Raw genomic sequence first — 115343 nt, forward strand, 5'->3', positions numbered from 1 at the left:
TCACGGCATTGCCCGGCCAGGTCTGGTTGCGCTTGAGCGCGATGCCGCCCAGCCGCTCACGCTGGAGCAGTTCGTTGGGCGCTTCCACCCGGTCGGTCCACCAATGGCCCTGGGTATACATATACATGTGCTGCGCCTTGTCGGCGATGCCGGCGGCATTGAGCGCTTCAAGCCAGGCGCGATTCCCGGTGGTGTTCCATGCCTCGAACCGGGCGATATCGTTGCCGGCCTGCGCGGCTTTCAGCGTCGCCTCCTGCCATTCGCGGCGCTTGCCCAGCACGGTCAGCGCGTTTTCATTGAGTTCTCCCAACGCCGAGAAATTGCCGGGCGCCAGCCGGCCCAGCACCGGGCGCAGGTATTTGTCATCGCCGGTAAAGCGCCAGGCCGCCCAGGCCGATTGCATCGGCAGGCTGGCGCCGCCGCCATCGCCGGCCCGCTCCGCATCGCTGTTCCAGCTGATATCGTTGGGAAAGCGCCACAGCCCATCAGCGCCCTGCTTGCCATGGGCGAGCAGGCCATCGATCAACCCGGTCACCAGATGGCGCGCGGTAGGATCGGCATTGTACAAGCCCAGCAGCACCGGCGTGTGCATGATGACAAAGCCATAGGGCTTTTGCCAGGCCCAGGGCTCGTCGCGATAGATGTGCCGCCCGCCATACCAGCTTGACGAGATGTGCATGTGCCCGGCCGGATTGGTGCGGATCAGGCCCCCCAGCGCCTTGACGGTGGCCATCATCCGCTCGACCGCCTTGGGCTCTCCCCAGTTGAGGTAGAGCCGCTCGGCATCGGAATTGATGCCTTCTTCATAGACGTGCAGTTCGTCGCTGGTGATATAGCTCAAGCCGTTGACGATCATGCTGTTCTTGTAAACCGCATCCGACAGCGCGCGCAGCGAGGCATTGATCTTGTCGGGATCGACCCCCATCAGCGCCAGCCCCGGCCATTGCTGCGTCAGGTCGGTATCATCGGAAATGCCACCGCCGAAATCGCCATAGGGCACCTGGCGATTGTCGATCCACCAATTAACGAACTGCCGCGCCAGCTTGAGGTCTTCGAGCTGGCGGAACGCCCACAGCGGCATGGCGGCGGGCGGCGTGGGCTGGACGAAGGGGGGCAACTGGTTGGCAGAATAGCCGATATCGGCCCAATAGCGCCGCGCCTCCAGGTTATCGGGATCGACCCGTAGCAGATCGCTGATATCGCCATAGAGCCGGCGATAGAGCGCGGCGCGTTTCGACGCGGTGTGCTCCTCCACCAGGAAGGCCCAGTTGTCTTTCACCTGGTTGAAGCGATCGGCCACATGTTCCTTGAGCGCCGTGGCGCGATCCTTGAACACCAGCCGCACGCCCATGCCATCGAGCGTATCCGCCCCGAAATCGGGCGCGGCAGAGGCGATGGTGAGGTAGAGGCTGTCACCAGTGAGGATGCGATCGCGCAGATCGAGCCACAGCGTGCGCGCCTCTCCCGGCTTTACCGACACCTGCACGTCGATCATGTCGCGCTCGGGCCAGATCGGGTCTTTGACGCGGATATCCAGCGGGATCAGCCCCTGCGCGTTGGGTGTGGCGTGCAGCGCCGGCAGATCGAGTGCCACGCCATCCAGGCCATCGTGGCTGTTTTCCCAGCCATAGTTCCAGGCCCGTGCCAGCGGGCGCCCGGCCGGCGCATCGCCAAAGTTCGATGGGATCAGCACGTGCACCAGCGGCAGATGCGCGCCCGCCTCGCGCCGCGCCGCCGGGTCTCCAGCCGCACTGCCCGCGCCCACCGCCGCGCGCACGCCCTCGCTCGGCAAGGCGACCACCGTGGCCCGCTCTGCTGATGGATAGCGCCCGGCGATGAAGGCATTGAGCGGCGCCAGCGCGCCCAGATCGGTGGCGGCCTGGCTGCGCACGGTATAGCGCAGCTGGAACGTGCCATCCGGCACCGCGCCGGGCTTGATGTCATAGGCCCAGATTTCCTGGATCGGCTGTTCCTGCATCACATTGGTAAAGCGCAGCACGCCGCCCTGGCGCGGCGCCGTGTCGGTAAGCGAGCGCACCACGCCCTGTGGCCGGGCCGCCAGTTTCTGCCAGTTGCCCTGGCCATCGGCCGACCATTCCAGCGCGCCATAGGCCGCGCCGCGAATCTCCACGCGGTTGAAGGCGGCATCGGCCGGCACCGTCAGGCTATAGGCCTTGCCCCCTTCGACATAGACGTTCCAATCGGGCAGTTCGAAATAATCATCACGGCCGGGCAGGCGCGACCGGTTGTAAACGCCTGGCCAGGTGGTTTCGGCGATGCCGTCCACCCCTTTCCACATCCACTCCTTGAGATCCTTGGCATCGGCAAATTCCACCTTGCGCACGGTGGTGACCGGCGCAGGCAGCAACGGCGGGGTCTGGCTGTCCCACCCGAAGCGGTGCAGCCAGGCGGTGCGCGGCGCGGAAGCCGCCGGAGAGGGGGCAGATGGCGGCGCATCGCCATGCGCGGCCAATGCGGCCACGCCGGCGCCATCGAGCATGTGGTCATAGACGCGGATATCGTCGAGATCAGACCCGCGCATGAAGTTGTAGCGGCTTTGCACCTGGTGCGGGGCGATCACCCGGCCCGCCAGGCCGAACTGATCGAGCCCCATGTCGAGATCGGCAGCCTGCGCCTTGGCCGCCACTTCGCGCCCGTCCCAGAACAGCTTGATGCCGCGCGCCTCGTCCCAGGCAAAGGCGATGTGGTGCCAGGCATCGGGCGCCGGGGTTTGCGGGATCGTCCAGCTGATCCGCACGCGCGAAAGATTGGCGTCGGTGACAAAGGCGTCGAACCCATGGCCGTTCCAATCGATGCGCAGGAACGCCATGTCCCAGCTGGAATGATCGGCAGCGCCGGCGCGGAAAATCACGAACGGCGCTTCGCCCACCGGGGTGTGGCTACGCCAGAAGAACGCCAGCGTGCCGCGCTGGGCATAGATATTGCCCGGCGCATTCCACGCGACATAGCCGCCATCGGCCCAGCGCCCCGCCCCGCCCTGCGCGCCATCGGGCACGATCGCCACGTCGCTCTGGAAATTGGGCACGGCATCGCCGCCAGCCTGGGCAGCGGTGAAATCGCGATCGAGCGGGGCGTGGAACAGCAGGCCATCGGCCGGTGCCGCACGCGCGGCAGTGGTGTTCGCCAGGCAAGCCAAGGCCAGCAACGAGGCACCACGCAAGAGCGGATGGGACACGGCAATTCTCCCGATAATTTCAACATTATCTTGTTACGTCACCCCGGACTTGATCCGGGGTGACGAAGGTGACGGGTTACTAACTTTGTTCATGATTCCAGCACACGAAACCGGAAATCGCGAAAGCGCGCCTCGCCCTTGCCGGCTGCATAGAGGCCGGGGCGCAGCATCAGGAAGCCGCCACGCACGTTGTGGTGATAGCCCGAAACCTCCATCCCCCGGTCAAAGCGCTGCCAGGTCTGGCCATCATCGCCGCTGGTGTGCAGCGAGACGATATGCCGATCGTTGCGCAAGCGCATGCGCAGGCGGCGACCATGCGGATTGGCGGGGCGGCCGCGCTCCATGCCATATTGGTGAGTGACGAACGCCTTGGCGTCAAAACCCAGCCCGCAATAGAGCGCCTGATCATAAAACAGCAGCAGGCCGGCGGTGGTTTCGGGATCGATCTCGATCGTGCAGGCAAATTCATAGGCCTGGTCACCGGCGATGAGCAGCAGCGGCGAGGAATCCGCCGGCGCCGTGCCCCGCGCGGCGAGGTGCAGGCAATGATCAGCGACGCGCACCCGGCCCGCTTCATCCGGCGCGGGTTTGAAGAAGTTCCACCGCTTGCCCAGAGCCAGCGTGGCGAAATCGTCTGACAGCGGCAGCCCGTGCGGGCCCGCCGGGCGCCCGCCGCGCGGGCTGGGCAAGGGCATGGAGAGATCACCACCCTTCATGCGGAACCAGCCATCGGCGGTCCATTCCACCGGATCGAGCAGGGTCTGGCGGCCCAGCGTCCAGTAATCGCGTTCAAACCCGTGATAGACCGACCACCAATCGCCACCCGGCCCCGAAAACAGCGTGGCATGGCCGCGTGACCACCACGCCTCTTCCCGGCTGCGCGTGCGCACGATCGGGTTGTGCGGGCAGTTTTCCCAAGGCCCGTGGATGGAGCGGGAGCGCGCGGCGATGACCATGTGCCCGGTCGGCGGGCCGGCCGTGCCGCCCACCGCCGTGATCAGGTAGAACCAGCCGCCATGGGAAACGATCTTGGGCCCCTCGGGCGAAAAGCCTTCGACCGGCCAGCGCTCTGCCGAGGCATCGGAATAGCGCCAGGGATCATAGACATGCTGCACCGCGCCGACTGTCGACAGGCCATCGGAGGCCAGCGCCACGCGGTCTCCGCCCGACAGGAACAGCCAGCGCGAGCCGTCTTCGCCCACGGCATGGCCGGGGTCGATATGGTCGGGCAGGCCCAGGTTGATCGGCGCACTCCATGGCCCGGCGATCTGGTCGGCCCAGATCACATAGGTCGCGTTGGGCCGCGCCTTGGCGGCAAAATAGATGAAATAGCGCCCGGCGTGGCGGCACAGATCCGGCGCCCAGACCGCGCCAACATTCTGCGTCAGCGCGGCGGTAACCGGTTGCCAGTTGAGCAGGTCGCGCGAATGCCAGATGACCAGGCCCGGATAGGAATCAAAGGTGGAAAAGGTCATGTAGTAATCATCGCCATCCTTCAGGATCGAAGGATCGGGGTGATCGCCGGCCATGATCGGATTGCGATAGGTACCATTGCCCTGGTCGGCCACGCGCTGGCCATCGAACCCACGCGGGCGCGCGGCGGGCGCGGCCGTGGCGGGAAGGCTGGCAAGACCGGCGAGCCCCGCCGCACCCACCAGCGCGCCGCGTCGATCGACGCCGCCGCTCATGCTTCGATCCGCACCGGCGCCAGGCGCGGGCTGAGCGCGTGGACCACGGCCAGCGCCACCAGATAGGCGCTGGCGCAGATCGCGAACAGCACTTCATAGCTGTGCGTGGCATCGAGGATATAGCCGGCGAACAGCGCCATGCCCATGCCGCCAAACGCACCCACCGTGCCACCGATACCCACGACAGACCCCACGGCGCCGCGCGGAAACACGTCTGACGGCAGGGTGTAGAGATTGGCGGAAAAGGCCTGGTGCGCGGCCGTGGCCAGGCCGATGATCAAGACCGCCCACCACATGCTGTCCACCCCTTGCACGAACCAGATCGGCAGGACGCAGACCGCGCAGATCAGCATGGTCAGCTTGCGCGCCACATTGGGCGTGCGCCCGGCCTTGATCAGGCGCGAAGACAGCCAGCCGCCGGCGATGCTGCCCAGATCGGAAATCAGGTAGATCGCCGCAAGTGGCAGGCCAAAGCTTTTGAGATCAAGGTTGTAGCGCGTGAACAGATAGCCCGGCAGCCAGAACAGGAAGAACCACCAGATCGGGTCGATCAGGAACTTGCCCAGGGCATAGGCCCAGGTTTCCCGCACGGTGAGCAGGCGCGCCCAGCCGATCGGCTGCACCGGATCGGCCGGATCCTGGCGAATCCAGGCGAGTTCAGCGGCGCTGAGCCGGCTGTGCTGTTCCGGGTGGCGATAGAGCAGCCACCACGCCACCATCCAGGCGATGCCGAACAGGCCGGTGACGAAAAACGCCATGCGCCAATCGAACCACAGCACCAGCAAGGGCACCAGCAGCGGCGTGATGATCGCGCCGACATTGGCGCCGGCATTGAACACGCCGATGGCAAAGGCGCGCTCGCGCTGGGGAAACCAATCGGTGACGGCGCGGATGCCAGCGGGGAAATTGCCGGATTCGCCAATGCCCAGGCCGAACCGGGCCAGCGCGAACGACACCAGCCCCGTGGCAAAGCCATGGGCCATGTGGCTGACCGTCCAGATAATGATGGCGATGGTATAGCCCAGCCGCGCGCCCAGCGCATCGACCACCTTGCCGAACGAGAGATAGCCGATCGCATAGGCAACCTGGAACCAGAACACGATCGCGGCAAAATCGGTTTCCGACCAATGGAAATTGGCGGCCAGCGTGGGCTTGAGCACGCCGATCATCTGCCGGTCGATATAGTTGATCGCCGTGGCGGCGAACAGCAGTGCCACCACCACCCAGCGAACGCGGCCCACCTTGGCCCCGACCTGGATATGCCCGGCCTGGTGTGGCCCAGTCTGCGCTTCCATTGCTTCAACTCCCAATAACGGCGGGCTTTTTGCCCTGCCGGTCTTGCCGCAGCGATCAGGCCCCGAAGGGCTCAGGCCGCCACGATCGTGCAGGCCACGTCGCCATGGCCAACAAAGCTGGCGCGCACCTGCTGCCCCGGCACGACCGGATGCACGCCGGTGACCGCGCCAGTGGAAATCCACAGCCCCCCTGCCGCCGCGATGCCACGGGACGCCAGGTTGCCCAGCAGGAACCGCACCGCGCCCAGCGGGCCATCGAGCATGGTGGCGGTGGTCGCCGCGCCAACGCCGACGCCATCGATCGCCAGGCCCACGGGGATAGAGGCAAAATCAATATCTTGCCACCCAACCAGCGGCGCACCCACGACCAGCCCATAGTTGTTGCCATAGTCTGACACGGTGACCGGCGGGCCATCATCGTTGATGCCGGGATAGGGGGAGGACGCAACCTCGATCCCGATGTGCACGCGATCGAGCAGGGCGCGGGTGGCGGCGTCATCGTCCGGCACCGTGCCGTTCCAGCCCGCCGCCACATGCAGCAGGAATTCCGCCTCGGCCGCGGCAAAACCCTCGGCAAAGACCGGCATGGCGGGCACCTGCCCAGCGCCGGGCGTGACCACGCTATCGGCAAAGATCGGCCCGGCCAGGCGATTGCTCGCCAGCCGCGCATCGTCGGGCGGGTTGATCCGGCCCACTTTCCACCCCGCCACCGTGCGGCCATCGATGGCCAGCGCTGCGTCCTGGATGGCATAGGCCGTGGCCAGATCGGCCGGCATCTGCCCCGGATAGGTGGCCAGCGCGCGCTTTTCACGCCTGGCGGCCACGAATGCTGCGGCTACGGCGCCCGCCTGTGCCGGATCAGCCTGTGCCGCATCTGCCTGTTTCGTCAAACCCATCCCCAACCCATCCCGGGCGGATCGGGCCTTTCACGCGGCTGGAAACCGGTGTCAAAACCCGATACAACGCAATTGAACATGATCCGCCGCGCCCCGTTTATGGCGGGGCAGCATCAGCCTTGCGGCAAGGTAACCGGTGTCATCTTGCCTTTTGTCCCAGCCGAAGGCAAGTCTGAAAAATCGGCGCAGAGCGAGAGACAAGAAGGACACCGGATGGCCAAAGCGCAGAAACCCACGATCAACGATGTGGCGCGCCTGTCAGGGGTGTCGAAAAAGACCGTCAGCCGGGTGATCAACAAGTCTCCGCTGCTCAACCAGGCCACCCGCGAAAAGGTGGAAGCGGTGATCGCGCAGCTCGATTACGTGCCCAACCCACAGGCGCGGGCACTGGCGCTGCGGCGCAATTTCCTGATCGGCCTGATCCATGACAACCCCAACGCGCAGATGGTGCTGGGGGTGCAGGAAGGCATCCTCGATACGATTCGCAGCACCGAATTTGCGCTGGTGGTGCGCCCGGTCGATCGCCATTCGCCCACCCTGCTCGATGATATTCACCGCTTTATCGAGCAGCAGCGCCTCTATGGCGTGATGCTGCTGCCGCCGCTTTCGGAAAATGACGAGCTGGCCCGGCTGTGCCGCGATCTGGGCTGCACCGTGGTGCGCATGGGCTCGGCCCGGCTGGACGACGAGGCCCACTTGGTGGCGTCCAACGACCAGGAAGCGGTGAGCGAGGCAGTGGCCTGGCTCGCCGAATTGGGCCACACGCGAATCGGCTTCATCGCCGGGCCCGATGGCTTCCGCTCTGCTCGCGAGCGCGAACTGGGCTTCATCGCCGGCATGGGCCGCGCCGGCCTGACGATCGACCCCGCCCTGCTGGCGCGCGGCAACTATCAGTTCGAATCGGGTCATGCCGCCGGGCAGCACCTGCTCGGCACCGCCACCCCGCCCACCGCGATCTTTGCCAGCAACGATGAAATGGCCGCCGGCGTCCTGCATGCGGCCTGCGAACGCGGCCTGCGCGTGCCGCACGACCTGTCGATCATCGGTTTCGACGATACCGCCATTGCCGCGCACATCTGGCCCCCGCTCACCACCGTACGCTGGCCGATCCGGGCCATGGCGCGCACCGCCGCGCTCAAGCTGACACGCCCCGAAACCGCCGCGCGCGACGCGGCTTTTTTCCCGTCCGAACTGGTGCGCCGCGCCTCGGCCGTGCGCGCGCCGAGCTGATCATGCGATCGCGGCGCGGGGCGCAAAAGACGTTTGGCACCCTATTGACACCGGTTACCTAAAGCCGATACCACACCTCTCGGCAGCGAAAGGGAGAGTGCGCCATGTATGCCAAGACCTATCACGCGACGCATCCGGACATGATGGATGGTGTTTCCAACGACGCGCTGCGCGATCGCTATCTGGTTTCGGGCATGTTCGTGGCCGGAGAGATCAATCTCAACTATTCGCACAACGAACGCTTCGTGATCGGCGGCGCCGTGCCGGGCGCGCAGCCCTTGCACCTGCCCCGCCAGACCGAGCCCAAGAGCGCGGCCGGGCACACATTGCTGGAACGGCGCGAGATGGGCGTGGTCAACATCGGCGGCCCCGGCTTCGTCACGGTGGACGGGCAGCGCTTTGCCATGGCCAATAAGGAATGCCTCTATGTGCCCATGGGCAGCGAAGAGGTGGTGTTCGAAGGCGAAGGCGCGCGGTTCTACCTGGCCTCCACCCCCGCGCACAAGGCCTTGCCGATCAAGCATATTCCGCTTGACCAGGCCAATCCGCTGGCGCGTGGTGACCTGGCCAATTCCAACCAGCGCACGATCTACCAGCTGGTCATCCCCGGCGTGTGCGACAGCGCGCAGCTGCTGCTCGGCCTGACCGTGCTGGAAGAAGGCAGCGTGTGGAACACGATGCCGCCGCACCTGCATGACCGCCGCAGCGAGATCTACCTCTACTTCGACCTGGCCGAAGAGAACGACCGCATCTTCCACTACATGGGCGAGCCTGACAGCATGCGCCACATCGTGATCGCCAATGAAGAGGCGGTGATCAGCCCGCCGTGGTCGATCCACATGGGCGCGGGCACCAAGAAGTATGCGTTCATCTGGGCCATGGGCGGGGAAAACCTCGACTATACCGATATGAACGCGCTCGATATCTGCCAACTGAAGTAAGCCGCGATGGCGATTTCCTTCAGCCTTGCGGGCAAGACCGCGCTTGTCACCGGCGCCAACACCGGGATCGGCCAGGCCATTGCCGTGGGCTTGGCCCAGGCCGGGGCCGACGTGGCCCTGGCCGGGCGCTCCGAACCGGCCGAAACGCTGGACCTGATCAAAGCGGCCGGGCAGCGCGCGGTGAATATCGCCGCCGATCTGGCCAGCACCGCGCCGGTGGCGCGCGTGGTGAACGAGGCCGTGGCGGCGCTGGGGCGGATCGATATCCTGGTCAACAACGCCGGGATCATCCGCCGCGACGATCTGCTGCAGTTCAGCGAGGCAGACTGGGACGCGGTGATCGATACCAACCTGAAAACCCTGTTTTTCCTGAGCCAGGCCGCCGCCCGCGGCATGGTGGCGCAGGGCAGCGGCAAGATCATCAACATCGCCTCGCTGCTGACTTTCCAGGGCGGCATCCGCGTGCCGAGCTATGCCGCGGCCAAATCCGGCGTGGGCGGCGTGACCAAGGCCATGGCCAACGAACTGGCGCCGCACGGCGTACAGGTCAACGCCATCGCGCCCGGCTATATCGCCACCAACAACACCGCCGCCTTGCAGGCTGACGAGACGCGCAACCGCCAGATTCTGGAGCGGATTCCAGCCGGGCGCTGGGGCGATCCCAGCGATATTGCCGGGGCGGCGGTGTTCCTCGCTTCGCCTGCATCCAACTATGTCACGGGCCACGTGCTGGCTGTTGATGGTGGGTGGCTGGCGCGGTGACCGGGCGTTCGGGCCATATCGTCTGCTTTGGCGAGGTCTTGCTGCGCCTGGCAACGCCTGGCCACCGCCTGATGACGCAGGCCGAAAGCCTGGACCTGGTGGTGGGCGGAGCAGAGGCCAATGTCGCCGCCGGCCTCGCCGCGCTGGGCCATCACGCCGCGCTGCTGACCCGCCTGCCCGCCAGCCCGCTGGGTGACAAGGCGCGCGCGGCGCTGGGCGCGGCGGGGGTCGACACCCGCCATGTCGGGCGGGGCACGGGGCGCATGGGCCTCTATTTCCTGGAAAGTGGCGCAGGGCTGCGCCCGGCGACGATCACCTATGATCGCGCCGGCAGCGTGTTTGCCCAGTCCGCGCCCGGCGATTTCGATTTTGCCCGCGCGCTCGATGGTGCCGCCTTGCTGCACCTGTCGGGCATCACGCCCGCGCTGGGGCCAGGCGGCGTGGCGCTGGCGCAGGCGGCGGTGGCCGCGGCCGATGCGGCGGGCGTGCCAATCTGTTTTGACGGCAATTACCGCGCCATGTTGTGGGACGCGTGGGACAGTGACCCGCGCGCGATCCTGACCGATCTGATGCAATCGGCCAGCATCATGATCGGCAACCACCGCGATATCGCGCTGTTGCTGGCCCAGCCCTTTTCCGGCGACGGGGCGGAGCGGCGGCGCGAGGCAGCCCAGGCCGCCTTTTCCGCGTTCCCGCGCCTGGCGCTGATCGCATCGACCGCGCGGCACATCGCCGGCCCCGATCACCACCGCATTGCCGCGCGGGTGGACGCGCGCGACGGCGCGCACCAGACCGCCGAGGTGGATGTGACCGGCATTGTCGACCGGATCGGCACGGGCGACGCCTTTGCCGCCGGCGTGCTGCACCAGTGGCTCCAGGGCGGAAACGTGGCGGCGATGGCCCAAGCAGGCCTGGCCTATACCGCGCTCAAGCATAGCCAGCCTGGCGATATGTGCACCATCGGCCGGGCCGAACTCGAAGCGTTTTCCGCCAGTGGTGGCGATGTCAGGCGCTGAACGCGCCAAAGCTTAGTAACGACAAGACAAGCGGGAGTGGCAGGATGGACCGGATGACCCGGCGCGGCCTGATGCAGGGCGCGGGCGCCTTGGCGATGATGACCACACCGCTGGGCGCAGGCGCGCGGGCGCGCACTGCGCCGCTGGCCCAGCCCCGCGTGGGGCGCTATCGCGGTCTGCGCGAGGGCGGCGTCATGGCGTTCAAAGGCATCCGCTATGGCCGGGCGGGGCGCTTTGCCCGCGCCGTGGCCGAACCGTTTGACGGGCCAGAGCAAGACGCCACGCAATTTGGCCCGCTCTGCCCGCAGCGCGGCATGACCGGGGCGCCGCAGAGCGAGGATTGCCTGTTCCTCAACGTGTGGACGCCCGATGCCCATCCCGGCGCGCGGCGGGCGGTGATGGTCTATTTCCACGGTGGTGCCTATGCCAATGGCTCGGTCACCGATCCGCTGACGCATGGTTCGCACCTGGCCGCTGGCGGCGACGTGGTGGTGGTGAGCGTCAACCATCGCCTGGGGCCGCTCGGCTATGCCTGGCTGCGCCCGCTGGACGCGCAGGCGGCCGATAGCGGCAACCTGGGGCAGCTGGACCTGATCCTGGCGCTGCAATGGGTGCGCGATCACATTGCCGCGTTTGGCGGCGATCCCGCGCGCGTCATGGTCTTTGGCCAATCGGGCGGCGGCGCCAAGATCGCCACGCTGATGGCGATGCCGGCCGCGCGCGGCCTGTTCCATGCCGCGGCGACGATGAGCGGGCAGCAGGTGCAGGCCAGTGGCCCCGGCCATGCGCTGGCCCGCACGCGCGCATGGATGGCGCGCCTGGGATTGGGCGACGATGGGGTTGCGGCCCTGCGCGCCATGCCGATCGCGCGACTGATCGACGCGCTCGACACCCCGGACCCGATCATGGGTGGCAGCCTCTACTTCGGGCCGGTGCTGGATATGACCAACTTGCCGCGCCATCCGTTCTGGCCCGATGCGGCACCGCAGTCGCTGGATATTCCGATGATCCTGGGCAACGTGCGCGATGAAACGCGCGCGTTTCTCGATCCGCGCGGGCCCAAGCTTGCCGGCCTGAGCTGGGACAACCTGCCGCACCGCATCGCGGCCGAGGTCAAGATCGATCTCGATCCGCAATGGGTGGTGGCACAATACCGCGCGCACGCCCCACAGTGGAGCGCAGAGCAGATCTATTACGCGGCCACCGCCGCCGGGCGATCGTGGCCCGGCCAGGTGATCGAGGCCGACGCACGCGCCGCCGCCGGCGCGCAGGCCACCTGGGTCTACCAGCTCGACCGCCCTTCTCCGCGCGATCCGCTGCGCGGCGCGGCGCATACCGATGATATCCCTTATGTGTTCGGCACGCTGGATGCGCCGGGCAGCTATTCCGGCACCGACGCGCAGGCCCGTGCGCTGAGCGCGATGATGATGGCGGCCTTTTCCGGGCTGGCACGCAGCGGCCGGCCGGGCCTGGCAGATTGGGCGCCCTATCGCCTGCCGGCGCGCGCGACGATGGTGTTCGACGCGGCCCCGCACATGGCAGACGATCCGCGCGGCTGGCAACGCCGGCTATGGGCCACGGCGCCCTATGTGCAGCCGGGGTCATAACCGGCGAATCAGCGCCATGCTGCAGGGCCACGCGCGCAGCATGACGCGGCAAAATGCGCCGCGAGATGGGCGGAATTTCAGTTTATACTATTGAATTACCATATTATTTTTTGATCGACAGCTAGGCGACCGGGTTCTTGACAGGGGAAAGATCGTGCTGCAAAACATATCGTAATGACACCGGTTACCTTTCGCGGCACATGAGGCCTCGAAGGTAGCAAAAGACAACAAGCCCGCCCGATGGCGCGGGCGATCCGCCGTGTGCGGATGGGAGTAGTGTTGCCGGATCGATGCAAGCCATTGCGTGCATTGTTGACACCGGTATCATCCAGCCTCACGGGCTGAGAGGGGATGTGACGATGCGCAAGAATTTTTCCCGAGTTTCCACGCTCAAGATCGCCCTGTTCGCTGGCAGCGCGCTGGCCCTGCCGCATAGCGCGATGGCCCAGGCCGCCCCGCAGGATACCGCCACACCGGCCACAGACGCGGCTGCTGCGGCCCCGGGCACCGGCGATGACCAGACCCCGGCTATCATCGTGACCGGCTTCCGCCAGTCGCTTCAGGCCGCGCTCAACGTCAAGCGCAACTCGGTTTCGGCAGTCGATGCCGTGGTGGCCGAAGACATCGCCAAGTTCCCCGACCAGAACATTGCCGAATCCCTGCAGCGTATTCCCGGCATCTCGATCCAGAAGGACGGCGGCGAAGGCCGCGCGATCACCGTGCGCGGGCTGGGCGCGCAGTTCACCCGCGTGCGCGTCAACGGCCTGGAAACGATCACGACCTCGTCCGACGGCGCCTCGGCCAACCGTGATCGCTCGTTCGATTTCAACGTCTTCGCCTCGGAACTGTTCAGCAGCCTGGTGGTCCACAAGACCGCCGAGGCGAGCCTGGACGAAGGCTCGCTGGGCGCAGTGGTCGATCTCAACACCGGCAATCCGCTGGCCGGCAAGACCGGGCTGACCGCCGTGCTCAACGTGCAGGGTTCGTATAACGACCTGTCGAAGAATGTCGGGCCGCGCGTTGCCGGGCTGCTGTCGTGGAAGAACGATGCCGGCACGCTGGGCGTCAATCTCTCGGCCGCCTATTCGCACACCGATACGCTGGAAACCGGCAACAATACGGTGCGCTGGTCGCAGGCCTATTTCAATTCGGTGGGCGGCACGCCGTGCTTCTATTCGGTCGCCGGCGCCAGCGGCGGCAATGCAGTGAACAGCGGCGGGTTCTATCGCCCCTCGGCCGCGTGCGATGCCGCTGCGCTCTCGTTCCACCCGCGCATTCCGCGCTATGGCGTGGTCGAACACGATCGCCGCCGCCTGGGCCTGACCGGTTCGATCCAGTTCGAACCCAGCACCCACACCAAGATCTCGATCGACGCGCTCTATTCCTCGTTCAAGGAAGACCGCAAGGAAAAGTGGCTGGAAGTACTGGCCCGCTCCAACGAGCGCAGCTTCAACGTGGTCAACCCGGCGTACGACAGCAATGGCAACATGGTCAGCGGCACGTTCAACAATGCCTATGTCCGCACCGAAAGCTATCTGCGCCAGTCCAATACCAAGTTCTACCAGGTGGGCGCCACCTGGGACCAGGACGTATCGGACAGCCTGCGCTTCACCCTGCTGGGCGGCATTTCGCAGTCTGACGCGGATATCCCGGTGGAAAGCACGATCGCCTACGACAGCAAGGGCGCCAACGGCTTCGCGTTCGATTACAGCAACATGAAAGCGCCGGTGCTGAGCTATGGGATCGACGTGACCAACCCGGCCAATTTCCAGCTGGCCGAAATCCGCGATCGCCCGTCTTATGTCACCAACAAGTTCAAGACAGTGCAACTGCGCACCGAATGGGATGTGACCAAGGGCTTTACCGTCAAGCTGGGCGGCGTGTGGCGCCGCTACAACTTCCAGACCCAACTGTGGACGCGCGACACGGTGGCCTGTTCGGGTAACGGCAAGCCCGACCTGATCCTGGGCACCACCACCTGCTCGTCCAGCGTCTATGGCCTGCCTGTCACGTCGAGCATTTCCGATCTGGTCAGCCTGGGCGATGCCGGGCAACCGGGTGGCACCACCTCGCAGTTCCTGGCGGCCAACATCGGCTCGGCCGCTGCCTATACCAATCTCTATGGCCGCACCCAGGTCGAAGATCTCGGCTCCAACCGCCAGGTGCAGGAAACCACGTCGGGCGGCTATCTGCAGTTTGACGTTAAGGGTGATCTGTTCGGGCTGGAATATGCCGGCAACGCGGGCATCCGCTATGCCCACACCGATCAGCGGTCCACCGGCTATACCGCAGGCGTCGCCGCCACGGTGGGCCGCACCTACAACGACTGGCTGCCCTCGTTCAACATCGCGTTCTATCCGCACCGCGACGTGATCCTGCGCGGCGCCATTGCCAAAGTCATCACCCGGCCTTCGCTGGGCAATCTCAATCCCGGCGGCTCGGTCGACGGGTTCAACTATCGCGTTACCTTCGGCAACCCGTTCCTCAACCCCTATCGCGCCACCAATTTCGACGTGTCGGCCGAATGGTATTTCGCGCCGCAGGCGCTGCTGTCGGTGGCCGGCTTCATCAAGCAGATCCAGAGCTTCCCGGTCTCGGGCACTTATACCGCCACGCTGCCACAGCTCGGGCTCGATCGCTCGGTGCTCACGCCCAGCTCGCCCGCCTACATCAACTATGACCCGACGCAGGAGTATATCGTGTCCTCGCAGGTCAACGGCGCGGGGGCCACGCTCAAGGGCATCGAAGTGGCCTTGCAGCTGCCCTTCACGTTCCTGCCCAGCTTCCTCAGCCACACCGGGTTCCAGGGCAATGCCACGCTGATCAAGAGCGACGCTGATTACACCATCACTGGCCCGGCGGTGAGCGCCTGCACGCGCAATGCGTCCGGTGCCTGCACGCTGGCCGGGGTTTCGGCGATCTATAACCAGACCCTGCTCAACGTCTCGAAGCGGGCCTGGAACGCCACGCTCTATTACGATGATGGCAAGTTCAGCATTCGCGGCTCGGTCAGCTATCGTGGGCCCTTCGTCGACGGCACCAGCGCCACCGGCAACGTGTTCGAAGGCTATGGCGCCTATACCAGCGTGGATGCCGCGGTGCGCTACAAGATCCGGCCGTGGCTGGAACTGTCGATCGATGGCAACAACCTGACCGACGCCTATCGCTATCGCTTCACCGACGAAACGGCGCAGCGCAATTACGAGAACAACCACTTTGGCCGCACCATCCTGTTTGGCGCCCGCGCCAAGCTGTAAGGCCAGGGCCTGAACCACGCCTCCCCCCGCCCACGTCATCCCGGACTTGATCCGGGATCCCGCTTCCTTCTGCACTTCGGGAGAACAGCGAGACCCCGGGTCTAGCCCGGGGTGACGATGGGAAGAATTATCCAGACCTGAGGAAGCACTGCCCATGACGCTTGCCCATGACTCTTGATCGTCGCGCTCTGGTGGCCCGGACGCTGGCGATCGGGGCTTGGGCAGCGGCCCGGCCGGCGCTGGGGCAAACCCCGCCACCGGCCGGGCCGCGTGGCACGCCACCCGGATTGCCGCAGCCGGTCGAAACGATCGACCTGTGGCCGGGCGGCGCGCCGGGTCTGCCACAGGATCGGCCCGGCGGCAGGCTGATCGAAACCGTCAACGAACGATCGACCGACAGCCTGGTCAACGACCGCGCGGTGCTTGGCGTGACCCGCCCGCGCCTGGCGGTGTTCCGCCCCGATCGCCCCAATGGCGCGGCGGTGATGATCACGCCAGGCGGCGGCTATCGCTGGGTGGTGGTCGACAAGGAAGGCTATGAAATCGGCCGCTGGCTGGCCGCGCGCGGGTTCACCGCGTTCGTCCTGTTCTATCGCCTGCCGGGTGATGGCTGGGCATCGGGCGCCGATACCCCGCTGGCCGATGCGCAGCGGGCGATGCGCCTGATCCGCCATCGCGCGCGCGATTACGCGATCGATCCCGAGCGCGTGGCGGCGATGGGCTTTTCCGCTGGCGGCCATGTCTGCGCCGACCTGGCCGCGCGCTTTGCCGTGCCGATCTATACCCCGCGCGATGCCGCAGACGCATTGTCGGCTCGGCCGCACAGCGCCGCGCCGATCTATCCCGTGGTCAGCATGGACCCGGCTATTGCCCATCCTGGATCGCGGCAGCTGCTGCTGGGTGATTATCCCTCCCTGGCCGCGCAGGTGGCGCATTCGCCCGATCGCTGCGTGCCGGCAGACGCTCCGCCGCATTTCCTCTGCCATGCCGAGGATGATGACGTGGTGCCGGTGGAAAACACCGTGCGCCTACGCGCCGCGCTCAAAGCGCGAGGCATCCCGCTGGAAATGCATCTCTTTGCCAATGGCGGGCATGGCTTTGGCCTGCGCCGCGCGATGGGCAAGCCGGCGGCGGCCTGGCCCGATCTGTGGCGGGCCTGGGCCGCCACGGTGGGGCTGGCGTGAGCGCGCCATATCTGCGCATAGAACAGGGGCATGACCGACCGCCCTGCCCCCTTTCCAGAAAGCGCGCCCGCCGCTGACCATCCGCGCCACGGCGAACCGACGATCGAGGACGTGGCCGCCGCCGCCGGGGTTTCGATCCGCACCGTCTCGCGCGTGCTCAACAAGTCACCCAAGGTCAACGCGCAGACGCGTGAACGGATCGAGGCGGCGATTGCGGCGCTGCAATTCCGCCCCAGCCTGCGCGCCCGCGCCCTGGCGATGGGGCGATCGTTCCTGATCGGGTTGATCCACAACGATCGCAACGCGCTGGTGCTCGATTCCATCCAGCGCGGCATCGTGTCGGTCAGTTCGGCACACGGCTATGAACTGATCGTCCATTCCACCCCGCGCGAGGGTGAGGCGGCAATTGCCGATACCCTGGCCTTTGCCGGGCGATCGCGCGTGGACGGTTTGATCGTGCTGCCGCCGATCTCGGGCGTGGCCGGCCTGGCGCAGGCGCTGGAGGCGGCCAAAGTGCCGGCCGTGGCGGTTTCGGCCGTGCCACTCGATGGGTTTGCCGGGGTGGTGTTGAGCGACGAGCGCGGCGCCGGCGCGCAAGTGGCGCGCCATCTGCTGGGACTGGGCCATCGCCGCCTGGGTCTGGTCAACGGGCCGGAAGACATGGCCTCTGCCCGCGAGCGCCGCGCCGGTTTCCTGGCGGAAATCGCCACGGTGCCCGATGCGCGGGTGGCCGAAGCGGCAGGCGACTATGGCTTTGCCGCCGGCATCGCGGCGGCAGAGGCCCTGCTGGCCGCACCCGACGCGCCCACCGCGATCTTTGCCGCGAACGACATCATGGCCGCCGGCGTGCTCAAGGTGGCGGCGCGGCGCGGCATTGCCGTGCCGGGGCAGCTTTCCGTAGTGGGCTTTGACGGCAGCATGCTGGCGCAGATGGTAAGCCCGGCGCTCACCTCGGTCACGCGGCCGTTCGGCGCGATGGCTGCGGCGGCCACCGGCGACCTGATCGCGCGGATCGAGGGCGGCAGCCCGCCGCCCCCGTTTCATCCCGAACTCATCCTTACCCCGGCCGAGAGCAGCGGGCCGGCGCCGGGCTAAACAGGTTCCAGCTGGCCGGCGGCCAGCGCGGCATGCGCCTTGGCCACCGCATCGAAAAGCCGCGCATCCTGACCCAGCGGGCCGAACACCGCTGGCATGGCCAGCACGGCCCGCCAATCGCTGGCCCGCGCCAGCAGGTCTGCCGCCAAGGGATCGGTGATCGCGGTGCCGCTGCGCGCGGCGTGTTCCAGAAAGCGCAGCCAGGCCGCGATCGGCACGGCCAGCCGGGTGATCGGCCGGCCTGCTTCCAGCGCCTCGCGCACTGTGCCAAGCAGGCGGTAGGGCAGCTTTTGCGAGCCATCCCAGGCGATCTGCGAGAGCAGGTGGCGGATCGCCGGATTGGCAAAGCGCGCCAGCACATCGGCAATATAGGCCGACAGGTCCAACCCCGGCGGCGCCTTGACCGAGGGCGCGATATCCTCGCGCATCAGGCGTTCGACAAACCTGGCAAGGGCCACGTCCTGCATCGCCTGGGCGACGGTTTCATGGCCCAATCCCAGCCCGACATAGGCGAGCGTGGAATGCGCGCCATTGAGCAGGCGCAGCTTGGCCATCTCGAACGGGCGCACATCGGCGGCGAACGTCACCCCGGCCAGATCGAGTGCCGGGCGCTCCCCGGCAAAGCGATCCTCGATCACCCATTGGGTAAAGCCTTCGCGCTGGATCGGCCAGGCATCGTCAAGCCCGGTCGCGGCGGCCACTTGCGCGCGCAAGGCATCGTCGGTGGCCGGCGTGATCGAATCCACCATGGCATTGGGAAAGCGCACCTGATCGGCCATCCACGCTGCGGTCTGCGGGTCCACGGCCTGGGCCAGGGCCAGGGTGGCGGCCTCCAGCTTGCGGCCATTGTCGGTCAGGTTGTCGCATGACAGCACGGTCAGGCCAGGCAAGCCGGCGCGGCGTCGCGCACCCAGGCCCTGGACCAGCCAGCCGATGAAGCTTTGCGGCACCCAGCTGTCGTTTCCGGCCCCGGTGAGGTCGGCAGTGATCGCGGGGTGGGTGATATCGAGCGTGCCATCGGCGCCCAGGCAATAGCCCTTTTCGGTCACCGTGGCGCTGATGATCCGGGTATCGGCATGGGCCATGGCGCCAAGGATTGCCTGCGGCGCCTTGCCGGTCAGCACCTGGCCAATGCTACCGATCACGCGATAGCGCGTCTGCCTATCCAGCAAGGCCAGCGTATAAAGCCCGCCCTGCGGCCCCAGCGCCTGGGCCACGCCCTGCGAATGCAGGCTGACGCCGGTGATGCCCCAGCGCGGATCGTGCGCCAGCAGCGTGTCGAACGCGGCGGCCTGGTGCGCGCGGTGAAACGCGCCAGGGCCGAAATGGACCACGCCAGCGCGCATGGCGCCGCGATCATAGGTGGGCCGCGCCACATCGCCGGGCAACAGCGCCAGCGTTTCGGGCGATAGGCGCGTCATGCGGGCACCGGCAGGCCATAGGCGCGGCGCACCAGGCCCGTGGTCAATTCCACGATCAGATCGGCCGCTTCCCAATCGGCCAGGCGGTGTTCGGCCACCAGCCGCGCCAGGAAACCGCAATCGATCCGCCGGGCCACATCGTGCCGCGCCGGGATCGACAGGAACGCGCGCGTATCATCGTTGAAGCCCACGGTGTTGTAGAACCCGGCGGTCTCCGTGGTCATTTCACGGAAGCGGCGCATGCCTTCGGGGCTGTCGTGGAACCACCAGGCCGGCCCCAGCTTGAGGCAGGGATAATGCCCGGCCAGCGGCGCCAGTTCGCGGGCATAGGTCGTCTCGTCCAGCGTGAAGAGGATGATCTTGAGCGCCGGCTCGTTGCCGAACAGATCGAGCATCGGGCGCAGCGCCTCGACATATTCGGTGGCGCGGGGAATGTCGGCGCCCTTGTCGCGGCCGTGGCTGGCAAACAGCTGGGCATTGTGATTGCGCGTGGCGCCGGGATGGATCTGCATCGTCATCCCGTCGTCCAGGCTCATCCGCGCCATTTCGGTCAGCATCTGGGCGCGGAACAGTTCGGCCTCGGCAGCATCGGCCTTGCCGCCAATCACCTTGGCAAACAGCGCCTCGCATTCGCTGCGCGATAGGTTGGCGGTGCGCGGGGTGAGGAAGCCATGGTCGGTGGCGGTGGCGCCCATCGCGCGGAAATCGGCGCGGCGGCGGCGGTGCGCGGCGAGATAACCGGCCCACGTCGTCACGTCTTCGCCGCTGAGCGCCGCAAAGCGCACCATGTCGCGGGCAAAGGCATCGTGTTCGGGGTCGATCACCGAGTCCGGGCGATAGGTCGTCACGACATTGCCTTGCCAGCCCGAGGCGCGGATCGCCTGGTGGTGGGCAAGGTCGTCGGCCGCGCCTTCGGTGGTGGCCAGCAGTTCGATGTTGAAGCGCTCGAACAGCGCACGCGGGCGGAACGCCGGGCTGGCCAGCGCCGCACCGATCGCGTCGTAATAGTGATCGGCACTCGTTTCATCGAGCGTCTGGTCGATGCCGAACACCTCGGCAAAGACGTGGTTCAGCCATATCGCCGAAGGGGTGCCGCGGAACAGGTGCCAATGCGCGGCAAATGTGCGCCAGGCCTCGCGCGGATCGGTGGCGGGCAGCGCCCCACCCTGGCGCGGCACGCCCAGCGCATCGAGCGACACACCCTGCGAATAGAGCATGCGGAACAGGTAATGGTCGGGCGCCAGCAGCAGCTGCGTGGCATTTTCCCACGGTGCGTCAGTGGCAAACCATTCCGGGTCGGTATGGCCGTGCGGGCTGATGATCGGCGCCTGGGCGACCGTGGCATAGAGCGCGCGGGCAATCGCGCGGGTGTCCGGATCGGCGGGAAACAGGCGATCGGGATGAAGAACCAATCTGGGCATCGACAACAGGCCTCTTGCAGGATCGCTGGCGGGTCTAGTGGATTGTGCCAGCGCTGGCAACGGTGTAACGCAAGCCTATGACCGAGGCCATTTACACCCTCCCCGACGCGCTCAAGATCGCGCCCAACGACGATGTTGCCGTGGCCTTGCAGCCACTTGCCGCCGGGCAGCAGGTGATGATCGAGGGCAGCGCGATCACGCTGCGCCAGGCGATCCCGGCCGGGCACAAGTTTGCCCTGGCCGCGCTGGCCCCAGGCGCAGCGGTGCATCGCTATGGCGCGCGGATCGGCCTAGCCACCGCGCCGATCGCGCCGGGTGATCACGTCCACAGCCACAATGTGAAGACCGCGCTAGGCGGCGAACTGGCCTATGCCTTTGCCGCGCCAGCCGCGCCCCGCGCCGCGCACGATGGCCAGACGCCGCATTTCATGGGCTATGCCCGCGCCGATGGCCGCGTGGGCACGCGCAACGAGGTGTGGATCCTGCCCACAGTGGGCTGCGTCGGCCGGCTGGGCGAGCGGTTGGCGCAGCGCGGCCAGGCCATGGTCGCCGCCATGCCGGGCGCGGCGATTGATGGCGTTCACGCGTTCAACCATCCGTTCGGCTGTTCACAGCTTGGCGCCGATCTTGATGGAACGGCCGCGATCCTGGCCGCGCTGGCCTGCAATCCCAATGCCGGGGGCGTGCTGCTGCTTGGACTGGGCTGCGAATCCAACCAGCTCGATGCACTGCTGGCGCGCATTCCTGCCAGTCGGCGCGATCGCCTGCGGGTGCTGCGCGCGCAATCGGAAAGTGATGAGTTCGCCGCCGGGGAAGCCCATCTGGCCGATCTGCTCGGCCTGATGGCGCAGGACACGCGCAGCACCGTGCCGCTTTCCGCCCTGCGCCTTGGCGTCAAATGCGGGGGATCGGATGCGATGAGCGGGCTGACCGCCAACCCGCTGATCGGGCGAATGACCGATGCGGTGACGCAAGCCGGCGGCACTGCCATCCTTACCGAAATTCCCGAGATGTTCGGCGCGGAAACCCTGCTCCTTGGCCGCGCCACCAGCCCTGATGTGTTTGATCGGCTCTCCACCCTGGTCAATCGCTTCAAGCGCTATTTCCTCGACCATGGGGAGCCGGTTTCGGAAAACCCCAGTCCCGGCAACATCGCCGGCGGCATCACCACACTGGAGGAAAAGTCGCTGGGCGCGGTGCAAAAGGGCGGCCAGGCCCTGGTGACCGACGTGATCGACTATGGCGGCCAAGTCAGCCAGGCGGGCCTCACCGTGCTGGAAGCGCCGGGCAACGACGCTGTTTCCACCACCGCGCTGGCCGCGGCCGGCGCCACGCTCACGCTGTTTTCCACCGGACGCGGCACGCCGCTGGGCAGCCCGGTGCCCACGGTCAAGATCGCCTCGAACAGCGCGCTGGCCGAGCACAAGCCGGGCTGGATCGATTTCGATGCCGGCCAGGCCCTCAACATCGGCACGAACGCGGCGGCCGACGCACTGCTCGCGCAGATAGTGGCCATCGCCAGCGGCACGCCTGCCCGCAACGAAGCCAACGACGAACGCGCCATCGGCATCTGGAAGCGCGGCGTGACGCTTTAAAAGATCGGCCGAGTCAGCTTGAGCAGCGCGGCTGCATCGCGCACGTGGCGTTCCCAGGTGCTGCCGGCATAGGGCGCGCAGGCAAAGCTGACGGTCAGGCGATCATCGCGCATACCATCGACCCAGCGCAGCGCAACGTTGCCGCCCGCATCGCCCGTGGCCGTGCAGCCCTCGGTGCCCGAAATCGCCTTGACGCCCAGCGGGCGATCGCCGGCCAGCGCGGCGATGAACGCATCGGCATTCTGCCCCCGCGTCTTGGTCGGGGTGCGGCGATAGACCCATTTCTGGTGCACGATATCCCAGCTGCCACGCTCGATCAGCACTTCGCCAGTGGGCGAAACCGACAGCCTGACCGTCTCGCAATCCTTGCAGGCGGTGGGCGGTGACACCGTGACGATCAGCGTGGAAATGGCGACCGGCGGGGGTGGCGGCGGCGGAGGTGGGGGCGGGGGCGGCGGCTCTGGCGCGTGGTTGACGACGATCGGCGGCGCCTCCGGCTCGGGCGCCGGGGGCGGAGGGGGAGGAGGAGGCGGTGGTGGTAGCGGAGCGACCGGCATGACCTTTGCCGGTGCAGGCGCCGGTGCCGGTGCCGGTGCCGGCGGCTCTTCTGTGTGGGGGATCACGTCGGCGATCGGGCCAGCGTCGGGCGCGGGCGCCGCCTCGCTCTGCGCTGGCGGAGTGGGCGCTGGCGGGGTTGGAGCCGGCGTCGGCGTGGGTGTAGCGGCGGGCGGCACCGGTACCGGCTCGGCAACCGGTGCGGGCGCCTCTGGTGCCACCGGCTCGACCGGCGCCGTACGGCTGGGCGCTGCAGGCTTCTCCACCGGCCGGCCCAGGCGGGCGGCGGCGGCGTGGGGGTGGAGCAGCGCCGGGCCGCAGCCCTCCAGCGCCATCAGCGCGCCACAGGCCACGCCGGCCAAGACGAGACGCCCCAAGGAAACCTGCATCATCACCATCCCGACCAAAAACCACGCGTCAGGCGGAAAGCCCCTGTTTCCGCGCGCATGCTCTTATCCTGCCGGATCGGCGCCGAATATCCCCCTGATGCAATTTTTCAATGTGTGGCGAAGGCTTGCGCCGCCCGGGGTGGGCCAGTGCCGGATCAGGCTGCCAGCCCGGCATAGCGATCGAGCTTGGCCAGCGGCTCTTCCGGCCAGCGCGAGAGCAGGACCAGCCGCTTGTGCCCGTGGCCGATCGCCAGTTCATCGGTCACGCCCATGCCGCCGTGGAACTGGATCATGTCGTGCCCCAGGCTCAGCGACACATCGCTGATAAAGGCGCGGGCGCCGGCCACGGCCTGGGCGAAATCGCGCTCTGCCCCGCCGACCAGCGCCAGGTTGAGCAGCGCGCGCGATTGCTCGAGCGCGCAATAGTGCGCCACCATGCGGTGCTGGATCGCCTGGAAGCGGCCCAGCGGCGTGTTGAACTGGCTGCGCGTGCGCAGGTATTCCAGCGTCTCGTCAAAAATCCGCTGCATCACCCCCACCGCCTCTGCCGCGCGGGCCAGATCGGCCAGCGGCATGATCTGGTCGAGCAGATCCAGCCCGCCCGCCAGGCGATGCGACGCTGGCACTACCACGTTATCGAGCGTCAGGTGCACCGCCACGCTGCCGTCGATCAAGCGCCAGGGGGTGATCGTCAGGCCCGGCGCATCGGCGGACACGAGGTAGAACGCGATGCCATCGGCGCCAGTGCCGCCATCATTGGCGCGCGCGCTCACCAGAAACGCGTCGGCGCCCTGCCCGGCTGGCACGCAGTGCTTCACGCCAGTCAGACGCACGCCCTCTGCCCCTGCCTGGCTGCGGGTTTCCACCCAGGCGCGGTTGCCGCGCTGCCCCGGCTCGGCATGGGCCAGGGCCACGCGCTGCGCCCCGCTCGCCAGTCCCTCGCGCCAGGCATCGGCCAGGCTGTCGGCCGCACCGGCCAGCAACAGCCGCGCGCCCACCAACACGCTTTCGGCCAGCGGCTCTACCACCAGGCCGCGCCCCAATGCGGCAAACAGCGCCACGATCGCGCCCGGCTCAAGCTCCATGCCGCCATCGGCTTGCGCCAGGGGCGCTGCCATCAGCCCGCACTCGGCGAGCAAATCCCAGTTTTCCTTAGAGAAACCCTGCGCCTCGGCCAGGTAGGCGCGGCGCCGCTCGATATCATAGCGATCGGCCACGAACCGGTCGGCCAGGCCCGCGAGCATGGTTTCTTCTTCGCTCAGCTCAAAATTCATGGGTGTTGCTCCCTCCCGGTTCGATCTAGCACTACCGACAGGCCAACCACGCTGCGAAAAAGGTTAGGATGGCCGCCAACGCCCGCTCAAAAGAAGGCACAAGCAGATGGTCCTGGAGATGGATGCCCCTAGCCTGGAATGGGTTGATGCCGTTCGCATAACGGCGCCCGACGAGATTCGCCGCGCCGCCCAGGCGCTTGATGCCATTGCCCGCAATTGCGGCATGCAGGCCGCGCCCGCGCACAACATCGCCGACAAGCGCACGCCGATGGATGTGGATGGCAACGTGCTCGCGCGCGACGTGTTCGGGTGGACCAGCGAAAAGGCCTGGTGGCACAATCCGCGCATTGCGCTCGATTCGCCGATCACCACCGCCTGCCGCTTTGAAGCCGAACCGTTCTGGGTAAATGAAAAGGGCTGCCACACCCGCGCGCCCAACCGCTATCTGGCGGCAATCGACCTGACCAACTTTGAAGCCCGCGCGATGACCCGTGCGGCGATTGTCGTGCCGGTGCACCTGCCGTTCGGCCAGATCGGCGCGGTGTCGTTCAACCCGCTGGACCAGTCGCTGACCGACCTGGGCGCATTGTTTGCGCGCTATGGCGATATCTTCGGGTTGGTCGGGCGCACATTCATCACCAGCTATGTCAACACGATGGGCTCGGCCCAGGCGCTGCCGCCCGGATCGCGCCTGTCCAAGCGCGAGGTCGAGTGCCTGCGCTGGGCCGCGATCGGCAAGACCGACCTGGAAATCAGCATGATCATCGGGCGCAGCCGCGCCACGGTACGGTTCCACATCCACAACGCCTCGATCAAGCTGGACGCGGTCAACCGCAGCCAGACCGTGTTCAAGGCAGCCCAGCTTGGCTACATCTCGCTGCAGAAGTGATCCCGCGCAGCATGGCCGCAGCATTGGCGGCACCAGGCGCCTCTCCCAACGGGCAGGGGCGCCTTGCCGTGCGCGTGCAACCGCCAGGCACCAGCCCGTCTTTTGTGCAGGCCTAGCGTTTTGAAGAGTCGCCATGAGGGGGGCGGGCGCGCTTTATCGGGAACAGCGGAATCGCCAATGGTTCCGCGCCTGATATGGAAGAGGAAGACCTTGGCCCAAGCCGCTGCCCTGTTCATGCCCGATGCGCCCTTGCGGCTGATGGGCGGGCGCGCACGGGCAGAGCGGCCAGACGCCGGGCGCATCGTCTTCCCCCATCCCGGCACCAGCGATTTCGATACCGTTGCGCTCGGCACCCAGGGCACGCTGTGGTCCTATACCATCCAGCGCTTTGCCCCCAAGGCGCCGCCCTATGCCGGGCCGGTCGCGTTCGAACCCTGGGCGCTGGGCTATGTCGATCTGCCGGGCGAAGTGATCGTGCAGGCGCGCCTGGTGGGCATGGCGTTTGATGCCATCCGCATCGGCATGCCGCTGCAACTCACCCGTGTGGCGCTGGATGACAGCGCCGACGATCCGCTGTGGCTGCCCGCCTTTGCCCCGGCAGAGGCCCCCTTGGCGGAGAACGCAGCATGAGCGCGGGCGTGCATATCGTGGGCATCGGCATCCACCCGTTCGGCCGCACGCCGGGGCTATCCGGGCTGGAACAAGGCGTGCACGCTGTGCGCGCGGCGCTGGCCGATGCCGGGGTCAACTGGGGCGATATCCAGTTTGCCTATGGCGGATCGGACGCGGCAGGCAATCCTGACAGCATGGTATCGCACCTGGGGTTGACCGGCGTGCAGTTCATCAATGTGCGCAATGGCTGCGCCACCGGCGGTTCGGCACTGTTTTCCGCGCAGATGGCGATCCGTTCGGGCGAGTTCGAGCTGGGCCTGGCGCTGGGTTTCGACAAGCACCCGCGCGGCGCCTTCGATGCCAAGCCGGCCGAATACAACCTGCCCGAATGGTATGGCGCGGCCGGCTACATGGTCACCACGCAGTTCTTTGCCGCCAAGATCATGCGCTACATGCACCTGCACGGCATTTCGCGCCGCACGCTGGGGCTGGTGGCGCAAAAGGCCTTTGCCAACGGCGTGCACGCCCCGCACGCCTGGCGGCGCGAGCCGGTGGCGCTCGACACCATTCTCGATGCGCCGATGGTCTCTGACCCGTTCACCAAGTTCATGTTCTGCTCGCCAGGCGAAGGCGCAGTGGCACTGGTTCTGGCGAGCGAGCGCATGACCCGCCGGCTGGGCGCCACGCCGATCCGCCTGGCCGCCGCCACGATGCGCACCCGCCCACCCGGCAGTTTCGAGGTCTTTGCCCCCAGCATCGACAGCGGCGGCGGCACGGCCACCGCCACGCGACTGGCCTCTGCCGCCGCGTTCGAGGCGGCGGGCATCGGCCCGGCCGATATTGCCGTGGCGCAATTGCAGGATACTGAAGCCGGCGCGGAAATCATGCACATGGCCGAAAACGGCTTTTGCGCCGACGGCGAGCAGGAAGCCTGGCTGGCCCAAGGACGCACGCAGATCGGCGGCGCGCTGCCGGTCAACACCGATGGCGGCTGTCTGGCCTGTGGCGAGCCGATCGGTGCTTCGGGCCTGCGCCAGGTCTATGAAAACGTCGTGCAACTGCGGGGTGCCGGCGGCGGCCGCCAAGTGCCCGGCAATCCGCGCACGGCCTACAGCCACGTCTATGGCGCGCCCGGTGTTTCGGCCGTCACCATTCTTCAGAAATAGCCCCTTATGGACCTCGATCTCTCTCCCCAAGACCTGGCCTTCCGCGACGAAGTGCGCGCGTTCCTGGCCGAAAACCTCACTGCCGAAATCCGCGATGGTGCGGCGGCAACGCCATCGGTCTTCGTCGAACCCGAGATTGGCCAGGCATGGAACGCGGTGCTGCACCGCAAGGGTTGGCTCGCCTATCAATGGCCGCGCGAATATGGCGGCACGGGGTGGAGCCCGGTGCAGCGCTATATCTTTGAAAAGGAATGTGCCGAGGCCGGCGCGCCCAATCTTACCGTGCTGGGATTGAAGCTGGTGGCGCCGGTGATCTATGCCTTCGGCACGCCCGAACAGAAGGCGCACTACCTGCCGCGCATCCTCTCGGGCGAAGACTATTGGTGCCAGGGCTTTTCCGAGCCGGCCAGCGGATCGGACCTCGCCAGCCTGCAATGCCGCGCGGTGCGCGTCAGCGACGAACGCGGCGAGCGCTATGTCGTCAACGGCTCCAAGATCTGGACCACCCACGCCCACTGGGCCAACCGCATGTTCTGCCTGGCGCGCACCGATGCCAGCGCGCACAAGAATGCCGGCATCTCGTTCCTGCTGGTGGACATGAACCAGCCCGGCATTTCGGTGCGCCCGATCCTGACCCTGGCAGGCGATCACGAGGTCAACCAGGTGTTCCTGGAAGACGTGGAAGTGCCGGTGAGCGACCGCGTCGGGGCCGAAGGCGACGGCTGGAAGCTCGCCAAGTTCCTGCTCGAAAACGAACGCGGCGGATCGTGCCACGCGCCCAAGCTGGCCTATGACCTGCGCCGGATCGAAGCCGATGCCACTGCCCAGCCCGATGGCCATGGGGGCACCATGGCCGGCAATGCCGAATGGCGCCGCCGCGTGGCGCGCATCCGCCTGGGGGTGGAATCGCTGGAAATGATCGAATTGAAGATCCTGTCCGAAATCGCCCACGGGCAAAAGCCGGGGCCGCAGACCTCGCTGGTCAAGCTGCTCGCGTCCAATCTGCGGCAGGATATCGACCTGCTGGCGATGGACCTGCTGGGCGTGGCGGGGCTGGAACTGGAACGGCAGCGCCCGCTCTATGGCGCGCAGGCGCCGCAGGCGGTGCATGGCCTGCCCAGCCAGGTTGCCGCCGCCCGCTATCTCAACAGCCGCGCCTGGACCATCTTTGGCGGCACCAACGAAGTGCAGGCGGGCATCATCGCCAAGACCGTGCTGCATCTTTAAACCACAGTCAGCCAGAACAGAATCCGTCGGGAGTTAGGGAATGCAATTGAGCCGCGAAGCCCTGCTGAACGCCTATCGCGCGATGAAGACCATCCGCGAGTTCGAGGAAAGGCTGCACGTCGAAATCCAGACCGGCGAGATCGCCGGTTTCACCCACCTCTATTGCGGGCAGGAAGCCGTGGCCGTGGGGGTGTGCGAGCATCTCGGCACGCAGGACCGGATCGTTTCCACCCACCGTGGCCATGGCCATTGCCTGGCCAAAGGCTGTGACGTGGACGGGATGATGAAAGAGATCTGGGGCAGCCGCGAGGGCCTGTGCAAGGGCAAGGGCGGATCGATGCATATTGCCGACATCGACAAGGGCATGCTGGGCGCCAATGGCATCGTCGGCGCCGGCGCGCCGATCGCGGTGGGCGCGGCGCTGGCCAGCCGGGCCGATGGACCCGGACCCGATGGCATGAAAGTGGCGATCGCCTTTTCCGGCGATGGCGCCTGCAACCAGGGCACTACGTTCGAGGCGATGAACCTGGCCGTGGTGACCCAGGCACCGTGCATTTTCGTGTTCGAAAACAACCACTATTCCGAACACACCGGCGTTTCCTATGCTGTGGGCACCAATCGCGACATTGCCAGCCGCGCCGAAGCGTTTGGCATGAAGGCCTGGCGCGCCGATGGCACCGATTTCTTTGCCGTGCACGAGACCATGCGCGAGGTGCTGGACCACGTGCGCGGCGGCGGCGGCCCGGCTGCGGTAGAGTTCGATACCGAACGCTTCTTCGGCCATTTCGAGGGCGATCCACAGCGCTATCGCGGCCCGGGCGAGATCGAGCGCATCCGCGCCGAGCGCGACTGCCTCACGCGGTTTCGCAACGCGGTGACCGCCGCCGGCCTGCTCGACCATGCCGATATCGACGCGCTCGACGCGCAGGTGCTGGACACGATCGAGGCAGCCGTGGCCGCCGCGCGTGCGGCGCCGCGCCCCACGGCCGACGATGTCCTGGCCGACGTCTACATCAGCTACTGATCGCGGGAAGAGACGCAACGATGACCAAGATGATGTACCGCGACGCCGTGCTCTCCACGATCATGGAGGAAATGGCACGCGACCCCGATGTGGTCGTGCTGGGCGAAGACGTAGTGGGCGGCATGGGCACGGCCGGCGGGCCCGAGGCGATTGGCGGGATCTGGTCCACCTCCACCGGGCTATATGATCGCTTTGGGCCCGGCCGGGTGATCGACACGCCGATTTCGGAAAGTGCGATCATGGGCGCTGCGGCGGGCTTGGCGCTGTCGGGCAAGCGGCCGGTGGCCGAACTGATGTTTGCCGATTTCATCGGCGTCAGCCTTGACCAGCTGTGGAACCAGATCGCCAAGTTCCGCTATATGTTCGGCGGCAAGACGCGGTGCCCCGCGGTGATCCGCATGGCCTATGGCGCCGGGTTCAACGCCGCCGCGCAGCACAGCCAGTCGGTCCACCATATCCTGACCGGGATGCCCGGCCTCAAGGTGGTGATGCCCTCCACTCCGGCCGACGTGAAAGGCCTTTTGCGCACCGCGATCCGCGATGATGATCCGGTGATCTTCCTGGAACACAAGGCGCTCTATGCCACCAGCGGCGAAGTGCCCGATGACCCGGATTTCATGATCCCGTTCGGCCACGCGCGCCTCTCCCGCGCCGGTGGCGATGTGACGCTGGTATCGTCCGGCCTGCTGCTCGGCATGTGCGAGGCCGTGGCCGATCGCCTGGCCGCCGAGGGGATCGGCTGCGATGTGATCGACCTGCGCACCACCAGCCCGCTGGACGAGGAAACCATTCTCGACAGCGTGGAAGTGACCGGGCGAGTGGTCGTGGTCGATGAAGCGCCGCCGCGCTGCGGCCTGGCTGCAGACTTGTGCGCGCTGGTGGCGGAAAAGGCGTTTTCCAGCCTCAAGGCGCCGCCGCAGCAGGTGACGCCGCCGCACACTCCCATCCCGTTCGCGCGCGAGCTGGAAAGCGCGTACCTGCCCTCGGTCGACAAGATCGAGGCGGCCGTGCGCCGCGTCCTGGCCTGGCGCTGAAGGAGAGAGCGATGCCCGACATCCGCCCTTTCTGCATGCCCAAGTGGGGCATCGAAATGACCGAGGGAACCCTCGCCGAATGGAAGCTGGAGGAAGGCGCGAGCTTTTCCCGCGGCCAGTTGCTGTGCCTGATCGAAACCGCCAAGATCACCAACGAGGTTGAAGCCGAATGGGACGGCGTGCTCGCCCGCGTGCTGGTCCCGGCCGGCGGTGACGCGCAGCCGGTGGGCGCGCTGCTGGCAGTGCTGGCCCAGCCGGGCACCAGCGATGCTGATATCGACGCGTTCATCGCCGGCTTCCGCCCCGCCGATGCCAGCGTCGCGGCGCGCGGCGGCAGTGCGCCGGCGCCAGAAGCAACGCCTGCGCCTGCATCGGCTCCGCCCGCGCCAAAGCCCTTGCTCACCAACCGCGCGATCAGTCCCGAGGCGCGCAAGCTGGCCGAGGCGAGCGGCCTGGATATCGAGCCGATCACCGGTTCGGGTCGCGATGGCCGCATCACCCTGCAAGACGTGCAGCAGGCGCTGCGCCCGGCGGCCACGCCTGCCCTGGCGGGCGCGCTGCCCGCGCCGCAGGACGAGCTGGCCGATGGGGCCAAGGTATTTGCCTCTCCCCTCGCCCGGCGCCTCGCCGCGCGGCACGGTATTGCCCTGGCCGGCATCACCGGCACCGGCCCGCGCGGGCGTATTTCCAAGGCTGACGTGCTGGCCCTGGTGCCCTCGCCTGCCGCCGCGCCCGCCGGCACGGCGCCATTCGTTGCGGTGCCCAACCTGCCCACGGTCGTGCCGTTCGACCGGGTGCGCAGGGTGGTGGCGCAGCGGCTAACCCAGGCCAAGCAGGACATTCCGCACTTCTACCTGTGCACCAGCGCGCGGCTGGATGAACTGCTCGCCCTGCGCCAGACGGCCAATCTGGTCTTGGGCATCAAGGCCTCGATCAACGATTACCTGGTGCGCGCCGCCGCGCTTGCCTTGGCCCAGCACGGCGATGTCAACGTGCAGGTGCACGGGGACAGCGTCCACCGCTTTGCCCATGCCGATATCGCCATTGCCGTGGCCAGCCCCAAGGGCCTGGTCACCCCGATCGTGCGCCAGGCCGATCGCCTGGGCATGCCCGGCATCGCGGCAGCCACCCGTGCCCTGATTGACAAGGCGCAGGCCGGCAAGCTCGGTTATGACGACATGGAAGGCGGCACCTTTTCCATCTCCAACCTGGGGATGTTCGGGGTGGAAGAGTTTGCCGCGATCATCAATCCGCCCCAGGCCGCGATCCTGGCGGCGGGTGCGGCAGCCCGCACCCCATGCGAGTTGCCGGGCGGCGCCGTGGGCTTTGAAACGCGGCTGGCGCTGACGCTGTCGGTCGATCATCGCGCCGTCGATGGCGCCGCGGCCGCCGCGTTCCTCGCCACGCTCAAGGGCCTGCTCGAAGCGCCCGAGCGCCTGTTTGCCTGATAGTTTCACGGAGCATACCATGTCCCAGCGCGGCCCCCTCACCCAGTTTGGCCCGATCTTCCAGATGGCCTACCTGCCCGCCGATTTCGATGCGGCGATCGACTATTGGACCAGGGTGGTCGGCGCCGGTCCGTTCTTCCTGATGGAAGGCATCACGCTGACCGACATGACCTATCTGGGCGAGCCGAGCGACGCGCGCTTTTCGGCCGCCTGGGGCTATTGGGGCGACATGCAGATCGAACTGATCCGCGCCGAAAACGATGCGCCGTCGATCTATACCGGCCCCTATGCCGTGACCGACCGGCTGCACCATGTGTGTGTCGAGGTGGATGATCTGGAACCGGTGCGCGCCGCGCTCGCACAGGCCGGCGCCACCATCCTGATCGAAGGCAAGGTGGGCGAAACCGGCGGGGTGATCTATGCCGATGCCGGCGCCGGGCCTGGCGGCGTGATCGAATATGTCAAGCTGATGGAAGGTGGCGCTGGGCTGTTTGCCATGATGCGCGAGGCCGCGCGCGATTGGGATGGCAGCGATCCGCTGCGCAAGCTGGGCTGACCGGCGGTTGCAAGCGCCGTTGGCCGATCCCATGTAGCAGGGCCCGCTGACAAAACGGAAACACCAACGCCATGCAACCGCAAACCACCCTCGTCCTGACCAGCCAGGCGCACGAAGACGGCAAGATCATCGCCGCGCTCACCGAAATGCCCCTGCCCGAACCGGCCGAGAACGAACTGGTGATCGCGGTGGAGGCCGCGCCGATCAACCCGTCTGACCTGGGCCTGCTGTTCAGCTCTGCCCGCGTCGACCAGGCAACGTTTGCCCCCGGCCGGGTGGAAGCCCCGCTCTCGCCGGCCGGCCTGGCCGCGCTGTCGGGCCGCCTGGGCGAAGTCATGCCGGTGGGCAACGAAGGCGCAGGCACGGTGATTGCGGCGGGCAGCAGCCCGCGCGCGCAGGCCCTGATCGGACGCCGCGTGGCGACCTTTGCCGGTGGCATGTATGCCCGCCATCGCGTTGTCCCGATCGAGGCGTGCATGGTCCTGCCCGAAGGCACGAGCGCCCAGGATGGCGCGGCGGCTTTCGTCAACCCGTTGACCGCGCTGGGCTTTGTCGAAACCCTGCGCGCCGTGGGCGGCAAGGGCATCGTCCACACCGCGGCCGCGTCCAACCTCGGGCAGATGCTGGTGCGCCTGTGCGCGGCCGAAGGCGTGCCGCTGGTCAACGTGGTGCGCAAGCCCGAACAGGCCGATCTGCTGCGCGGCCTCGGCGCGGCCCACGTGGTTGACAGCTCCAGCCCCGATTTCGCGGCCGACCTGCGCCAGGCCCTGGAAGCAACCGGTGCCGACACGGTGTTCGACGCCATCGGCGGCGGCCCGCTGCTGGGCACCATCCTCTCCACCATGGAACAGGTCGGCCGGGCAGCAGCCGGCGCCTATTCGCGCTATGGCTCCACCGCCAAGAAGCGCGCCTATGTCTATGGCATGCTCGATACCGGGCCGATCACCCTGCCGCGCGACATCGGTTTTGTCTGGGATGTTTCGGGCTGGCTGCTCGGCCCGACGATGGAAGCCCTGGGGCCAGAGGTGCGCGCCCGCATGACGGCCCGCGTCGGCCAGGACCTGACCACGCTGTTCGCCTCCAGCTACAAGGCGCAGGTGCCGCTCTCGCGCGTGCTCGATGCCGACGTGGTGGCCGACTACAACCGCCGCGCGACGGGCGCCAAGTATCTGATCCTGCCGCAGGAATGAAAAACACGACTGGGCTTTCCGCCAATGGCGGGACGCCCAGTCGGTTCGCTCGGTCCAGCCGGCGTCACCACGCGATCGGCCCGTGGGTGGTACCACTGCCAGATAGGGAAGCGATCACCAAATCCTACATTACAGCCTCAATTTTGATGATTCGAACCGCCACACGATAATTCCAGCGACTGCGGCGCCATAGCCAACATGATTTGGTTGTATTGGGCGGCGTATTTTTTCATGGCGGCATCGCATTCATCAATTATCTCATAATGCTGATCATCGCCAAAGCTTGGGTTCCATAAATCTCTGATTCGATCAGCGTCAGAGCCATCAAAACTAAAGCTGCATTTGTTTGCACCTGGGACATAATAAGTGAATGTATACCCGTTACTTCTAACTTTGAAGAGACGGAGATCATTACGCGAAATTGCCGACTGAACTTCACGAACAGCATACATTCTCTTAAATTCATCAACGCAGGATCGACTGTCCAAGATTTGCTTTTGCAAAATCAACTTGGACTCTCGATATCCTGGAGACTCAAAATCCTTTACAGCGTTGGGTCCGATTAGCCTCAGCTGCGACCGTACAAACTCGGCATCCTCTTGAGACAATAAATCCAGTGTGTTTCTCGGCGGCCGCGGCGGCGGGTTATGTTGCTTTGTACAACCACACACCAAGCCGAGCAGCAATGCGATGGCAATTTTCTGCATGTGCCACCCCCGCCAACTACCTGCCGCACGGGAAACGAAGTGAACGGTTTTCCATTGCGCCTCAATAGCAAATTACCGATTGCCGGGATTTGTCGGGCCCAAGCCAAATCCGAACGGGAACAGCGGATCGGCGCTATCATCGCCCACAGCCGGGTTCTGCCGTTCCACCGCCGTCATCGTGCGCGGCAGTTCGAACGGCAGGCGCCCGCGCGCGGTTTCCTTGCCGGTCACCACATCCAGCAGGCCCTCGTCGCTCACCCCGAAATTGCCCAGCACGGCGCGGGTCTTGGGCAGGATCTCGGTGAGGATCGCCGGGCGATCGAGGAACACGGCGAGCACCACCGGCACTGTGACCGCCACTTGCGCTACGGCATCGTAATCGGCGTTGCCAGGGCGGAAATCGAGGCGGCCCTCGTTCTGGCGGCTGCCGAAGAAGTTGTTGGGGTGCAGCCGCTCGAATGGTGTGGTCGCCCGCATCAGCGCCACTTGCGCGTCTTGCGGGCACTCCACCACCACCAGGCCATGGGCGCGGGCCTGCGCCGCGTCGATGCCTTTGAGATAGACGCGCGTGCCGGCCGCCAGCGGCAGGATGGCGCCTTCGTTGCGCAGCAGCACTTGCGCCTGGGCCTGGGCCTTGCGCCCTTCGGCCAGCGCGGTGGGCGTCACCGCATCGCGCGCGGCGGCCGGATCGACCAGCGGGTTGTCGAACAGGCCCATGACGAACTTGAGCGTCATGATCCGCGCCACGGCAGCGTTGACGCGGGCGATCGGAATGGTGCCGGCCTGAACGTCGCGGATGACCCATTCCGGCTCGGTCACGCCGCCGAACTGGTCGATCCCGGCGCGCGTGGCCTTGGCATAGCGCTGCGCCGGGGTCAGGTCTTGCACGCCCCAGGGCATGGCGATCTCGTTGGGCGTCTGCGGCGCGGTCGGCGCGCGACAGGCCTGGCTGCAATCGCGGGTGATGCCCCAGTCCGACAGGATCAGGCCCTTGAAACCATAGTCCTTGCGCAGCATCCCCAGCAGCTGCGCATTGTAGCCGGCGGCCACCGGCTCAAGCGGCTTGCCGGCAACATGCGGCCCGGAAATGATATCGTAGGTGGGCATCACGCCGGCCACGCCCGCGGCAAAGGCGCCCAGGAACGGGCGAATATGCGTCTTGAGCGTGGCATCGTCGTGCACCGCCATGCGCCCATAATAGTTGTGGCCGTCAAACCCTTGCGGATTGGCGCCATAGCCCACCCAGTGCTTGACCACGGTGGCCACCCCATCGCGCGCCAGCATGTGGGCGTTGCCCTGGAAACCAATGACATAGGCTTCGACCATGGCGCGGGCGAGATCGGCATTGGCCCCGAACGTGCCGGTGCCACGCGGCCAGCGCGGGTCGGTAAACAGGTCTGCCTGGGGCGAAAGCGCCATGTGGATGCCGGTGGCGCGGTATTCGCGGCGCGCCACATCGCCGAAATGGCGCATCAGGGCGGCATCCCCCAGCGCGGCAAAGCCCAGCGTTTCGGGCCATTGCGAATAGCCTTGGGTGGCGGCGCTGGCCCCCACCGTCACCTGGAAATGGTGACGCGGATCGGTGCTGATGGTCAGCGGGATGCCCAGCCGGGTCTGCGCGGCGAGCACCTGGATCGCGTTGTTTTCCTGCGCCATGCGCTCGGGCGATACGGCCAGGCGGGTGATGAAGCTGGTGATATGCTGGCCCGCGATCGCCTGCTGCGCGGCGACCCGGTCATAGCCTTGCGAGGATGTACCCACGGCGCTGTCGGGCGTGACCAGCGAGCCGTGCATCATCGCCCCGGCCTTTTCCGCCAGGGTCATCCGCCCGACCAGATCGGCCACGCGCCGCGCCACGGGCAGGCGCCAATCCTCGTAAGGATCAAGCCTCCCGTTGCGGTTGAGATCGCGAAAGCGCTGCTTGCCCACGGTTAACACCGGCCCGGCATCGGCCGGGATCACCGGCTGTTGCGGTGTGGCCTGCCGGGCCGGTACTGCGGCGCCCAACGGGTGTGGAGACGCCGCGAGGGACGCGGTGGAAAGCTGGGCCAGCAAGGGGGCGACAATCAGGGCGGCGGCTCGGTTCATCGAAGGTTTTCCCACTTTTCCTGGTCCACATGGCCTCGCACCTGCTGGCACGATCCGGTCTGATTGATCGTGCGCGCTCACCCGCGCTGGTGCTGGCGTTGACCTACTTTTCCTATTTTTGGACAAAGTCTTGGCCATGCCAGACGCCGCCCGTCGAAATTTAAGTAGCGATCAAATTAACGCGGGTAAACCCGGATTGGCCCGGCAGATGAAGGTCACGGCGTGGCGCTGAATGCCGCCCGGCGGTGCTGGCGCGCGCGAAGCTGCCGGTTCAGCCAGCCACGGATCGGCCGGTCCCACGCCACATCGGCCAGCCAGGCCACCGCCACAAGCAATGGCACCAGGCCCAGGCCGATCACCAGCATCCTCTCAGGCGTGGGGTGGGCCTTGGCGACATAGTTCATCCACACGTAAAGGAACGGGAAATGGGTGATATAGATCGGGTATGACAGCCTTCCGCAGGCGCGCACCAGCCAACCGGTGATCGGCCCGGCTGCCGAATGGCAGCCGGCCACGATGATCGCGGGAAACAGCAGGATGACGCAAGCCGCCTCGTAAACGCCGTTGAGCTTGATGCCGCCCACCTCTGGCCAGATCGGCAGGAGCATGGCGCCGACCATGATCGCCGAAAGCAGCGGCCAGCCCAGCCGGATGCGCGGCAGCCGATCGCGCATGCGATAGAGCCACAGCCCGGTGACAAAGGGGAAGCACAGGCGCACCGGCGCCATCCACAGCGTTTCCCAGTACGATCCCTGGTCCAGCGACCCCAGCGCGATGCCACTGGCGGCCAGCCCCATGCCGCCGATCACCGCCAGTACACCCAGCGCGCGCGTGGACCAGTGGCGCAGCACCAGGGCATAGGCCAGGTTGCCCAGGTATTCCTGCAACAGGCTCCAGCACGGGCCGTTGAGCGGGTGGGTATCGGTCCAGCGGTTGGGCAAAGGCCAGGTGGGAATCAGCGCCAGCCCCATGATCAGCGCCACGACCACGCGCGACAGCGCGATCGCCTGTTCCGGCGCGCCCAGGGGATCGAGGAGATAGCTGGCGAACCCCAGCAGCACGCCCAGGATCACCAGCGGATGCAGCCGCACCAGGCGCAGGCGCAGGAACTGGCCCACGCTCATCCGCGGCCAGCGGTCATCATAGGCATAGCCGATGACAAAGCCCGACAGCGCAAAAAAGAAATCCACCGCCAGCGGCGCGTGGTGCAACACCACCTTGTCCCCCTGCCACAAGACGGTGATGCCCTGGATGTGGAACAGCACCACCATCATCGCCGCGGTGCCGCGCAGCCCGTCGAGCACGGCAAAATGCGCCTTGCCCGTGGCAGTGGTATCGGCGTGTTCCTGGCGCATCGCGTCTTGTTCCCCCACATCTCTCAGCCCGGCTTTGCTCAGGTCAGCATGGCCGGCGGCAGGGCGTGATGTTGAGCGAAACCGCCGCCACAGGCAAGGCCAGGACCTTGGCGCCCGTGCCGACCGTGCCGGCCTGGGATCGACCGCCAGCAGATTGTTGTGCGGCCAAGCCCAACCTGTCTGGGTCGCGCGAATTGCTGGGATAGCCAGCCGCCATCCCGCAAATGCGCGTAGCGAGCGGTATCAGTCCAGGGCATGGACATCTTCATCGTCTCGACGACGACGCTGCGTCACAACCCACTGATACCGCTCAATCACTTTTCGCTCGGGTTCTCGCTGAGATCAAGCGATGGCGTTATTCTTCACTTGCTGTCGAACCAGGTCTTCCATTGCGGAACGGCAGTCGCAAACGTGCCACGATGGCTGGTCTGACCGGTTGAAACCGCCTCGACGTTGGGATTCCCCGATCCCATGGCCTGGGCATAGGTCATGGCCATGCGGCCAACACCTGTGGTGATGGCTTCGTCAGCTTCACCATAGTAATTGCGCACCGGCGATTTGATCGGCCAGCGATAGGACTGCGCCGACATGATCAACTTGCCGTAAGCGGAATTGGCAAAATAGTTGCTGTCGAAATATTCCGGACGCATCAGCTTGTGCAGATCGGTCGTGATGTTGGCAGGGTTGCCCGGCTTGCGGTCATAGGCATCCTTGGACATCTGGTAATATTCGTCGGTCAGCACCGAGTGTGCCAGCCCTGGCTCGCCATAATAGTTTTCGTAGGCGAAGGATGACAGGATCACGATGCTGTTCAGCCATGCTGCATCGAACTTGCGCGGATAGAGCAGGAAGCCCTCCATCAGCGCATAGACATCGAGGGGAGCACTGGCTGTCGCCGCACCATCAACCTTGATGCCGACCGCTTCGAGCTTTTCAAGCATGGCCATCGTTACGAACCCGCCCTGCGACCAACCGGCCAGGAACAGCTTGTCGCTCGACAGCTTCATGGACTTGAGCACGGCGCGGCTGGCGATGAGCAAGTCATAGGTTGCCTGCTGATGGCTGGCTTTGACCATGTAACCTTCCGGTTCGGTGGAAATGCCGAGGCCGAAATAGTCAGCGCCGATCAGCATGTAGCCCTGCCCGGCGAACTGCGCGATCATCAACTCGGTTTCAGCCGACTGGTCCGCGAAGGACGGAACCTGTTCGCGTTCGTACACAGTACCGTGCTGATAAGAGACCGTGGGAAACGAGGTACCATTGGTATCGGGCACCGCGAGCAGCCCCGAGGTCACGGTCGGCTTGTTGCCCTTTTCAGGGATGACCGAATTATAGGTTATGCGATACAGGCGCACAGCGTTGCGCGCCGGCGTATATTGAACGTTGATGCCGGAAAAAGCTGGCGTGTCAGTCTTCAATATCTTGTTGAGACGATCCACATCCCACCGCGCCAGAAATTCATATTTCACGTCAGAATTCACGGCAATCGGCGTTTCTTGCCGGGCAAGGGCAGGTGGAACTCCAAGCGCTAAGAGCGCCACAAGGAAAAATGCTCGCACAACATTCAACATCTGAGTGCCTTTCCGGAATTTCGTTGCCCACTACATCCAGCATAAGTCAATTTTATAAAATTTGATGAACAATTGGTGGAAATGGACGAAAATATTATCCGCGATGATTTCAGGATAAGCCGATTAGAGACTGACCAAAAAAGAAGGCGCTCCATATCAGTGACTTGTGATGGCGCCGTATTTGCGGCACGACAACCGACAAGGCATGTGGACCGCTATCACCCGGAGGGGGAATGCCAGATCAGACCTGGTTTTGCCCAGCGATGTGACGGACGTAGAATAGGCGATCCCGATGCCATTGCCGCCCAAGAGCGGGCAAGTCGACCGCCAAGAGCTTCGAGATCAAGGGCATCCTGTGTCCTGTCGAGGTGTTGCCGGCCAACATCGGGCTGCAGGACCGGGTCACCGCTACACGTTGACGCTGTTCATGCGCAACCTCTGCAACCAGAACGATTATTCATTAATAGTGCACACCGGCCTGATGGCCAGTGCGACCAATCCCAACGACCTCACGGCGTTCGTCAACAAGGACCCCAATCGTTATGTTGGCGCGACATTCGGCGCCAAGTTCTGATCCGCGATGGCCCTCCGGCACAGGCTGTGCTGGCGCGCGCACCGGCCGCGACGCCTGCGCGGGCATGGGCTTTCTCAATCCGGCGGTGGCCCCAATTGATACCCGGTTTCCGCCACGAAGCAGGCAAAGCCGGCATTCGTCTCCGGTGTGGCGCTTCGCCGCCGACCCCATCATGAAGGTGCCGCCGGGAATGGTGGCCACCCAGGAAGCGGTGTCCACGCGGTCGTGTTCAAGGCGGTTCCCATGCGTTAGAAGTCTAGTGACAGCGCAAGACCAAGGCAACCGCTAGGGCGACGCCCGACCGGCGTCTGCGCCCCGTTTAGGCCAGTTGAATCTCTCGCGTGACGCCGACCGCATCGCGAAATGCCGCATCGTGGCTCACCAACAGCAACGCCCCGTCAAAGGCGCGTAGCGCCTGTTCGATCACCTCAATCGATTCGATGTCGAGATGGTTGGTCGGCTCATCGAGCAGCAGCAACTGCGGCACGCTTTGGGCGGACAATACGCAGGCAAGCCCTGCCCTGAGGCGTTCGCCGCCGCTGAGTTCGCGCACCAGCCGATCGCCGGCGGAGCCGCGAAATGCAAACCGCGCAAGGGCGGCTCGCGCTTCGTTTTCGCCAAGTTCCGGATTGAGCTTACGCATATTGTCGATCAGGCTCGCGTCGGGATCAAGCAGGCTTACCGTCTGATCCAGCATGGCGAATGGAACGAAGCGTTCGATTGTGCCGCTCGTCGGCGCGATGAGCCCTGCCACGAGCTTCAGAACCGTGGTCTTGCCAGCACCGTTGCGCCCGGTCAGCGCCACGCGTTCGGGGCCGCGCAGCGAGAACGTCAGTCCAGCGATGATCTGGCGCTCGCCCACACCCCAGACGACGTCGTGACAAGCAAGCACGAGGCGGCCTGGCGGAAGGTGGCAAGGCGCAATGGCGACCTTGAGCGGCGCGACGACATCGATGCGGGTGCGTGCCGTTTCCAGCGCCACGACTTTCGCGTCGATGCGATCCTGCGCCTGGGCATGGCTACCCCCAGCGCTGTTTTCGGCACGCTCGCGCTGCCGGCCCAGCAGAATCTTGGGCGCGCTGCCGCTGGCGGCATAGGCCTTGCCAGCGCGATCCCGCCGCGCCTGGCCCTCACGCGCGGATTGCGCCTCCTTGCGGGCAGTGCGAACGTCGCGTTCTGCCGCTTCGAGCTGAGCTTCCGCCTGCGCTCGGGCTGCGTCGCGCGCGGCTGCCCACTCCAACCAGCCGCCACCGTGGATCGATACGCCGACAGGTGACAGGGCGACTATCCTGTTAACGGATTGGAGCAAGGCGCGATCATGACTGACGAGAACGGCACCGCCGCGCCAATTGGCGAGCAGGTCTGCAATGGCGGCGCGGCCATCATCATCGAGATTGTTGGTCGGCTCGTCGAGCAGGAGCAGATCCGGTTCGGCGAGCAACAGTCCGGCGATGGCCAGCCGTGTCCGCTCTCCGCCGCTAAAGCTGGCCATGGGACGGCCCAGATCGAACGGCGGCAACCCGGCGGCAGCGAGCACCTCCTCCAGGCGCCGGGGTAAGTCCCAATCGGCTTCGCCGAAGTCCCGCTCCGTGCCGGATCCCGCTTCGATGCGCGCCAGCCGCGCAAGCCCTGCTGAAACCCCCAAGGCGTGGGCTGCAAGCTCATTGCCTGGCGTGACGATCTGCTCGAGCATGGCGACGCTGCCGTTGACCGCAACGGCGCCGCTGTGCACCGGCGCCTGGCCGAGGATGGCGCGCAGCAGGGTGGACTTTCCAGAGCCATTGCGCCCCACGACGCCAACGCACTCTCGGCCCACCGTGAGCGTCAGATCGGAAAAGAGCAGATGCCCTGACGGGGTGGCAAGCGCCACGGAATCAAGCGTAAGAAAAGAAGACATGAGAGTACCGGATTGAAAATGGACGGGCAGGGTCAGCGCGTCTTCCGGTCCATCTCATCCTCCTGCATGTAGGCCCGCCATCGTCATGGCCTGCCAGGGCTTTAACACAAACATGGCGGCGCGCGCAAATCCTGGACGGTTAACTGCCTGGAACGCTGGTTCAGTTGCCATCCGTCCAGCAAGGGACGGCCACCTCAAACAATAAAAGTGCAGGCGTGACGGCCGTCACGCGTAAGCGGGGCGTGGTCCGGATAGTCAATCCCTTGTCAGGCACGAACGCCTGGACCGACTTTTGACAGGGGAATTGACCATGATCTCGACCACCAACTTCGCCAAGACTGTTGCCCTCTCGCTCGCCGCGCTGGCCGCGAGCAGCGCCATGCCTGCCGCCGCGCAGGACACGACCGCCGACATCCCGCACGCCGAGATGGACATCGCGCATGTCGATTTCACCTCGCCCAAGGCGGTGAAGGCCCTGCAGGCGCAAGTACGCCGGGTGGCCGCCCAGATCTGCACACCGTACACCGATGGCTCGGGCCATATGACCACCGACGAGCGGCACTGCTACAGCAAGGCGGTAAAGGGCGGCTTGGCCCAGATCGAAACCCGCCAGCAGTTGGCGCTGGCCCGCGCATCCAAGACCACGGTGGCCGCCAACACCGCCGTGCGCCCGGTGCATTGATTGGGCGGCGCCGGTCACGCGCTCATGAACTGGCCGGCGCGAACAGACCATCTTTTTTCACAAATCCAAAGCGTGCGGCGCCGATGCGGTGGGGGCGTGCGCTTTGGGGCCGCCGCGGTTGCGACCCGCGTGGATCGGCCGCCGGCAGGTGCCCATTCCACGGGCACCTGCCGGTTTTGCCGTTCGGGATTTCACCAATGCGCCACTGTGGCGCTGAACGGGGCTTGTCGCTATGACCGTCGGGCATGACCAAACCGCGCGTCGAGGAGCCTTGTTGCCGATGATTGCTGCCCCGCCGCCGCGGACCAGCCTGGCCGCCATCATCACCGCCGCGCGCGCCGGGAGCCTGGGCTTTGCCACGGCCATGTTCGAAGCTGGCGGCTGGGGCACGCGGGAGGATGATCCGGCGGCACGGGCGACGCAGGCGCGTCTGTTGAAAGAGACGGCGCTGCGCGCGCGCGGTGCAAAGCGGAACGCGGCGCTGGTGGCAGCAGCCGATGCCTTTGCCGCCGCTGCAGCGTTGAACCCGCAACCGTGGCTGTGGATCGAGGAAGCGGTGATGCGGCGGCTGGCGGGCGACGGCGAGACAGCCGAGCGCCTGGCGCACGGGGTGCTGGCGGCGCTGGCAGCGGGACGTGATTGGGCCGAGACGCCCTATTTTATCGCGGCAGTCCAGGCGCAGGCGCATCTCGTGTGCCACGAAGTGGAAGCCGCGCGGGCGGCACTCGCCATGGCCTGCGCGGCCGATCCCGATGGCTGGGCCGATCGCGCCGCCACACTGCGACAGATGGCACTGGTACTCGCGGCGATGGCCGCGGACGCAGCATGGCTCGATGCGTTCCGCCCGCCGCGCTCGTTGAACTTTGCCGGGCACCTGGGCGTTTCCGCAGCGGCAGGGGATGCCCTGCGCGGCACGGTGGGTGATTGGCTGGCCGCAGAGGGGATCGGCTTTGGGTTCGGCGCCCTGGCGGCTGGGGCGGATATCGTTGTTGCCGAAGCCTTACTCGCGCGCGGGGCAGAATTGCATGTCGTGCTGCCGATCGGGGTCGAGGCGTTCATCGCGCAATCGGTCGCGCCTTTCGATCACGCATGGTTGCCGCGGTTTCGTGCGTGCCTAGAGGCGGCGCAGTCGGTGCGCTGCCTGACCGCGCTGCGTGGCGCCTATGAGCCGTTGGCGACGCGCCTGGCGGCGGACGTGGCGATGGGCGCAGCCGTGCTCAATGCCCGGATGCTGGCGAGCGGGGCAGCGCAATTGCTGATCACCGATGGCGCAGCGGGTAGGTTTGGCGCGGGGCTTTCCACCGCTTATCTGGGCGAGCGGTGGCGCGATGCCGGACCGCAGCACTGCATCGCGGTGCCGCGCGATGCGCCAGTAGTGGCGTCTGGCGCCCGGAGCGCGCCCGAGGGGCGGCCTGACCGACGGCTGGCGGCGATGCTATGGATCGGGTTTGCCGGGCTGGACGATCTTGACGAAGACGGATTTTCCACCGCGCTCGATGCGGTGATCGCGCCGTTTCGAGCCGCCTGCGCTGCCCTGCCGGTGCAGCCCGAGCTGACGCTGCCGGTCGGCAATGCGCGGATGGTGGCCTTTGCCGATCCCGATGCTGCCTGGGCCTATGCCTGCGGCTTGCTGGCCTTACCGCCGCTCGCCGCGCCGGGGCTCAACGTGCCCTTGCGGATCTGCGGGCACTATGCGCTGGCGCACTGGCTGGAAGCGCCGGCCGCGCTGGTGGGGCGCGGGATTGCAGAGCTTGGCATGATTGCCTCGGCGGCACTGCCTGGGGTGTTGACCGCAAGCGAGACGCTGGCCGCAGCGTTGTGCGTGAACCAGGCCGATCGGATTTCGCCCGAGTTGGTGGGCGAAGTCGAGGATATCCGCCTGTTCGCGATCTCGCCAGCGGCGGACTGAGCGCGGGCGCGCGCGGGTCAGAAGATCAGTTCTTCCAGGCGGTGCGGGGCGACGACGGTGAGACCTTGCCCGTCGCGGCGGATGATCCCGCGCTTTTCCAGCGCCGAGATCGCGCGGCTGACCGTCTCACGCGTCGATTGCACCTTGAGCGCAAGTTGGCTGAGCACCGGGGGCGGGCTGATCGTCATCGCGGTACCGGCCTGCGCCTGGCGGAGGATTTCGGCATGGATGCGGCCGTTGGCCGAAAGCGTGGCGCCCTCCACCATGCGGCGGGTGATTTTCGACAGACGCGCAACCAGACGGCGCGAGACCGCCAACGCCACGCAATTATAGTTGGCCATCAGATCGAGGAACGCTGCATTGCCGATCGCCGCCACGCGGCTCTGCGCGATCGCCGAGATATCGTGCGCGGCCCGTTCGGTTTCGAACAGGCCGTTTTCACCGAACAGATCGCCGCGGGCATAATCCTCCACCGCGACGAGGCGACCGTCGAGCCCGAACGCCTGCATCCGGGCATTGCCCGCGACCATGACGTGGACCGCATCGAACACGCTGTCGCATGCCACAATCACCGCCTTGGCCGGATAGTCCCGCAGATGCGCCTTGCCGTTGATCGCCGTGGCGACAGCCGGTGGGCAGGCAAAGGTTTCGGCCAGCACAGCTTCGGCGTCATGGCGGGCGGGGGTGTCCATGCATGGAGCGTATCAGGTGCAAAGGCTGCCCGAAAGGCCCCCCAAGCGGCGCGATCTGCTCGCAGCCCCGCGTCACTGTGAAAGCAATGGCAGATGGGCAAGGCGAATTGCCTTGGAATGTAAAATCGGGCAATCAAGTGACTGCGCGGAAAGGGCCGCGTCGCAAGAAAAAGCGATATGGGGCAGATCAGGCGTCAATCTTGGGGGGCGGTGGCGCGCGGCCGCCGGCGCGGTCTTGTGGCGGCGGTGCTGGCACTGTTGGCGCCATTGACGGCGCACGGGGCGCCACCACAGCATGACGATGCCTTGGCAGACGCCCTCGCCGAACCACAAACGGTGACGCAAGTGGTGGCGGTTGGCGGCCAGCGGTACAAGATCGAAAATGGCGTGGCCTGGCGGCTCGAGGCTGACGGTGGCTTTCTCACGCGGTTGCCGCAGGTGGCGGTGACCCATCGCGAGGTGGTGCGCGACGGCGTGCGCTATCGGCTGGACACATCGGCAGCGCAGGAATTCGGCGATGTGACGATCCCCGCGATCGCCGCGATAACGCCGGTCCCGCCGCGGCGGGCATGCCCAGCGGTGCCGCGGCCGGGGATCATGGGTATCTGGCAGGCAGCGGCTGTGGGCCCGGCCTTGCCTGATCGCACGATCGGCGGCGTGCGGCTTACCGGGCGGACGCGGCTGACCTGGCGGTGCATGCTGTTGCAGCGGCCGCACCGCACAGGGGTGGTCGGCGGCGTGCGGGTGCGCGATTTGAAGCAGGCAACGCCGTGGCAGGCCGAGTTCTATTCGACCGCACATTACGTGAAGCAGGATTTCGTGGCCGATGCAGCGCTGGTGCGCGCGGCAAGCCCCGATGCCGAATACCTCAACCAGCGCAAGGCGTTCGAATTCCATCATCATTGCGGCGGCGTGCTGATTGCACCGGAATGGGTGCTGACCGCGCAGCATTGCATGGTCAACGCCAATGGCGCGATCGATCCCGTCTATGTGCGGCGCTGGCGACGCATCCGGCTGGGCACGCAGGATCTGGTCCATGGCGGCGCGACCTATGCGATCACCAGGGTGGTCCTGCACTCCGATTTCAGCGAGCCGCACTACCGCAACGACATCGCCCTGCTGCACATTGCCGCCGATGCCGAGACGGTGCCGATCGATGATCCCAAGCGGATCGCGCCCTTGCGCATCGCCGGGGTGCGCCCTGACGATCCCCTGCCCGACGATTGGGTGATCCTGGCAGTCTATGGCTGGGGAACGATGGCGGCGCATGACAACGACACCGCGCCGCATCTGGATGATGCGGGCCATATCACGCACGAACCAAGCGATTTGCGCATGGTGCGGCTCGATCCGGTGCCGCGCGCCGTCTGCGCGCGCAATCCGCACTATCGCGGCGTGATCACCGATGGCGTGATCTGTGCCGGCTATGGCCCGGGTGGGCGCGATTCGTGCCAGGGTGACAGCGGCGGGCCGCTGGTCGGCATGGACGGCGATGACCCCGAGGCGCTGGTGGGCATCGTTTCGGGCGGGTTTGGCTGTGCCTTGCCCAACGTTCCGGGAATCTACACCAACGTGGCGCATTACCTGCCGTGGATACGCCGCATCGTGGGCGCGCAGGCACTGGCGCGATGAGCGAGGGGCCCCCAGCCGGCGGCGGGCCAACGGTATTCGTGTCCTATTCGCGGGCCGATCGCACCCGCGCCGAGCAGCTGGTGGCGGCATTGCAGGCCGCAGGGCTGGATGTCTGGTGGGACGAACTGATCGCCGGGGGCGCCGCCTTTGCGCAATCGATCGAGACCGCGCTGGACGCCGCCGAGATGATCGTGGTGGCCTGGTCGGCCTCGTCGGTGGCGTCGGACTGGGTGCGCGACGAGGCGGCGCATGGGCGCGACCGGGGGCGCTTCGTGCCGATCTCGCTCGATGGAACCCCGCCGCCGCTGGGGTTCCGGCAATACCAGGCGATCGATTTTTCCCGCTGGGACGGCAGCGGCGACGCGGCGGAAACACGGCGGCTGCTAGCCGCGATCCACGCTGGCGCGCGCGGTGAGGCGGCGGCGGGCAGACAGGCAGTTTCCGCCAGGACGCCCACAGCGATGGCAGCGCGAACCGGGGTGTCGCGCCGAACGTGGTTGGCCGGTGGCGGCGTGATGGCCCTGGCAGCAGCCGGCGGAATCGGCTGGTTGTCGCAGCGCGGAGAACCGCGCGCGGCCAACAGCATTGCTGTGCTACCGCTGACCAATCTGAGCGCGGACCCGGCACAGGCGTGGTTTTCCGACGGCCTTTCTGAAGAACTGCGCGCCCGCCTGGGGCAGACCGGACTGTTTCGCGTCGCGGCGCAAGTCTCGTCCAACCAGTTTCGCGGCCAATCTGTGGATGCGCGCAGCGTTGCAGCAAAGCTGGGCGTCGCCCATCTGCTCGATGGCAGCGTGCGCCGCGATGGGGCGACGATGCGGATCACTGTCGAACTGGTTGAGGCCGAGACAGGGCTGGTCAAATGGTCACGCGATTACGACAGCCGGTTAACCGATATCTTCGCCGTCCAGGGAGACATCGCCGCCATGGTGACGCAGGCGATCGCGGGAACGTTGACCCCGGCGGCGCGCGCGGCGGTGCAGGACGCAGGGACCACCAGCGTCGATGCCTATGATGCGTTCCTCAAAGGACGGGCGGCGTATCAATCGGATGTCGATGCCGGATCAGACCGCGCGGCGGCGGGCTTGTTCGATCAGGCGATCGCGGCCGATCCCCGCTATGCCCAGGCCTGGGCGGCGCGGGCGAGTGCCCTGCTCGATATTGGCGCGAACTATGCGACCGCGGCCGAAATGCGCGATCTCTATGCCAAGGCGGTGGCATCGGCACAGCGCGCGGTGGAATTGGCCCCACGCCTGGCCATGGCGCAGCTGGGCATGGGCGATGCCCTGTTCACCGCGCGGCTCGATGCACGCGCCGCCGCGCCGTGGTTTGCGCGTGCCCATGACCTCGGCAGCGAGGACGCTGCGATCCTGGTGCCCTATGCGTTCTTTGCCGCCAAGACCGGCCACAACTCCGCAGCTCTGGCAGCGATCGAGGCGGCGATGGCGCTCGATCCGCTCAATCCGCTGGTGCCGCGCGCCAAGGGGCGGATGCTCTATTACGGCGGCCACTGGGACGCGGCGATTGCCGCCGCGCGCATGGCCTTGGGGATGAACGCACAGCTTTCCGGCGCGCATGGCGATATCGGCCGCGCGCTGGTGATGCAGGGGCAACTGCCAGCCGCCGCTGCTACCTTTGCCCAGGAGCCGCGCGCCGACGTACGCCTCACTGGGCAAGCGATCGTTGCCGGGCGGCAGGGAAATCGCGCCGCAGGCGCCACGGCGATGGCGCAATTGCAGGCGCAGTTTGGCGAGACGATCATGTATCAGATCGCGCAGATTCACGCGCAGTGGGGAGAGCCTGGCCCGGCCATCGCCGCGCTGCAGCGGGCCTATGCGCTACTCGACTCGGGATTGTCGCAGATGGCGTGCGATCCCCTGCTGACATCGTTGCGCGGCGATCCGCGCTTCGTCGCCCTGCGCGCCGCGCTGGGTTTGTGATCGGCCCAAACGCGGGCCGAAATCGAGGAGAGACGGACATGCGCTTTCTGATCATAGCCATGGGCACAGCCGCCTTGGCACTGGCCCCGGCAACAGCCGAGGCGGAGCAACAGCACACGATGGCCGGCATGCCCGCGATGGCGACCCATGCTACCCCGCACCACGTTCAACCCAAGAAGCACGTTCACCGCAAGCACCACGGCCGTGGCAAGAATGACGGTCATGGGAAGAACGACGGCCACGGCAAGAATGATGGCCACGGCAAAGACGGCGGGAAAGGCAAATAATATGCCGGCGTGACGGCCGTCACGCGTAGATAGGGCGCGGTCCGGGTAGTCCATCCCTTGTCAGGCACGAACGCCTGGACAGACTTTGACAGGGGAATTGACCATGATCCGGACCGCAAATTTCGCCAAGATCGCTGCTCTCTCGCTGGCCGCGCTGGCCGCGACAAACGCCATGCCTGCTGCCGCGCAGGACACGGTCATCGACACTCCGCATGCCGAGATGGATATCGCGCAGGTCGACTTCACCTCTCCCAAGGCGGTCAAATCATTGAAGGCGCAAATGCGCCGCGTTGCTGCCAAAATCTGCACGCCGTTCGGCGACGGCACCATTCACATGGCCACCGACGAAATGCATTGCTACAACACGGCGGTGAAGACGGGCCTTGCCCAGATCGAAACCCATCGCCAACTGGCGATGGCCCGCGCCGCGCAGACCGTCGTTGCCGCAAACACCGCAGCGCGCCCAACGCATTGATCGGATTATTCAGGGCACGTAACTGGCGCGCGCCGGGCGCATTTGTTCTGTCGCCAGCAGCTTTGGCAGGCGCACCAGGTTATAGGCTGCGGCGGTCAGTGTGAAGGCACAGCCCACGCGCGGCAGCCCTCGGTGGCGGGTCTTGCGCAGATTGCCGCAGGTCTTGGCCCAGCCAAAGACCTCCTCGATCCGCTTGCGGATACGGATGCTGGCGGCATAGCCGGTGTGCCGGGTGGTGCGGCCGTCGATGGCCAAGCGTCGGTTGGCGGTGTTTTGCGCGACATGGGGCGTCACGTTCATCGCGCGCAGATTGGCGGCGAAATTGGCGGTATCGTAGGCTTTGTAGCTTCGCTGAACTTCGTTTCGGCGCCCAGCGTGATGCGGTGGTGCCCGTCCAGACGCTCCAGCATAGTCAATGCCGCCCCGCGCTCGGCGGTGCCTGTGGCATGGGTCAGCGTGGCATCGACCACCAGGCCGTGGCGGTTTTCCATCAGGACATGGCCCATGTGACACAGCTTGGCCGCTTGTCCACGTGCCTTCTAGAAGAGGCGTGCGTCCGGATCGGTGGTGGAGGCATGGGTGGGATTGCTGCGCTTCTCGCCGTTGAAATCGCGCTAGGCGTTGCGCCCCCTTGCGGTTGGGCGGCGGGGCGTCGTCGTTGTCGTCATCGGAGCTGTCGCCTGTATCCTTGGGCGTAAAACTCTTCATGCTGGCCCACGCCAAGATCAGCGCGCCATCGACCGAGAAATGTTCATCCGAAAGTAGCGTCTTGACCCGTGGCTGCTGCAACAGCGCGCGCAGCAGCTTCTCCGGCGCAATCGAGGGCCGACCAATCGGCGCGTAAAGCCCTGAAAAATCCGGCGACAGGATATCCAGCGCCTCGTCAACGATCGCCCGAATCACCCGCAGCGGGTGCCGTGCTGGAACCCGGGCTTCGCAACTCGCGTAAGAAAACAGCCCTTCGCTGCGATCATCTGACCCGCGCATCGCTTCATCCTCGGCCTCGTCCGCGCCAAAGCCTGAATCACATCTGCGCTGTCAACGATAGGGCCTTTTCCCGCAGCCTGTTAGACCATGAACGCGGTGATCATGCCGCCTGCGAAATGGCACAGAAAAATCACGATGATCACGGCGGCGCCAAACGAGAACAGCCATGTCGTTTCGGCCTCGAGCAGCAGGCTTTCCCGTTCGCTCAGCAACCCGGCGTCGCGGCGTTTCGCCTGGCGCCAGGTCAGCGCCCCGATCAGCACCGCCATCACGCAAAATGGCAGATAGAAAAATATCAGGCCCGCCAGGCTTCCTGCCGACGCCCGCCCCGCGCTGTGGGTAGACAGGAAACGCGCAATCGCGGTCTGATTGCGGTACGGCATGAAGAAAAAGAGCAAGGCGGCAACCGTGAGCAAGCGCGCGAGCCCGTGACGCAAACGATAGGGCCAGGGCCAGTCGATCCGGGGCGCGGGCGCTGCAATTTCCGACCCATAGGCAGGCATGGCACCGTCAGGAGGCAATTCACCGGCGCGGCGCTTGCGCTCGATGTGCCACTGCCAGCGATACATGGCTGGGTGAATCACCAAGAGGCCGGCCGTGACGATCACGCCCACGAGCACGTAATTGAGCGCGACGGCACCCGCATCGCGATCGGTGGAGTGCAACGCGAAGGCGACGGCGATCCAGAGGATCAGGAGCACAACCGTGATCAGCATCACCAGCGGATAGAGAACGAGCCACTGCCGCCATTGGCTGACACGCATCCAGGCGCTCAAGCGATCAAGGCGCCCTTCGGGGCCGGGGGGAGGATCCAAGCTCATTTGCCATAAACTCGCGGCATCACGAGTTCGATCCGTGCGACTCCAACCGAACACAGATGCGATAGTGAGCGCAATGCCCTTTCTGCGGCAGGTATGCCTTGCACACCTGCCGCAGCCGCCTCATTGCCAACAAGGCCATGACCGGGCAGCGGTCGATCGCGCTAATCCTTCCAGCTGCGCGCGGGCAGCTTGACGGTCACCACTTGCCCCAGATCGGCCGCGCTGCGCCCCAGGGCAAAGCCATAGTCGCCGGCCGGCATGGTCCAGCGCCCATCCTTCCAATCGGCCAGGAGGCGCGGATCGAAGGTTACCGTGGCGCTCTGGCTCGCGCCTGCGGCCAGGCTCATCCGCTTGAAGCCGACCAGGCGTTGCAGCGGCTGGCCATTGCGACGCACGAGATAGACCTGGCCCACGTCATCGCCGGCGCGCTGACCGGTATTGGCCAGGGTAAAGCTGGCAGACATCCCCGAAACTTTCAGGTCACGCGCGGCAAAGCTGGTATAGCTCAGGCCAAAGCCGAACGGAAACAGCGGCTTGTATCCCTTGCGGGCAAACCAGCGATAGCCCACGTCAGACCCTTCGATGTCGTAATCGGCGTGCAGCTGGTCCTTGCCCGGGGCCGGATCGCCCCCGAAATTGGGCTCCACCCAATCCGCGCCGTCCAGCTTGGGCCGGGGCAACTGATCCAGGCTGGCGGGAAACGTGACGGGCAGGCGCCCGCCCGGGTTGGTGTCGCCGAACAGGACCGAAGCGATCGCCTCGCCGCCGCGGGCGCCGGGATACCACGCCTCCACTACGCCGGCGACCTTGTCGAGCCAGGGCATCATCACTGGGCCGCCGGTTTCCAGCACCACGATGGTGTTGGGATTGGCTGCCGCCACGGCAGCGATCAGCGCATCCTGGCCATCGGGCAGCGACAGGTCGGGCTGGTCGGCCCCTTCCGTGCGCCATTCGGTGGCAAACACGATGGCCACATCAGCCTGGCGCGCCTTGGCCACGGCATCGGCGATATAGCGCCCGTCGCGGAACGTGATGGTGGCCTTGGGCGCCAGGGCCTGGATCGCCTTGAGCGGGCTGGAGCGGTGATAGCTTTGCTGCATCAGCGCGGCAAACGGCCCGTCTCCGCCAAGCGAGCGCGTCGCGGCCGGCCCCCCTTCGCCCATGACCAGGCTGGAGCCCGAGCCGGCCAGCACGCCGCTGTCGGCATAGCCGCCGATCACCGCGATGGAGGCGGCCGTCTTGGCCAGCGGCAGCGCGCCATTGTTCTTGAGCAGCACGATGCCCTGCCGCGCGACGTCTTCGGCCACCCGGGCATGGGCGGCAAAATCGATCGCGCCGCCGGGCTGGGCCGCGTGCTTGTCGATGCCAGTGGCATAGATCGCGGTCAGTACGCGGCGGTTCATGTCATCGAGGCGGGCGGCATAGGCCTTGTCCGCCCCTGCCTTGGCCTTGAGCACGTCGGCAAAATAGAGCGCCTTGTCCAGCTCTGCGCCTGATTGCTGGTCCAGCCCGCCTAGCGCCGCCTCAACCCCCGGCACCGCGCCCCAGTCAGACATGACGAAGCCCTTGTAGCCCCAAGAGCCCTTGAGCACCTTGTTGAGCGCCCAGTCGCTGGCGCAGGCCTGCGCCCCACCAATGCGGTTGTAGGCACACATCACCGCGCCAGGCTGGCCCTTTTCGATGCCGATCTGAAACGCCAGCAGATCGCTTTCCCGCGCCGCGCCCTCGGCAATCTTGACATCGACATACTTGCGCCCGGTTTCCTGGCCGTTGAGCGCAAAGTGCTTGATCGTCGAAATGATGTGGTTCGACTGGATGCCGGCAATCGCCGCGCCCACCAGGTCGCCCGACAGCAGCGGGTCTTCCGCCAGGTATTCGAACGTGCGGCCATTGCGCGGATCGCGCATCAGGTTGACGCCGCCAGCCAGCAGCACGTTGAAGCCCTTGGCCCGCGCCTCTGCCCCGATCATCGCCCCGCCGCGATAGAGCAGATCAGGGTTCCAGCTTGCCGCCTGGGCCAGGCCCGATGGCAGGGCGGTGGCGCCATCCTTGCGCAAGCCGCCCACCCAGGCAACGCCCAGGCTGGCATCGGTTTCGGTCAAGGCCGGCACGCCCAGCCGCGGAATCCCGGCGACATAGCCAGCGCCGAAAATCGCCCCAGCCGGGATCTTGGCCCCCGGCAGGAACGGCAGCGGCATCACGCCGTGGGTGAGAATCACCTTGTCGTCGGCGCTCATCTTGGCAAGCGTGGCATCGGCGCGGGCCTGCGCCGCTGCCATGTCGACCGCGGGCGCCTGCTGGGCGCGCGCACCGCTGCCAAGCGCCAGGGCGGCGCAGCCGAGCACGAAGGGCAAATGGCGTTTCATCGCTGGGATCCTTGCTGGAACGAAAAAGAAAAAAGCGGGCCGCACGCACGCACCAGGCGGCGCGCGGCCCGCAGCAGGGTAGACCGGTGTTTAGAACTTGACCCCGGCGCGCACGCCGAAAGTGCGCGGATCGCTCATCGTCAGGCTGGTGGCGTTGCCGGTCACCAGCGAAACCTTGTTCTCGATGTTCTTGATGAAGGCCGAGGCATACCAGGTGTCGTTCGGCGCATTGTAGGTCAGGCTCGCCTGGGTGCGCGAGCGCGAAGGCGTCCACAGCTTGAGCCAGTAAGACCCGGTATCGCCAAACACCGTCACCGAATAGGCCGACGAATAGCGCGAATAGACCGAAGCGACGACATTGCCCGAACCGACCGGCACGGTGTAGTTCACCCCGCCGTAAATGACGGTGGCGGGGGTGCGATCAAGCTTTTGCCCGGCATAGTTGATAGCGCAGGTGCCGTTGACCACGCCCGAGGGGCAGAACTGCGTATAATGCCCGTCGGTAAGATCGACGCCGAGCGTGAGGTTGAGATCGCGCATCGGGAAGAACTGCGTCTCGAATTCCCAGCCCAGCACGCGCGCCTTGCCCGCATTGGTCGTCACGGTCTGGTTGGCGCCATTGATCGGGATCACCGCGCTTAGCTGCATGTTCTTGTAATCATACAGGAACAGGTTGGTATCGATCTTCATCCACGGCGCCACGCGGCCACGGAAGCCCAGTTCATAGTCGGTCAGGGTTTCCGGCTCGTAATAGATGGCATGCTGATCGGCATACTTGAGCGAACCGGGCGTTGCCCCCGGCGTGGAATAATCGCAGCGTTCCCCTTGCGAGGTGACCAGCGACTGGCCAGCGCCACCGGTGGAACAGCCATCGCCAAAGCCGCCAACCTTGTAGCCGGTGGCGATCGAGCCATAGAGCAGCCCGCCCAGCACATCGGCGTCAAAACCCAGGCGCCAGGTGACCTTGCGGCCCTTGACCGAGGCATCGTTGACATAGCTGCGCCCGCTGCCCACGGTCGGCCCGCCCGGCGCTGCAGGCGTATTGGGATCGATGGAATACTGCCCGCCCACCAGCGGCTGGCCGCCCAGCGTGTTGAGGTGCACGGTGTGGCCATAGCGCGAGAGATCGTCGGCGGTATAGCGAATGCCCGCCGTGACGCGCAGCGCATCGGTCACCTTGTAGGTGCCCTGGGTGAACGCGCCCTTGGTGGACGAGATCGTGTGCTGCGGGAAGCCGTAGATGAACGTGTTGCCAAACGCGAAGGGCACCAGGTTGTAGATGAAGAACGCGATCCGCGATTCCTCGCGGAAGTAGTACAGGCCGCCCTGGATCTTGAGCGGGCCGTCGCCGCTCGACGCCAGGCGCAACTCGTGGCTCTGCTGCGTGTAATCGCCGTTGAACGTGCCGGGCAGGTTGACGCCACCCGAAAGCACGTTGCTGTTTTCCTTGGCTTCGTATTGGCGGATCGAGCCAAGGTACGTCGCCTTCACGCCGCCGAAATCATAGTTGAACTCGCCATCGAGATTATAGGCGATGTCATGCACGTTGGGCTTGAACGAAGACTGATCCCCGCCGCCATACTGGTGCGCCGACAGCCCCGAGGTATAGGTCTGGCCATCGATCGGGTTCACATAGGTGAGCGGCGCATTGAAGTTGGCGCTGGCGAGCGGCGTGGTGAGCGACTGGCGGGTATCGCCGATCGGCGCCCACACGGCAAAGCGCCCGCCGCTGGGATTGTTGCCAACCTGATAGAAATTGCTGAACGGCACCGAGGAATCGCGCGATCCGGTCAGCCGTGAATAGCCGCCGCGCAGCAGCAGTTCGCCGCGATCGCCCAGCTTGAACAGGCCCTGCAGGCGGGCCGAGATATTGGTGCGGAACTTGTTGTTGTAATTGGGATCGTTGGCCACGCCCTTGACGAAATTGTCGCGCGTGTCGAAATTGAGCGAGAGGCGGAAGGCGGCCCAGTCGTTGACCGGCAGGTTGAAGGCCGCGTCGGCATTGTAGGCGTTGTAATTGCCCACGCCGGCATTGGCTTCCACGCTGGCCCGCTCGAAATTGGGCCGCTTGGTGATCACGTTGATCACGCCGGCCGTGGTGTTGCGGCCATAGAGCGTGCCTTGCGGCCCTTTGAGCACTTCGACGTGGTCCACGTCCATGAAGCTCACGTCGGCCTGCTGCGGCCGCGCCAGATAGACGCCATCGGCCAGGAACGCGGCCGAAGGGTTGCCCTTTTCGGTGCCGTCGGTGCTGGTCACGCCGCGAATGGTGATCTGCAGGCCATTGGTGCGGTCGATCGACAGGCCGGGCACCTGGTCACCCAGCGCGGTGGGATTGGTCACGCCCTTGGAGCGCAGCCCGTCGCCGGTGATCGCGGTCAGCGCGATCGGCGTTTTCGACAGCAGCGTCTTGTCGCGCGTGGCGGTGACGACGATATCGGGCATCGACACATCGTCGCTGGCGGTCTTGGCCGCATCTTGCGCCGGCGCCGGCGCGGGCGTGCTCTGGGCATAGGCTGGCGCGGCCAGGGCCACCGCCGAAATCAGGCATGCTGTCTGGATCAGCTTCATGTCTTCCCTCCCTTTTTGTTCCCGCGTGCACGTGCGCCGCGGGTAGTGCTCCCGTTCGCGATCACGCCCTGCCTGGCTTGCGCGCGTGGCGCAGACAGGCACTGCCCGGGCAATGGCCGCATGCCGAAATGGGGAAGAAACGGGCCGCAAAGGCCCAACGCCCGAAGCCATGCTTCGAACCGCAATCGATATCCTCTCCATCGGCGGCAAGTTTTCGATCTTGCTTAGCCATGGTTTGAAATGAATCAGTCAGCGCTGTCAAGACTGCGCTGTCAGAATTTCGCGTGACCTGCCGAAAGAAATAGCCATAATGGTTGACATGGAGAGGCACCCGTCGGCCAAAACGCCACAATCCCCATCTAACCCCGCCGCCCTTGCCGGCCCCCCTTCCCGCCCCGCTGGCGCCAAGGAACGCGCCACGATGGAGGACGTGGCCCGGCTCGCCGGGGTCTCGCTCAAAAGCGTGTCGCGCGTGGTTAACCGCGAGCCGCATGTGTCAGACGGCCTGCGCGCCAAGGTGGAGGCCGCGATCGCCGCGCTGGCCTTCGTGCCCGATGCCGCGGCGCGGTCGCTGGCCGGATCGCGCACTTTCATCGTCGGGCTGCTGTTCGACAACCCGAGTCCCAACTACACCATCAAGATCCAGTCAGGCGTCTATCGCGCCTGTGTCGAGCAGCAGTACCACCTGCGCATCGACAATATCGCCTCAGACCTGCCCCGCGCCGAGGTGGAGGCCCAGCTTGATGCGATCGTGCGCAACAGCCGCTGCGACGGGTTCATCCTCACCCCGCCGCTGACCGACAACGTCCAGGTCCTGGCCTTTCTGGAGCGGCGCGGCGTCCGCTATGCCCGCATCGCGCCCAACAGCGAGCTGGGCCGCTCTCCCTGCGTGGCGATCGACGATGCCGCCGCCGGTGCGCTGGTCGCCCGCCACCTCTGGGCGCTGGGCCATCGCCGCCTGGGCGTGGTCACCGGCCCGCCCTTGCACCGCGCCGGCGATCGGCGCCGCACCGGTTTCCTCGCGGCGATCCGCCAGCTCGATCCCGATCTGGTGGTGGCAGAGGCAGATGGCCTGTTCTCGTTCGAAAGCGGGATTGCCGCCGGCATGGACTTGCTGGCACGCGACGCGCGTCCTACCGCGATCTTTGCCACCAACGATGATTCCGCCGCCGGGGTCATGGTCGCCTGCGCCCGCGCCGGGCTGCGCGTGCCGCATGATATCTCGCTGTGCGGCTTCGATGATAGCTGGGTGGCCAAGTCGGTCTGGCCCTATCTCACCACGATTTACCAGCCGATCGAGGAAATGGGCTATGCGGCAGCGAGCCTGCTGCTCGATCGCGGAGAGACCGGCGATCGCCAGGTCATGCTCGATTTTCACCTGGTAGAGCGGGATTCGCTGGCGCCGCCACCCTGAGGCAACGGCGCCAGCCAACCAGGCACGCGATCAATCGAGCAAGTCGAAGCGGTCTGCGTTCATCACCTTGGTCCAGGCGGCGATGAAATCGTCCACGAACTTGTCTTCTGCGTCCAGCCCGGCATAGACCTCGCACACCCCGCGCAGCTGGGCATTGGCCCCGAACACGAGATCGACGCGCGTGGCCGTCCAGCGCGGCGCGCCGCTGGCGCGATCCTTGCCCACGTAGGTTTCCGCCCCGTCGCCTGCCGGCGCCCAGGCCGTGGCCATGTCGAGCAGGTTGACCACGAAATCGTTGGTCAACTGGCCCGGCCGCGTGGTCAGCACGCCATGCGCCGCGCCACCATGGTTGGCACCCAGCACGCGCAGCCCGGCAACCAGCACGGTCATTTCCGCCACGCCCAAGCCCAGCAGCTGCGCCCGGTCGATCAGCAGTTCCTCTGCGTTCACATCGGTCGGCCCGGCCAGATAGTTGCGGAAACCATCGGCATGCGGCTCGAGCCAGGCAAAGCTTTCGGCGTCGGTCTGCTGCGCCGTGGCATCGGTGCGGCCCGGGGTGAACGGCACGTCCACCGTGCGGCCGGCGGCCTTGGCGGCCAGTTCGATGCCCACGCCGCCGCCCAGCACAATGAGATCGGCCAGCGACACCTGCTTGCCACCACTGGCCGCACCATCGAACTGCGCCTTGATGCCGGCATAGACGTCCAGCACGCGCGCCAGCTTCTCCGGCTCGTTCACCGCCCATTGGCGCTGCGGCTCCAGCGCGATGCGCGCGCCATTGGCGCCGCCGCGCCGGTCCGATCCGCGATAGGTGGCCGCAGAAGCCCAGGCCGTGCCGACCAGTTCAGCCACCGACAGTCCTGAGCCGGCGATCGCGGTCTTGAGCGTGGCCACATCGGCGGCATCGATCAGCGGATAATCGCGCGCGGGAATCGGATCTTGCCAGATCAGGTCTTCGGCCGGCACGTCTGGCCCCAGATAGCGCGCCTTGGGCCCCATGTCGCGGTGGGTCAGCTTGAACCAAGCGCGGGCAAAGCTGTCGGCAAAATAGGCCGGATCGGCGCGAAAACGGTCCATCACCGCGCGATAGGCCGGGTCGACCTTCATCGCCATGTCGGCGGTGGTCATCATCGTGGGCACCTTGACGCCCGGCGTATGGGCCTTGGGGGCCAGGGTCTCTTCGGGGTTGCCCACCGGTTGCCACTGGTGCGCGCCGGCCGGGCTGCGCACCAGTTCGTATTCGTGGTCGAGCAGCATGTCGAAATAGGTCATGTCCCACTGCGTGGGCGTGGGCGTCCACGATCCCTCGATGCCCGAGGTGATCGTGTCATCGCCCATCCCGGTGCCGTGGGTAGAGGTCCAGCCAAAGCCCATCTGGGCAATGTCGGCCCCTTCGGGCGCGGCCCCCACCAGTGCGGCATCGCCGCCACCATGGGCCTTGCCAAAGGTGTGCCCGCCGGCGGTGAGCGCGGCAGTTTCGGTATCGTCCATGCCCATGCGGTGGAAGGTTTCGCGAATGTCGCGCGCCGAGGCCATGGGATCGGGCACGCCGCCCGGTCCTTCGGGGTTCACATAGATCAGCCCCATCTGGATCGCGGCGAGCGGACCCTCGATCTTGAGGCCGGCGGCCTCGTCGATCCGGGTCTGGTTGTGCGGGTCACCCACCCAGGTTTCTTCCATGCCCCAGAACACATCGAGGGCCGGTTCGTGAATATCCTCGCGGCCGCCGCCAAAGCCGAAGATCGGACCGCCCATCGACTCGATCGCCACGTTGCCGGCCATGATGAACAGGTCAGCCCAACTCAGCGCCGCACCATACTTGCGCTTGATCGGCCAGAGCAGGCGCCGTGCCTTGTCGAGGTTGCCGTTGTCGGGCCAGGAATTGAGCGGGGCAAACCGCTGCGAACCCGAAGACGAACCGCCACGCCCATCGCCGCTGCGATAGCTGCCAGCAGAATGCCAGGCCATGCGAATGAAGAACGGGCCATAATGGCCATAGTCGGCCGGCCACCACGATTGGCTGTCGGTCATCAGGGCATGCAGATCGGCCTTCACCGCCGCATAATCGAGGCCCTTGAACGCCGCGCGATAATCGAACCCTTGCGGATAGGGGCTGGGCGATTGGCCATGCTGCGCCAGGATCGTCAGCGGCAGGGCCTTGGGCCACCAGTCCTGGTTCGTCCGTCCCAACAGGGGCCGCTTTTTGCCCTCGCCGCCGCCCATCGGGCACTTCGTCGTTACCGCATCCATGTCACTCTCCATTGCTTGGCCGAATCCGGTATCGGCCGTGAGCAGGACGCAGCGATCCTGTCATGAAGCCATGACAGGAAAAAGCGCCTCTTGGTTCACTGCGCACATGTTTCAGAGGCTTGCAGCCGTCGCGCGCACGGCGTCGAGGATAACGCCCGCCACCGCCTCGGGCTGCGACAGCAGGCTCAAGTGCCCCGCCGCCACTTCGCTGGTTTGCGCGTTCATCGCCGCGGCCAGTTCGCGCTCGAGCGCCACGCTAACAATGCGATCCTGCGCGGAAACGATGTACCAGGTCGGGCGGGTTTCCCACGCGGCCTGCTCCACCTTGTCGCCAAAGGTGCTGGCGGCGAGCGGCGGCTGCGTGGCGCAGAGCACGCGCGCCTCGGTCTCGGGCAGGTCCTGCGCCACGTCCTCGATCCAGCCTGCCGCGCTCAGCGTCAGAAAACCGGCGCCATCGTCGATGATCTTGCCCAGCGCCGGTGGGGCTTCGTGGCGGCCGACCTGGTCGCCCACGGTTTCACCGGCCTTGGGCGCGAATGCGGCGACATAGACCAGCGCCTTGACCTTGGGATCGTTGCCGGCCTGGGTGATCACCGCCCCGCCCCAGCTATGCCCGACCAGCACCACTGGCCCGGCAACCGTGGCCAGCGTGCGCGCGGTGGCGGCCACGTCATCGGCCAGCGAGGTCGTCGGGTTCTGCACCGCCACCACCGGCACGTCGGCCGCGAGCAACAGGGGAATGACCCGCTGCCAGCTCGATCCATCGGCCCAGGCGCCATGGACGAGAACGACGGTCGGCGTGGTGGGGGACGCGGTCATGATGGTTGGCTCCGATCAGGAGAGAGGGATGCCCGCAGGCCTGCAATGTTTTGCAAAACCACGCGTGCCGACAAACCCCCGATCGGGTGAATCTCAACGCCCCAACCGGGGCTTGGGCTGACGGCCCCAGATCATGCCCAGCTGGCGGCCAGCCGGCCCCAACTTGCCACCAGTGCCGGGTCCAGCGCCTGACCGCCGCCCACCAGGCCCAGCCGGCGGCGGAAATCATAGCCGGCCAGCGGCACCGCCACCACGCCATCGCCGGCCAGGCTCACCGGCCCGGTGGTCACTGCCAGGCCTTGCCGCACCAGGTCCATGCAGCGTTCCTCGTTGGCGCTGCGCAGCAGGAAGTGCGGGCGCACGCCCTGGGCGGTGAAGAAGCGGCTGGTTTCGCCCAGGATCTCGCAGCTGCGCCGCGCCACCATGACATCGGCCGCCAGGTCCAGCGCGCTCACCATGGTGCGCGCGGCCAGCGCATGGCCCTGCGGCAACAACATGGCATAGCTTTCTTCCACCACCGCTCCTTCCGCTGGCGCGCCATGCAGTAGGGTGAGGATCGCATCGAGTTGCCCTTCGCCCAGCCGGCGGCGCAGATCGGCATCGCTGCCTTCCAGCAGCACCAGCGGGCGCGTGCCCTGCATATCACGCGCCAGTTGCACCAGCGCCCGGCCGGGCAACGAGGCCAGCACGCCCAGGCGCAGCGGCGCGGCCACCGGGGCCAGATCCTGCGCCGGGGTTTCGGCCAGGCGAAACTCCCGCTCGATCGTGCGGGCATGGGCGAGCAGGCGTGTGCCCGCCGCCGTCAGGCGGATCTGCTTGCGATCGCGCATCAGCAAGGGCGCCCCCACCAGCCGCTCCAGTTCGGCAAGGCCGGCCGACAGCGTCGGCTGGCTCAGGTTCAGCCGCCGCGCAGCCGCGCTGATACCGCCGGTTTCGACGATGGCCAGGAACTGGCGCAGGTGGTTGCGTTTCAACATAGGATTTTTCTATGTAAATCCGCTGCGAAAATCAATTTCCTGCGCAGCCAGCGGCGCGGTATCATGGCCACAGAAAACAGTGGGCGGGAAGAGGAGACAAAGCCGTGCGTGCAACCCCCGAACTCGATTTCGGCCTGGACGAAAAAGCCCAGATGATCCGCGAGGCCGCCGGCCGCTTTGCCGACGAGCAGATCGCGCCGCTGGCCGCCGCGATCGACACCGAAGACCGCTTCCCCCGCGAATTGTGGGAGCCGATGGGCGCGCTCGGCCTGCATGGCGTGACCGTGGAGGAGGAATTCGGCGGGTTGGGCCTGGGCTATCTCCACCATGTCATCGCGGTGGAAGAAGTCAGCCGCGCATCGGGCGCAGTGGGCCTGTCCTATGGCGCGCATTCCAACTTGTGCGTCAACCAGATCCGCCGCTGGGGCAATCCCGCGCAAAAGGCCAAGTACTTGCCCAAGCTGGTATCGGGCGAACACGTTGGCAGCCTGGCGATGTCGGAAGCCGGCGCCGGTTCGGATGTTGTGGCGATGAAGCTGCGTGCCGATGCAGTCGATGGTGGCTTCCGCCTTAACGGCACCAAGTTCTGGATCACCAACGGCACGTATGCCGATACCCTGGTGGTCTATGCGAAGACTGCGCCCGATGCCGGCGCCAAGGGCATTACCGCGTTCCTGATCGAGCGCGGCATGCCGGGCTTCTCGATCGGGCAAAAGATCGACAAGATGGGCCTGCGCGGCAGCCCCACGTGCGAGCTGGTGTTCGACGATTGCTTCGTCCCGGCCGAAAACGTCATGGGTCCCGTCAACGGCGGCGTGGGCGTGCTGATGAGCGGGCTGGATTACGAGCGCGTGGTTTTGGCGGGCATGCAGATCGGCATCATGCAGGCCTGCCTCGACACGGTGATCCCCTATGTGCGCGAACGCCAGCAGTTCGGCAAGGCGATCGGCACGTTCCAGCTGATGCAGGCCAAGGTAGCCGATATGTATGTCGCGCTGCAATCGGCGCGGGCCTATGTCTATACCGTCGCGCGCGCCTGCGATGCCGGGCAGACCACGCGGTTCGATGCCGCCGGCGCGATCCTGCTCGCCAGCGAAAGCGCCTTTCGCGTGGCTGGCGAAGCGATCCAGGCGCTGGGCGGCGCCGGCTATACCAAGGACTGGCCGGTAGAACGCTATCTGCGCGACGCCAAGCTGCTCGATATCGGCGCGGGCACCAACGAAATCCGCCGCATGTTGATCGGCCGCGAACTGATCGGGATCAAGGGATGAGCGCGCCCGTCCTGCCCACCGCCATCGACCTCGCCAGCCCCGAAGCGCAGGCGCGCGCCGCGCACAACCGCGCCCTGGCCGAAGACTTGCGCGCCCGCGTCGCCAAGGCAGCCCTGGGCGGCGATGAACGCGCACGCGCCCGCCACACCGCGCGGGGCAAGCTCTTGCCGCGTGACCGGGTAGAGCGGCTGCTCGATCCTGGCTCGCCATTTCTCGAAGTGGGCCAGCTGGCGGCCAATGGCCTCTATAACGATGAAGTGCCCGGCGCGGGCATCATCGCCGGGATTGGCCGCGTTTCCGGGCGGCAGTGCATGGTCTTTGCCAACGATGCCACGGTCAAGGGCGGCACCTATTTCCCGATGACGGTGAAAAAGCACCTGCGCGCCCAGGAAATCGCCCAGGAAAACCGCCTGCCCTGCGTCTATCTGGTGGATTCGGGGGGGGCCAACCTGCCCAACCAGGCAGAGGTGTTTCCCGATCGCGATCACTTCGGCCGGTTCTTCTACAACCAGGCGCGGATGAGCGCGGCCGGCATTGCCCAGATCGCCGCCGTGATGGGATCGTGCACCGCCGGCGGCGCCTATGTCCCGGCGATGAGCGACGAGACCGTGATCGTGAAGGACCAGGGCACGATCTTCCTGGCCGGCCCGCCGCTGGTGAAGGCTGCCACGGGCGAGGAAATCTCGGCCGAAGACCTCGGCGGCGGCGATCTTCACGCGCGCCAGTCGGGCGTGGTCGATCACCTTGCTGAAAACGACGAACATGCCCTGTCGATCGTGCGCGATATCGTCTCGCACCTAGGCGCGCCCGATCGCGCGCGGGTAGAACGCCGCGAGAGCCGCCCGCCGCTGCACGATCCGCAGGGGCTGTACGGCGTGATCCCGCAAGACGTGCGCGCGCCCTACGATGTGCGCGAAGTGATCGCGCGGATCGTCGATGGCAGCGAGTTTCACGAATTCAAGGCGCTGTTCGGCACCACGCTGGTCTGCGGCTTTGCCCATATCCACGGACTGCCGGTGGCGATCCTGGCCAACAACGGCGTGCTGTTTTCGCAGAGCGCGCAAAAGGGCGCCCATTTCATCGAGCTGGCCTGCCAGCGCGGCATTCCGCTGCTGTTCCTGCAGAACATCTCGGGCTTCATGGTCGGCGGCAAGTATGAAGCCGAAGGTATCGCCAAGCATGGCGCCAAGCTGGTGACGGCTGTCGCCACCGCGCAAGTGCCCAAGATCACCGTGCTGATCGGCGGCAGCTTTGGCGCGGGCAACTATGGCATGTGCGGGCGGGCCTATGGCCCACGCTTCCTGTTCACCTGGCCCAACGCGCGCATATCGGTGATGGGCGGGGAACAGGCGGCCAGCGTGCTCGCCACCGTGCACCGCGACGCCGCGAGTTGGACACCCGAACAGGCCGAAGCGTTCAAGGCGCCGATCCGCCAGAAATACGAAGACGAAGGCAACCCCTATTACGCCACCGCCCGCCTGTGGGACGACGGCGTGATCGACCCGGTGCAGACCCGCGACGTGGTCGGCCTGGCGCTGGAAGCCTGCCTGGAAGCCCCCTTTGCCGATCGTCCGTCCTTCGGCGTGTTCCGGATGTAAGCGCGCATGATCCAATCCATCCTTGTCGCCAACCGTGGCGAAATCGCCTGCCGGATCATCCACACCGCGCGGGCGATGGGCCTGCGCACCGTGGCCGTCTATTCGCAAGCAGACGCCCAGGCCATGCACGTGGCCCAAGCCGACCAGGCCGTGGCCATCGGCCCGGCGGCGGCGCGCGAATCCTATCTGGTGGGTGAAAAGATCATCGCCGCCGCGCTGGAAACCGGCGCCCAGGCGATCCACCCCGGCTATGGCTTCCTGTCGGAAAACGCTGCCTTTGCGCAAGCCGTGCTCGATGCCGGCCTGGTGTGGGTCGGCCCGCCGCCGTCGGCCATTTCCGCCATGGGCCTCAAGGATGCGGCCAAGGCGCTGATGCAGCAGGCCGGTGTTCCGACGACGCCGGGCTATCTGGGCGAAAACCAGGATGCCGAATTCCTGGCGGCCGAAGCAGCCAAGGTCGGTTATCCGGTCTTGATCAAGGCCGTGGCCGGCGGCGGCGGCAAGGGCATGCGCCTGGTCGAACAGCCGCAGGACTTTGCCGATGCGCTCGCCTCGTGCCAGCGCGAAGCGGCGGCATCGTTCGGCAATGCCCATGTGCTGATCGAGAAATACATCCTCTCGCCGCGCCATATCGAAGTGCAGGTGTTCGGTGACGCGCACGGCAACGTGGTCCACCTGTTCGAACGCGATTGCTCGCTGCAACGCCGCCACCAGAAAGTGATCGAGGAAGCCCCCGCGCCGGGCATGGACGCAGCCACGCGGGCCGCCGTATGCCAGGCGGCGGTGCGCGCGGCGCAAGCCGTGGGTTACCAGGGCGCCGGCACGATCGAATTCATCGCGGATGGTTCGGAGGGCCTGCGCGCCGATCGCATCTGGTTCATGGAGATGAACACCCGGCTCCAGGTGGAACACCCGGTGACCGAGGCGATCACCGGCCAGGATCTGGTCGAATGGCAGATCCGCGTGGCCAGCGGCGAGCCGCTGCCATGCCGCCAGGACGAGCTTTCGATCCAGGGTTGGGCAATGGAAGCGCGGCTCTATGCCGAAGACCCGGCCAAGGGCTTCCTGCCCTCGATCGGCCGGCTCGATCATCTGCACTTCGGCATGGTTGAAGGCGGGCGCATCGATACCGGCGTGGCGCAGGGCGACACGATCAGCCCGTTCTACGATCCGATGGTCGCCAAAGTCATCGCCCATGGCCCCAGCCGCGATGAAGCGCGCCAACGCCTCGCCGCGATGCTCGACGAGACGGCCGTCTGGCCGGTGCGCACCAATGCCGCATTCCTCGCGCGCCTGCTGCACCATCCGCAGTTTGTCGCCGGCAATGTTGATACCGGCCTGATCGGCCGTGACGGCGCCGCTCTGGCAGAGCCGCTTGCTCCCTCGGCAGCGGCCCTTGCCAAGGCCGCTGCGCGGCTCGTTGCGCCCAGCCTGGCACCGGGCCTGCGCCTCAATGCTTCGCCCGTTCGCACCGGGCATTTCCTGCTCGATGGCGCGCCCATTGAAATCGCCTTTGCTGGCGCCGCAACCAATCCGGCGCCGTCCACCCTGGTCTGTGAACACGGACAGGTGTGGCGGCTCGAACCCTGGCACCACAAGCCGACCGACGGCGCCACGGCCGGCGATGGCGCGATCCTGGCGCCCATGCCCGGCCGCGTCATCGCGGTGTCCGTCGCGCAAGGGGAAACCGTCACCAAGGGCCAAAAGCTCTTGACCCTCGAAGCGATGAAGATGGAACACACGCTGGTTGCCCCGTTCGATGGCGTGGTCGACGCGCTCGAAACCCAGGCGGGCGCGCAAGTGCAAGTCGATGCGCTGCTGGCGCGCATCACCCAGCAGGACGATTGAACCATGACCGGGCGCTTTTTCGATGCATGGGCCGTGGGTGACCGGATCGAACACCCGATCCGCCGCACCGTGACCGAGACCGACAACCTCATGTTTTCGTGCATGACGCACAACCCGCAGCCGCTGCACCTCGACGCCGAGGCCGCGCGCGCCAGCGAGTTCGGCCAGATCCTGGTCAACGGCACGTTCACGTTCGCGCTGATGGTCGGGCTGTCGGTGGGCGAAACCACGCTCGGCACGCTGGTGGCCAACCTCGGCTATGACGCGGTGACGATGCCCAAGCCGGTGTTCATCGGCGACACGCTCCACGCCACCAGCGAGGTGCTGGAAACGCGCCCCTCCCGCTCGCGTCCGGGCGCCGGCATCGTCACGTTCGCGCATGAACTGATCAACCAGCGCGGCGAGGTCGTGTGCCGCTGCAAGCGCAGTGCGCTGATCGCGGGAACGCCCGCATGAAACTGCGCTCCCTGCTGTTCGTGCCGGCCGACCGGCCCGAACGCTTTGGCAAGGCAGCGGCGAGCGGCGCCGATGCGGTGATCCTCGACCTGGAAGACTCGGTCGCGCTCGCCGCCAAGGATGGGGCACGCGCCGCCGTGGCCGCCTATCTGGCCGATGGGCAGCGCCCATGCCCGGTCTTTGTGCGGATCAATCCGGTGGACAGTGGAATGGCCGCTACCGATCTGGCGGCGGCGCTGCCCGGCCGACCCGATGGGATCATGCTGCCCAAGGCCGAAGGCGCGGAAACCGTCGGCACGCTTCTGGCCATGATGGGCGCGCAGGCCGTGCCGATCCTGCCGATTGCCACCGAAACGCCGGCCGCCGTGTTCGAACTGGGCAGCTATGGCGATGTGCGCGCGGCGCTGTGCGGGCTGACCTGGGGCGCGGAAGACCTGCCCGCCGCGATCGGCGCTGCCACCGCGCGCGAAGACGATGGCCGCTATACCGCGCCCTACGAACTGGTGCGCAGCCTGACTCTGTTCGGCGCGCACAAGGCCGGCGTGGCCGCGATCGAAACGGTCTATCCCGCGCTAGCAGACCTCGACGGCCTCGCGCGCTATGCCGCGCGGGCCCGCCGCGATGGCTTTACCGGGATGATGGCGCTGCACCCCGCGCAAGTGCCGGTGATCAATCAGGCCTTCACCCCCACCCCGGCCGAGATCGACCACGCCCGCCGCGTCGTCGCGCTGTTTGCTGCCGATCCCGCGCTGGGCGTGGTGCAACTCGATGGCCGGATGATCGATCGCCCCCACCTCAAGCAGGCAGAGGCGATCCTGGCGCTGGCAGCGCGCAGCCAGCGGTAACGAAACCCTGGCGTGCCAGGTTCAGCCGACCGTCACGCCTGCCACCTGCCACGCGCCATCGACGTGTTCCAGCGTGACCGTCTCCACCACCTCGCCCTTCTTGGCAAAGTGGCTGCGGAATTTCACCACTTCATAGCCGTTGGGGGGTGCGGGCAGGTTCTGTTCGCTGAGCAATTGGCGCGATTGCACCATGCCCAGGTCGGCATGGACCTTTTCCGAAACGTTCGCCCAGACCTGCTGCGTGTTGGCCTTGCGGAAACGCATCGTGGTCATGCGATAGGTCTGGGCCCAGTCGTGCTGGTCGGCAAGCTCGAGGAAACGGCGTGCCGTGGCGATAATCGCGGGATCGCTGGTTTCGACCGTGGCGGCGGGTTGCGGATCTGACGATGCATTCATCAGCGGCAGCGCCACAAGCGCGGCCAGTCCCATCAGCAATGACATGGCGATACTTCCTGTCTTGATCCAGCCGCGACGAGCCATTCGTTCGGCCAGACCAGGCTGTTCCATATCGCCGGGGTGCGGGGCTTCCCCCAATTCGCTGTCCCCTGAATTTTTGGGGGGCTCTCCCTCGGCATCGAAAAGCAGCCGCGCCGCTTCCCGGCTGCTCGACACCGCAAGCTTGCGCCGTGCATCACGCAGGCGTTCGTTGATCGTGTGCACCGAAAGATCGAGGCGGCAGGCGATCGATTTGGCATCGTGCCCGCGCACCATCAGACGCAACACCTGCCTTTCCTTTTCGGTCAGCGAGTCAACGGCGTGGGTGATCGGCGTGGTCATGGCCGGGCCACGACTATGGCACGCGATCCGCGCCAACCACCCCTAAATTCTTGTACTGCCGTTCCCGCGTGCAACCATTGGCGATCCGGGCGCGCGGCAAGGATCAGGCGAGGAACCCACCCAGTCGCCCACGGATGACGTCCTCGGCCTCGGCCACCATGCGGCTCAGCAGCTGCGCGCAAGTTGGGATATCGTGAATCAGACCCTGCACTTGCCCGGCCCAGACCAGTCCGGCCTCGACATTGCCGGTTTCCAGCGCCTCGCGCCCCTTGGCGCCTGACACCAGCGGGCGGATATCCTCGAAAACCGCCTCGGGCCGGGCCGAGATTTCGACCACGCGATCAGACACCGGCGTTGCCGCGACGCGCCCGGTGTTGTGAAACCGGCGGAAGATCAGGCGTGTATCGCGCTCGCTGTTGGCCACCAGCAACTGCTTGATCGCGTCATGGATCGGCGCTTCCACCGTGGCGCAGAACCGCGTGCCCATGTTCACCCCTTCGGCGCCCAGCGCCAGCGCGGCAGCCAGCCCGCGCCCGTCGCCAATGCCGCCGCTGGCCAGCATCGGAATGCTGATCTGGTCGGCCGCAGCAGGGATCAGGATCAGGCCCGGGATATCATCCTCACCGGGGTGGCCCGCGCATTCAAAGCCATCGATGCTGATCACGTCCACGCCCATCTTCTGCGCAGAAACGGCATGGCGCACGGCGGTGCACTTGTGCAGCACGGTCACGCCGTGGCTTTTGAAATCCTCGATATGCTCGCGTGGGTTGTGCCCGGCGGTTTCCACGATCTTGACCCCGCTATCGATGATCGCGCGGCGATACTCCGCATAGGGCGGCGGGCTGACCGAGGGCAGGATCGTCAGGTTCACGCCAAACGGCTTGTCGGTCATGGTGCGGCAGCGGTCGATCTCGCGCCGCAGATCATCGGGCGTCGGCTGGGTCAGCGCGGTCAGGATGCCCAGCCCCCCGGCGTTGGATACCGCGCTCGCCAGTTCGGCGCGGCCCACCCACATCATTCCCCCCTGCACAATGGGGTGGGCAATGCCCAAAATCTGCGTAATCCGGGTCTTGATCGCCATGATTGCACCTCACATCGGAACGGCACGGCCCAGCGCCGTCCCTAACGGGACGCGCCGTGGCCAGGATTGGGGAACGGGGGCTGGGCTTCAGGTAAAGCGCGGGGGGCGCCGCTCGGCAAAGGCAGCGATGCCTTCGGCCGCTTCGGCCCCCGCGCCAGCATCGGCAATGCGCACCACTTCCAGATCAAGCTGCGTGGCCAGGTCGTTCTGCATGCTGGCCGCGAGCAGGGCGCGCGCGCCGGCAATCGCGCCAACCGGCCCCTGGGCCAGGCGCTCGGCCACCGCCAGGCCTTCGTCAAGCAGCGTCTCTGCCGCCACCACGCGGGTCACCAGGCCGATCTGCGCGGCCTCCTCGGCGCCGATGCGGCGGTTGGTCAGGATGATCTCCTGCGCGCGGCGCAGGCCCACCACGCGCGGCAGGGTCCAGCTCATCCCGCCATCGGGCGTCAGGCCCACCATGCCATAGGCGGCGGTGAAATGCGCAGAGGGCACGGCCAAGGCCACGTCGCCCAGGATCGCCAGGCTCAACCCGGCGCCAGCGGCCGGGCCGTTGACCAGCGTGACCAAGGGCTTGCCCATGCGCGCCAGGGCCAGCACCGAACGATGCACCGAGCCGGCCAGGGCAAATAGGAACGCCGATGGCCCCTCGCTCGCGCGGCCGAACGAACCCACGTCACCGCCGCCGCAAAAGAGCTTGCCCGTCCCGGTCACGACCACGCAGCGCACGCTGGCATCGCCTGCCACGCTCGCCACCACCTGCTCCAGCCGGGTGGCCGTGGGCATGTCGAGCGTGTTGCCCGCCGCCGGGCGATTGAGCGTGAGGATCGCAACCGCGCCGCGGCGCTCCACCAGAACCAGATCGTCGCTCATGCGCAGGCCTCCATCGCTTCGCGCCCCAGCCGGGCCAGGCGCGGAAAGGCTTCCGCGCGCTGCGCCGCCTGGGCATTGGCCGCCGTGCCGCGCAGCACGCGGCCCTTGATGCCATGAAAGATCGCCGCCAGCCGAAAGAACTGGAACGCGACATAGAAATCCCAATTGGCAATGCCCGCGCGCCCGGTGCGCGCGCAATAGCGGGCGATATAGTCCGCCTCGCTCGGCAGGCCCAGCGGCTGCGGATCGGCGCCGCCCAGCCCGGCAACGATATCGCCCGGCATGCGATACATCATCGCGTGATAGGCAAAATCAGCGAGCGGATGGCCCAGCGTCGAAAGCTCCCAGTCGAGCACGGCGAGCACGCGCGGCTGCGTGGGGTGAAAGATCATGTTGTCGCAGCGGAAATCGCCGTGGACCAGGGTGGTCGTGTCATCATCGGGAATGGCCGTGGGCAGCCAGGCGACCAGCGCATCCATATCAGGATCGCGCCCCGCCAGCTCGTCTTCCAGGTATTGCCGGGTCCAGCGGCCGATCTGCCGGGCGAAATAGTTGCCCGGCTTGCCATAATCGCCCAGCCCCACCGCCACATGATCCACCCCGTGCAGGGCGGCGATCACCCGGTTCATCTCGTCGAAATAGGCAGCGCGCTCGTCCTTGGCCACTTCGGCAAAGCTCGCGTCCCAGAACACGCGCCCGTCCACCATGTCCATCACATAGAACGCGCTGCCGATCACGGCATCGTCGTCGCACACGCCAAGGATGCGGGCCACCGGCACGTCGCTGCCCGCCAGGGCCTGCTGTACGCGCGCCTCGCGCAGCACGTCGTGCGCGCCTTTCAGCACGGTGCCCGGGGGCTTGCGCCGCAAGACATAGCGCGCCGCGGGCGTTTCCAGGCGATAGGTGGGGTTGGACTGCCCGCCGTTGAACTGCGCCACGCGCAGCGGCCCGGCAAAGCCCGCGACATGGGCGGAAAGCCACGCCGCCAGCGCCTGTTCGTCCAGCGCGGTGCGCACCGCGCCAACGCCGGCATTGGCCTGGGCAATCTGCGCCGCATCAAGCTGCGCGGGCGGTGCCGATTGCTCAGTGCGCATGGGCCTGCTTCCAATCGCGCTTGATCTTCTTGGCCAGGCTCCACTTGTGCACTTCGGTCGGGCCATCATAGATGCGGAACGCGCGGATTTCGCGGAACACCTGCTCCACGATGGTCTTGTCGGTCACGCCGGTGCCGCCCATCACCTGGACGCAGCGATCGGCCACGCGCATCAGCGCCTCTGACACTGCCACCTTGCTCATGCTGCTTTCGGCCGTGCCCAGGCTGCCGGTATCGAGCACGCTGGCGCACCAGTCGATCATCAATTCCGCCTGCTTCAGGTCGATCAAGTTTTCGGCCAGCATGAAGCCGACGCCCTCGTGATCGATCAGCGGCTTGCCAAAGGCCATGCGGCGGTTGGCATAGTCGCTGGCGATCTCGTTGGCGCGCTGGCAGGCGCCCAGCCAGCGCATGCAGTGCGACAGGCGCGCGGGCGAAAGGCGGATCTGGGCATATTTGAACCCTTCGCCCGCCTGGCCCAGCATCTGGTCGGCCGGCACGCGCAGATTATCGATCGTGACCGTGGCATGGCCACCTGGCATCGAGCTGTCGATCGTATTGGGCACATGATCGATGCGGATCGCCGGATCGGGCAGATCGACCAGGAACATGCAGGCGCCGCCTGCGCTGTCGGCCTCTTCCGATCGCGCCATGACGATGCCCACCTGCGCGCCATCGGCCCCGGTGATGAAGCACTTGGTGCCGTTGATCACCCAATGGTTGCCATCCTTGCGACAGGTGGTGATCATCATCGACGGGTCAGACCCGGCGCCCTGCAGTTCGGCCGGCTCGGTCATGAAAAAGGCCGATCGCGCATGGCCTTCGACCATGGGCTTGAGGAAACGCTCGCGCAGCGCAGCGTCGCCCACTTTGCCCAGGAGGTACATATTGCCTTCATCAGGCGCGGCCGTGTTGCAGGCCAGCGGCCCCAGCGGCGAAAGACCGCTGGCGGCCAGCACCACCGCCGTCTCGCGCTGGGTCAGGTGGCCGCCATCGGGCAGGATATGCGGGGTCAGCACGCCGGCCGCGCGGGCCTTGTCACGCAGTTCGTGCACCAGTGCATCGGTCGGCGCGCCGTGATGGTCGCGGCGCGGATCTTGTTCATAGGGCGCCACCACCTCGCGCACAAAGGTTTCCACCTTGCGCGCCAGGTCTTGCGCCGCTGCCATGCCGATCCCGCTCATCACCTCTCCTTGTGCTTTTGGTCTGGCGTCTGCGCGCTCAGCGCGGGGCCATACGGATCGCGCCGTCGAGGCGGATAACCTCGCCATTGAGCATGGAATTGCTCACGATCGCTTCCACCAGCTTGGCATATTCGGCCGGCTGGCCCAGGCGGCTGGGGAACGGCACCTGCTGGCCCAGCGAATCCTGTGCATCCTGCGGCAGGCTGGCGAGCATCGGCGTCCAGAAGATGCCCGGCGCAATGGTGTTCACGCGAATGCCAAAGCGGGCCAGTTCGCGCGCGATCGGCAGCGCCATGGCAGCCACGCCGCCCTTGCTGGCGGCATAGGCCGGCTGGCCGATCTGGCCATCGAACGCGGCAACGCTGGCCGTGTTGACGATCACCCCGCGCGCGCCATCGGCATCGAGCGGGTCAGCATCAAAGATGCGCGCAGCAAACTTGGACAGCACGTTGAACGTGCCGATCAGGTTGATGTTGATGATCTTGGCAAAATCAGCCAGCGGCAGCGGGCTGCCATCGCGGCTCAAGACTTTGGCCGGCGGGGCGATCCCTGCGCAGTTGACCAGGATGCGCGCCTTGCCGTGCACGGCTTCGGCCTGGGCGATGGCATCGCTCACCGATGCCTCGTCGGTCACGTCCACCGTCTTGAACAGGCCGCCGATCTCGGCCGCCTTGGCCTCTCCGGCCGCCGCGTTGAGATCGAACAGCGCCACCTTGGCACCGCGCGCGCTGAGCATTTCGGCCGTGGCCGCGCCCAGGCCCGATGCGCCGCCGGTAACGATGGCCGCAAGGCCGTTGATATCCATGAACCTGTCTCCCGAACTCTGTCGATTTGCTGTTGTCTTTAGGATGCTTTGCCGCGCGGCCGCACTGGCCGAAACACTAGCGCGCCTATCCCGCCCCAGTCATCCAGCCAGGGCCCGCGCAATCACCATGCGCTGGATATCCGATGTGCCTTCGTAGATCTGGCACACCCGCACATCGCGATAGATCTTGGCCACGCCGTATTCCTCGAGATAGCCATAGCCACCCAGCGTCTGGATCGCGCCGGAAACCACCGCCTCTGCGGTTTCAGAGGCGACCAGCTTGGCCATCGAGGCTTCCTGCAGGCAGGGTGCCCCGGTCTGTTTTACCGCAGCGGCGTGCAGCACCAGCTGGCGCGCCGCCTCCAGCCGCGCGGCCAGGTCGGCCAGGCGGTGGCCCACGGCCTGGTGGGCAATGATCGGCTGGCCAAAGCTTTTGCGATCCCTGGCATAGGCCACAGCGATGGCCAGCGCGGCGTCCGCCATGCCGATGCACTGCGCGGCAATGCCGATCCTCCCGGCCTCCAGGTTGGACAGCGCGATGCGATAGCCCTGCCCCGGCGCGCCCAGCACCATGTCATCGGGCACGAACACATCGTCGAACCGGATCGCGCAGGTATCGGATGCCCACTGCCCCAGCTTGTGCTCCACCTTGTCCACCACATAGCCCGGGCTGTCAGTCGGCACGAGAAAGGCGGTAATGCCCTTCTTGCCGGCGGCCGGGTCGCTGGCAGCAAACACGATCGCCACCTTGCCGATACGGCCATTGGAAATGAACTGCTTGGCGCCGTTGAGCGACCAGCCACCCTCCACCCGCGTGGCCCGCGTGCGCAGCGCCGAAGCATCCGATCCGGCATCGGCCTCGGTCAGGGCAAAGGCGCCCGTGGCGCGTCCGGCCACAAGATCGGGCAGGAAGCGTTCGCGCTGCGCGGCACTGCCATAGGCGAGGATGCCGGCCACGATCAGGCTGTTGTGGATCGAGACGATCGTTGAAAGCGCGCCATCGCCCGCCGCAATCTCGATCAGCGCCAGGGCATAGGACACCGCATCGAGCCCGGCACCGCCTTCGCTTTCCGGCGCGGTCATGCCCATCAGGCCCAGTTGCGCCATCTGCGCGAACAGGTCGGGGGGATAGCCCCCCGCTTCCTCGAACGCGCGGGTGTGCGGGCGCAGCTGCTCCTGGGCAAAGGCGCGGACCATGTCACGCACGGCAGTCTGGGTTTCGTCGAGAATCATGGATACTGACCGGACTATTGTTTACTCACGAGTAGATTGCCTTCTGTTCGGTATCATGTCAACACGTCCTCGCAGCCGATGGAGCCGAAAAGTTGCCGCCAGCCGATTCCCCGTTTCAATCCCCGCAACAGCGCAGCAAGGCGCGCGCCGCCAAGCGCGAGGCCGTGCTGCGCGCGGCGGTGCAGATGTTCAACGAACGTGGCTTTCACCAGACCTCGCTGGATGACGTGGCGGCCAGCCTGGGGATCTCCAAGCCGACGATCTATCACTACCTCGGCAACAAGGATCAGGTGCTGCTCGAATGCGTGACGATCGGCCTGTCGCAACTGCTCGAAGCGGCAGAGCAGGCGCGCCAGACCGACGGCAACGGGGCCCAACGGCTGCGCCTGTTCCTGACGCGCTATGCCCAGGTCAACATGGACGATTTCGGCCGCTGCGTGGTGCGCACCGGGGCCGAGGCGCTGGGCCCTGACAGCCGCGCCCAGTTCCAGGCACTCAAGCGCAAGATCGACAGCGCCATGCGCGAACTGATCGAGGAAGGCGTGGCTGATGGCTCGCTGGCGCCGACCAATACCAAGCTGCTGGGCTTTGCCCTGGCCGGCGCGCTCAACTGGCCGGGCCGCTGGCACGATCCCCAGGGCGAACTGCCCCCGGCGCGCATTGCCGAAGAACTTGTCACCATGCTCGCGCAGGGTTTTCTGCCGCGCTAGGCGCTCGGCCGTTCCGCTTCCCGGCGCCACAGGCGCGGATCAGCCAGGTGGATCGGCAGCGATAGTGCCAGCGGCAGCGCGATCCACGGCCAAGGCGCGCCCACCAGTGCAGCGCGCAGCCCCAACACGATAAGCGCGGCGGGCCCCAGCATGATCATCACCAGGCCCAACCCCCGCCCGCGCGCCAGCAGCCAGGCCGCCTCGATCACCAGCGCCGCCAGCATCACATCGGCAGCATGGCCACTGGCGAAATAGGTGCCCATCTTGCCTGCCCTAGAACGGGCCGTTCAATTGAACGACCTGCCAGTTGAGCATACCCGCGACGCTCACCCACGCTAGGTAAGGCAGCAGCAGCACGGCCGCCAGGCGCGAGATGCGCAGGCAATAAAGGATCAGCACCGCGATCGAGCACCATAGCGCGACCAGCTCGAAAAAGGCCCAGTCCGGCCGCTGGACGCGAAAGAACAGCAGGCTCCACAAGATGTTGAGAAAACCGTTGAGGGCAAAGAGCCCGATCACCGTGTCAGACGTGCGCACATCACGCGCGGCGCGCCAAGCATTGACCCCGGCGGTGGCCGCCAAGGCAAAGATCACTGTCCAGGCGATCGGAAACACCGGGCGCGGCGGGGTGAACGCCGGCTTGTGCAGCGCTTCATACCATGGCCCAAGGTCGGTGATCGTGCCGCCCAGCAGCGCGACCACCAGCGCCGCGACCACGGCGATGCCCACGGGCATGGCCCAGGGCCGGCTCATGGCGCGGGACTTTCGGTGGCGGGCCGGGCCAGGCCGAGCAGGTGTGCGCAATCTTTCAGGAAAATGCGCAAGTGCGCCATGGGTCGCTGCCGCACCAGTCGCTTGTTCATATAGGCCTGCCAGGTCAGCTGTTGCACATCGCGATCGGCGCACATCGCCACAAAGCGCTCGCGGCGCTTGTCGCTGGAATACCAGAAATACTGCATCATCCCGAGAATCCAGAACACACGGCCATGCGCGCGCAGGAACGTGCGCCGCGCCTGGCGCAAGACCGCAGGATTGCCACAGGCGAGGAATTCCAGCGCGGTCTGCGCGGCAATGCGCCCACCGGCCATGGCGTAATAGATGCCCTCGCCCGAAGCCGGCGCCACCACCCCGGCGGCGTCGCCCGCCAAGAGCACATCGCGCCCGTTGTCCCACCGCCGCAGCGGCTTGAGCGGGATCGGCGCGCCTTCGCGGCGGATCGTCTCGCAGCGGGAAAGGCCCATGTCCTGGCGCATCAATGCCACCGACTGGCGCAGCGAAAAGCCCTTGCGCGCCGAGCCCACGCCAATGCTGGCGGTTTCACCATGGGGAAAGACCCAGCCATAGAAATCGGGCGAGACGCGGCCCTGATAGAGCACGTCGCAACGCGTGGCGTCGAAATCCTGCCCACCAGCGACGCCTTGCGCGGTGGCCGGCGCGCGGATCACCTCGTGATAGGCAAAGACGCAAGGGTTGCGTTCCGCTCCCGGCACATGCGCGCGGGCCACGGCAGAGCGGGCGCCGTCGGCCCCGATCACCAGCCGGGCGCGCACCCGTTGCATCGCGCCGCCGCGCGTGGCGCGATAGCGCACGATCGCCCCGCCGTCCGCGTCGCGCTCCAGGCTGTCATAGGTACCGGTACGCCGCACCGCACCGGCCGTGGCGGCACGCGCGCGCAGCCATTCGTCAAATACCTCACGGTCGACCATGCCGACATAGCCGATCTCGCCCACCGGCATGTCCACCGCGCGGCGCGAGGGCGCCACCATGCGCGCGGCGCGCGCCCGCGCCACCAGCAGCGATTGCGGCACCTCGAACTCTTCCAGCAGGCGCGGCGGCACCGCCCCGCCACACGGCTTGATCCGCCCGCCACGATCGAGCAGCAGCACCGATCGCCCGGCGCGCGCCAGATCCCAGGCCGTGGTGGCGCCGCACGGGCCGCCCCCGATGACCACGACATCGAACTGCTCTAACGGGTTCATATCGCCACAGACCTCAGGCTGGCGGCCGGCATGGCCACGCCGCGCGTGCGCATGGCCAAGAGCGCGGAATAGAGGAACAATCCCGCCTCGGCGGCAAAGATCAGGGCAAAGGCCTTGCCCGGCGTGCCAAACGCGCCGCGCGCCACATCGACGCCCAGCGCCCCGATCAGCCCACCCAGGCCAAAGGCAATGGCCTGCGCAGTGCCCCACACCCCCATACGCACGCCTTCACCCTGGCGGCGGCCGGCGCCGGCCAGGCCCATCATCGATCCGATGGCGGACACCGCAAAGGCGCCGTTGCACAGACCCAGGAGGGCAATATTGGCCGCAATCGGCCAGCCCGGGCCAACCCAGGCAGCCATCGCCAGCCCGGCCAGCGCCACGGCCGAACCCAGGCAGCCGACCATGGTCCAGGTGCGCAGCTCGATCGGCAGGCGCCCGCGAAACGCGCTGCCGCCCACGCCGGTTGCGATCATGCCGATCAGCACGCCGCCGTTCTGCAATCCCGACAGGCTGGTCGATTGCCCCGGCGTCATCGCAAAGACCAGGCCGGTGAACGGCTCCAGGATCAGATCCTGCATGCTGTAAGCGAGCATCGATACGAAGATGAACAGCGTGAAGCGCCGCGCTTCATCGTCGGCGAAAATCTCGGCCAGTGCCTCCTTGAGCGAGAGCGGCGGTCCGGCCACTGGCGCCGCGCTGGCGGGCAGCAGCGGACCGCGCCCCTCCAGGCGGAACGTGGCCAAGACCGTGACCAGCAGCGCCGCGCCCACCACGCCTGCGGAAACGGCGGTCAGCCGCTGTTCGGAATAGGGATCGAGCAGCGCCCCGGCCGTACCCGCTGCCACCACGATGCCAAAGACCATCATGATCCAGGTCACGGCAGCGGCCGCCGCGCGCCGTTCGGGCGCCACGCCCGTGGCCAGCAGCGCCAACACCGAGGTGCCCGCCGCGCCCACGCCGGCGCCGATCAGGGTAAAGGCAAAGACCGACAGGGCAATACCCTTGACGCGCGATTCATCGAGCATGGTCACGCCATGCACCGCCAACAGCGCGCCCAGCCCCAGCGTAACCATGCCGGCCAGTATCCACGGCGTGCGCCGCCGGCCAATATCCGATCCATGGCCCCACAGCGGGCGCGACAGTTGCACGCCATAGTGCCAGGCCACCAGCCCAGCCGGAATGCCGGCGGCGAGGCCATATTCCAGCACCATCAGGCGGTTGAGCAACGAGGTTGCCAACATGGTGATCGCCCCGATCGCCGCCTGCACCGCGCCCAGGCGCAGGATGAACCACCAGCCGAACGCGTGCTGTCTCACAGGTATCCTCCCAGGCCGAGCGCGGCGGCCATCATGCCAAAGACATAGAGCGACACGCCGGTGGCGTTGTACCAGGGCGCGCGCGCCGCCGGATCGGCCACCAGCCGCGGCATCAGCGCCAGTTGCGCCGCCAGCAGCGCCGCCACGGCCAGCGCCGGCACGGCCAGATGCCAGCGCCACAGCAGCAGCATGACCACCCCCTGCGGCACGGCCATCACCACGCTGGCCAGCAAGGCCGCGCGGCGTTCTCCCAGGATCACCGGCAAGGAGCGCAGCCCGGTCAGGCGATCACCCACCACAGCCTTGAAATCGTTGAGCGTCATGATGCCATGCGCGCCCAGGCTATAGAGCGCCAGGACCGCCAGCACCCGGCCCGAGGGCAGCGCCCCGGCCATCACGGCGGCCCCGGTAAACCAGCTCAACCCTTCATAGCTGAGCGCCACCACTGCCGGGCCGATCCAGCCGCTCGTCTTGAAGCGCAAGGGCGGGGCGCTGTAGGCCCAGGCGCAAGCCAGGCCCAGCGCCGTGGCCGCGAGCACCCATGGCCCGGTGAGCGCGGCCACCATCAGCGAAACGCCGCTCCAGATGATCGCGATGGCCAGGCCCCAGCGCCCGGCGATGCGGCCCGAGGGGATCGGGCGGTGCGGCTCGTTGATGGCATCGACATGGCGATCGAACCAGTCGTTCACCGCCTGGCTGGTGCCACATACCAGCGGGCCGGCCAGCGCAATGCCCGCGATCAGGAAAGACCAGCGCGAGGCAACCGGCACGCCCGATGACAGCACGCCGCACACCATCGCCCACATCGGCGGAAACCAGGTGATCGGCTTGAGCAGGGTGACAACGTCCCGGAGCGCCGGAAGTGGCGCCATCGCGGGAAAGGCAGCAGAGCGAGCCATGGCCGAAGACTACGCCCATGGCGCGCCATGCGTCAAATTAAATTGACAGAATTTATGTCAATCTTCCGCGTCAGCCATGTTGCCCAAGCCATAGCGATGCAGCTTGGAATAGAGGCTCTGGCGGCTCAGCCCGAGGATCTCGGCGGCCGAGGCGCGGTTGTTCGAGGTATATTCCAGCGCCGCCTCGATACACAGCCGCTCGATCAGGTCGGTACTCTCGCGCACGATGTCGCGCAGCGACATGCGGCCGACCAATTCGGTCAGCTGTTCGACCGAACGCGGCGAGTCGCTGGTGGTCGGCAGATCGCGCAGGCGGCGGCCGATCGGGCGGATGACGAAGCCATAGCAGATTTGGTCGCTACCAGTGCGCACGGCCGAAAGCTCGACCGGCTCGCCTTCAAAGCCATCGCTGGCGCCCACCACGGTCACCACGTTGCGGGCGCTGTCGTGCTTGGTCAGCTGGCCCTCGATCAGGTCCAGGTCGATACCCGGCCGACCGACGTAATCGCCCAGCGGCTGGCCGCGCAGCTGTTCGGCGCTGGCCGCCGCCACCAGCTCGACAAACGCGGCATTGGCCTCGCGGATGATCATCGCGGCGTCGGTCAGGACAAAGGCATCGGGCATGGCCTCGATCACCCGCACCGTCACCCCGGCATCCGGCCGCGCCGCGCCAACCGGGCTGGACAGCCGCACCAGAATGAACTGGCCGCCGCGTTCGCGGAAACCGCTGGCGGAAATCTGCACCTTTTCGCCATCATGGGCGAGCGCGGCATCGAGCGGCTGCAGCCCGTGCGACACCATCGCCGATCCCAGGAACGCAATGATGTGTTCGCGCGCGGCATTGGCAAACAGCGCGGTCAGCTTGCCACCCTGCAACGATCCGGGCCGGCTGTGGAACGCGCGATGCGCGGCCTGGTTCGCCTCGCGGATGCGGAACCCGTCGGCATCGACGATCAGTACCGGCTCTACCGACTGTTCGAACAGCAGGCGATAGCGCGCCTCGATCTGGCGCAGGCGGATATAATCGCGTTCAAGCGACTGCTGCGCCTGCAACAGGCGCTGCTGCAGCGCGGCTTCGTCGCGCATGTCGCGGCCAATGGCGATGCATCCTTGGCCGCCCGCGCCCAGGCTGACCGTGACGAAGCGCACGGGAATGTCCCCCTCGCCCGACAGCAGGTTGACCTGGCGCCGGTGCTGGGTCACGCCCTTGCGCATCCCGGCGAGCATTTCCATCACCTTGGGCCGGCTTTCGATAGTGACCGTGTCCAGCCATTCGCGGCCAACCCAGCTGCCTGCTTCGGGAAATTCGCGGGGATCGGCCGATACGTCAACGATGCGGCCATCCGCGTCCAGGATCAGCGCAATCTCGCCCGAGACCATCGCCAGGCGGGCAGCGGCATCACCGGTCAGCGCGGCAAAATGCCGGGTGGCAGAGGTGAAAGGCAGTTTGCCTTCGATGCTGTTCCTGCGGCTGGACATGGGCGTGGCCAGCTATGCGCCGAAGCGGGCGGGCAACGCCTGCATCGGCACCAGGCGCTCGGCCAGATCAAGCGCGCCACAGGCATCCTGTGCGCTGCCATCGGCACCGACCTCGTCGACGAGCGCGGGATTGGCGTTCACCATTCTTCCACCAATGAGAATCTTCAGATCGGGCGATCGCGACACACTGCGCATGGCGGAAATCAGGCTCGCAAGCTTTGCGTTAGGACAATCACAACTGATGGTCAAGCCGACCAGATCCACGCTGTGATCGGCAATATTCTGCAGCAATTCCTTGCGCTCCGGGTCGATCAAAACCTCGGTCTGCCAGCCGGCGCGGGCGAATACTTCCTCCACCATCAGCGCGCCAAAGCTGTGCGGATCGCCAGGGATCGGCGCGAACAGGGCCGAGCGCGTGCGAAACGGCACGGCGCGCGGCGGCGGATAGCGCATGGTCACCTCGCGCATCACTTCCTGCAGCCGCCACAGGCCCATCGTCACATCGACGAAATCGCAATCATCGTCTTCCCAGTGCTTTCCCAGGCGCCGCGCCGATGGCGCCAGCAAATCGACGAACACGGATTCGACGCAGGCCCCGCGCGCCAGGATGCTTTCCACCAAGGCCAGCAGTTCATCCGCTTCGAGCTGCAGCGGCAACGAGGCAAAGCGCGCCGCCTCGGCCGCGTCCACCTTGGCCGTGCCTTGCGCTTGGATGCGCGGCACCGGGCCATGGGACTGGGCCATGAGCAGGCGGGGAATGATATGTTCGCTGATCAGGGCATCGACGGCTGCGGGGGGGAAGGCCCGCGCACTATCGCGCGCCTTGGCCATGGTTCGGGCGGATGCGGCGTTGCGGCCGTCCTTGGCGCGCGGGGCCCCTTCCCCACGACCGGCCCGCTTTGCCGCGCCTGCACCTAAAACAGTAGCCATGTCAGACCCCTCCGGTCCGGTTTGGCGCAGATCGCGCCTTGCCCGGACTGCGGCATCGATACGGCCACTGCTGTTCGGGACCATGAGCGTACGCCCTTTTCGGCGATCTGACAAACGGCAAAGTGTCATATTTTCTTGTCGTCAAGTTTGGTTGACACTTGTGCAAAGTGAGGCGTAGTCTTCCCTCAACAACAAAGGTGAGCATCGACACATGAGAGGGGATGCGATCAGTTCCGGCACCACAAGTGCGAACGGTCAGGGCCGCCAGCCACGGCGCATGCTCTACACCGCGCAAGAGCGGGCGCGCCGCGACTCGACTCGCTGGACCCTGGTGCAAGGCCTGCTCGCCCCGTTCCAGTTCTTCGTCTTCCTCACCAGCCTCGCCCTCGTCCTGCACAGCCTGGTGACGCATACCGGCACGGCCGCTGCCGATACCTCGGTCGTGGTCAAGACGCTGACGCTCTATGCCATCATGATCACTGGCTCGATCTGGGAAAAGGTCGTGTTCGGGCGCTGGCTGTTTGCCCCGGCGTTCTTCTGGGAAGACGTGTTCTCGATGCTGGTGATCGGCCTGCACACCGCCTACCTGGCGACGCTTCTGGGCGGCAGCGGCACGTTCGAACAGCGCATGTATGTCGCTCTTGCCGGCTATGCCGCCTACCTCGTCAATGCCGGACAATTCCTGCTCAAACTGCGCGCCGCCCGGCTCGATGCAGAGCGCGACGGTCAGCCCGGCCTGGCCCATTCTCCGATGGCCACATCATGAGCGGCGAAACCGGCCTTGCCCCCGCAATCGCCCCGACCGACACCGGCTGCGCCGATGCACCCGTGCTGCGCGAACGCGGACAGCGCGCGGTGTTCTGCGGGTTGACCGGGATCGTGTGGCTGCACCGCAAGATGCAGGATGCGTTCTTCCTGGTGGTCGGCTCGCGCACCTGCGCCCATCTGCTGCAATCGGCGGCCGGGGTGATGATCTTTGCCGAGCCGCGCTTTGCCACCGCGATCATCGAGGAACGCGACCTGGCCGGCATGGCCGATTGCCATGACGAACTCGATCGCATCGTCGCGCAACTGCTTGCCCGGCGCCCGGAAATCCGCACCCTGTTCCTGGTCGGCTCGTGCCCATCGGAAGTGATCAAGCTCGATCTGGGCAAGGCCGCGCAGCGGCTCGATCGCACGCTCGGCACCGATCGCGGCGCCGGCGTGGGCACCCGCGTGCTGCACTATTCGGGCAGCGGGATCGAAACGACTTTTACCGAGGGCGAAGACGCCTGCCTCGCCGCCCTGGTGCCGCATATGCCGGCCGCCAGCGCCGGGGCCGCCCCGGCGCTGCTGGTGGTCGGCACGCTGCCCGATGTGGTCGAAGACCAGTTCCGCCGCCTGTTTGGCGAACTCGGCATCGGAAATGTCGGCTGGCTGCCCGCACGCCAACTGGCCGATCTGCCGGCGGTGGGCGCCCATACCCGTTTCCTGCTGGCGCAGCCGTTCCTGGGCGAAACCGTGGGCGCCCTGCAGAATCGCGGCGCGCGCCACCTGCCCGCACTGTTCCCGTTCGGGGCCGAGGGCACGACCGAGTGGCTGCGCGCCGCCGCCGATGCCTTTGGCGTGTGCCCGATGCAGTTCAACCGCGTGGTGGCGCCGGGCCGCGAACGCGCCAAGCGCGCCATTGCCCACAGCCAGGATCGCCTGCGCGGCAAGCGCATCACGTTCCTGCCGGATTCGCAGCTGGAAGTGCCGCTCGCGCGGTTCCTCTCGACCGAACTCGGCATGGTACCGGTGGAAGTGGGCACGCCCTATCTGCATCGCGAGTTGATGGCGCGCGAGCTGCCGCTGCTGCCCAGCGCCACGCGGATCAGCGAAGGCCAGCATCTCGATCGCCAGCTTGACCGCGTGCGCGCCGATCGCCCCGATCTCACCGTCTGCGGCCTGGGCCTGGCCAATCCGCTCGAAGCCGAAGGGCTGTCCACCAAGTGGGCCATCGAACTGGTCTTCTCGCCCATCCACGGGTTCGACCAGGCCGGAGACCTTGCCGATCTTTTCGCCCGGCCGCTGCGCCGCCGCGACGTGTTGAGGGTATAGCGCCATGCAGCTCGCCGTCTGGACATACGAAGGCCCGCCCCATGTGGGGGCCATGCGGGTGGCCACGGCGATGGACGGGGTGCATTATGTGCTGCACGCGCCCCAAGGCGATACCTACGCCGATCTGCTGTTCACCATGATCGAGCGGCGCGACCGCCGCCCGCCGGTTACCTATACCACGTTCCAGGCCCGCGACCTGGGCAAGGATACCGCCGCCCTGCTGCAGGATGCGATCCGCGAGGCGGCTGTCCGCTTTGCCCCGCAGGCCCTGCTGGTGGGCGCATCGTGCACGGCCGAGCTGATCCAGGACGATCCGGCGGGCCTCGCCGAAGCGCTGGACCTGCCCTGCCCGGTCATCCCGCTGGAACTGCCGAGCTATCAGCGCAAGGAAAACTGGGGCGCCGCCGAAACGTTCTATCGCATGGTGCGCCAACTGGCTGATCCGGCCGTGCGCCCTGCCCCGCGCGATGGGTGCCGGCCGCTGGCCAACCTGCTCGGGCCCTGCGCGCTGGGCTTTCGCCATCGCGACGATGTCGTCGAAGTGGTCAAGCTGCTCGACAGCATGGGCATCGGCGTCAATTGCGTGGCCCCGCTCGGCGCTTCGCCCACGGACCTGCGCACATTGGGCCGGGCCGATTTCAACGTGGTGCTCTATCCCGAAATCGGTATGGAAGCCGCGCGCTGGCTGGGCCGCACATTCGGCCAGCCAATGATCGACGTGGTGCCGATCGGCATGGGCGCCACGCGCGATTTCGTCCAGGCGGTGGCCGCGCTCACCGGCATCGATCCCGCTCCCGCGCTCGCCAATCCCACCGCGCGCCTACCGTGGTGGAGCCGCTCGGTCGATTCGACCTATCTCACTGGCAAGCGCGTCTTCATTTTTGGCGATGCCACCCATGCCATTGCCGCCGCCCGTATCGCGCGCGACGAGCTGGGCTTCACTGTCTGCGGGCTGGGTTGCTACAATCGCGAATTCGCCCGCGAGATGCGCGCCGCTGCTGCCGACCACGGCCTCGATCCGCTGATTACCGACGACCACCTGGCGGTCGAAGCGGCGATCCACGCCGCCGCGCCCGAACTCGTGCTCGGCACGCAGATGGAACGCCATATCGCCAAGCGCATGGGCCTGCCCTGCGCGGTGATTTCCGCGCCGGTCCACGTCCAGGATTTCCCCGCGCGCCACAGCCCGCAGATGGGCTTTGAAGGCGCTAACGTGATTTTCGACACCTGGGTGCATCCCTTGGTCATGGGGCTGGAAGAACACCTGCTCGCGATGTTCCGCGACGATTTCGAATTTTCCGACGCGGCCGGCCCTTCGCACCTTCATGCCCAGCCCGCCCCGGCACCGGCAACAGTGGCACCGGCGCCCGCCATTGTCGCCGCCACCGCCGATATTCCCTGGACCAGCGATGCCGAGCGCGAGTTGCGCAAGGTGCCGTTCTTCGTGCGCGGCAAGGCCCGCACCAACACCGAACGCTATGCCGCCCTGGAAGGCCGTGTGCAGATCGACATCGCCACGCTCTATGATGCCAAGGCGCACTATGCCCGCTAGCGCCGCCCCGCCCGTGCGCGTCGCCATCGTGACGCTGGACAACCACCTCAAGGGCGCGGTCGAACGCGCTGGCGTGCGCCTGGGCGATAGCAACATCGCCATCACCCTCCACGCCGCCGCCGATTGGGATCGCGAAGCCGGCGCGCTCGATCGCGCCAAGGCCGCCGTTGAGCGCGCCGATATCGTCATCGCCACAATGCTGTTCCTCGATGACCATATCCGCGCGATCATGCCCACGCTGGTGGAGCGGCGCGAAAGCTGCGACGCGATGGTCTGCCTGATGTCTGCCGGCGAACTGACCCGGCTGACGCGGATGGGTGCCTATCGCATGGATGCCCCGGCCAAGGGGCCGCTCGCCCTGCTCAAGCGGCTGCGCGGCTCGTCCAAACCCGGTGGCAAGCCGGGCACTAATTCGGGCGCCGGGCAGATGCGCATGCTGCGCCGCCTGCCCAAGATCCTGCGCTTCATCCCCGGCACCGCGCAGGATGTGCGCGCCTATTTCCTCACGCTGCAATACTGGCTCGCCGGGTCTGATGACAACGTGGTGGCGATGGTGTCGAGCCTGATCGACCGCTATGCCGCTGGCCCGCGCGCCGGCCGGCGCGGCACCATGGCGGCGGCGCCGCCGCGCGACTATCCCGATCTGGGCGTCTATCACCCGCGCACCGCGCAAAAGATGTCGGAAAGCCTGGCGCTGTTGCCCCCACCCGCCAAGGGCACGCGCGGCACGGTGGGGCTTCTGCTGCTGCGCTCCTACCTGCTGGGCAACGATGCCGGGCATTATGACGGGCTGATCGCCGCGATGGAGGCTGCTGGCCTGCGGGTGATCCCGGCCTTCTTCAGCGGGCTTGACGCGCGCGCCGCGATGGAGCGCTTCTTTCTGCGCGATGGCGCGGTGACGGTCGATGCCATCGTCAACTGCACCGGCTTTTCGCTGGTCGGCGGCCCGGCCTATAACGACGCGGGCGCGGCGGTGGAAACGCTCTCGCGCTTTGACGTGCCCTATATCGCCGCCCACGCGGTGGAATTCCAGACGATCGAGGAATGGCGCGAGCGGCGCACCGGCCTCGTCCCGCTGGAAGCGACGATGATGGTCGCCCTGCCCGAACTCGATGGCGCGATCTGCCCCAGCGTGTTTGGCGGGCGCAGCGCGGGCCAGGGGCAAATCCAGGCCATGCGCGGGGACGAGGAACGCGCTGCGGCTCTGGCGGCCAAGGTCGCCAAGCTGATCGCGCTGCGCCAGGCCGCGCGGCGCGAACGCCGCCTGGCGATCACCATTTTCAACTTCCCGCCCAATTCCGGGGCCACCGGATCGGCCGCGCACCTGGCGGTGTTCGAATCGCTGCACGCCACGCTGCAGCGCCTGGCCGATGAAGGCTATGCCGTCGCCGTGCCAGAAAGCGTCGCCGCGCTGCAGGATGCAATCCTGCACGGCAATGCCGCCCGCCATGGCAGTGATGCCAATGTCGCTGCACGGATCAGCGCCGATGAACACGTGCGCCGCGAACCCCACCTCGCCCAGATCGAGGCGCAATGGGGCCCCGCGCCGGGCAAGCTGCAAAGCGATGGCGGCCATATCCAGATCCTGGGCGCGCATTTCGGCAATGTCTTCGTCGGGGTACAGCCCGCGTTCGGCTATGAAGGCGATCCGATGCGCCTGCTGTTCGAGGGCGGCTTTGCCCCGACCCACGCCTTTGCCGCGTTCTACAGCTATATCCGCCACGATTTTGCCGCCCATGCCGTGCTCCATTTCGGCACCCACGGCGCCCTAGAATTCATGCCGGGCAAGCAGGCGGGCCTGAGCGGCGAATGCTGGCCCGAACGCCTGATCGGTGATCTGCCCAATTTCTACCTCTACGCGTCCAACAATCCATCCGAAGGCATCCTGGCCAAGCGCCGTTCGGCCGCCACGCTGATCAGCTATCTCACCCCGGCCCTGGCGCGCGCCGGGCTCTATCGCGGGTTTGCCGAACTCAAGTGCAGCGTCGAACGCTGGCGCTGGTCGACGCCGGGGGCAGAGCAGGACGCCCTGGAAGCGCTGATCCGCGAACAGTGCGCCACGCTCGATCTGGATTGCGGCGCCATCGCCGATCTGGCGCCCGCGCTCTATGAACTGGAACGCACGCTGATCCCCACCGGGCTGCACGTGCTGGGCCAGGCGCCGCAAGGGGCAGAGCGCGCCGAACTGGTCGACGCCATGGTCGAGGCCGATGCCCAGGCAGACCGCGCCGGCATCGAAAGCGCGCTCGATCGCAGTGACGAGATCGGCGCGGTGATCCACGCGCTCGACGGTGGCTATATCCGCCCGGCGCCGGGCGGTGACATCCTCGCCAATCCGCAAGTGCTGCCCACCGGCCGCAACATCCACGGCTTCGATCCCTTTGCCATGCCCAGCCGGTTTGCCTGCATCCAGGGCCGCGAGCAGGCCGAATGCATCATCGCCCGCCATGTCGAAGGCGGCCAGCCGTTCCCCGAAAGCCTGGCCATGGTGCTGTGGGGCACCGACAACATGAAAAGCGAAGGCCTGCAGATCGCTCAGGCGATGAGCCTGATCGGCGCGCGCCCGCGGATCGACAGCTATGGCCGCGTGGTCGGCGCTGAACTGGTGCCGCTGGCCGAACTCGGCCGCCCGCGCGTCGATGTGGTGGTCACCCTCTCGGGCATTTTCCGCGATCTCCTGCCGATGCAGACGCGCATGCTCGCCGAAGCATCGCTGCTCGCGGCCAGTGCCGACGAGCCCCTGGAACAGAACTTCGTGCGCAAGCACAGCCTGGCCCACCAGGCGCAGCATGATTGCGATCTGGAAACGGCGGCGCTGCGGGTCTTTTCCAATGCCGAAGGGGCCTATGGCGCCAACGTCAACCAAATGATCGACGGCGGCGTGTGGACCAGCCCCGATGACCTCGCCAATGCCTTCGAAACGCACAAGGGCTATGCCTATGGCGTCAAAGGCCCGCCCACGCAGCGGCGCGAACTGCTGCACAGTGCGCTGCGCGATGTCGATTTCGTCTATCAGAACCTCGAAAGCGTCGAAGTCGGCATCACCGATCTCGATCAATATGTCGATGGCCTGGGCGGGGTCAGTCGCTCGGTGGCGCGGGCCAAGGGCAGCGCGGCCACCGTCTATATCGTCGATGCCACGCAGGGCGCCGCCAAGGTGCGCACCCTCGCCGAACAGATCGACCTGGAAACCCGCACCCGCACGCTCAATCCCAAATGGTTCGAAGGCATGCTCAAGCACGGCTTTGAAGGCGTGCGCAGCATCGAGCAGCATGTGACCAACACCGTCGGCTGGTCGGCCACCACCGGCCAGGTCGCGCCGTGGGTCTATCAGCGCATCAGCGAAACTTTCGTGCTCGATCCGCAGATGCGGGCACGGCTCTCGCAGCTCAATCCCAACAGTTCCGCCCGCGTGGCCGGCCGCCTGCTCGAAGCCTGCGAACGCCACCTGTGGGAACCCGATCAACAGACGCTCGAGGCCCTGCGCATGGCCAGCGACGAGCTGGAGGACCGCCTCGAAGGCGTGTTCGCGGCGCAATGAGGAAACCGGCATGACCTTGATCGACACCCCCACGCGCTTCACTCCGTCAGATGGCGAAGGATCGGTGCAGGTCCGCCTCGATCCGCAAGACCGCATCGGCACGGCCAAGGTCTTTGCCGTCTATGGCAAGGGCGGGATCGGCAAATCCACTACCTCGTCCAATCTCTCGGCCGCCTTTTCCAAGCTCGGGCACCGCGTGCTGCAGATCGGCTGCGATCCCAAGCATGATTCCACCTTCACTCTCACCAAGAAGCTGATGCCCACGGTGATCGATGTGCTCGAACAGGTGGAATTCCATTCGGAAGAACTGCGCCCGGAAGACTACATGTTCGAAGGCTATAACGGCGTGATGTGCGTGGAGGCCGGCGGCCCCCCGGCGGGCACGGGCTGCGGCGGCTATGTCGTGGGGCAGACGGTCAAGCTGCTCAAGCAGCACCACCTGCTCGATGATACCGACGTGGTGATCTTCGATGTGCTGGGCGATGTCGTCTGCGGCGGCTTTGCCGCGCCGCTGCAGCATGCCGAGCGGGCGCTGGTCGTGGCCGCCAACGATTTCGACTCGATCTTTGCGATGAACCGCATCGTTGCCGCCATCGGCGCCAAGGCCAAGAACTACAACGTGCGCCTCGCGGGCGTCATCGCCAATCGCTCTGCCGCCACGGACGAGATCGACCGATTCAGCCAGGCGATCGGCATGCGCCGCCTCGCCCATTTCCGCGATCTCGACGCCATCCGCCGCAGCCGCCTCAAAAAGTGCACGCTGTTCGAAATGGAACCCTCGCCCGAGGTCATCGCCGCCCAGCAGGAATACCTGCGCCTGGCGCAGATGCTGTGGGACGGGGTGGACCCGATCGCGGCGGCACCGATGAAAGACCGCGATATCTTCGATTTTCTGGGGTTCGAATGATGAGCACGCACCCAACCTCTCCCTATGAACTGCAACGCGAACGCCTGGCGCACTATTTCGATGGCAGCGCGCGCAAGGCGTGGATCGACCTGACCTCCAACGCCAAGGTCAGCGGCATCCGCGCCACGGTGCGCGCCGGGCGTGATGCCATGCGCGCGCAGTTGCTCGGCTGGCTGCCGCAAGACCTGCGCCGCTGTGCCGTGCTCGATGCCGGCTGCGGCACTGGCGCGCTCAGCGTGGAAGCGGCCTGGCGCGGCGCGGCGGTGACGGCGGTGGACGTCGCCGGCGGGCTGGTCGATATCGCGCGCCAGCGGGCCCCGGCGTTCCTTGGCCATGGCCGGATCGACTGGCACGTGGGCGACATGCTCGATCCGCCGCAGGCCTGGTCAGACACCGGCACGTTCGATCACATCGTCGCGATGGATTCGCTGATCCATTACAAGCTCGATGACATGGCCTGGGCGCTCGAACGGCTGGCGGCGCGCTGCACCGGCTCGATCGTCTTCACCTTTGCCCCGCACACGCGGTTGCTGGGCGTGATGCACGCCGTGGGCCAGGCTTTCCCCCGCGCCAATCGCTCGCCTGCGATCGTGCCGATTGCCGAAGCCGCGCTGCGCGCCCGGCTGGCCAGGCTCGATGGCTGGCGCGTCGGGCGCAGCGGGCGCATTTCCAGCGGCTTCTACATTTCCAACGGCATGGAACTGGTGCGCCGGTGATGGCCCGCCGCACGCCCCTTGCCAGCAGGTGGAGCCGGGTGGCCCTGACCTGGCTGCCGTTTGCCGATGCGGCCAGCGTCGACATTCCGCTGTCACGGCTGCTGCGCCTGTCGCTGTTCCAGGTCAGCGTGGGCATGATGACCGTACTGCTCAACGGCACGCTCAACCGCGTGCTGATTGTCGAACTGGGCATCCATGCCTGGCTGGTCTCGCTGATGATCGCCATTCCCCTGCTCGCCGCGCCGTTCCGCGCCCTCATCGGCCACCGTTCCGATGTGCACCGCTCGGTGCTGGGCTGGCGCCGCGTGCCGTTCATCTGGTTTGGCACGCTGATGCAGTTCGGCGGGCTGGCGATCATGCCCTTTGCGCTGCTGCTGATGCGCGATCCGCATCTCTTTGCGGTAGGCCTGGCCGCCAGTGCGCTGGCGTTCCTGCTGGCCGGCATCGGCATGCACACCACGCAGACCGCCGGCCTTGCCCTGGTCGGCGATCTCTTGCCCGATGATCGCCGCGCCCGCGCCGTCGCGCTGCTCTATCTTTCGCTGCTGGCCGGGATGATGGTCTGCTCCACCATCCTGGGCGGGCTGCTCAACCATTTCACCCCCACCCGGCTGGTCCAGGTGATCCAGGCCTGCGCCGTCACCACTTTCGTGCTCAACGTAGTGGCACTGTGGAAGCAGGAAGCGCGCAGCCCCGCGATCGCCTCTCCCGAAACGCCGCGCCCGCCCTTTGCGCAGGTATGGCGCCAGTTTGCCGCCCAGCCGCTGACCATGCGCCTGCTCGCCACGGTAGGCCTGGGCGCAGCCGCCTTTGCCATGCAGGACCCGCTGCTCGAACCCTATGGCGGCGAAGTGCTGCGCCTGTCGGTGGGCGCCACCACCAGCCTGTCGGGCGCCTGGGCACTGGGCGCGCTGGCCGGCTTTGCGCTGTCGGCGCGGTGGCTGGGCCACGGCATCGATGCGCTGCGCATCGCCGGCTATGGTGTGGTGCTGGGCATTGCCGCGTTCATGCTGGTGATCTTTGCCGCCCCGCTGCAAAGCCCGCTCACCCTGGGCCTGGGCGCGCTGGTGATCGGCGCGGGCGCCGGGCTGTTTTCGGTCGGCACACTGACGGCGGCGATGGGCCAGGCCGGCAGCGATACCGCCGGTCTCGCGCTCGGCGCCTGGGGCGCGGTGCAGACCACGGCCGCGGGGCTCGCCATCGCGTTTGGCGGCGTCTTGCGCGATCTGGTGTCGAGCTTTGCCGTGGCCGATGGCCTGGGCCTGACGCTTGCCCACCACGCCACCGGCTATGGCGTGATCTACGCGATCGAAATTGCCCTCTTGCTGGTCACGCTGGTCCTGATGGGGCCGCTCGTCGGCCAGTTGTCGGGCGCGCGCGCCACGCTTTCACCTGCCGGAGCGCGTCGCTTTGGCCTGACCGAGTTTCCGACATGAGCAGCCGGGAAGGAGAACTCCCATGAGACACGGCAATATCGTCGGCACAGTGGATGCCGCGCAACTCGCGCTGATCGCTTTCGTCCTATTCTTTATCTGCCTGATCTTCTGGCTCAGGCGCGAAGACCGACGCGAAGGCTATCCGCTGGAAGACGCGTTGACCGGCCGTGTCGATAGCGACGGTGGCCCGCTGTCCACCGCCAGCGCCAAGACCTTTGTCCTGCCCTTCGGCATGGGCACGGTCACGGTGCCCCTGCCCGCCAGCGAAAACCGCGAACCGGTGGAGATCAAGGCGGAACGCCGCGAAAACTTTGGCGGCGCGCCCTATTCCCCGGTGGGCGATGTCTTTGCCGCTGGCGTCGGGCCGGGCGCCTATGCCAACCGCGCGCGCTTTCCCGATCGCGATGCCCATGGCAACGCGCGCATCGTGCCGATCGGCAGCGTGCCGCAGATCACCGTGGCCAGCGCCAGCACCGATCCGCGCGGGCTGTCGGTCTATGGCGCCGATGGCGCGCGGGCCGGGACGGTCGCCGATCTGTGGATCGACCGCGCCGAACACATGATCCGCTACCTGGCGGTCGATACCGGCACGCGCATCGTGCTCGCGCCGATGGCCATGGCCGTGATCCGCCGCGAAGGCGTGATCATCAGCGCGATCAACGCGGCTGATTTCGCCAATGCCCCTTTCCCCGAAAACCCCGGTGAAATCACCCGGTATGAGGAAGAGCGCGTCGTCGCCTATTTCGGCACCGGCTATCTCTATGCCAATGCCGATCGGCTGGAGCCGCTGCTGTGAGCGAATATGACTTCGAGCCGGTGCGCGGCCTTCCCGGCGATCTGCCTGCGGGCGAATGGATCGTGTGGCAGGCCGCGCCGCACTGGCAAACGTTCAAGCGCAGCGCGCTGTTCGCGCCGTGGCTGGCCGGTTATTTCGCGGTGCTGGCGCTGCTGCCGCTGGCCAGCGGCAACCTGATCGGCGCAGGCGCGATTCTGGCGGCCGGCGCCGTGCTGCAAGCCTTGCTCACCCTGTTTGCCGTGCTGGTCGCGCGCACCACGGTCTATACCCTGACCAACCGCCGCGTCGTGCTGCGCGTGGGCATTGCGCTGGGCAAGTGCATCAATCTGCCGCTTTCGCTGATCGCCTCGGCCGATCTGCGCGGCCATGGTCGAGGCCATGGCGATATTGCCCTGACGCTCAAGGGGCAGCACCGGCTGGGCTATGCCATGCTCTGGCCGCACGCGCGGCCCTGGCGCCTGGCCCAACCGCAGCCGATGCTGCGCGCCCTGGCCGATGCGCCGCGCCTGGCAGCAGCCCTGGCCCAGGCCTGCGCCCAGGCCGCGCCGCATGGCATCGTCCGCGCCGATACCACCGAGCCCGCCCAGCCGATCAGCGGCCCGATTGCGGGAGCCGCCGCATGAGCCACGCCCACTCCCACGAAAACACCGTGCCGCGCCCGGCGCTGGCCATGGCCGGGGCGCTGGTGGCGATTACCCTGGCACTGACCACCCTGGTGCGCGTCGGCGTGCTCGACCGCGAGGCGGTGCCGGCGGTGGAGCGCGCGCAGGACAAGGTTGCCGCGATCGAAGTGCGTCACCTGGTCTTTGCCGATCGTGCCGATGGCGCCGTGGTGGTGGACGATACCGACAGCGGCCGCACCCTGGCCGTGCTGGTGGGTGAAAACGACGGCGGCGGCTTTGTGCGCGGGGTGATGCGCGGCATGGCGCGCGACCGCCGCATGCACGGCATCGGCCCGGCCGCGCCGTTCGAACTGACCCAGTGGGCCAATGGCGCACTGACCCTGCGCGATCCGACGACCGGACGCGCGGTGGAACTCGGCTCGTTCGGCGCCACCAACCGCGCCGCCTTTGCCCGTTTCCTCAAGGGCAGCCAGGCATGATCCGCGCCCGCGCCTTTACCGTCCCTTGCCGCATCGCCATCGAGCAAAGCCCCGCGCATTTCCACGCCCATGTCGAGTTGGAAGGCGATCTGGCGGTGCATCCCGGTGACCGCGTGCGCGTGCATGGTGATCCGGTGCGGGTGCTATTTGGGCAAAGCGTGGTGTTCGAACGCACCGCCACCGTGGTGCGCGCCGGCCCGCTGCTGCGCGCCTGGACCCGCCTTGCCGCCTATCTTGGCCTGACCGAGCTTTACGAAGTCAGCTTCACACCTGGGAGCCTCAGATGAACGCCCACACCGCCAAACATCCTGCGGTGGCCGCCAAGGCCGATGTTCATGCCATGGTGAGCCACGAAACCGTGCTCAGCCCGCGCTTCTACACCACCGATTTCAAGGCGCTCGACGCGATCGACGTGTCGCTGGTGCGGCGCGAATGGGATGCACTGATCGCCGAGATGGTGAGCGACCCCAACAAGCACCATTTCAAGCGCGAGCAGGACTTTTCCGGCATCATCGCCGCGCTCGAACCCGAACTGCGCGCCGAATTTACCGATTTCCTGGTCAGCTCGCTCACCTCGGAATTTTCCGGGTGCATCCTCTATGCCGAAATGGCGCGGCGCACCAGCAACCCCGATATGAAGATGCTGTTCAAGCTGCTGGCCCGCGATGAAAGCCGCCATGCCGGTTTCATCAATGAGGCCTTGAAGGACGAAGGCATCGGGATTGACCTGAGCTTCCTGACCAAGGCCAAGAAATACCATTATTTCAAGCCGAAGTTCATTTTTTATTCGGTCTATCTGTCGGAAAAGATCGGCTACGCCCGCTATATCACGATCTATCGCCAGCTCGCCGCCAAGCCGGAATTGCGCTTCCACCCGATCTTCGCCTGGTTCGAGGAATGGTGCAACGACGAGTTCCGCCACGGCGAAGCCTTTGCCCTGCTGCTGCGCGCCGATCCCAAGCTGCTGCGCGGCGCCAACACGCTGTGGGTGCGCTTCTTCCTGCTGGCGGTCTATGCCACGATGTATGTACGCGATCATGCCCGCCCGGTGTTTCACCAGGCGCTGGGCCTCGATCCCACCGATTACGATTACCGCGTCTTCACCATCTGCTCGCAGATCGCGCGCCAGGTCTTTCCGGTCGAACTCGATACCGACGATCCGCGCTTCCGCCGCGCGATGGACCGCCTGCTGGTGGCCAGCAACCGCATCACCGCCGGCAAGGCGCGCGGCGGGCTTGGCGGCGCATGGCTGCGCGCCACCGGGGCGATCGGCGCGGGCGCCAACTTTGCCCGCATGTTCCTGCTGCGCCCGCTCCGCAATCGGCTGCCCGCCACGGTCCGGCTGCAACCGGCATGGTAAGCTGGACCGGCCACGTCCTGCCTGTTCTGGCAACGATCCTGATCTGGTTCTTTGCAACCGGGCTGGTCGCGTGGCTGGATAATCGCGCGCGGCACACTTTTGCCCACAGCCTGCTGCTGGCCGGCTGCGCCGCGATTGGCGGCATCGTGATCATTGCGCTGGCGATGCAGCATGCCACGCTGCTGGGGGTCTATGCCTCGCTCGCCGGCGCGATCCTGATCTGGGCCTGGCACGAGATCAGCTTCCTAACCGGCGTCGTCACCGGCCCCCGGCGCGAGGCATGTCCGCCCGGTGCGCGCGGCTGGCAGCGCTTTTCCCATGCCGTGGCAGCCGTCGCCTGGCACGAAGTGGCCCTGGCGCTGAGCGCGGCAGGCTTGATCTGGATGAGCCGCGATGCGCCCAACCAGGTGGGCGCCATGGCCTTTGCCCTACTGCTGGCCATGCGGCTCAGCACCAAGATCGCCATTTTCCTGGGCGTGCCCAACATGAGCACCGATATCCTGCCGCCACACCTGGGCTATCTCAAAAGCTATTTCGGCAAGCCGCGCCTGGGGCTTGAGCTTTACGCCGCGATTGCCGCCTGCCTGGCGCTGGCCGCCTGGCTGGCCGCCATTGCCCTGGCCGCTCCCGCCAACAGCGCCGATGCTGCCGGCGCCAGCCTGCTGTTTGCGCTCGCGGCCCTGGGCGCACTCGAACACCTGTTTCTGGCCCTGCCGCTGCGCGACGGGGCCTTGTGGGGCTGGGCCTTGCCCACGCGCCATGCTGCCAATTGAACGCACAAGAACCAAGAACACGGACGAGAGGACCGAGCGCGATGGATTTTGAAACCTATTTCCAGGGGGAACTGGCAAACGTTCGCGAGGAAGGCCGCTATCGCATCTTTACCGAGATCGAGCGCCACTGCGGCCGTTTCCCCCACGCCACGCGCTATGTCGATGAAACCACCCATCCGATCACGGTGTGGTGCTCCAACGATTATCTTGGCATGGGGCAGCATCCCCTGGTGCTCGATGCCATGCACGCTGTGCTGGATGAATGCGGCGCCGGCGCTGGAGGCACGCGCAACATTTCGGGCACCAACCATCACCACGTCGTGCTCGAACATGAACTGGCCGATCTTCACGGCAAGGAAGCCGCCCTGCTGTTCACCAGCGGCTATGTTTCCAACTGGGCGGGCCTGGGCACGCTGGCGGCCAAGATCCCCGGCTGCGTGGTCTTTTCCGATGCGCTCAACCACGCCTCGATGATCGAGGGCATTCGCCATTCGCGCGCCAAGTGCCACATCTGGCGCCACAACGATGCCGCCCATCTTGACGAACTGCTCTCCCAATATGGGCCAGACGTGCCCAAGCTGGTCGCGTTCGAAAGCGTCTATTCGATGGATGGCGATATCGCCCCGATCGCCGATATTCTCGACGTGTGCGAAGCGCACGGCGCGATGAGCTATATTGACGAAGTGCACGCGGTGGGCCTCTATGGCCCGCGCGGCGGCGGCGTGGCCGAACGCGAAGGCCTGATGGACCGCATCACCGTGATCGAAGGCACGCTGGGCAAGGCATTCGGGGTGATGGGCGGCTATATCGCTGCATCGGCAAGCCTGTGCGATTTCGTGCGCACCTTTTCCAGCGGCTTCATCTTCACCACGGCCCTGCCCCCGGCGTTGGCGGCCGGCGCAGCGGCCAGCATTCGCCACCTCAAAGGCAGCGAGATGGAGCGCGCACGCCACAAGGAACGCGTCGCCACCGTGCGCCGCCGGCTGGATGCCATGGGCATTCCGCACCTGCCCAACCCCAGCCACATCATCCCGGTGATGGTGGGCGACGCGCGCAAGTGCAAGCGCATCAGCGACTGGCTGATGGACAACCACGGCATCTATGTGCAGCCGATCAACTATCCCACCGTGCCGCGCGGCACCGAACGCCTGCGCATCACGCCGTCGCCGGTGCACAGCGACGGCGATATCGATCGCCTGATCGACGCCTTGAGCGACATCTGGTCGCAATGCGAACTGGCCCGCCGCTCCGCCGCAGCGTGACGAGAATGCAGGAAAGGGGCCCGCAACCCAGTGGTTGGCGGGCCCTGCGACCTGGCTATCCTACCAGCACGTAACGCGCGCCAGCCAACCCTTTTATCGGCTCGTCGCAAAGCGGAAAAACCGTCAGCATCCGTTCACGCGCCCGGCCATAGCCACGACGCATCACAGTGAGTGGATCAAGCCGATGGCACAGCCTCTTTCCCGCATCATTCTTGCAACCGGCGCCGCGGCCATGGCGTTCTTGCCGCTGATGGCTGGCAGCGCCTCTGCTCAGCAGGCCGGTAGCTATTCCGATTATCCGCCCCCGCCGCCCCAGCAGGGCTATCGCGCGCCGCCGCCGCCTCCGGGCGATCAGGAGGGAGAGGATCAGGGCCCGCCGCCGGGCTATTACGATCAGAACGCACCCCAAGGCTATAATCAGCAGGGATACAACCAACAGGGGTATGACCAGCGCGGCTATAACCAGCAACCGCCCCAGGGCTATGCCCCCAATGGCACCACCACGACGCTGTCGGTGCAGGTGCAAAGCTATGATCAGGGCCCGCCGCCCGGATACGATGGGACCCGCCCGCCGCCACCGCCACCTGGCTACAGCCCCGCCGCGATCGACCAGGCACAGGCAGAGCGTGACGCGCGCTATGCCGCCGATGCCGAGGCCTGGGCCCGCGACAACTGCGTCAAGGCACGCAGCAATGCCACGGCCGGCGCGGTGATCGGCGGCATTTTCGGCGCGCTGGTGGGCAATGGCCTGTCCAGCCGCCACGATGGTGGCTTTGGCACGCTGGCCGGCGCGGCCGTGGGTGCCGTGGGCGGCGCCGCGATCGGCGGCAGCACGGCCAACCAGACCAGCCCGGGCTGCCCGCCGGGCTTTGTCGTGCGGTCGGGCGCGGCGCCCTACAGCTATGACACGGTGTATTTTTCCAACTATTACTATGCCGCGCCGGGCTGGTATCGCCCGTGGGTCTATGTCGGCGACCGTTGGACCTATCGCCCTTACCCCTATCACGATTACTATTACCGGGCCTATCGCCCCTACCATCCCTATGGCTGGGGCAATCGCGGCTATTATGGCCGGCCGGGTTATTACGGCCGCCCCTATGGCCGTCCCTATGGCCATCAGGGCTACCGCCACTTCTGACGGCGCCACTCATGAAGCCGGTGCGTGGGCCACGCACCGGCTTCAGCTCATGCAATATCCCCCGTCCATCATGAACTCGCTGCAGGTGACAAAACTTGCCGCGTCAGAGCAGAGATAGACCACACCGCCGGCCATTTCCGCGGGCCGGCCGAGCCGCCCGATCGGATGCGCGGCGACAACGCCCTGCATCGATACCTCGAGCGAGGGCACCGCACCCAGATCGACATAGCGCTGCATGATCGATTGCAGCATCGGCGTGTCGATCCCGCCGGGATGCACGCTGTTGGCGCGGATGTTGTAGCCGAGCGCAGCAAATTCGGCGCCCATGCATTTCGACAGCATCTTCACCGCCGCCTTGCTGGTGCAATAGGCGCCGTTGAACGGCGCGCCCTTGATGCCGCCCACGCTGGAGAAGTTGACGATCGAGGCACCGCTGGCGCGCGCCTTGCCGCCCGCCTTCAACAGCGGCAGCAGGGTCTGCACGCCGATCACCACGCTTTCCACGTTGACCGCGTTGACCCGCCGCCATTCTTCCAGCGGGGTTTCCTCGATGCTGGCGACCACGCTGATGCCGGCCACGTTGACCAGGGCATCGATGCGGCCATAGGTGTCCGCCGCCAGATCCGCCACGGCCCGCCAATCGGCCTGGCTGGTCACGTCATGCGCCAGGGCATGATCGGCCACACCGTCATCAGGCGCCGCCACGTCAGTGGCGATGACCGTGGCGCCAGCGGCCTTCATCGCGCGCACCACCTCGCGGCCGATGCCGCCGCGCGCGCCCGTCACCACAGCAACCACGTTATCGAGTTCAAATGCCATGGCGTCTTTCCCTATTGCGCGGTCCAGCCGCCATCGATGACGAGTTCGGCCCCGGTCATATAGCTGGCGTCAGCACTCGCCAGGAACGCGGCGGGGCCAGCCAGTTCTTCCGGTTCGGCCAGGCGGCCGTTGGGCGTGGCTGCTTCCATCGCCGCGACCAGATCTTCGGGCTTTTCGGCAAAGCCCTTGTCCACCCAGCGCTGGAACCCGGCGTTGAGCAGCGGGGTGCGGACAAAGCCGGGGTGCAGCGAATTCGCGCGGATCGGCATGCGCTTTTGCGCAAATTCCACCGCGATGCCCTTGGTGAACAGGCGCACCGCGCCCTTGCTGGCGTTATAGGCGGATACTTCCGAATAGCCGACCAGCCCCATGATCGAGCTGACGTTGATGATGCTCGCCCCGCCGGCGACCTCGGCGCCGCTGCGCGCCATCAGCGGCACCAGCGCGCGCGTGCCCAGGAACACGCCATCGACATTGATCGCCATGATCTTGCGCCAGGCTTCCAGGCTCAAGGTTTCGACCGCGCCGGTCAGATCGGTGCCGGCATTGTTGACCAGGATATGGCAGCCGCCCTTGGCCTCCATCTGTGCGGCAATGCTGGCCCAATCCGCTTCGCTGGTAACATCGGCGCGCAGATAGGCCGCATCGCTGCCCAGCGTGGCCAGGGCCTGCGCCACGGCGGGGCTGTCGGGCGCGTCGAGATCGGTGATCGTCACCGCAGCGCCTTCGCTGGCCAGGCGCGTGGCAATCGCCAGGCCAATGCCGCGCAGGCCGCCGGTGACCAGGGCGATGCGCCCGTGGAGACGGGCCATCGTCATACCCCCATCATCCCGGCCGTGGTGGCGCCGTCGATCGTCAGTTCCGCGCCCGAGATGAAGCTCGCCTCATCGCTCGCCAGATAGGCGACCAGGCCCGCCACTTCCTCCACCTGCGCCATGCGGTTCATCGGCGCCATGCCTTCATAGATGGCGCGCACGGCGGCCGGATCGGGCTGGCTTTCCATGATGGCGCGGATCAGGTCGGTTTCCACCACGCCAGGCAGGATCGCGTTGACGCGGATGCGATAGCGCTTTTGCCCGCAATAGACCGCAGCCGACTTGGCCAGCGCCACGACAGCGGCCTTGGTGGTGGAATAGGTGACGTAATTGCCCAGCGGGCGCGCCGCATTCATCGACGAATTGATGATGATCGACCCCGTGGCGCCCTGGTTGCGGGCCATGGCGCGGATTGCGTGCTGCACGGTCAGCATCACGCCGGTCTGATTGATGCCCACGATCTTGGACCAGCCTTCGATCGTCACATCTTCGATATTGGCATCGCCCTGTTCGGTGCCGGCATTGGCGAACGCGATATCCAGCCGGCCATGCTCGGCCAGCACGCTCTCGATCAGGCCCGGCCAGGCGCCTGCATCTTCCACGCGGTGGCTGGCAAAGCGGCCGCCCACCTCCTGCGCCAGTGCCTCGCCCAGTTCGGCGCGCGATCCGGTAAACACCACCTTGGCGCCTTCGGCCGCGAGGCGGCGCACCGCGCCTGCGCCGATCCCGCTGGTGCCGCCGGTTACCAGCGCCACTTTTCCTTCCAGCCTCCTGGACACGGCCATTCTCTCCCGCATTTTGGTCTTGATGGGTGATCATGCCGCGATCCGGGCGCGCGCGAAACCTATGCTTTCAGCAAGGTGACTTGCGCCGCGTCGCCGTCCTAGACCATGCTGGCATGCAGGCCGGGCAGTCACGATCCGGCGCGAGAGGACAGGATGGCACCCACCATGGCAGCACCCGATACCGCAAGCGCAGACACCGTGGCCCAGCGCCCCACGCCCGAAAGCTGCGGCCTGCCGGTCAGCGAGGGGATCAGCTGGCTGGAACTGATGGCCGCCGATTCGCGGCCCGCGCCCGAGGTGCTGACCACGCCCAGCTATCAGAACCGCGGCAGCACGCCGATCGCCGCCGCGCGCTATACCAGCGAGCATTTCGCCCAGCTGGAGCGCGAGCGGATGTGGCCGCGCGTGTGGCAGTTTGCCGCGCGCGAGGAAGACCTGCCCGAGGCGGGCGACTACGTCGTCTATGAAAACGCCGGGCGCAGTTTCCTGATCTCGCGCCAGGACGATGGCTCGGTGCGCGCCATGCACAACGTGTGCCTCCATCGCGGGCGCAAGCTGCGCACCGAAGATGGCACGGCCGATCGCTTCGTCTGCCCGTTCCACGGCTTTGCCTGGAACAAGGACGGCAGCTTCAACCACATGCCGTGCAAGTGGGATTTTGCTCACCTCGATGAAAACAAGCTGGCGCTGCCGGCGGTAGAGGTGGGCCAGTGGGGCGGCTACATCTTCCTGCGGGAAGAGCCGGGCGGGCCGAGCCTGGAGGAATTCCTCGCCCCCCTGCCCGATCACTTCAAGCGCTGGCGCCATGAAGAATGCGTGACAGTGATGTGGGTGGGCAAGGAAGTGCCGGCCAACTGGAAAGTCACGGCCGAAGCCTTCATGGAAGCCTGGCACACCGTGGTCACCCACCCGCAGCTGCTGCCTTTCACCGGTGATTGCAACAGCGCCTACTGGACCTGGGGCGATCATGTGAACGTCAACCTCGTGCCGTTCGGCACGATGTCGCCGCATCTCGATCCGGCGGGCAAGAGCGAGCAGTGGATCGTTGACCAGTTCGTGAAATACAACGGCCGCAGCGGCGACAACTATGATGCCGCCGCCGATCCCTATGCTGTTGAAGTGCCCGAAGGCATGACCGCGCGCGAGGCGCTGGGCGCCAAGATGCGCGCCGCCTATACCGCGCAGACCGGCTATGACCACGATCACGCCACCGATGCCGAACTGCTCGATGCGCTGGTCTATAACGTGTTCCCCAACTTCGCCCCGTGGGGCGGGTTCATGCCCAACATCGTCTATCGCTGGCGCCCCGGAAAGACGCCCGATACCTGCATCATGGAAGTGCGCATCCTGATGCGCGTGAAGAAGGGCGAAAAGCATCCGCGCGGCGTGCCGATGAAGTTCCTGCGCCTCGACCAGAAATGGACTGAGGCACCCGAACTGGGCATCCTGGGCGACGTGTTCGAACAGGACATGGATAACCTGCCCTATGTGCAGGAAGGCCTCCACGCCTCCAAAACCGGCAAGGTGCAGCTGGGCAACTACCAGGAAATCCGCCTGCGCCAGTTCCAGCAGACGCTCGATCAATACCTCGGCATTCCCGAAGGCAGCGATGGAGCCGCTGCGTGAGCGAACCCGCGCAGAGCCACCCGCGCCGCATCGATTGCGTGCTGGTCTGCGGCGGGGTGTGGCACGATATGGATTTCGCCCGGCTGGAACTCCTGAAGCTTCTGGCCGACGATCCCGCCGTGCGCACCCGTGTGTTCGAGGATTACGAGAACATCGCCGCGATCGAGGCGGCCGATATCCTGATCACCTATACCTGCGACGTGACGCCCTCGCTGCCCGCGCAGGAAGCGCTGCGCGCCTGGCTGGCGCGCGGCGGGCGCTGGTATGCGCTGCACGGCACAAATTCGGTGCTGCGCCTGCTCGACCAGGGGCCCAACGCCGGGCTGTGGGATGCGCCGCGCTGGGCGCCGCTGTTCATGGACATGCTGGGCAGCCAGTTCATCAGCCACCCACCAATCGCGCCCTATCGCGTCGAAGTGGCCGATCCCGCCCATCCGCTGGTTGCCGGCGTGGAGCCGTTCGACACCACGGACGAGCTTTATCACCTCGAAACCCACGGCAACCTGCACGTCCTGCTCGATACCTGCTGCACCGAGCCGGGCACCGGCTTTGTCGAGGCCGCCGCCGCCCCCGGCCGCCATCCGGTGTTCTACATCAAGGACCACGGCCAGGGCGCGGTGCTCTACCTCACCCTGGGCCACTGCCGCGGGCACTATGACCTGCAACCGATGCTCGACTGGTGGCCCAGCGTGGACCGCTGCGCCTGGGATCTGCCGGTATTCCACGATCTGCTGCGCCGTGGCGTGGCCTGGCTGAAAGAACCGCTGTAGCGGGACCAAAGCGGGACCCCGGATCAAGTCCGGGGTGACGGTAACATGTTAGGATAGCTTTATGTTCTCGTCACCCCGGACTTGATCCGGGGTCCCGCTGTAATTATCAAAACCGCAACCAACCTACACCTCGACCATCGTCCCCATCGCCGGGTCAGACCAGCTCGGCTTACCGGTCTCCACGTGCCCAGCAAAGCGGCGGCGAAAGCCATCGGGGCCCTCCACGGCAAGATCATACCAGTGGTGGCTGGCGGCAATCGCCACCCGCACCGTGCGCGCCTGGCCGGGCGCCAGCACGATACGCTGCGGCGCAGCCGGTCCATAGGCCAGGTGCCGCAGCGACAGCGTCACCGGCGCCGCGCCAGGATTGGCCAGTGCCACCAGCAGCGTATCGCCCGCTTCCTGCACCGATACACGCGCGGGCGGCGGCAGCGGCCCAGCCAGATCGCGCACAAAGCCATTGGGCCCGCGCACCGTCAGGCGGCACGGCCCGGCAGCCAGGCCGGGCGGCCGATCGCGCAAGGTGGCACCGGCGGCCACGGTATAGGTCCACGGGCCGGCGGTGCCGCCGCGATCATAAACCTGGAATACCGCGCCTTGGCGGCCGGTATTGGCAAATTCCAGCTGCCAATCGGCGCCGCTGCCCACCTCGCCCACCGCCAGGCGATAGGGCAGCGCGCGCGCCGGGCGCTGGCCGGGTTCCTGCTGGGGCATGGCCTGCTCGGCCGGCGGATGCGGCTGCGGCAAGGCGGCCTGCGCGGCCACGCGGGCACGATAGTCGCCAATCGCTGGCAGTGCCTGCAAGGCATGCAACGCCGCTCCATCGGGATCGGCAAAATCGAACATATCGACCAGATCGCCGGTCACCGCGCGGCGCCAGGGCGAAATGTTGGGCTCCATCACGCCAAAGCGACGCTCTAGGAAGCGGATCACCGAAGTGTGGTCGTTGACGCCGGAATGGACAAAGCCGCCGCGCGTCCAGGGCGAAACAATCATCAGCGGCACGCGAATGCCCAGGCCCACCGGCTCGCCCTTGTAGGCCTCGCCATGCGTGTCCACGCTGCTCAGCCCCTGGGCACGGTTCACCGCCGGCACCGGGCCCGGCACATGGTCGAAAAAGCCGTCGTTTTCATCATAGTTGATGATCAGCGCGGTCTTGGCCCAGACCTTGGGATTGGCCACCAGCGCTTCGATCAGGCGCGCGGTCAGGCTTTCGCCAAAGGCCGGCGTCGCCTCGGGATGCTCGGAATAGCGCGCTGGCGCCACGATCCACGAAACCTGCGGCAGGGTATCGGCGGCCACATCCTTGGCAAAGGCAGAGACCAGGTATTGCGCCTGCGAGGTTTCCGCCGTTTCCGCGCTGGAGCCGGCAACCCACGCGCGCCCGCGGCGATAGAGCGAAGACGCACGATCGAGCCCACGGAAATTGGCGAAGTAGGGCAGCGAGTTGTCGCCGAAATTCTCGTATTCCTGATAGACCTGCCAGCTTACCCCGGCCTGTTCCAGCCGCTCGGCATAGGTCGTCCAGCGCGCCGCGCCGGGGAAATCGGCCTTGTCGCGCGCCATGTCGGCGGTCCAGTTGCCATCGTCGGCATTGTCGACCGCCTGGGCGCGATCGTCGTCTGCGCTCAGCCCGCTGGTGCCTGAAAACAGGAACATGCGGTTGGGATTGGTCGGCCCGTGGATCGAGCAGAAATACTGGTCGTTGATGGTAAAGGCATCGGCCAGCGCGTGGTAGAACGGGATGTCCTCGCGCACGAAATGGCCCATCGACTGCGGCGTCTTGTGCTTGATCCAGCTGTCGTATTCCGCCCAATCGGCAAAGGCGCCCTTCCAGCTGTGGTCCAGGCTTTTCAGGCCCTGGGCATTGCTGATCCGGCCATCCATGCGGAAGGGCAGCACCACGCCCTGGCGATCGGGCGTGGGCTGGTGAAACACGCTTTGCCCATTGCGCAACAGCAGCGGGCGCGGATCGCCATAGCCGCGCACCCCGCGCAGGGTGCCGTAATAGTGATCGAACGAGCGGTTTTCCTGCATCAGGATGACCACATGTTCGACATCGGCCAGCGTGCCGGTGCGCCGTGCGGCCGGCAGCGCCAGAGCCGTGGCGATCGATTGCGGCAAGGTTCCGGCCGCCCCGGCCGCCGCCACCGCTTTCAGGAAACTGCGGCGCGCCGGCCGATACGTCATCATGCTTGCCTCAATAAACAGGCGGATGCCGGCGCTGCGCTCGCCGGCATCCGTACTCTGTCAAAACCGCTTGCGCAGCGTGATCGAGGCCTGGCGCGGCGCCCCCACCAGCATCGACTGCAGCGTACCACCGGGGTCGGTGAAGGCCAGACCGTTCTCACCGAGCGTCGCGATATACTTCTTGTCGAACAGATTTGTGACGTTCCCCTGGATTTCCAGATTATGCAGCGGGCCGTCGGCGGCATCGAAGTGATAGCCCAGCGAGACATCGACCAGCACGCGGCCGGGCACGCTGGCATCGTTGGTATAGGTGTAATAGCGCTTGGACTGGTAATTGGCGCCGATCCGGCCGCTGATCACGCCATCGTCATAGGCGATCTCGGCGTTGGCGAGGTGCGCCGGAACCGTCGCCACCTGCTTGTTCTTGGTGGGGTAGAGCACGCCGCTGAGCACGTCGTCGTCATACCGCGCATCGGTATAGGAATACGAGCCATAGAGCGACAGCGCCCGGGTCAGGTGATAGGTGCCGGCCAGTTCCACCCCGTTGGTGGTGACCGAACCCACGTTGGACAGCACCGTGGCGCAGCCCACGATGATGGCGCAGGGCTGCACCGAAAGCAGCCGGTTCTCGAACTTGACGTGATAGCCCGCGATCGAGCCTTCGAAGTGATCGAGATGGAAGCGCAGGCCGCCTTCCACCGTCTTCGAGGTTTCCGGCTTGATCGTGTTCTTGATGGCCTGGAAACCGGCCTGGTTCGTCATGAACGGATCGGTGGTAAAGGCGCGCATGTTCTCGGCATAGCTGAGGAACGCCTCGACCTGGGGATTGAACGTATAGTTCACGCCCGCCTGCGGCAGGAACAGGTCACGCGCCTTGAGCCGGCCCGAGGTATCGCGCGCGGCGGCGCTGGATTGGCTGGCGGGATCGTACTGGTTGTCGACGATCACGCTGAGGCCCTTGAAGCCGGCGTTGATCTTGAGGCTGTCGGTGGCCTGGAAGGTATCCTGGACAAAGAACTGCGCGGTGGTGATCTTGAAGTTGTACTTATACTGCGTGTAGAACGGATTTTGCGGCCACTCGCGGTTGTCGATGCTCGACGTGGTCGAGTCCGCCAGCGGGAAGAACTGCCGCGCCGTGGTATACTTGTTGGATTCGTACCAACCGCCCAGTTCCAGTTCGTTTGTGCCGATCTTGTAGGTCAGCGCCCCGGTCAGGCCGCCACGCGCAATCTTGTACGAGGTGGAGCGGATCGACAGCGCCGCGCCGCCCGGCGTCGGGGTATAGGGCGTCCACCACGTACCGATGCCCTTGTTGTGGTGATAATAGGGCGAAATGCGCAGCGACAGGCCGCTGCCAAGGTCCGCCGTGAGGCTGGCACCGGCCAGGAAGTCCTTACGCAGGCCATAGCCATTGTAATAGGTATCATCGGCACAGATCGTCTGGCTGTATCCGGCGTAATTGGCGCAATACTTGGAATAGTTGACCAGATCTGATTGCAGGTTCTTGGCAATCGCCAGGGCGGTCTTGTAATCGTTGCGGATATAATCCCAGTTCCAGCCATATTTCTGGATCAAGGCCGGCGACATATCCATGTAGTCGTCGTCCTTGAAATCGGAATAGTTGGCAAAGGCCGTCAGCTTGGCACTCGTGCCCAGCGGAACCACGATCTTGCTGTTGACCGACCAGGCCTGCTGCTTGCCTTCGCCCTTCCACTTGGGCGCATCGAGCCACGATCCGCTGACATAGGCCTTGACCCCGCCACCCAGATCGCCGGTGTTGAGCCGGCCGAACAGGCGATAGGCGTTTTCGCTGCCATAGCTGGCCTGGGTATCGACGCCGAAATCGTCGGTCGGCGTCTGGCTGAAGAATTGTACCGTGCCGCCCAGGTTGGAACTCGACGGCGTATCGAGCGCGCCCGAACCCTGCGCCAGCGTGGAACTGCCGATGTTTTCCGAGGCGATGGCGCGGCTGATGTGCAGGCCGTTGAAATTGCCATAGCTCATGTCGCCCAGCGGCACGCCATCGAGCGTGAAGCCAAGCTGGTTCTGGCTGAAGCTGCGCACCGAAAAGCGCGTGGACCATTCGTTGGTACCCAGCGCATTGGCCGATTGCACCGAAACGCTGGGCAGCTTTTCCAGCACCTTGAGCGGGCTGGTACCGGGCGTGGCGGCCTTGATATCAACCGCGGTAACGGTCTGGACCTGGCGGGTTTCGCCACGGCCATAGACAACGATGGGACTGCCTTCGTCATCGCCCCCGGCAGCAGACGCCGGCGTTGCCGCATCGGGTGCTGATTGCGCGAGGACGGGTGAAGCGGCGCCGGCGAGCGCAAGCAGAGCAACGCCGGATAGATGCTTATAACGCATATGAATTCCCCCATGTGTTGTACTGAATGATCACGGGAACGCGGGCGTTATGCGCTTGTGCGGACTCACCGGATCAATTCAGCCAGGTCCTCCTGTCAAAAAAGTTATGCAAAGCGCAACTTATGGTCAACAAACGCTTTGCTTATGCTGCGGCACCTCCATCTGTTGCGTTGCCGAAACGTTTCTGCACAAGACGAGATAGGCCAGCGCCGAGACCGGCAAGCCGATCAGCATCGAGATGTCTGCCCCGCCCAGGGCGCGCGCGACCAGCCCTGTAAAAACATGCGTGCTGAAGAACGGCACCATGGCCAGGAACCCGGCAAGATAGGCGATCAGCCCGCGCGCATTCCACCGGCCATAGATGCCGTCTGGATCAAATATCGCCGCAATCGAATAATGCCCTTTTCGCACGATGTAGAAATCGACCAGATTGATCGCCGTCCATGGCGTGAAGATATACAGCAGCACCGACAGCAGCATTTCGTAATCGTGCATGAAATCCTTCGATGCGGAAAACGATAGCGCCGAAGCCAGCACCGTGACGATCACCAGCGACACCACCCGTTCGCGGATCGTGCTGCGCAGCGTCATGAAGGAATCGGCAATCGACAGCAGCGTGAGCGACGCCCCGTAAAAATTTAGCGAAGTGGCCGTGATCAGCCCGGCAAAGGCCACGACCAGCAGCACCATGCCGAACCCGGGTACGATCTGGTCACCCACCATGCGCGCGGCGGCAATCACGCCATCCTGCGGCAGCGCGGCAGCGGCGATCGCGCCCACCGCCATCATCCACACCCCGCCCAGCATGGCGCCGCCAAAGGTCCACCAGAACGCCGCGCGCACGCCTACTTCGGGCGGAAGATAGCGCGAATAATCAGAAACATAGATCGACCAGCTGAGCTGATACGCGGCCGCGGCAAAGAACTGCAGCAGGAACGGGATCATCACGAAGCGATGGGGATCGAACTGCCCGGCGGGCAGTGGCACCAGCCAGGCTGCGCCGGCGGTAAACACCGCCAGGATCGCGATCAGGGCAAAGGCCAGCGTGCGCTGCGCCCGGTGGATCAGGTCATAGCCGATCAACGCCACGCCCATCGCCAGAATGGTGAAAACCGCCATCGTCGGCCGGGCCGGCAGGCCGGCCAGTTCCTGCACCGTCTGCGCCGCCAGCACCTGGTTGAACGCGTTGTAGCCAACGTAGGTGATCAGCGCGACCACCCACACCAGCAGCGCCCCGCGATAGCCGAACTGCGGGCGCGACTGGATCATCTGCGGCAGGCCCAGCTGCGGCCCCTGCGCCGCATGGAACGCCATGAAGAACGTGCCCAGCGCGCAGCCGCCCACGATCGCCACCAGCGACCAGAACAGGTTGAGCCCCATGGCGATCCCCAGCGCGCCAGTGGCCAGCGTGGCCAGGTGCGCATCACCGGCAAACCACACCGGCCACAGATGCCAGACTTTGCCGTGCCGCTCGGCCAGCGGCACGAAATCGATCGAATGCGCCTCTATCCGCGAGCGCGTAACCGGTTGGCTGGACATGGCCCATTTCCCCCGTCTTGGCGGGTCGTGCCTGTGCACGCCCGTGTGTACACGCGATGCTGGGGGGCTTGGCCAGAGGCCGCAAGGGGGGAAATGCGCAAGGCTCAATCGGCCGTGGCGGCGCGGGCAAAGCGGGTGCCACGGCGGGCGGCGGTGGCGGTGATGCCAAACGCGCGGCGCAGATCGCGGGTCAGCGCCGATGCCGAATCAAAGCCCGTGGCCAGCGCCACGTCGAGCACGCGCAGGTCGGTGGTTTCGAGCAGCACTCGCGCCCGTTCCAGCCGCAGCCGGCGATAGTGGCGCTGCGGCGAAACGCCCAGATGCGCCAAGAACAGCCGCTCCAGCCGGCGCACGCCCACGCCTGCCTGGCGGGCGAGGTCGGCCGAGCGCAACGGCAGATCGAGATGAGCCTCCATCGCGGTGATCGCGCGCAGCAGGTACGGATCGCGGATCGCCAGGCGCTGGCCGGCCGCCATGCGCTGCCCTTCGCCGGCTGGGCGAATGCGGTCGTGGATGAACTGTTCGGCCACGGCATTGGCAAAAGCGAGGCCATGGGCGCGGGCGATGCGTTCGAGCATCATGTCGAGCGCGGCGGTGCCACCGGCACAGCTGAACAACCGCTCGCTCAGCGTGTAGAGCGCATCGGCCACGGCGATCTGCGGCCAGGCCTCGCGAAACCCGCTTTCCGCTTCCCAGTGGATCGCCACCGGGCCCGGCCCGGCCACCCCGGCCTGGGCCAGCAGCACGATGCCGGTGTCGATCGCGCCAAACCGCCCGCCGCCGCGCCCAAAGCGGCGCAGCGCGGCCAGCCCGGCGCGCCCCAGGCCGCGTTCGGGATGGAACCCGGCGCACACGATCAGCGTGCCCGGCGGATCGAGCGCAGCCAGCGGCGCATCGACCACCACGCGCATCCCGCTCGATGCCGCCACCGGCTCGCCATCGGCGGAATGCAGGCGCCAGGCAAACAGCGGCTGGGCGGCCAGGCGATTGGCCACGCGCAGCGGCTCCACCGTGGAGAAGAACGCCAGGGCGGAAAACCCCTCCACCAGCAGGAAATCGATTCGTTCAGGCGGGGGGATCGCGGGTTCGGTCATCGCCGCGCAGGAAAACACGTCGCGTCGTAAATTGCATCATCTGTGTCGTTTTCAGCGTTAAATTTTCGCGGCACCTGCCGCATGCTGGCATCATCAGCACGGGGGAGTTGCGATGCAGAGCGACGTGTTCATCACTTGCGCGGTTACCGGTTCGGGCGACACCGCCAGCCGTCATCCCGACCTGCCGATCACGCCGGCGCAGATCGCGCAGGCCTCGATCGAGGCGGCCAAGGCCGGCGCCGCGATTGCCCACATCCATGTGCGTGATCCGCAAACCGGGCAGGCCAGCCGCGATGTCGCGCTCTATCGCGAAGTGGTGGAGCGCATCCGCGAGTCCGATACCGACGTGATCATCAACCTGACCGCCGGCATGGGCGGCGACGTGGTGTTCGGCGCGGGCGAAAATCCCCTGCCGCTCAATCCGGTGGGCACCGACATGGTCGGCCCGATGGAACGGCTGGCCCATGTGGTGGAACTGCTGCCCGAAATTTGCACGCTCGATTGCGGCACGATGAACTTTTCGCTGGGCGACTATGTGATGACCAACACGCCCAGCCACCTGCGCGCCATGGCGGCCAAAGTGCAGGAACTGGGCGTGCGGCCCGAACTGGAAGTGTTCGATTTCGGCCACCTGGTCTTTGTCAAAGACCTGATCAAGGAAGGCCTGCTCGACGACCCGGTGATGATCCAGCTGTGCCTGGGCATCCCCTATGGCGCGCCCGATGATCCGGGCACGACCATGGCCATGGTCAACCAGCTGCCCGCGGGCGCCACGTTCTCGGCCTTTTCGATCGGCGCGCGGCAGCTGCCGTTCGTGGCCATGGCCGTGCTGGCCGGTGGCAACGTCCGCGTCGGCCTGGAAGACAACCTCTATCTCTCGCGCGGGGTCAAGGCCTCCAACGCCGATCTGGTCACCCGCGCCCGCACGATCATCGAGGCGATGAACGTGCGCGTGATGGGCCCGGCCGAAGTGCGGGAAAAGCTCAAGCTGCGGAAGGTGGCGTAATGGCGGCGCACTCCATCGCCCGGGCGGGGCTGGTCGGCGGCGGCGTGATCGGCGCCGGCTGGGCGGCGCGGATGCTGCTCAACGGCATCGACGTGGCGATCTTCGATCCCGACCCGGAAATCGAACGCAAGGTACAGACCGTGCTCGCCGCCGCGCGCCGCGCCTGGGACAAGCTGGTGCCCGGCGCCCTGCCCGCGCAAGGCCACCTGCGCCTGGCCAGCAGCGTGGAAGACGCCGTAGCCGATGCCGATTTCGTGCAGGAAAGCCTGCCCGAACGCGAAGACCTCAAGATTGCGATCCTGGCCCGCATCGACGCCGCCACGCGGCCCGACGTGGTGATCGGCTCGTCCACCTCGGGCCTTTTGCCCACACGCCTGCAATCGGGCATGGCCCATCCCGAACGGTTGGTCGTGGGTCATCCCTTCAACCCGGTATACCTCCTGCCGCTGGTTGAAATCTGCGGCGGCGCCCAGACCTCAACCCAAACCAGGGACCGCGCCGCCGCCTTCTATTCGGCCATCGGCATGCACCCGCTGCATGTGCGCAAGGAAATCGACGGGTTCATCGCCGATCGGCTGCTCGAAGCCTTGTGGCGCGAGGCGCTGTGGCTGGTGAACGACGGCGTGGCCACGACCGAGGAAATCGACGACGCCATCCGCTTTGGCGCCGGGCTGCGCTGGTCGTTCATGGGCACGTTCCTGATCTATCGCATGGCCGGCGGCGAGGCTGGGATGCGCCATTTCCTGGCGCAGTTCGGCCCCGCGCTGAAACTGCCGTGGACCAAGCTGGAAGCGCCCGAACTGACGCAGGAGCTGATCGACGCGGTTGCCGCGCAGTCTGACGACCAGGCCGGCGACATGACGATCCGCGCGCTGGAGCGCCAGCGCGACGATTGCCTGATCGCCGTGCTTTCGGGCCTGCGCGGGCAGGATTACGGCGCTGGGCAAACCCTTGCCAGCTATGCCCGCCGCCTGATGGAGCAGGCCCCCGCCCCGCTCGCCAGCAGCATCGACGAACGCCGGCCCCTGGCCCTCCACGCCACCGACGTGGCGCCGGAATGGATCGACTACAACGGCCACATGACCGAGCATCGCTACCTCCAGGTGTTTGGCGATACCACCGATGCGCTGCTGCGGCACATCGGCGTGGATGCGGCCTACCTGGCGCAGACGGGCAGCTGGTTCACCGTGGAAACCCACATCCGCCATCTGGGCGAAACCCACGCGGGCGATCGCCTGGTGGCCGCCACGCAAATCCTGGGCGCCGATGCCAAGCGCGCCCACGTGTTCCACAGCCTGTTTCGCGGCAGCGACGGGCAACTGGTGGCCACGGCCGAACAGATGCTGTTGCATGTCAGCAAGGACACCGGCCGGGCCGGGCCGGCCACCGGCGTGCCGGCGGCGCGCATGGCGGAACTGGCAACGGCGCAGGCCGATCTGCCGGTTCCCGATGGCGCCGGCCGCCGGATATCGCTGGGCTGAACAGAAAGGAAAGACCGATGCGCCGCCTGATGATCGCGTTTCTTCTGGCGGCCACGGCCGCACCCCCGGGCCTGGCCAAAGCACCAGCCCAGCCCGCCGCAATGGTCCCGCCGCTGCCCGATCGCTTCGACGATTTCGGGCCGGCGGTGCAGGCCTTGACCCTGCCAGGCGGGCGCGTGGTGCATTTCACCGACAGCGGTGACCTGGGCGGGCGCAGCGTGGTGTTCATCGGCGGCACCGGCACCAGCGCGCGCGCCAGCGGGATGACCGACTTCCTCAAGAGCATGCGCGTCGCGCTAAAACTGCGGTTCATCACCGTGGAACGCAACGGCTTTGGCGATACCGCCTATCAGCCGGGGTGGACCTATGCCGATTATGCCGGCGAGGTGCGCGCCGTGCTCGACCACCTGGCGGTGCAGCGCTTTGCCGGCGTGGCGATTTCGGGCGGTGGCCCCTATATGGCCGCCGTGGCCGGGGCGATGCCCGATCGCGTGATCAGCCTGCACATGCTGGCCACCGCGGCCACCAATCCGCAGGGGCGGCAATGCGGCGTGCCGCTCGCCACGCTGGCGCAATCCCTTGCCGGACAAGTGCAGAACCCGCAAAGCTGGTGGGCCTTTCCGGCTACCAGCCCGACGCGGCGCATCCCCGGCTTTGCCGATCGCGCGTTCGAGGAAGGCGCGCGCACGTTCTTCATTCGCGGACAGATGGGCGATCCCCTGCCCGAAGCGGCCGAGATGCAGCGCTATTGCGGCGCGGCGCCCGATGTTTCCAGGATTACCGCGCCGGTGCACATCTACCAGGGCGGTGCCGATCCGCTGGTCACGCTGGACCAGGCGGAATACTGGCACCACCATTTCCCCAACGTGGTCGCCTTCCGTGTCTATCCCGGCGAAGCGCACGACGTGCAATATCGCCACTGGGACCAGGTGCTGATCGAACTGGCCGGGATCACCGGGCAAACCGTGGTGTGCCAAGGCGGACACAGCGCAACCCTCGCCGATGCCAAGGTGCCCGCCGCGCTGGCCAAGGGTGCCAGCCTGGGCCTGTGCGCATGGCAGGCAAAGAATTGACCGCCTAGAGCATTTTCAAGGCAGGTGGAATCACCTGCCGACTCGGAAAATGCGGCAAATAAAAATGCTAGAGCGCCGGCTTTGACGCAGTCAAAGTCGATCGCGCTCTAGCGCCAGGAACTGTCGTCGCGCGGCAGGCGGCCATGATCGTCCACCACGCGCACCTGGTGCGGCGGCGCATCGGCCCAGGTCCAGAACACCACGTTGCGATCGTCGGCCTGGGCGCGATGGGCAAAGCTGGGCACGATCACGCCCGCCGCGCCTTGCCCCACCAGCCGCGTTGCCAGGTGCCAGGTGGGCGGGATGTGCCCGCGATCGGCCAGGTCTTCCCAGGCGCAGGCCAGGTCAGCCGGGGCCACGCCCAGCGCCGTCAGCGTGGCCGGATCGGTCAGATCGACCAGATCGGCGCAATCCACGTCATAGGAACACAGCGTCAGCGGCTGCGCCTTGAAGGCAAAGCCCTGCTGCGCTTCCAGCCAGGCGGTTTCAGGCCGCAGCGCGGTGTAGAACGCGGGCATGCCCACGGGATTGAAGCGCCCGCCATGGCGCGCCGCGCCTTCTCCCGAAACCGGATCGAACGCCCAGCGCGGATGGTGCGCGCGATAGACGGCGCCGCTCAGGCGGCTGAACGGCAACGGATCGGCCACGCTCAGGCAAAGCCGCCCTCGGCCATGCGGCTGAGATAGCGCTTCACCGCTTCCCCCCGCCCGGCGTGGACCATATCCTCTGCCGTCTGATCCCCGAACGAAGGCAGCGG

At 66.5% G+C, this 115343-nt stretch carries 95 protein-coding genes and 1 pseudogene (2 of these 96 running past the window's edge); 52 read left to right on the forward strand and 44 right to left on the reverse strand.

From position 1 onward, the window contains the following. The 4 genes from ABIC78_RS08780 to ABIC78_RS08795 form a co-directional block, all read right to left on the reverse strand. On the reverse strand, positions 1 to 3196 hold the 5' portion of the coding sequence (locus tag ABIC78_RS08780) for a LamG-like jellyroll fold domain-containing protein (RefSeq protein ID WP_354489037.1). Its footprint begins 635 nt before the window's first position; only the first 3196 of its 3831 coding nucleotides appear in the window; its start codon is at positions 3194 to 3196; the stop codon falls past the left edge of the window. An 89-nt stretch (positions 3197 to 3285) separates the two neighbouring features. Next, entirely contained in the window at positions 3286 to 4884 is a 1599-nt protein-coding gene (locus ABIC78_RS08785) for a family 43 glycosylhydrolase (RefSeq protein WP_354489039.1), read from the reverse strand. Continuing rightward, positions 4881 to 6179, reverse strand: a complete 1299-nt coding sequence (locus ABIC78_RS08790) for an MFS transporter (protein ID WP_171793373.1) — start codon at positions 6177 to 6179, stop codon at positions 4881 to 4883. Before ABIC78_RS08790 ends, ABIC78_RS08785 begins: the two co-directional genes overlap by 4 nt. A gap of 71 nt (positions 6180 to 6250) precedes the next feature. After that, entirely contained in the window at positions 6251 to 7075 is an 825-nt protein-coding gene (locus tag ABIC78_RS08795; protein ID WP_171796673.1) for a 2-keto-4-pentenoate hydratase, read from the reverse strand. A 213-nt stretch (positions 7076 to 7288) separates the two neighbouring features. Between ABIC78_RS08795 and ABIC78_RS08800 the strand changes: the two genes are divergently transcribed. The 8 genes from ABIC78_RS08800 to ABIC78_RS08835 all read left to right on the forward strand — a co-directional run bounded on the left by ABIC78_RS08800 (position 7289) and on the right by ABIC78_RS08835 (position 18167). Then, positions 7289 to 8305: a LacI family DNA-binding transcriptional regulator gene (locus tag ABIC78_RS08800; protein WP_022677926.1), complete on the forward strand. Its 1017-nt coding sequence runs from the start codon at positions 7289 to 7291 to the stop codon at positions 8303 to 8305. 104 nt (positions 8306 to 8409) lie between these two features. Beyond that, a complete protein-coding gene (kduI, locus tag ABIC78_RS08805; RefSeq protein ID WP_022677927.1) occupies positions 8410 to 9246 on the forward strand; it encodes a 5-dehydro-4-deoxy-D-glucuronate isomerase in 837 nt (278 codons plus the stop codon). Positions 9247 to 9252: 6 nt separating this feature from the next. Next, positions 9253 to 10008: a 2-dehydro-3-deoxy-D-gluconate 5-dehydrogenase KduD gene (gene kduD / locus ABIC78_RS08810; protein WP_354489042.1), complete on the forward strand. Its 756-nt coding sequence runs from the start codon at positions 9253 to 9255 to the stop codon at positions 10006 to 10008. After that, a complete protein-coding gene (locus ABIC78_RS08815; RefSeq protein WP_174544784.1) occupies positions 10005 to 11024 on the forward strand; it encodes a sugar kinase in 1020 nt (339 codons plus the stop codon). Before kduD ends, ABIC78_RS08815 begins: the two co-directional genes overlap by 4 nt. A gap of 44 nt (positions 11025 to 11068) precedes the next feature. Further along, positions 11069 to 12631 (forward strand): carboxylesterase/lipase family protein, encoded by a 1563-nt coding sequence (locus ABIC78_RS08820; RefSeq protein ID WP_354489044.1) that lies wholly within the window; start codon positions 11069 to 11071, stop codon positions 12629 to 12631. A 359-nt stretch (positions 12632 to 12990) separates the two neighbouring features. Continuing rightward, positions 12991 to 15888 (forward strand): TonB-dependent receptor, encoded by a 2898-nt coding sequence (locus tag ABIC78_RS08825; protein WP_354489046.1) that lies wholly within the window; start codon positions 12991 to 12993, stop codon positions 15886 to 15888. A 167-nt stretch (positions 15889 to 16055) separates the two neighbouring features. Beyond that, positions 16056 to 17072, forward strand: coding sequence for an alpha/beta hydrolase (locus tag ABIC78_RS08830; protein WP_354489048.1), 1017 nt, complete (start codon positions 16056 to 16058; stop codon positions 17070 to 17072). Positions 17073 to 17102: 30 nt separating this feature from the next. After that, a complete protein-coding gene (locus ABIC78_RS08835) occupies positions 17103 to 18167 on the forward strand; it encodes a LacI family DNA-binding transcriptional regulator (protein WP_354489050.1) in 1065 nt (354 codons plus the stop codon). On the opposite strand, the gene ABIC78_RS08840 is transcribed toward ABIC78_RS08835, so the two are convergent. Then, positions 18164 to 19588 carry a mannitol dehydrogenase family protein gene (locus tag ABIC78_RS08840; protein ID WP_354489051.1) on the reverse strand — a complete coding sequence of 475 codons (1425 nt, stop codon included), beginning with the start codon at positions 19586 to 19588 and terminating at the stop codon, positions 18164 to 18166. The two genes, ABIC78_RS08835 and ABIC78_RS08840, sit on opposite strands and share 4 nt — an antisense overlap. After that, positions 19585 to 21009 (reverse strand): glucuronate isomerase, encoded by a 1425-nt coding sequence (uxaC, locus tag ABIC78_RS08845; protein ID WP_354489052.1) that lies wholly within the window; start codon positions 21007 to 21009, stop codon positions 19585 to 19587. Before uxaC ends, ABIC78_RS08840 begins: the two co-directional genes overlap by 4 nt. Before the next feature lie 77 nt (positions 21010 to 21086). Here uxaC and ABIC78_RS08850 point away from each other — a divergent pair, with 77 nt between their 5' ends. After that, positions 21087 to 22604, forward strand: coding sequence for a UxaA family hydrolase (locus ABIC78_RS08850; protein ID WP_354489054.1), 1518 nt, complete (start codon positions 21087 to 21089; stop codon positions 22602 to 22604). On the opposite strand, the gene ABIC78_RS08855 is transcribed toward ABIC78_RS08850, so the two are convergent. Continuing rightward, positions 22601 to 23551, reverse strand: coding sequence for a hypothetical protein (locus ABIC78_RS08855; RefSeq protein ID WP_354489056.1), 951 nt, complete (start codon positions 23549 to 23551; stop codon positions 22601 to 22603). The two genes, ABIC78_RS08850 and ABIC78_RS08855, sit on opposite strands and share 4 nt — an antisense overlap. A 152-nt stretch (positions 23552 to 23703) precedes the next feature. Then, entirely contained in the window at positions 23704 to 24822 is a 1119-nt protein-coding gene (locus ABIC78_RS08860; protein WP_309805910.1) for an acyl-CoA dehydrogenase family protein, read from the reverse strand. A gap of 118 nt (positions 24823 to 24940) precedes the next feature. On the opposite strand from ABIC78_RS08860, the gene ABIC78_RS08865 reads away from it, so the two are divergent. From ABIC78_RS08865 to ABIC78_RS08905, 9 genes are all read left to right on the forward strand, one after another. Continuing rightward, on the forward strand, positions 24941 to 25711 hold the full coding sequence (locus tag ABIC78_RS08865; protein WP_028658247.1) for a helix-turn-helix transcriptional regulator: 771 nt from the start codon (positions 24941 to 24943) through the stop codon (positions 25709 to 25711). 210 nt (positions 25712 to 25921) lie between these two features. Next, positions 25922 to 26341, forward strand: coding sequence for a Zn-ribbon domain-containing OB-fold protein (locus ABIC78_RS08870; RefSeq protein ID WP_354489058.1), 420 nt, complete (start codon positions 25922 to 25924; stop codon positions 26339 to 26341). Further along, the gene (locus ABIC78_RS08875; protein WP_354489060.1) at positions 26338 to 27489 is read left to right on the forward strand and encodes a thiolase family protein; all 1152 of its coding nucleotides are present in this window, start codon (positions 26338 to 26340) and stop codon (positions 27487 to 27489) included. Before ABIC78_RS08870 ends, ABIC78_RS08875 begins: the two co-directional genes overlap by 4 nt. Before the next feature lie 6 nt (positions 27490 to 27495). Next, complete coding sequence (locus tag ABIC78_RS08880; RefSeq protein WP_107715349.1) at positions 27496 to 28716, forward strand: acyl-CoA dehydrogenase family protein; 1221 nt, start codon at positions 27496 to 27498, stop codon at positions 28714 to 28716. Positions 28717 to 28756: 40 nt separating this feature from the next. After that, entirely contained in the window at positions 28757 to 29740 is a 984-nt protein-coding gene (locus ABIC78_RS08885) for a thiamine pyrophosphate-dependent dehydrogenase E1 component subunit alpha (protein WP_022677759.1), read from the forward strand. Between the two features lie 20 nt (positions 29741 to 29760). Further along, complete coding sequence (locus ABIC78_RS08890; protein WP_169048643.1) at positions 29761 to 30774, forward strand: alpha-ketoacid dehydrogenase subunit beta; 1014 nt, start codon at positions 29761 to 29763, stop codon at positions 30772 to 30774. A gap of 11 nt (positions 30775 to 30785) precedes the next feature. Beyond that, complete coding sequence (locus ABIC78_RS08895) at positions 30786 to 32222, forward strand: 2-oxo acid dehydrogenase subunit E2 (RefSeq protein WP_354489063.1); 1437 nt, start codon at positions 30786 to 30788, stop codon at positions 32220 to 32222. A gap of 19 nt (positions 32223 to 32241) precedes the next feature. After that, complete coding sequence (locus tag ABIC78_RS08900) at positions 32242 to 32778, forward strand: VOC family protein (RefSeq protein ID WP_171793390.1); 537 nt, start codon at positions 32242 to 32244, stop codon at positions 32776 to 32778. Between the two features lie 71 nt (positions 32779 to 32849). Beyond that, the gene (locus tag ABIC78_RS08905; RefSeq protein WP_169048645.1) at positions 32850 to 33968 is read left to right on the forward strand and encodes a zinc-binding dehydrogenase; all 1119 of its coding nucleotides are present in this window, start codon (positions 32850 to 32852) and stop codon (positions 33966 to 33968) included. Positions 33969 to 34105: 137 nt separating this feature from the next. Here the strand turns inward: ABIC78_RS08905 and ABIC78_RS08910 are convergent, their stop codons facing one another. From ABIC78_RS08910 to ABIC78_RS08925, 4 genes are all read right to left on the reverse strand, one after another. Further along, the gene (locus ABIC78_RS08910) at positions 34106 to 34675 is read right to left on the reverse strand and encodes a hypothetical protein (RefSeq protein ID WP_354489065.1); all 570 of its coding nucleotides are present in this window, start codon (positions 34673 to 34675) and stop codon (positions 34106 to 34108) included. 72 nt (positions 34676 to 34747) lie between these two features. Next, positions 34748 to 36763 (reverse strand): glycoside hydrolase family 3 protein, encoded by a 2016-nt coding sequence (locus tag ABIC78_RS08915; RefSeq protein ID WP_354489067.1) that lies wholly within the window; start codon positions 36761 to 36763, stop codon positions 34748 to 34750. Positions 36764 to 36978: 215 nt separating this feature from the next. Next, complete coding sequence (locus tag ABIC78_RS08920; protein WP_354489069.1) at positions 36979 to 38118, reverse strand: acyltransferase family protein; 1140 nt, start codon at positions 38116 to 38118, stop codon at positions 36979 to 36981. Positions 38119 to 38480: 362 nt separating this feature from the next. Continuing rightward, the gene (locus ABIC78_RS08925; protein WP_171796655.1) at positions 38481 to 39689 is read right to left on the reverse strand and encodes an alpha/beta hydrolase family protein; all 1209 of its coding nucleotides are present in this window, start codon (positions 39687 to 39689) and stop codon (positions 38481 to 38483) included. A gap of 427 nt (positions 39690 to 40116) precedes the next feature. On the opposite strand from ABIC78_RS08925, the gene ABIC78_RS08930 reads away from it, so the two are divergent. Next, positions 40117 to 40263 (forward strand): hypothetical protein, encoded by a 147-nt coding sequence (locus tag ABIC78_RS08930; protein WP_354489071.1) that lies wholly within the window; start codon positions 40117 to 40119, stop codon positions 40261 to 40263. A 319-nt stretch (positions 40264 to 40582) separates the two neighbouring features. On the opposite strand, the gene ABIC78_RS08935 is transcribed toward ABIC78_RS08930, so the two are convergent. Then, positions 40583 to 42160 (reverse strand): ABC-F family ATP-binding cassette domain-containing protein, encoded by a 1578-nt coding sequence (locus ABIC78_RS08935; RefSeq protein ID WP_354489073.1) that lies wholly within the window; start codon positions 42158 to 42160, stop codon positions 40583 to 40585. Positions 42161 to 42470: 310 nt separating this feature from the next. Between ABIC78_RS08935 and ABIC78_RS08940 the strand changes: the two genes are divergently transcribed. Together ABIC78_RS08940 and ABIC78_RS08945 are read left to right on the forward strand one after the other, a co-directional pair. Further along, positions 42471 to 42842: a UrcA family protein gene (locus tag ABIC78_RS08940; RefSeq protein WP_354489075.1), complete on the forward strand. Its 372-nt coding sequence runs from the start codon at positions 42471 to 42473 to the stop codon at positions 42840 to 42842. A gap of 280 nt (positions 42843 to 43122) precedes the next feature. After that, positions 43123 to 44751 carry a hypothetical protein gene (locus ABIC78_RS08945; RefSeq protein WP_354489077.1) on the forward strand — a complete coding sequence of 543 codons (1629 nt, stop codon included), beginning with the start codon at positions 43123 to 43125 and terminating at the stop codon, positions 44749 to 44751. Between the two features lie 17 nt (positions 44752 to 44768). Here ABIC78_RS08945 and ABIC78_RS08950 read toward each other — a convergent pair whose 3' ends face one another. Beyond that, positions 44769 to 45443: a Crp/Fnr family transcriptional regulator gene (locus ABIC78_RS08950; protein ID WP_354489079.1), complete on the reverse strand. Its 675-nt coding sequence runs from the start codon at positions 45441 to 45443 to the stop codon at positions 44769 to 44771. A 177-nt stretch (positions 45444 to 45620) separates the two neighbouring features. Here ABIC78_RS08950 and ABIC78_RS08955 point away from each other — a divergent pair, with 177 nt between their 5' ends. The 4 genes from ABIC78_RS08955 (at position 45621) to ABIC78_RS08970 (ending at position 49777) form a co-directional block, all read left to right on the forward strand. Beyond that, complete coding sequence (locus tag ABIC78_RS08955) at positions 45621 to 47075, forward strand: serine protease (protein ID WP_354489081.1); 1455 nt, start codon at positions 45621 to 45623, stop codon at positions 47073 to 47075. Beyond that, positions 47072 to 49015 carry a TIR domain-containing protein gene (locus ABIC78_RS08960; RefSeq protein ID WP_354489083.1) on the forward strand — a complete coding sequence of 648 codons (1944 nt, stop codon included), beginning with the start codon at positions 47072 to 47074 and terminating at the stop codon, positions 49013 to 49015. Before ABIC78_RS08955 ends, ABIC78_RS08960 begins: the two co-directional genes overlap by 4 nt. Positions 49016 to 49053: 38 nt before the next feature. After that, entirely contained in the window at positions 49054 to 49302 is a 249-nt protein-coding gene (locus ABIC78_RS08965) for a hypothetical protein (RefSeq protein ID WP_354489085.1), read from the forward strand. Between the two features lie 103 nt (positions 49303 to 49405). Then, positions 49406 to 49777, forward strand: a complete 372-nt coding sequence (locus ABIC78_RS08970) for a UrcA family protein (protein ID WP_354489087.1) — start codon at positions 49406 to 49408, stop codon at positions 49775 to 49777. A gap of 9 nt (positions 49778 to 49786) precedes the next feature. Here the strand turns inward: ABIC78_RS08970 and ABIC78_RS08975 are convergent. The 4 genes and pseudogenes from ABIC78_RS08975 to ABIC78_RS08990 form a co-directional block, all read right to left on the reverse strand. Further along, positions 49787 to 50764, reverse strand: a pseudogene (locus ABIC78_RS08975) (IS5 family transposase). Between the two features lie 80 nt (positions 50765 to 50844). Further along, the gene (locus ABIC78_RS08980; protein WP_354489089.1) at positions 50845 to 51540 is read right to left on the reverse strand and encodes a hypothetical protein; all 696 of its coding nucleotides are present in this window, start codon (positions 51538 to 51540) and stop codon (positions 50845 to 50847) included. 206 nt (positions 51541 to 51746) lie between these two features. Continuing rightward, positions 51747 to 53951 (reverse strand): beta-glucosidase, encoded by a 2205-nt coding sequence (locus ABIC78_RS08985; protein ID WP_354489091.1) that lies wholly within the window; start codon positions 53949 to 53951, stop codon positions 51747 to 51749. 90 nt (positions 53952 to 54041) lie between these two features. Beyond that, positions 54042 to 56522: a TonB-dependent receptor gene (locus tag ABIC78_RS08990; RefSeq protein ID WP_354489093.1), complete on the reverse strand. Its 2481-nt coding sequence runs from the start codon at positions 56520 to 56522 to the stop codon at positions 54042 to 54044. Positions 56523 to 56943: 421 nt separating this feature from the next. On the opposite strand from ABIC78_RS08990, the gene ABIC78_RS08995 reads away from it, so the two are divergent. Continuing rightward, positions 56944 to 57936, forward strand: coding sequence for a LacI family DNA-binding transcriptional regulator (locus ABIC78_RS08995; protein ID WP_354489095.1), 993 nt, complete (start codon positions 56944 to 56946; stop codon positions 57934 to 57936). A 30-nt stretch (positions 57937 to 57966) separates the two neighbouring features. On the opposite strand, the gene katG is transcribed toward ABIC78_RS08995, so the two are convergent. The 3 genes from katG to ABIC78_RS09010 form a co-directional block, all read right to left on the reverse strand. Next, positions 57967 to 60186 (reverse strand): catalase/peroxidase HPI, encoded by a 2220-nt coding sequence (gene katG, locus ABIC78_RS09000; RefSeq protein WP_354489097.1) that lies wholly within the window; start codon positions 60184 to 60186, stop codon positions 57967 to 57969. 111 nt (positions 60187 to 60297) lie between these two features. After that, positions 60298 to 61005 carry an alpha/beta fold hydrolase gene (locus ABIC78_RS09005; protein ID WP_054131386.1) on the reverse strand — a complete coding sequence of 236 codons (708 nt, stop codon included), beginning with the start codon at positions 61003 to 61005 and terminating at the stop codon, positions 60298 to 60300. A 131-nt stretch (positions 61006 to 61136) separates the two neighbouring features. Further along, entirely contained in the window at positions 61137 to 61982 is an 846-nt protein-coding gene (locus tag ABIC78_RS09010) for a LysR family transcriptional regulator (protein WP_022678321.1), read from the reverse strand. A gap of 104 nt (positions 61983 to 62086) precedes the next feature. Here ABIC78_RS09010 and ABIC78_RS09015 point away from each other — a divergent pair, with 104 nt between their 5' ends. From ABIC78_RS09015 to ABIC78_RS09035, 5 genes are read left to right on the forward strand one after another with little or no spacing between them, the layout of a single operon-like run. Next, the gene (locus ABIC78_RS09015) at positions 62087 to 63253 is read left to right on the forward strand and encodes an isovaleryl-CoA dehydrogenase (protein ID WP_354489099.1); all 1167 of its coding nucleotides are present in this window, start codon (positions 62087 to 62089) and stop codon (positions 63251 to 63253) included. Further along, positions 63250 to 64851, forward strand: a complete 1602-nt coding sequence (locus ABIC78_RS09020) for a carboxyl transferase domain-containing protein (protein WP_054131389.1) — start codon at positions 63250 to 63252, stop codon at positions 64849 to 64851. The genes ABIC78_RS09015 and ABIC78_RS09020 overlap by 4 nt, the downstream gene beginning before the upstream one ends. 6 nt (positions 64852 to 64857) lie before the next feature. Further along, positions 64858 to 66699 carry an acetyl/propionyl/methylcrotonyl-CoA carboxylase subunit alpha gene (locus tag ABIC78_RS09025; protein WP_354489101.1) on the forward strand — a complete coding sequence of 614 codons (1842 nt, stop codon included), beginning with the start codon at positions 64858 to 64860 and terminating at the stop codon, positions 66697 to 66699. Positions 66700 to 66702: 3 nt separating this feature from the next. Continuing rightward, positions 66703 to 67155 carry a MaoC family dehydratase gene (locus ABIC78_RS09030; RefSeq protein WP_022678325.1) on the forward strand — a complete coding sequence of 151 codons (453 nt, stop codon included), beginning with the start codon at positions 66703 to 66705 and terminating at the stop codon, positions 67153 to 67155. Continuing rightward, complete coding sequence (locus tag ABIC78_RS09035) at positions 67152 to 68000, forward strand: HpcH/HpaI aldolase/citrate lyase family protein (RefSeq protein ID WP_354489103.1); 849 nt, start codon at positions 67152 to 67154, stop codon at positions 67998 to 68000. The genes ABIC78_RS09030 and ABIC78_RS09035 overlap by 4 nt, the downstream gene beginning before the upstream one ends. Positions 68001 to 68021: 21 nt before the next feature. Here the strand turns inward: ABIC78_RS09035 and ABIC78_RS09040 are convergent, their stop codons facing one another. The 7 genes from ABIC78_RS09040 to ABIC78_RS09070 form a co-directional block, all read right to left on the reverse strand. After that, positions 68022 to 68777, reverse strand: a complete 756-nt coding sequence (locus ABIC78_RS09040; RefSeq protein ID WP_169048358.1) for a helix-turn-helix domain-containing protein — start codon at positions 68775 to 68777, stop codon at positions 68022 to 68024. A gap of 103 nt (positions 68778 to 68880) precedes the next feature. Next, positions 68881 to 69858, reverse strand: a complete 978-nt coding sequence (locus tag ABIC78_RS09045; protein WP_354489105.1) for an NAD(P)H-dependent flavin oxidoreductase — start codon at positions 69856 to 69858, stop codon at positions 68881 to 68883. 87 nt (positions 69859 to 69945) lie between these two features. After that, complete coding sequence (locus ABIC78_RS09050) at positions 69946 to 70728, reverse strand: enoyl-CoA hydratase/isomerase family protein (RefSeq protein ID WP_354489107.1); 783 nt, start codon at positions 70726 to 70728, stop codon at positions 69946 to 69948. Next, complete coding sequence (locus ABIC78_RS09055; protein WP_169048361.1) at positions 70725 to 71822, reverse strand: phosphotransferase family protein; 1098 nt, start codon at positions 71820 to 71822, stop codon at positions 70725 to 70727. Before ABIC78_RS09055 ends, ABIC78_RS09050 begins: the two co-directional genes overlap by 4 nt. Then, positions 71812 to 73005 (reverse strand): acyl-CoA dehydrogenase family protein, encoded by a 1194-nt coding sequence (locus tag ABIC78_RS09060; protein ID WP_171793081.1) that lies wholly within the window; start codon positions 73003 to 73005, stop codon positions 71812 to 71814. The genes ABIC78_RS09055 and ABIC78_RS09060 overlap by 11 nt, the downstream gene beginning before the upstream one ends. A 37-nt stretch (positions 73006 to 73042) precedes the next feature. Next, positions 73043 to 73810 carry an SDR family NAD(P)-dependent oxidoreductase gene (locus ABIC78_RS09065; RefSeq protein ID WP_168352308.1) on the reverse strand — a complete coding sequence of 256 codons (768 nt, stop codon included), beginning with the start codon at positions 73808 to 73810 and terminating at the stop codon, positions 73043 to 73045. Between the two features lie 99 nt (positions 73811 to 73909). Next, entirely contained in the window at positions 73910 to 75043 is a 1134-nt protein-coding gene (locus ABIC78_RS09070; RefSeq protein WP_354489110.1) for an acyl-CoA dehydrogenase family protein, read from the reverse strand. A gap of 92 nt (positions 75044 to 75135) precedes the next feature. Between ABIC78_RS09070 and ABIC78_RS09075 the strand changes: the two genes are divergently transcribed. Then, on the forward strand, positions 75136 to 75753 hold the full coding sequence (locus ABIC78_RS09075) for a TetR/AcrR family transcriptional regulator (protein WP_062784117.1): 618 nt from the start codon (positions 75136 to 75138) through the stop codon (positions 75751 to 75753). Here the strand turns inward: ABIC78_RS09075 and ABIC78_RS09080 are convergent. From ABIC78_RS09080 to ABIC78_RS09110, 7 genes are read right to left on the reverse strand one after another with little or no spacing between them, the layout of a single operon-like run. Next, positions 75750 to 76016, reverse strand: a complete 267-nt coding sequence (locus tag ABIC78_RS09080) for a hypothetical protein (protein WP_062784119.1) — start codon at positions 76014 to 76016, stop codon at positions 75750 to 75752. The two genes, ABIC78_RS09075 and ABIC78_RS09080, sit on opposite strands and share 4 nt — an antisense overlap. 10 nt (positions 76017 to 76026) lie before the next feature. Continuing rightward, positions 76027 to 76506: a TspO/MBR family protein gene (locus ABIC78_RS09085; protein ID WP_084390818.1), complete on the reverse strand. Its 480-nt coding sequence runs from the start codon at positions 76504 to 76506 to the stop codon at positions 76027 to 76029. Further along, a complete protein-coding gene (locus tag ABIC78_RS09090) occupies positions 76503 to 77732 on the reverse strand; it encodes a geranylgeranyl diphosphate reductase (protein WP_354489113.1) in 1230 nt (409 codons plus the stop codon). The genes ABIC78_RS09085 and ABIC78_RS09090 overlap by 4 nt, the downstream gene beginning before the upstream one ends. Further along, a complete protein-coding gene (locus tag ABIC78_RS09095; protein ID WP_354489115.1) occupies positions 77729 to 79051 on the reverse strand; it encodes a BCD family MFS transporter in 1323 nt (440 codons plus the stop codon). The genes ABIC78_RS09090 and ABIC78_RS09095 overlap by 4 nt, the downstream gene beginning before the upstream one ends. Further along, entirely contained in the window at positions 79048 to 79950 is a 903-nt protein-coding gene (gene chlG / locus ABIC78_RS09100) for a chlorophyll synthase ChlG (RefSeq protein WP_171793077.1), read from the reverse strand. The genes ABIC78_RS09095 and chlG overlap by 4 nt, the downstream gene beginning before the upstream one ends. Before the next feature lie 57 nt (positions 79951 to 80007). Next, positions 80008 to 81429, reverse strand: coding sequence for a transcriptional regulator PpsR (ppsR, locus tag ABIC78_RS09105; RefSeq protein ID WP_354489117.1), 1422 nt, complete (start codon positions 81427 to 81429; stop codon positions 80008 to 80010). Between the two features lie 12 nt (positions 81430 to 81441). Continuing rightward, complete coding sequence (locus ABIC78_RS09110) at positions 81442 to 82359, reverse strand: cobalamin B12-binding domain-containing protein (protein ID WP_354489119.1); 918 nt, start codon at positions 82357 to 82359, stop codon at positions 81442 to 81444. A gap of 211 nt (positions 82360 to 82570) precedes the next feature. On the opposite strand from ABIC78_RS09110, the gene bchF reads away from it, so the two are divergent. From bchF to ABIC78_RS09185, 15 genes are all read left to right on the forward strand, one after another. Beyond that, on the forward strand, positions 82571 to 83125 hold the full coding sequence (gene bchF, locus ABIC78_RS09115; RefSeq protein ID WP_502915666.1) for a 2-vinyl bacteriochlorophyllide hydratase: 555 nt from the start codon (positions 82571 to 82573) through the stop codon (positions 83123 to 83125). After that, the gene (locus ABIC78_RS09120; protein WP_309805136.1) at positions 83122 to 84438 is read left to right on the forward strand and encodes a ferredoxin:protochlorophyllide reductase (ATP-dependent) subunit N; all 1317 of its coding nucleotides are present in this window, start codon (positions 83122 to 83124) and stop codon (positions 84436 to 84438) included. Before bchF ends, ABIC78_RS09120 begins: the two co-directional genes overlap by 4 nt. 4 nt (positions 84439 to 84442) lie before the next feature. Beyond that, positions 84443 to 85990 (forward strand): ferredoxin:protochlorophyllide reductase (ATP-dependent) subunit B, encoded by a 1548-nt coding sequence (bchB, locus tag ABIC78_RS09125; protein WP_309805135.1) that lies wholly within the window; start codon positions 84443 to 84445, stop codon positions 85988 to 85990. Further along, entirely contained in the window at positions 85980 to 89531 is a 3552-nt protein-coding gene (locus tag ABIC78_RS09130) for a cobaltochelatase subunit CobN (RefSeq protein WP_354489121.1), read from the forward strand. Before bchB ends, ABIC78_RS09130 begins: the two co-directional genes overlap by 11 nt. A gap of 10 nt (positions 89532 to 89541) precedes the next feature. Then, a complete protein-coding gene (bchL, locus tag ABIC78_RS09135; RefSeq protein ID WP_054131400.1) occupies positions 89542 to 90438 on the forward strand; it encodes a ferredoxin:protochlorophyllide reductase (ATP-dependent) iron-sulfur ATP-binding protein in 897 nt (298 codons plus the stop codon). Then, entirely contained in the window at positions 90438 to 91154 is a 717-nt protein-coding gene (gene bchM / locus ABIC78_RS09140) for a magnesium protoporphyrin IX methyltransferase (protein ID WP_168352298.1), read from the forward strand. The genes bchL and bchM overlap by 1 nt, the downstream gene beginning before the upstream one ends. Then, positions 91154 to 92590, forward strand: coding sequence for a BCD family MFS transporter (locus ABIC78_RS09145; RefSeq protein WP_054131402.1), 1437 nt, complete (start codon positions 91154 to 91156; stop codon positions 92588 to 92590). Before bchM ends, ABIC78_RS09145 begins: the two co-directional genes overlap by 1 nt. Positions 92591 to 92612: 22 nt before the next feature. Continuing rightward, complete coding sequence (gene puhA / locus ABIC78_RS09150) at positions 92613 to 93386, forward strand: photosynthetic reaction center subunit H (RefSeq protein WP_022674708.1); 774 nt, start codon at positions 92613 to 92615, stop codon at positions 93384 to 93386. After that, the gene (gene puhB / locus ABIC78_RS09155) at positions 93383 to 94009 is read left to right on the forward strand and encodes a photosynthetic complex putative assembly protein PuhB (RefSeq protein ID WP_354489125.1); all 627 of its coding nucleotides are present in this window, start codon (positions 93383 to 93385) and stop codon (positions 94007 to 94009) included. Before puhA ends, puhB begins: the two co-directional genes overlap by 4 nt. After that, positions 94006 to 94488: a photosynthetic complex assembly protein PuhC gene (gene puhC / locus ABIC78_RS09160; RefSeq protein ID WP_054131404.1), complete on the forward strand. Its 483-nt coding sequence runs from the start codon at positions 94006 to 94008 to the stop codon at positions 94486 to 94488. Before puhB ends, puhC begins: the two co-directional genes overlap by 4 nt. Continuing rightward, the gene (locus ABIC78_RS09165) at positions 94485 to 94775 is read left to right on the forward strand and encodes an O2-dependent cyclase accessory protein (protein ID WP_169048380.1); all 291 of its coding nucleotides are present in this window, start codon (positions 94485 to 94487) and stop codon (positions 94773 to 94775) included. The genes puhC and ABIC78_RS09165 overlap by 4 nt, the downstream gene beginning before the upstream one ends. Continuing rightward, positions 94772 to 95848, forward strand: a complete 1077-nt coding sequence (gene acsF, locus ABIC78_RS09170) for a magnesium-protoporphyrin IX monomethyl ester (oxidative) cyclase (protein ID WP_354489127.1) — start codon at positions 94772 to 94774, stop codon at positions 95846 to 95848. Before ABIC78_RS09165 ends, acsF begins: the two co-directional genes overlap by 4 nt. Beyond that, positions 95842 to 96621 (forward strand): putative photosynthetic complex assembly protein PuhE, encoded by a 780-nt coding sequence (gene puhE / locus ABIC78_RS09175; RefSeq protein ID WP_354489129.1) that lies wholly within the window; start codon positions 95842 to 95844, stop codon positions 96619 to 96621. The genes acsF and puhE overlap by 7 nt, the downstream gene beginning before the upstream one ends. A 41-nt stretch (positions 96622 to 96662) precedes the next feature. Beyond that, the gene (gene hemA / locus ABIC78_RS09180; RefSeq protein ID WP_354489131.1) at positions 96663 to 97883 is read left to right on the forward strand and encodes a 5-aminolevulinate synthase; all 1221 of its coding nucleotides are present in this window, start codon (positions 96663 to 96665) and stop codon (positions 97881 to 97883) included. A 184-nt stretch (positions 97884 to 98067) separates the two neighbouring features. Beyond that, positions 98068 to 99021 (forward strand): hypothetical protein, encoded by a 954-nt coding sequence (locus ABIC78_RS09185; RefSeq protein WP_354489133.1) that lies wholly within the window; start codon positions 98068 to 98070, stop codon positions 99019 to 99021. Positions 99022 to 99063: 42 nt separating this feature from the next. Here ABIC78_RS09185 and ABIC78_RS09190 read toward each other — a convergent pair whose 3' ends face one another. Genes ABIC78_RS09190 through ABIC78_RS09200 form a run of 3 tightly spaced genes read right to left on the reverse strand, consistent with a single transcriptional unit; the run spans position 99064 to position 101434 of the window. Then, positions 99064 to 99840: an SDR family oxidoreductase gene (locus tag ABIC78_RS09190; RefSeq protein WP_354489135.1), complete on the reverse strand. Its 777-nt coding sequence runs from the start codon at positions 99838 to 99840 to the stop codon at positions 99064 to 99066. A gap of 11 nt (positions 99841 to 99851) precedes the next feature. Next, positions 99852 to 100652 (reverse strand): SDR family NAD(P)-dependent oxidoreductase, encoded by an 801-nt coding sequence (locus tag ABIC78_RS09195; RefSeq protein WP_354489487.1) that lies wholly within the window; start codon positions 100650 to 100652, stop codon positions 99852 to 99854. 2 nt (positions 100653 to 100654) lie between these two features. Then, on the reverse strand, positions 100655 to 101434 hold the full coding sequence (locus ABIC78_RS09200; protein WP_218016390.1) for an SDR family NAD(P)-dependent oxidoreductase: 780 nt from the start codon (positions 101432 to 101434) through the stop codon (positions 100655 to 100657). A gap of 171 nt (positions 101435 to 101605) precedes the next feature. Here ABIC78_RS09200 and ABIC78_RS09205 point away from each other — a divergent pair, with 171 nt between their 5' ends. Beyond that, positions 101606 to 103066: an aromatic ring-hydroxylating oxygenase subunit alpha gene (locus ABIC78_RS09205; protein ID WP_354489137.1), complete on the forward strand. Its 1461-nt coding sequence runs from the start codon at positions 101606 to 101608 to the stop codon at positions 103064 to 103066. A 68-nt stretch (positions 103067 to 103134) separates the two neighbouring features. Next, a complete protein-coding gene (locus ABIC78_RS09210; protein WP_502915671.1) occupies positions 103135 to 103836 on the forward strand; it encodes a ThuA domain-containing protein in 702 nt (233 codons plus the stop codon). Positions 103837 to 103959: 123 nt separating this feature from the next. Here the strand turns inward: ABIC78_RS09210 and ABIC78_RS09215 are convergent, their stop codons facing one another. From ABIC78_RS09215 to ABIC78_RS09230, 4 genes are all read right to left on the reverse strand, one after another. Further along, positions 103960 to 106029 (reverse strand): phosphocholine-specific phospholipase C, encoded by a 2070-nt coding sequence (locus ABIC78_RS09215; RefSeq protein WP_354489142.1) that lies wholly within the window; start codon positions 106027 to 106029, stop codon positions 103960 to 103962. Between the two features lie 57 nt (positions 106030 to 106086). Then, positions 106087 to 108393 (reverse strand): TonB-dependent receptor, encoded by a 2307-nt coding sequence (locus ABIC78_RS09220; RefSeq protein ID WP_054131408.1) that lies wholly within the window; start codon positions 108391 to 108393, stop codon positions 106087 to 106089. A 126-nt stretch (positions 108394 to 108519) separates the two neighbouring features. Next, entirely contained in the window at positions 108520 to 109932 is a 1413-nt protein-coding gene (locus tag ABIC78_RS09225) for a purine-cytosine permease family protein (protein ID WP_354489144.1), read from the reverse strand. A 104-nt stretch (positions 109933 to 110036) separates the two neighbouring features. Continuing rightward, positions 110037 to 111026, reverse strand: a complete 990-nt coding sequence (locus ABIC78_RS09230; protein WP_354489146.1) for a GlxA family transcriptional regulator — start codon at positions 111024 to 111026, stop codon at positions 110037 to 110039. A gap of 112 nt (positions 111027 to 111138) precedes the next feature. Between ABIC78_RS09230 and ABIC78_RS09235 the strand changes: the two genes are divergently transcribed. The 3 genes from ABIC78_RS09235 to ABIC78_RS09245 are packed head-to-tail and all read left to right on the forward strand — an operon-like array spanning position 111139 to position 114586. Next, the gene (locus tag ABIC78_RS09235) at positions 111139 to 112032 is read left to right on the forward strand and encodes a beta-keto acid cleavage family enzyme (RefSeq protein WP_107715308.1); all 894 of its coding nucleotides are present in this window, start codon (positions 111139 to 111141) and stop codon (positions 112030 to 112032) included. Further along, complete coding sequence (locus ABIC78_RS09240; RefSeq protein WP_354489149.1) at positions 112032 to 113513, forward strand: carnitine 3-dehydrogenase; 1482 nt, start codon at positions 112032 to 112034, stop codon at positions 113511 to 113513. Before ABIC78_RS09235 ends, ABIC78_RS09240 begins: the two co-directional genes overlap by 1 nt. 17 nt (positions 113514 to 113530) lie before the next feature. Then, positions 113531 to 114586 carry an alpha/beta fold hydrolase gene (locus tag ABIC78_RS09245; RefSeq protein ID WP_354489151.1) on the forward strand — a complete coding sequence of 352 codons (1056 nt, stop codon included), beginning with the start codon at positions 113531 to 113533 and terminating at the stop codon, positions 114584 to 114586. Between the two features lie 107 nt (positions 114587 to 114693). On the opposite strand, the gene ABIC78_RS09250 is transcribed toward ABIC78_RS09245, so the two are convergent. Together ABIC78_RS09250 and ABIC78_RS09255 are read right to left on the reverse strand one after the other, a co-directional pair. Further along, positions 114694 to 115233 carry an RES family NAD+ phosphorylase gene (locus ABIC78_RS09250; protein WP_354489153.1) on the reverse strand — a complete coding sequence of 180 codons (540 nt, stop codon included), beginning with the start codon at positions 115231 to 115233 and terminating at the stop codon, positions 114694 to 114696. Positions 115234 to 115235: 2 nt separating this feature from the next. After that, positions 115236 to 115343 carry the final stretch of an antitoxin Xre/MbcA/ParS toxin-binding domain-containing protein gene (locus ABIC78_RS09255; protein WP_354489155.1) on the reverse strand. The gene runs 255 nt beyond the window's last position, so only the last 108 of its 363 coding nucleotides appear in the window; the start codon falls outside the window, past its right edge; the stop codon is at positions 115236 to 115238.

The sequence above is a fragment of the Novosphingobium sp. 1529 genome (assembly GCF_040544855.1).
In the GTDB taxonomy this organism is placed as follows: Bacteria; Pseudomonadota; Alphaproteobacteria; order Sphingomonadales; family Sphingomonadaceae; genus Novosphingobium; species Novosphingobium capsulatum.

Bases quoted from the DNA above. Each gene is read 5' to 3' on its own strand.
- ABIC78_RS08785 (WP_354489039.1), bottom strand. From the start codon at position 4,884: ATGAGCGGCGGCGTCGATCGACGCGGCGCGCTGGTGGGTGCGGCGGGG.
- ABIC78_RS08790 (WP_171793373.1), bottom strand. From the start codon at position 6,179: ATGGAAGCGCAGACTGGGCCACACCAGGCCGGGCATATCCAGGTCGGG.
- ABIC78_RS08795 (WP_171796673.1), bottom strand. From the start codon at position 7,075: ATGGGTTTGACGAAACAGGCAGATGCGGCACAGGCTGATCCGGCACAG.
- ABIC78_RS08800 (WP_022677926.1), top strand. From the start codon at position 7,289: ATGGCCAAAGCGCAGAAACCCACGATCAACGATGTGGCGCGCCTGTCA.
- kduI (WP_022677927.1), top strand. From the start codon at position 8,410: ATGTATGCCAAGACCTATCACGCGACGCATCCGGACATGATGGATGGT.
- kduD (WP_354489042.1), top strand. From the start codon at position 9,253: ATGGCGATTTCCTTCAGCCTTGCGGGCAAGACCGCGCTTGTCACCGGC.
- ABIC78_RS08820 (WP_354489044.1), top strand. From the start codon at position 11,069: ATGGACCGGATGACCCGGCGCGGCCTGATGCAGGGCGCGGGCGCCTTG.
- ABIC78_RS08825 (WP_354489046.1), top strand. From the start codon at position 12,991: ATGCGCAAGAATTTTTCCCGAGTTTCCACGCTCAAGATCGCCCTGTTC.
- ABIC78_RS08830 (WP_354489048.1), top strand. From the start codon at position 16,056: ATGACTCTTGATCGTCGCGCTCTGGTGGCCCGGACGCTGGCGATCGGG.
- ABIC78_RS08835 (WP_354489050.1), top strand. From the start codon at position 17,103: ATGACCGACCGCCCTGCCCCCTTTCCAGAAAGCGCGCCCGCCGCTGAC.
- ABIC78_RS08840 (WP_354489051.1), bottom strand. From the start codon at position 19,588: ATGACGCGCCTATCGCCCGAAACGCTGGCGCTGTTGCCCGGCGATGTG.
- uxaC (WP_354489052.1), bottom strand. From the start codon at position 21,009: ATGCCCAGATTGGTTCTTCATCCCGATCGCCTGTTTCCCGCCGATCCG.
- ABIC78_RS08850 (WP_354489054.1), top strand. From the start codon at position 21,087: ATGACCGAGGCCATTTACACCCTCCCCGACGCGCTCAAGATCGCGCCC.
- ABIC78_RS08855 (WP_354489056.1), bottom strand. From the start codon at position 23,551: ATGATGCAGGTTTCCTTGGGGCGTCTCGTCTTGGCCGGCGTGGCCTGT.
- ABIC78_RS08860 (WP_309805910.1), bottom strand. From the start codon at position 24,822: ATGAATTTTGAGCTGAGCGAAGAAGAAACCATGCTCGCGGGCCTGGCC.
- ABIC78_RS08865 (WP_028658247.1), top strand. From the start codon at position 24,941: ATGGATGCCCCTAGCCTGGAATGGGTTGATGCCGTTCGCATAACGGCG.
- ABIC78_RS08875 (WP_354489060.1), top strand. From the start codon at position 26,338: ATGAGCGCGGGCGTGCATATCGTGGGCATCGGCATCCACCCGTTCGGC.
- ABIC78_RS08880 (WP_107715349.1), top strand. From the start codon at position 27,496: ATGGACCTCGATCTCTCTCCCCAAGACCTGGCCTTCCGCGACGAAGTG.
- ABIC78_RS08885 (WP_022677759.1), top strand. From the start codon at position 28,757: ATGCAATTGAGCCGCGAAGCCCTGCTGAACGCCTATCGCGCGATGAAG.
- ABIC78_RS08890 (WP_169048643.1), top strand. From the start codon at position 29,761: ATGACCAAGATGATGTACCGCGACGCCGTGCTCTCCACGATCATGGAG.
- ABIC78_RS08895 (WP_354489063.1), top strand. From the start codon at position 30,786: ATGCCCGACATCCGCCCTTTCTGCATGCCCAAGTGGGGCATCGAAATG.
- ABIC78_RS08900 (WP_171793390.1), top strand. From the start codon at position 32,242: ATGTCCCAGCGCGGCCCCCTCACCCAGTTTGGCCCGATCTTCCAGATG.
- ABIC78_RS08905 (WP_169048645.1), top strand. From the start codon at position 32,850: ATGCAACCGCAAACCACCCTCGTCCTGACCAGCCAGGCGCACGAAGAC.
- ABIC78_RS08910 (WP_354489065.1), bottom strand. From the start codon at position 34,675: ATGCAGAAAATTGCCATCGCATTGCTGCTCGGCTTGGTGTGTGGTTGT.
- ABIC78_RS08915 (WP_354489067.1), bottom strand. From the start codon at position 36,763: ATGAACCGAGCCGCCGCCCTGATTGTCGCCCCCTTGCTGGCCCAGCTT.
- ABIC78_RS08920 (WP_354489069.1), bottom strand. From the start codon at position 38,118: ATGCGCCAGGAACACGCCGATACCACTGCCACGGGCAAGGCGCATTTT.
- ABIC78_RS08925 (WP_171796655.1), bottom strand. From the start codon at position 39,689: ATGTTGAATGTTGTGCGAGCATTTTTCCTTGTGGCGCTCTTAGCGCTT.
- ABIC78_RS08930 (WP_354489071.1), top strand. From the start codon at position 40,117: ATGCGCAACCTCTGCAACCAGAACGATTATTCATTAATAGTGCACACC.
- ABIC78_RS08935 (WP_354489073.1), bottom strand. From the start codon at position 42,160: ATGTCTTCTTTTCTTACGCTTGATTCCGTGGCGCTTGCCACCCCGTCA.
- ABIC78_RS08940 (WP_354489075.1), top strand. From the start codon at position 42,471: ATGATCTCGACCACCAACTTCGCCAAGACTGTTGCCCTCTCGCTCGCC.
- ABIC78_RS08945 (WP_354489077.1), top strand. From the start codon at position 43,123: ATGATTGCTGCCCCGCCGCCGCGGACCAGCCTGGCCGCCATCATCACC.
- ABIC78_RS08950 (WP_354489079.1), bottom strand. From the start codon at position 45,443: ATGGACACCCCCGCCCGCCATGACGCCGAAGCTGTGCTGGCCGAAACC.
- ABIC78_RS08955 (WP_354489081.1), top strand. From the start codon at position 45,621: ATGGGGCAGATCAGGCGTCAATCTTGGGGGGCGGTGGCGCGCGGCCGC.
- ABIC78_RS08960 (WP_354489083.1), top strand. From the start codon at position 47,072: ATGAGCGAGGGGCCCCCAGCCGGCGGCGGGCCAACGGTATTCGTGTCC.
- ABIC78_RS08965 (WP_354489085.1), top strand. From the start codon at position 49,054: ATGCGCTTTCTGATCATAGCCATGGGCACAGCCGCCTTGGCACTGGCC.
- ABIC78_RS08970 (WP_354489087.1), top strand. From the start codon at position 49,406: ATGATCCGGACCGCAAATTTCGCCAAGATCGCTGCTCTCTCGCTGGCC.
- ABIC78_RS08985 (WP_354489091.1), bottom strand. From the start codon at position 53,951: ATGAAACGCCATTTGCCCTTCGTGCTCGGCTGCGCCGCCCTGGCGCTT.
- ABIC78_RS08990 (WP_354489093.1), bottom strand. From the start codon at position 56,522: ATGAAGCTGATCCAGACAGCATGCCTGATTTCGGCGGTGGCCCTGGCC.
- ABIC78_RS08995 (WP_354489095.1), top strand. From the start codon at position 56,944: ATGGAGGACGTGGCCCGGCTCGCCGGGGTCTCGCTCAAAAGCGTGTCG.
- katG (WP_354489097.1), bottom strand. From the start codon at position 60,186: ATGGATGCGGTAACGACGAAGTGCCCGATGGGCGGCGGCGAGGGCAAA.
- ABIC78_RS09005 (WP_054131386.1), bottom strand. From the start codon at position 61,005: ATGACCGCGTCCCCCACCACGCCGACCGTCGTTCTCGTCCATGGCGCC.
- ABIC78_RS09010 (WP_022678321.1), bottom strand. From the start codon at position 61,982: ATGTTGAAACGCAACCACCTGCGCCAGTTCCTGGCCATCGTCGAAACC.
- ABIC78_RS09020 (WP_054131389.1), top strand. From the start codon at position 63,250: ATGAGCGCGCCCGTCCTGCCCACCGCCATCGACCTCGCCAGCCCCGAA.
- ABIC78_RS09025 (WP_354489101.1), top strand. From the start codon at position 64,858: ATGATCCAATCCATCCTTGTCGCCAACCGTGGCGAAATCGCCTGCCGG.
- ABIC78_RS09030 (WP_022678325.1), top strand. From the start codon at position 66,703: ATGACCGGGCGCTTTTTCGATGCATGGGCCGTGGGTGACCGGATCGAA.
- ABIC78_RS09035 (WP_354489103.1), top strand. From the start codon at position 67,152: ATGAAACTGCGCTCCCTGCTGTTCGTGCCGGCCGACCGGCCCGAACGC.
- ABIC78_RS09040 (WP_169048358.1), bottom strand. From the start codon at position 68,777: ATGACCACGCCGATCACCCACGCCGTTGACTCGCTGACCGAAAAGGAA.
- ABIC78_RS09045 (WP_354489105.1), bottom strand. From the start codon at position 69,858: ATGGCGATCAAGACCCGGATTACGCAGATTTTGGGCATTGCCCACCCC.
- ABIC78_RS09050 (WP_354489107.1), bottom strand. From the start codon at position 70,728: ATGAGCGACGATCTGGTTCTGGTGGAGCGCCGCGGCGCGGTTGCGATC.
- ABIC78_RS09055 (WP_169048361.1), bottom strand. From the start codon at position 71,822: ATGCGCACTGAGCAATCGGCACCGCCCGCGCAGCTTGATGCGGCGCAG.
- ABIC78_RS09060 (WP_171793081.1), bottom strand. From the start codon at position 73,005: ATGAGCGGGATCGGCATGGCAGCGGCGCAAGACCTGGCGCGCAAGGTG.
- ABIC78_RS09065 (WP_168352308.1), bottom strand. From the start codon at position 73,810: ATGGATATCAACGGCCTTGCGGCCATCGTTACCGGCGGCGCATCGGGC.
- ABIC78_RS09070 (WP_354489110.1), bottom strand. From the start codon at position 75,043: ATGATTCTCGACGAAACCCAGACTGCCGTGCGTGACATGGTCCGCGCC.
- ABIC78_RS09080 (WP_062784119.1), bottom strand. From the start codon at position 76,016: ATGGGCACCTATTTCGCCAGTGGCCATGCTGCCGATGTGATGCTGGCG.
- ABIC78_RS09085 (WP_084390818.1), bottom strand. From the start codon at position 76,506: ATGAGCCGGCCCTGGGCCATGCCCGTGGGCATCGCCGTGGTCGCGGCG.
- ABIC78_RS09090 (WP_354489113.1), bottom strand. From the start codon at position 77,732: ATGAACCCGTTAGAGCAGTTCGATGTCGTGGTCATCGGGGGCGGCCCG.
- chlG (WP_171793077.1), bottom strand. From the start codon at position 79,950: ATGGCTCGCTCTGCTGCCTTTCCCGCGATGGCGCCACTTCCGGCGCTC.
- ppsR (WP_354489117.1), bottom strand. From the start codon at position 81,429: ATGTCCAGCCGCAGGAACAGCATCGAAGGCAAACTGCCTTTCACCTCT.
- ABIC78_RS09110 (WP_354489119.1), bottom strand. From the start codon at position 82,359: ATGGCTACTGTTTTAGGTGCAGGCGCGGCAAAGCGGGCCGGTCGTGGG.
- bchF (WP_502915666.1), top strand. From the start codon at position 82,571: ATGAGAGGGGATGCGATCAGTTCCGGCACCACAAGTGCGAACGGTCAG.
- ABIC78_RS09120 (WP_309805136.1), top strand. From the start codon at position 83,122: ATGAGCGGCGAAACCGGCCTTGCCCCCGCAATCGCCCCGACCGACACC.
- bchB (WP_309805135.1), top strand. From the start codon at position 84,443: ATGCAGCTCGCCGTCTGGACATACGAAGGCCCGCCCCATGTGGGGGCC.
- ABIC78_RS09130 (WP_354489121.1), top strand. From the start codon at position 85,980: ATGCCCGCTAGCGCCGCCCCGCCCGTGCGCGTCGCCATCGTGACGCTG.
- bchL (WP_054131400.1), top strand. From the start codon at position 89,542: ATGACCTTGATCGACACCCCCACGCGCTTCACTCCGTCAGATGGCGAA.
- bchM (WP_168352298.1), top strand. From the start codon at position 90,438: ATGAGCACGCACCCAACCTCTCCCTATGAACTGCAACGCGAACGCCTG.
- ABIC78_RS09145 (WP_054131402.1), top strand. From the start codon at position 91,154: ATGGCCCGCCGCACGCCCCTTGCCAGCAGGTGGAGCCGGGTGGCCCTG.
- puhA (WP_022674708.1), top strand. From the start codon at position 92,613: ATGAGACACGGCAATATCGTCGGCACAGTGGATGCCGCGCAACTCGCG.
- puhC (WP_054131404.1), top strand. From the start codon at position 94,006: ATGAGCCACGCCCACTCCCACGAAAACACCGTGCCGCGCCCGGCGCTG.
- ABIC78_RS09165 (WP_169048380.1), top strand. From the start codon at position 94,485: ATGATCCGCGCCCGCGCCTTTACCGTCCCTTGCCGCATCGCCATCGAG.
- acsF (WP_354489127.1), top strand. From the start codon at position 94,772: ATGAACGCCCACACCGCCAAACATCCTGCGGTGGCCGCCAAGGCCGAT.
- puhE (WP_354489129.1), top strand. From the start codon at position 95,842: ATGGTAAGCTGGACCGGCCACGTCCTGCCTGTTCTGGCAACGATCCTG.
- hemA (WP_354489131.1), top strand. From the start codon at position 96,663: ATGGATTTTGAAACCTATTTCCAGGGGGAACTGGCAAACGTTCGCGAG.
- ABIC78_RS09185 (WP_354489133.1), top strand. From the start codon at position 98,068: ATGGCACAGCCTCTTTCCCGCATCATTCTTGCAACCGGCGCCGCGGCC.
- ABIC78_RS09190 (WP_354489135.1), bottom strand. From the start codon at position 99,840: ATGGCATTTGAACTCGATAACGTGGTTGCTGTGGTGACGGGCGCGCGC.
- ABIC78_RS09195 (WP_354489487.1), bottom strand. From the start codon at position 100,652: ATGGCCCGTCTCCACGGGCGCATCGCCCTGGTCACCGGCGGCCTGCGC.
- ABIC78_RS09205 (WP_354489137.1), top strand. From the start codon at position 101,606: ATGGCAGCACCCGATACCGCAAGCGCAGACACCGTGGCCCAGCGCCCC.
- ABIC78_RS09210 (WP_502915671.1), top strand. From the start codon at position 103,135: ATGGATTTCGCCCGGCTGGAACTCCTGAAGCTTCTGGCCGACGATCCC.
- ABIC78_RS09215 (WP_354489142.1), bottom strand. From the start codon at position 106,029: ATGATGACGTATCGGCCGGCGCGCCGCAGTTTCCTGAAAGCGGTGGCG.
- ABIC78_RS09220 (WP_054131408.1), bottom strand. From the start codon at position 108,393: ATGCGTTATAAGCATCTATCCGGCGTTGCTCTGCTTGCGCTCGCCGGC.
- ABIC78_RS09225 (WP_354489144.1), bottom strand. From the start codon at position 109,932: ATGTCCAGCCAACCGGTTACGCGCTCGCGGATAGAGGCGCATTCGATC.
- ABIC78_RS09230 (WP_354489146.1), bottom strand. From the start codon at position 111,026: ATGACCGAACCCGCGATCCCCCCGCCTGAACGAATCGATTTCCTGCTG.
- ABIC78_RS09235 (WP_107715308.1), top strand. From the start codon at position 111,139: ATGCAGAGCGACGTGTTCATCACTTGCGCGGTTACCGGTTCGGGCGAC.
- ABIC78_RS09240 (WP_354489149.1), top strand. From the start codon at position 112,032: ATGGCGGCGCACTCCATCGCCCGGGCGGGGCTGGTCGGCGGCGGCGTG.
- ABIC78_RS09245 (WP_354489151.1), top strand. From the start codon at position 113,531: ATGCGCCGCCTGATGATCGCGTTTCTTCTGGCGGCCACGGCCGCACCC.